This is a genomic window from Arthrobacter sp. NPDC058288 (assembly GCF_042880995.1).
Taxonomy (GTDB): Bacteria; Actinomycetota; Actinomycetes; order Actinomycetales; family Micrococcaceae; genus Arthrobacter.
The window spans coordinates 172,606-269,380 of the sequence record NZ_JBHVYH010000008.1; the positions used below are offsets into that span (position 1 = coordinate 172,606).

Genomic DNA, 96,775 nt, shown 5'->3' on the forward strand with positions numbered 1-96,775 from the left:
AGCTGTTTTCGGCCCAGATCGTTGCCCTGCTCGGCACGGGCCTGTTGACCGTGGCCCTGGGTCTGCTGGCCTTTGATCTGGCCGGCGGGCAGGCCGGGGCCTTGCTCGGGACGGTGTTGACGATCAAGATGCTGGCATACGTTTTCATAGCCCCGCCGATGGCGGCCATGGTGGAGCGGCCGCCGAAGAAGGTGGTGCTGGTCGGAGCGGACCTGATCCGGGCAGGCATCGCACTGATGCTGCCCTTGGTGGATCAGGTCTGGCAGATCCATGTCCTGGTCTTCGTCCTGCAGAGTGCCACGGCCACGTTCACCCGGCGTTCCAGTCGCTGATCCCGGTGCTGCTGCCCTAGGAGCGGCACTACACCCGGGCGCTCTCACTCGCCCGCCTGGCCTATGACCTGGAATCCCTGAGCAGCCCGGCCCTTGCCGCGGCCCTGCTGATCATGCTGTTCTTCCATGAGCTGTTCCTCGGCACCGTGGCCGGGTTCCTGTTCTACGCAGCCCCGGCGGTGACCGCCAGGCTTCCCCCACCCCCCCAGCGAAACGGGAAGGAACCTTGCGGCACCGCACTACCCTCGGGGTCCGGCTCTTCGCCCGGACCCCGGAGCTGCGCGGCCTGACGGCCCTGAACCTGGCCGTCGCGGCCGCCCTCGTACTGGCTAAAACACTTGTCTACGCCAGCGACTTGTTCGGAGGGTCCAACGCTGACGTCGCCATCGCCCCGTCATGCTACGGCGCAGGTTCGATGGTGATCGCACTGACCGCCCCGATGATCTTGGACCGCCTGCCGGACCGGGTCTTCATGCGGCCGGAGCCGCACTGCTCTCCCTCGGGCTCGCCGGGGCGTTCGTGCTACTTGCCACGTCCGGACCATGGCCTTTCCTGCTGGGCCTGTGGATCGTGCTCGGCGCCGGGACCTGGCAGTGATCAACACCCCTCAGCGCTTCTGCTGCGCCGCGCAGCCGCGGATAGCACCCGGTACTACATCTTCACCGCCCAGTTCTCGCTCTCGCACGCCTGCTTTCATCATCACCTACCCCATCGCCGGCTTGATCGGCGCGACCGGGACGAGCCCGCGGCAGCCCGGCGTCCTGGCCGATGTGGCTACAATCAGTACAGTGGCGGCCCTGAAATTCTGGCCGGAAGGCCTGAACCACGCGGACCACCAAGTCACCGGCGAACCCGCACACGACTGACCGCCGCCGGCCCGCCGTCACTAGCCCATGCGAAAGGACACCTGATGCGCTCCGCCGCGCCGCTGCGCATCACCCGCGCCCTGGCAATCACCGCGCTCATCACCGCCCTGGCCGCCGCCGCACACACCGGCGCCGGAGGAGTCCTGCCGGACCTGCCCATCCTGGCCGCGCTGTGCCTGATCGTGCTCCTGCCCGTCAGCCTCTGCACCACCCGTCGGCTCGGGCTCCCGACGCTGTCAGCCCTGATGGTCGCCGGTCAGCTCATCCTGCACGAAGCCTTTGCCGCTTTTGCTCCCGCGGTTTCCTGTGCCCCGGCCCACCCCGCAGCCTGGGGCCACCACACACCCTTTGCCTGGGCAGGCTGCCCCGCACCCGCCGCTGTCCCGGACACTGCCGCAATGCTGCTGATGCCTGCCATCCACCTTGCCGCCGCGGCGGTGATGACCCTTTTGATGGCCAAGAGCGAATCGGCTCTGTGGGCCGCCGCCGCATGGCTCCGTCCGCTGACCCGGGTCCCCGTTCTGCCGGCCTTCCCTGTCCGGCCGGTCCTGAAGATCCACGCTCCCGAACAGGTCAGGGCCACCCACCGTGCCCCCAAGGCCCACCCCCTGCGCGGACCTCCTGCACAACGGACGCCCGCAACCCGGCAGGCATGAGAGACGAACCGGCCGGCATTGCGCGCACACTCCTGCACGCACACCCGAAGGCCGCGCCCCGCATCCCGGCGCCCGCGGCCCAGCCAGAAAGACTCAGAATTCCATGACCCGACGTACCCTTACCCGTGCCCGTGCCCGCGACGGCGCATCAGCAATCCTCACAACACTGGGCGTCTGCCTCGTGATGCTGCTCGGAGCCTCGCCGGCACAGGCGCACGACGCACTGACCTCCACCTCCCCCGCCAAAGACGAAACGATCACCGCCAATCCCGGCAAAGTCACCCTGACACTGAGCAAGGCACCCCTTGACGCGGCGGCCCTGAAAACGAGCGTCATCAAGGTCACAGCCCCCGACGGGCATGTGGCCAGCAGCGGAGAAGTCACCGTTGACGGAATTGTCATCTCCACCGCGGCGGACATCGATCACCCGGGCAAGTACACCGTGGACTGGCGGGCAGTGTCCTCCGACGGCCACCCCATCGAAGGCACGTACAGCTTCACCTACGCCGAGTCCGGGCCGGCAGCCGCCGCAACAACCACGCCGACGGCCACCCAGAGCCCGGAGACATCCGCCGTCACGTCCCCGGCAGCTGCACAACCGGCCGCCGAAACGGCCAGCGACAACAGCGGACTCCTGGTGGCCGCCGGGATCGTTATCCTCGGGCTCATTGGCGTTATCGCCTACCTGATAGCCCGCCGGAACAAGCCCAATACGGACGCCTGATCCGACCGTGATTCGGTCCGCCTCCCTCCGGTCTGCGCCGCGGGCCGGAGGGAGGCACTCGGCGTCGCCTCCGCCCACATCCAGCCCGGATGCCGCCACCGCCGGGTCCCTGCCCTTGGCCGGAGCAGCGGAACCACTCCCCCGCGATTAAGTTGTCGGGTGTGTTGCTTCATCCCTGAAAAACGCCGGACTGAGAGATTCCTCCACATGACAGCTAGAAAAGTCGACCGAGACTGCCGTCTCAGACCAGACCGCACTCCTCTTGCCCTGGGCCGGCGCCGGTGACGTACAGATTCCTGCTGACCCGGCGGTGGCTCGGGTTGCTGGTTCTGGCCGCACTTTTCGCCGCCGCCTGTGTCGGACTGGGGAAATGGCAGATGGACCGACGCAACCAGGCCGTGGCCGAAATTCGCAGGGTCCAGCAGAACTACGACCAGAGCCCGGTCACCTTTGACGCTGCCCGCAAATACTTCGAGATTTCAAACCCGGACGCGAAATGGACGACCGTGTCCGTCCTCGGCCGCTACCTCGTGGCCGATCAGAGGATTGTCAGGAACCGACCTAACAATTCCGCCCCCGGGTATGAGGTGCTCGTTCCGTTCCGGCTCGCCTCCGGGGAGACCATCGTAATCAACAGGGGATGGTTGCCCATTGGAAACAGCAGACCCGGCCACCCCGATACCGTCCCGGAGCCGCCGGCAGGAAACATCAGCGCAATCATCCGGATAAAATCTTCCGAACCGGAGCTGGCCAACCGCAGCGCGCCGGACGGCCAGCTCGCCAGCATCGATCTGTCCGGCTACGCCCGTCAACTCGACTATCCGTTGCTGACGGGCAGCTACGGGCTGATGGCCTCGGAGTCCCCGCAACCGGCCGCTGCCCCTCAGCAGCTGGCCCTGCCATCCGTGCAGGAAGGATCGAACCTTTCCTACGCCATGCAGTGGATCACGTTCGGGGTGCTGGCCTTTGTCGGTTTCGGGTACACCGCCCGGCAACAGGCCCGCATCAACCGCGAGGAACGCGAGCTGTCCGGCACGGAAACAATACCCCAGCCCCGCCGGGCCCCTCGGCGGAAACGCCGCCGTTCCGATGACGAGGAAGACGCCCTTCTGGACGCCATGGGTCTCTAACCCAACGGCTCCTGACACCGCAACCCGACGGTGCCGGCCAGCACCTTTCCCTGGCAGCGGACGCCTTTACGGAGACATCCCGGTCCAGGCGCAGGCCGCGGTCAGCGGCCACGGGCCAGTCTGGCCGCCGGGGTCACTACACATTTGCTTGAATACATGCTTCGCTGTACTTTTGCTGTATGGAAACCCTCACGCACGCCCCCGTGCTGGCACGGTTCGGTTATGCGGTCTCGGATCCGACCCGGGCCCGGATCCTGCTGGCACTGGCCACCGAACCGGCCTACCCCTCGGACCTGGCCGACTCCCTCGACGTTTCGCGGCAGAGCATGTCCAATCATCTGACCTGCCTGCGCGGCTGCGGCCTGGTGGTGGCAGTCCCGGACGGACGAAGGAACCGCTATGAGCTGGCCGACGCCCGGCTGGGCCACGCCATCCGGGACCTGATCGGCGTGGTCTTGGCCGTGGACCCCGCCTGCTGCGCCCCCGACGGTGAATGCCTGGCATGACCACAGCACTCCAGCCTTCGCCCAGCACCGCCCGCCGCGCGGTGCTGGGCCGCCGCATCCGGCTGTTCGCTGCCGCGACCATCACCTATAACGTCATCGAAGCCGTGGCGGCCCTCTGGGCCGGCAAGGTGGCTGACTCCTCGGCACTGATCGGCTTCGGCCTGGACTCCGTCATCGAGGTCGCGTCCGCCCTCGCCCTGTCATGGCAGTTCTCCGCAAAGGACCCGGAACGCCGCGAACACCTGACCCTGCGGATCATCGCCTTCTCCTTCTTTGCCCTGGCCGCGTTCGTGGCCGTGGACGCCGTGAGGTCGCTGACCGGAGGCGGCGAGGCACAGCACTCCACTCCGGGACTCGTCATTGCAGCCCTGAGCCTGGCCATCATGCCTGTCCTGTCCTGGCTGCAGCGCCGCGCCGGCCGCGAACTGGGGTCCAAGACCGCGGTGGCGGACTCCAAGCAGACCCTGCTGTGCACCTACCTCTCCGCCGTCCTGCTGGCAGGGCTGGTGCTGAACAGCGCGCTGGGGTGGTGGTGGGCCGACGCCGGCGCGGCCCTGGTCATCGCCGCGATCGCCGTCCGCGAGGGCATAAACGCCTGGAAAGGCGATGTCTGCTGCACCGTCCCGCACACAGCATCGGCCACCGGTGATGCAACCGATGACTGCTGCGATGACCCCTCCACCCGCGCGGTGCCCGCCGCGACGCACGGGCACTCGGTCTCCACCTCGGACGACCCCGAGGGCTGCTGCGAGGGGTGCGGGACCGGGCCTGCACAGCAACCGGTGGCAGTACCGTTTGCCCGCAGGGACGGCTGAGTCGTGTCCTACGAATTGCGCATCATCGCCGGCTGCCCGAACAGCGGCGAGGCCCTGGAGCTGTTTCGCAGCGCCTTGGAAGCGGAAGGCCGGAACGGCGGAGCCGTCCGCGTCCGGGAGGTCGGCTCCGACGAGGAGTCCCTTGCGCTGGGCTTCCACGGATCCCCGTCGTTCATCGCGGGCGGACGGGACCTGTTCCCGGCGGACAGTCCACCGGCCCTCAGCTGCCGCCTCTATTTATCTCCGAACGGGCTTGCCGGGCTGCCCTCGCCAGAGTCTTTGCGCACCGCTATGCGTTGCGCCGGTGCAGAGGCATGAGCGTCCGGGTTCCCGGGCGGCTCCTGCCCGTCCGGACCGTATTGGCGCTCACCGCAGTAGGCCTGGCGGCGCTTGACCTGTTGATTAAAGCCTTCGTGATGGTGAACATGTCGGACGGCAGGGTCCTGGACTACGGGGTGTTCACCCTCCGTCTGGCCTACAACACCGGAGTGGCCTTCAGTCTCGGTGCTTCCCTGTCGCCTTGGATTGTTGCCGCCGCGACCGCGGCCCTGGTCGCGGTGCTTGCGGTGTTCCTGCTCCGGAAGGCCCCACACCTGGCGCGGATTCCCAGGTCCGGGGCGGCACTGCTGCTGGGAGGCGCGCTGGGTAATCTGGTGGACCGCTTGGACGGCGCCGGTGTCGTGGACTACCTGCACACCGGATGGTTTCCGACCTTCAACCTCGCCGACGTTTTCGTCGTAGGCGGTGCCGTGCTGTTGGTCATCGGATCGATGCGAGCCTCTTCGCCGGCGCAGGAAGAGGCCTGACCGGATGGGGATTGGTGAATATTTTGCCTCGATGGTGACCTCCGGGGCGCTGGTCCTGGCGCTGCCGCTGGCCGCCGCGGCGGGCCTGGTGTCCTTCCTCTCTCCCTGCATCCTGCCGCTGGTTCCCGGATATCTGGGCTTTGTCTCCGGCCTGACAGACCCCGGCCAGCCGCAAAACAGGGGGCGCGTCCTGACCGGCGTCGCCCTGTTCATTCTGGGCTTCGGTGCCGTGTTCACTCTGTACGGGGCGGCGTTCGGCGCCATCGGGTCATGGCTGGTGCGCTGGCAGGACCCCCTGATGCGGGTCCTGGGGATTGTGGTGATCCTGATGGGCCTTGTGTTGCTGGGACGGTTTTCCTGGCTCCAGCAAACCCGGAAGTTCAAGGTCCCTGGCCGGGGCGGCCTCGCCGGTGCCCCGTTGCTGGGCATCGTCTTTGGCCTGGGCTGGACGCCCTGCATGGGCCCGACACTCAGCGCGGTCCTGAGCCTGAGCGTCACCGCGGGGAGTGCCTGGCGCGGTGCGCTTCTGGCCTTCGTCTACTGCCTGGGCCTGGGCATCCCGTTCGTCCTTGTGGCCCTGGGGCTGAACTGGGTGTCGACAGTCCTGACTGCGGTGCGGAAGCACATCCGTGCCGTGAATATCGGTGGCGCGGCCATGCTCGTCGTCCTGGGCGTCCTGATGGTGACCGGGGTCTGGGTGCAGTGGATTTACCAGCTGCAGAATCTGGCCGGAACTTTCCTCATGCCCGTCTAGGACCGGCCACCTGGCCGAGGCGGAGTCCGCGCCCCGGGCTCAGCCCTGGACACCGCCGGTGCAGACCGCCCCCGGCTCCGGGGTCTGCGGACCCTGCCGGTACTTCCTAATGAACGCCCCGATGCGCTCATCGCTGCTTTTGTCCACGGAGAGCTGCTTTCCCCAGGCGGTGACCGTCACGGGTGAGGCCTGATCCGGGACCGGACTCAGCAGCAGATAATCCTGGCCGCCGGCCAAAGAGGTCAGCTCGGCGATCTGGTCCTTGGCCAGGTCCGGCCGGTAGGAGAGCCAGACGGCGCCGTGCTCGAGGGAGTGGACGGCTTGCGTCTGCTGTACCGCGGTGGTGTAGATTCCGCAGTTCGTCCACACCGGCGCGTGGTCCCCGCCGGTGGCCGGTGTCCGCGGGTAGCTGACCGGTTCGGACGTGTGGTTCCGGGACTGGTCGGGAAAGTCCTGTTCACCGTCCACGGGACGGGCAGCGGCAGCCTTCGTTTCCTCACGCTGGCGCACCTCGCCGACGACGACGAATGTCACGGCGCCGATGAGGGCGGCGACGAGAACTGCGCCTGTGCCGTAGATCAGCCAGGCCCTGCGTCTGTCGGCGGCGCGCTGCTTTGCCTGCAGCGCTTTCAGGAGAGCTTGTCGTTCCTCGGGGGACTTCCGTGGTGCACGCATGAGGGTCTCGCTTTCTTCGGGGCGGTCAGAGTCTGCCGCGCAGCTCCTGGAGGGCAGTGATTTCGGCGGACTGGGCCTCCACAATGCGGGCGGCGAAGTCCCGGACCCTCGCGGTTTCCGCGAGGCTGACGGCGGCCGTGGCCATCGCGACGCCGCCTTGGTGATGACGGATCATCAGGTCAGTGAACAGCCGGTCCGCCTCAGCGCCGGAGGACGCGCGCAAAGTCTGCATCTGTTCGGGCGTGGCCATCCCCTCCATCCTCCCGGTAGCACCGGGCTGGCCGGAGTGCCCGGTGCCGCCTTCGTGCCCGGCGGGTCCTGATCCCATCCACGCCATGGGTGGTGCGGACCCGGTTTGGGACAGGCCCCAGTCCTGCAGCCAGGCGAACATCTGGCCGTTTTGCTGCTGCTGGGTGGTGGCGATGTCGTAGGCCACCGTACGGATTTCCTCGTTGGCGGACTTGTCCCGGATCAGCAGGGCCATCTCCACGGCCTGGGCATGGTGGGCCTGCATGTCCCGGGCGAAGCCGGCATCGGGCCCGGCATCGGAGACCGATGCCGGGCCAGCGGAGAGCCTGCCGATGGCAAAGAAGGCCGCGGCGGTGAGGATAACTACGGCGACGAACACGATCCCGAGATGCTTCCTCCGGGGGCGACCGGTGACGTCCCGGGCTTCCGGTCCGATGGAAGCCGCCGCTGCATTGGAACCGGTCATGGCTACATCCAGCCCTGCGGGTTCACGGTCAGCCCATTGAACAGCACCTCGAAGTGCAGATGACAACCGGTGGAGTTCCCTGTCGTCCCGGCGCCGGCAAGCCGCTGACCCGAGTCCACGGTGGCGCCGACCGCGGTTTCGATGGAGGACAGGTGGTTGTAGGTGCTCTGCAGACCGTTTCCGTGGTCCACGACGATCCGGTTCCCTCCGCCGTACGGGGACCAGCCGGCCTCCACGACCGTTCCGGCGCCGGCGGAAAAGACGGCCGTCTGGCACGAGGCGGCCAGGTCCAGCCCGGTGTGGAGTTCGGCGGAGCCACCGGTTATGGGGCTGGTGCGCAGGCCGAAGGGCGACGAGACAGCCATGCTGGCCAGCGGTGCGCTGAGCCGGGACTGCGGCGCGGGACCGGCTGGGGCGGTCGCCGGCCGGGCAGCGGCACCCGTGTCGGCGTCCGCCGGCTCCGTGGTGACCGGAGGCCGGTCAAAGGAGAGGACCGCCGCGGCCGAAGCCTGGATGGCGGGCCCGGCCGTCACCGTGGATATTGCCGCAGTCGTGTCGCCGCCCGGAACGGTGGTGTCGGCGTGGGCACCGGTGAGTGCGGCCGCCACAAGCACGGCTGCGCTGAGCGTGAGGGCAGCAGGCAAGTGTCTGCGGCGTCCGGCTGCGCCAACGGTGCCCGGCGGGGTCCGGTGTCTCGCTGGGGCGGCGGAGGGCGCGCGCGGGGTACGGGCGGGTGAGGGGTTCCGGCGGCGGCCGCGGGCGGACGGGATTGGCACGTGATCCTTTCAGTGCGCCTGCGAAGTTAGCTGTCGGGTTCGGGCCAAGGAATAATGCCCGGCCGCTTCACTGGCCTCACTGGTGAGGTGACGTTCAGTGTCGCGGCTTCACCCCGAGGCAGTCATGCTGCCGTTTCTGGGTCCTCCACCCCCGCCGTTCGTTCGTTGTGGTCTGATGCCGCCGGCGGGGCTGAGCGATCGGCACCATTGACCTCAGTACAGCAAGGCCTGAATCAACTGTAGCCGGAAAAACCCGACCGTTATAAGTCCGTGACGAACTGCAGGAGGGTCCACGCGGCCGGACATGAAGCCAGGCCCCCCAGCACAGCATGGGAACCGCACCTAGCGATGGTGGTCGAACAGGCGTGCTGTGCCCGGGTGATCGTCGTTCCGGATCCGGATCGGGTGCCGTCACCTGTCAACCCTAGAAGGGATGGTGTGCGCGCTTTCGTAAGGACTATGAGCGACCCGGGCACGTTCGCTACCTGCGCCGTTCCGGACGGTTGGCCAGCCGCTGGAGATAGTCGTTGTACGCGTCCAGCTCCGGGTTACCTTCCAGGGCGGCAGCCCGGTCGGCCCGCACCCAGCCACGGGCTTCCTCCCGCTGCCAGCGCACGAGGATAAACATGAGCAGCAGTACCCCCGGCAGCTCGCCGTACGACCAGGCGAGCCCGCCGGCCACGCCCTGGTCTGTCATCGGGTCGACTTTCCAGGCCGCGGGCACGGTGGAAAAGAAGTCCACCATCGGGGCTGTGGCCATCATAATCACCACCCCGAAGAAGGCATGCAGCGGCATTTCGGCGAAAATGTCGATCAGGCGCCCGAAATGTGTCTGCCTGCTCGGCAGCGGGTCCGCCGAAATCAGCGGTACCGTGAACAGGATTCCGGCCAGGAGGAAGAGCAGTTCCAGCCCTACGTGCCCGTACCAGTTCGGCAGCAGCAGGTCCGCCAGGCCGGAGAAGTACACGCCGTAGAAGGTGAGCAGGAACAGCGGCACCATGAAGGCCGGATGGATAACCAACCGGCCCCAGCGGGACCGCAGGCCCCAGATTGCGACTCTCAGGACCGGCCGTCCCAGCCCCGCGTGCGGGGTTGCCCGCAGCAGCAGCGTCCCCGGTGAACCGATCACCAGCAGAGGCGGGACTGCCATCATTAGTGTCAATTGCTGGAACATGAAGATGGAAAACATCCGCAGACCGTAGCCTTCGATGCCGGCGCCCATAACAACGATGATGGCCAGGCACCCGATCAGGAACGAGGCCGTGCGGATCAGGGACCAGTGCCATCCTTGCCGCCAGAGCCTGATCGCTCCGGTCAGGTATAGGGCGGCTGCAAGCAGTGCCAGGGCCGGGATCAGCGGCACGGGCTGCAGGTTCGGCGCAAGGTACTCCCCCAGCGACGGGGGCAGAGAAGGGACCCAGACCGGGCCCTGGATTTCCGGCTCCGGCATCTCAGATCCGCCCGCCCCTGTTCGAGGTCAAGGCATGCGGGGGCGGTGAGGCTAGCGGCCGTCGATCATTTTCAGCCGGTGCTGACCGGAGTGGCCGACGTGTGTCAGGCCCAGGTCCAATAGCATGCGGACGTGGGAATCGGCCAAAGAGTAGTAGGCCATCCGGCCGGCGCGACGGACTTCGACCACCCGCGGGCCGCGCAGCAGGCGCAGGGCGTGCGAGACGCCGGATTCGCTCAGGCCCGTGGTTGCGGCCAGGTCGCAGACACACATCTCCCCTTCGAGCAGGGCGATCAGAATTCGCACCCTCCCAGGATCTGATAGCAGTCCGAAGATAACGGCGAGATCCACCACATCGGCCTCTGCAGGCATCCTGGACTTGACGGCTTGAACCCTGTCGGCGTCGACAAGCCGGACGGCGCATTCGCTGCCCGCACGGCCCGCGGTCGACAGAGTTGTGTGGGATGTCCCAGTCATTCATCAAGAGTACCTTTACATGCTAATGCGTCGCATTTGCCCTGCGCAGTAGGGCGCGCTGCTCCGGTTCCCGGCCACGACCCACTCCGGGCGGAACGGCCCGTCCTCGCCGATTAACTTCTGAACAACTCTACATATAATCTGGGAAGGATCAGCGTCATCCTCCGGCACGCTTGGTTCCGGGCGCTTTGGGGCCGGTCGAGACCACGGGCCAGGAACGGGTGTGGCCCGGAAGACCACTGCCGGCACGGGCAGCCCTACGGCATGGCCCAAACCGGCCGTGGCTGGTCCTTGGCCTGACGGTTGTCGCGGCGGCTGTCTTGTCGCGAACCGGACCCGTCCGTCACAACGGACCCCAGAAGCAAAGGAAGATTTCACCTCCATGTCTATCCAGAGACGAATTACCTGCCCACATTGCCGGCTGATCGCCACGCCGCCGCGGGTCAGGACCCTTTACAGTGCAGGGAGCCCGGTGTGCTAACGTCATTGACCGAATCGGCTACGCGTGGACTTGTGTTCCTCGGCAGCCAGCCGCCCGCGCCCGGTGACGATGGACTCAGGCCAGGGTTGAGCGCTGACCAGGTCACCCCGGGATTCCTGGGCTTTCTGATGACGGCGTTCATGGTTGTGTCGGTCGTACTGCTCATGCTGTCAATGGTCAGACGAATCCGGCGGGTCAGGTACCGAGCCCACGTGGATGCCGCCGAGGAGAAGGGCGTGGGCATCTCCGACGGATCAAATAGCCCGATGTATGACGCCGGGACCCAGTTACCGGACGACGGGGGCACCCTGGTCGGGGCGCCGTCGCCTCGTTGAAAGACACCATTCGTCTCGTGAGGCGGTGTCCCATGCGGGCGGATGCTCCTGAAACGTGAGTCCGGGGTAGTACTGCAAACCCCGTCTGCGCCGGTCCGCACATCAGCTTCGACGAAACCGCTGACGGCCTCGCGGCCCGCCCGAGGTCAGGGAGCACCCGCGCCGGCTAATTCTGCGGGCCTGCATCGGCGGGTTGACTGCCGTTCACCTACCGGCGACGCCGGCCCTATGGGTTTCGAACCGGCACGGCTGTGGATACGCAGGCCCATGCCTGCGCAGTTGACCCGCCCCTCCTTTCGTTCGCCAACGTCCGCCGGGGCTAAAGCCCGTGCAGTCCGAAGCGGGGTCACTGCGCGTGGTCGTGGGCCAGCAATTGTTCGGCCTTTCCTCGGAGTCCCGCTGTGTCCGCTGGACTAGGAACCTCGTACCCGGCACGTTCCCCTGCATCCCCGGCCAGTCCGGCTTTAACAAACGGCTCCGGCCAGCCGGTCCGTTGATCGCCGGAGTCACCACGGCCCGTGGCCGGGGACACCCTGTCCGACGGCTTTGAATTCCCGTCCGGTCAACCGCCGCTAAACCCGGAACGGTAAAAGCGCGGAAAACGGAGGATCGGCATGTAGCCTGCCTCCGACGGCTGAATATTCCCCGCCCGCTGCGGATTCGAATATGGATAAATCCCCTGAAGAGCGCCGCCACATCACACTGTGGACGCAGGCTGGCCGGTGGCCGTTCGGTTTGCCTTCCCGATGGGTACGAACTAAGACTAAGGATCGACGTTGCGACTCGTCCCCCGGAAACCGGCGGCTGCGTCGCGGACTTCGCCCTCCTCGCGCCCGCCGCCCTTCGCCTTGCCGAAAGGCAGGACTTTGAGTAGCGGGCTCACGATCGCCATGACGACCAGGCCCCAGGCGAGTCCGAGGACGGCCGAGCACATCGTGTTGACGAGCCAGACCAGGAAGCCGCCTGCTACCGGGATCCCGGCGAAGGGGTGCTCGAGGACATGAACCAGATCAAGCGGGGCGTGCCAGCCGAGGTCGTAAGCTCCCTGCAGCATGATGTGCCCTCCAACCCAAAGCATGGCAATCGTCCCGACGAGCGTAATCGCAGCCAGCACCGACGGCATCCCCTTGACGAGGAGCGCGCCAACACGCTGGGAACCTGCGGAGTTCTGGGCCGCCAAGCGCAGGCCGACGTCGTCCATCTTAACGATGAGCGCGACGGCGCCGTAAACGCCCACCGTGATCACGATCGCCACGACGACCAGGATGAGCGCCCGGGTCAAAAGGGATTCAGTGGCGACTTCGTTCATCGAAATGACCATGATTTCGCAGGACAGGATGAAGTCGGTGGTGATCGCGCCCTTGATGACCTGGGCCTCCGCGTCCGGGCCCCTCTCGACGGCCGGCGCATCCTCTTCCACGGAATGCTGGCGGCGGAGTTTGTGCCAGATCTTCTCGGCACCCTCGTAGCAGAGATAGGTGCCGCCCAGCATGAGGATGAACGGAATGGCTCCTGGGACGAAGGCGCTGATGAGCAGCAGCGCCGGCAGAATGATCAATAGTTTGTTTCGGAGCGAGCCCCAGAAGATCCGCTTGATCATCGGCAGTTCGCGAGACGGGTCCGCCCCGGACACGTACTGCGGGGTGACTGCGGTGTCGTCAATCACCACGCCAGCGGCTTTGGCTCCCGCTTTGGCGGCCCCGGCAGCAACGTCGTCCACCGACGCGGCCGCTATGCGGGCAAGAGCTGCGACGTCGTCCAACAGGGCGACCAGGCCGCCGCTCACAGATCGCTCCTGCACTGCTCCAAGGAGGACGGTTGGGCGCGGATGCCTCGGTCGAGGCCCGTAATTGGCATGCTAGCAGTATATGGTGGCGGGCCGTCCGTCTTTCCGGCCGCATCGCGAATGCTGGGCTCGGCAGTCTGCTCCGCGTCTGAACCGCTTGTCTGCGGTGGCCGCCGGCATCCACTCCGGCGGCCACCGGAATGCCTGGCTGCTCTTGGTAGGTCCCATGTGAACGCACTGAACGCCACCGTGCTCGTTTGACGTTCAGGGGGCACCCTTGCCATACTGCCCTAGATCCAGGACGGCATCCACATCCTGAACCGCCAGTCCTGGTACGGAATGATTTCCGCAGTCCAGATGGGGTAGAAGAACGCCGAGACGAGCACCGCTCCGACCACAAACACTGCCACGAGATACAGGCCGGAACGCCGGCGCCATAACGGGTCCGATCGCCGTCCGAGCACCAGGCCCAGGCAATATGTCAGGGCCAGGACCAGGAACGGTTCGAAGGACACGGCGTAGAAAGTGAACATGGTGCGTTCCGGATACATGAACCAGGGGAGGTAGCCCGCGCCGACCCCTGCCAGGATGGCACCGGCGCGCCAGTCGCGGCGTCCTGCCCACCAGAACAGCAGGATCACCAGCGCAACCGTGGCGGTCCACCAGATCAGGGGGTTGCCAACGGAAAGGATGGCCGAGGTGCAGTTGGCCACGTCGCAGCCGGGGCTGCCCTGTTTGGGGGACTCGTAGAAGAACGACGTGGGCCGCCCCATGACCAGCCAGCTCCAGGCGCTTGCCTCATAGGGGTGGTCGGAGCTGAGTCCCTGATGGAACTTGTACGCTTCCAGATGGTAGTGGGCCAGGGACCGCAGCGGCCCCGGAAGCCACCCCCACTGGGCTGACGGGTTGGTGTCGGCCCAATGGCGGAAGTAGGCATCCTTCGACTGGAACCAGCCGGCCCAGGTGGAAAGGTATACCAGGGCGGCCACGGGCACGATGCTGAGGAATGCGGGGATTCCGTCCTTGATGATGCCGCCGCTGATCCAGCCGCGGATGCCCGCGATCCGGCGCGCGCTTAGGTCCCAGAAAACCGTCAGGAGCCCGAAGGCCGCCATGAAGAACAGCGCAGACCACTTGGTGCCCACGGCAAGCCCCAGGCAGATGCCCGCAGCAACGCGCCACCAGCGGATGCCGAGCCATGGCCCGGACACCAGCTGGACCACGGAGGGCCTGCCGTCCGGGGCAGCGCCGGCCTGGCGCCCGAGCCTGGCGGCCAGCCGCCGTCGGCCGTCGTCGCGGTCCATCAGTAGAGCACCAAAAGCTGCAAGGACCCAGAACATCAGGAAGATATCCAGCAGCGAGGTCCGGGACATCACCAGATGGTGCCCGTCCACCGCCAGCAGCAGGCCGGCCACGGCCCCCAGCGTCAGCGAGTGGAAGAGTTTCTGCGCGATCAGGGTGATCAGGAGGATGGACAGGGTCCCGGTCAGGGCGGCCCCGAACCGCCAGCCCAGCGGGTTGTCCGGGCCGAACAGCCACATTCCTGCGGCGATCATCCACTTGCCCACCGGCGGATGCACCACGAACTGGGGGCTGTCCAGCAGGACGGTCGGGTTGCCGGCATTGAAGGATTCGTTGGCCTTGTCCGGCCAGCTGCGCTCGTACCCGCTGATGAGGAACGAATAACCGTCCTTGACATAGTACGTTTCGTCAAAGACCAGGCTGCGGGGCGTCTCCAGGCGGACAAAGCGGAGAATCCCGCCGACCGCCGCGGTCAGGGCCGGAACCAACCAGAACCAAAGCCGCAGCGACGGCGGGTATTCCCGCCAGCTGCGGATGCTTCCGATCAGCCGTTCCTGCAGCGCCCCTTCGGTATGCGCCTCCTGCGGCCGGAGGACCCACCGGTGCCCCGCAAGGCCGCGCCCCCTTGTCCCGGATGCCGGCCGCCCCAGGCCGGCTAAATCGGCCTCGACGGGAGGGGCGGAGGTCTGGGTCACGTGCCCATTCTACCGTTTGGCGCCGGGAGGGCCGGTCAGCAGTAGGCTGCTCCAATGGACAATTGAACCCGGCGCCGGGCGGTCCTTCCGTAAGCACCCGGGGCCGGGGTGGAAGACGGACTCGTCGGTGTCGACCCGAATTTTCATGCTCGGCTATGCAGAGAACGGACTAGCCTTGGCTGCACGACAGGTTTGGATGGCCCTCCGCGACTGCTTTCTAGCAAAGGCAAACACCCAGTGACAGCGCCCTGTGGGTGATCGTAAGTTGGCCGATCCAATTCCGAAGGACTGGAGGCAGCTGGGGATCGAAGTTTTCCGGTGCCGTGCAGTGGATCGCCTTCGGGATACTCGCCTTCGTCGGATCCGGATACAGGGAACGGCAACAGGCGGCATCTGCCCTCAGGAATGGGAAATGCCGGACGAAACGCCGGACACCCATCGCGATTTATCCTTAGGGATCTTTCATAGGGCGCGGAAACAGCACTCCAGTCTGGTGCCATCGGCCGATGCCCCAGCGCATTGTCACGACGCCTACCGTCGATCACCCGCGCCAGCTCCTTGCCTACATGACAAACACCCTCGACCTGTCAGGTATGCTGCTCAAACCCTGCCGTCCTTTGCCGAACGGCAAACAGAATGTCCACCGCGTCTCGGAAGGCCAGCGCACCGGCAGCCTCGCATCGTCGACAGCCCCGCGCAGCTGCCTTGGAGCCATGGCTAGACTTCAAGGACAACCAACGGCGCACCACATCGGCCCCGGGGCAACCAACCATCAGGGCGTGTCACGACCGCCCGCGTGGGTATCTCCACCCTGACGCCGGTGCACTGCCCATGCCGTGACTCTACGATGCGGAGAACAATGACCAGTGGAATGAATAGAAGATCAATAGAAGAAACCGGACATCCCGGACGCCGCGTAGTACTTGCCCTGGGTGCTGCGGTGCTTGCACTCGCCGGTTGCGGAGGTCAGGACGATCTCGCCGCTCAAGCCAAGGCCGGGGACAACAAGAACTACATCGCCGGTGACGGTTCCGTGAACGAATATTCGCCCGAGGAACGAGGCCCCAGGGTGTCTCTACAGAGTCGGCTCTTCAGCGGGGAGAAGGTGTCTGCCGAGGATTGGACCGGGAAGGTCGTTGTGCTGAATTTTTGGTACGCCGCCTGCGCACCCTGCCGGGCGGAGGCACCCGACCTGGCCGCCTTGCACACTGAATTCAAGAACAAGGGCGTGCTGTTCTATGGAGTTAACGTCCGCGATGACGCTGCGACCGCGGCCGCTTTCGAGCGGACCTTCAACGTCAAATATCCCAGCTTTGATGACAGCGACGGCAGCGTGTTGCTGGCAATGACGGAATACGTCCCGCCCAGGGCGGTCCCCACCACATTGGTGCTGGATACCCAGGGCCGGGTGAGCGCCAGAATTTTGGGCATCTCGCAGAAGGGAACCCTGAAGGCACTCATCACGGCCGCAGCGGCCGGTCCGTGATAGTGAAGCTGCCGTCGCCGGCAACGGTACCAAGGACCGAATCACCAAGACCCCACCGATGAAAATGCCCCGGGCCTGCCGCGGATGCAAAATAACAGAGTGTCGGCGGGAGGACCGCACCGGTGACGTATCCCGAGTCCCGGGGGTCCCTTCTGGTCACCTCAGATCCATAACAAGCAAACACGAACCTAGGACAACAAACCCAATGACCAGCAGCTCCAGTTCCACCGGGAACACGATGTTCGCCGCCGCCTACGGGTATCCCGCCCCCCAGGAGCAGGAGCAGGAGCAGGAGCACGAGCAGCAGCCCCCCATGACGCGTGACAAGCCATTCGGCTGGCTCATGGTCATAACCGGCGTCATCGGCTGGTTTGCCTCCGGTGCTCTGGTCCTGGAAAAACTCGAAGTGCTCAAAGACCCGGGCTACAAAACCGCCTGTGACATCAACCCCTGGATCTCCTGCGGCGCGGTCATGCAGACCTGGCAAAGTTCCGTCTTTGGCTTCCCGAACATGTTCATCGGCATCGTGGCGTTCGCCGTCATCATCACCACTGGAACGGCCGTCCTCTCAGGTGCGAAGTTTGCCCGATGGTACTGGCTTGGCCTGCAGACCGGTGTGACGCTGGGCTTCACTTTCGTGGTGTGGCTGTGGTCCCAGGCCCTGTACTCCATCCACATCCTCTGCCCGTTGTGCATGATTGTCTGGGCGGCCATGATCCCGCTCTTTATCTGGGTCACCATCAGGAATGTCACGCACGGCGTGTTCAGGGTTCCCGCGGGCACGGCAAAGATCCTGGGCGACTCGGGCTGGATCGTCACGGCCCTGCTCTACGTGGCCGCCATCGCGACGATCTTCTTCGCTTTCATCCACGTGTTCGCCGGCACCTCAGGCCTGTAAACGGGCCGAAGGTCAATGTCAGCGACGGCGGAATCCTGGCGGCCATGGCCCAACCCGTCTGGCCCTGCGCATGTCCTCGCGACCCTCGTTCCGGTTACCGGAGACCCTGTCGGGCACCACCGATTATTATCTGAATAGTTCGACAGATAATCTTGTATGGCGCCGGACTGCACCGACGCACCTGCTGCGTGGCCCCCGCGTCTCGTGGGCAGGTTGAAGACCACGTCGAAGGATTCATTGTGGCTGTAAAGGCTCCCGCGCCTCTCGAGGCTCCGGCGGTGTCGCCGAAACTGCGGTCGCTGGCCGTTGCCGGTCTGATCGCAGTGGTGGTCGTCGTGGCGGCCACTGCCTACGGCAGGGGAACATTGCCGGCCGAGACCCGAGATCCCGGCGCTGTAGTCCGATGGGGCTACGGTGTGGCCCAGACCGTGCAGAACATGGCGGCAGCCGCCACAATCGGCGCCCTGGTCTTTGCCGCGTTCATCATCCCGCCGTGGCTGTCTGCCCGGGGGCGGAAAAGTCGTGTCCGGTCGGGATCGCCCGCCGGGGAAGCCGATGAGCATCCTGCGTTCAGCAGAATTTTAGCCCTGGCTTCCGTCGCCAGCGTCCTCTGGACGCTTTCGGCAATGGCGGTGCTGGTTTTCAGTTTCGCTGACATTGCCGGCGTGCCGGTGACGGGCAGCCCGGAATTCGCCTCCCAACTGGTTTCCTATGTGACTGAGCTGCCCACCGGCACCGCGTGGCTATGGATAGTCATCATTGCCGCCACCGTCGCCACCCTGACTTTTGCCGTCCGCTCCCCTGCCGAGCTGGCCGCCACCGCGGTGCTGTCCTGCGCCGGACTGCTTCCGATGATCCTGATCGGCCACGCCGCCAGCAGTAATGACCACGAACAGGCCATCAACTCCCTGGGCCTGCATCTTATCGGCGTGTGCCTCTGGTTCGGCGGGCTCATCGCCTTGGCCGTCGGCGGGACGGCGTTCGGCAAGGACACTGCCGCCGTCGCAGGACGGTTTTCCACATTGGCCGGCTTCGCCTTCGCGCTCGTGGTCGCGTCCGGAATTATCAACGCCCTCATCCGCATCGATCTCCCGGCGGGCCTCGCCTCCCCGTACGGCGTCCTGCTCTTGGCCAAGACGGCCGCCGCCGCCGTGCTGGGCGTCCTTGGTTTCGTTCACCGGAGGAAGCTGATCCCCGCACTGGCCGTCAAAGCGCAGACCGGGCAGGCCGGCAGGCTGCTGTGGCGGCTCATTGTCGCCGAACTGCTGATCATGGGCGCCGCCAGCGGTCTCGCCGCGGCCCTGAGTCGGACGCCGCCTCCGGGCGGGGAGGAGATCCGCCCCGCCCTGACCCCTGCGGAAATCCTCACCGGCTACCTCCTGCCTCCGGAACTCACCATGGAGCGGTGGTTCACGGTCTGGCGTCCGGACTGGCTCTGGATCGCCTTCGCGGTGACCGCTGCGTATCTGTACCTTCGGGCGGCCCGGGTCCTGCGGCGGCGCGGGGACAACTGGCCGCCGGTCCGGAGCGCGTTGTGGCTCACAGGCCTGGCCTCGCTGGTCTTCTTCACCTCCGGCGGACCCTCCGTGTACGGACGGGTGCTGTTCAGCGCCCACATGCTTGATCACATGGCACTGACCATGATCGTTCCGGTCTTTCTGGTCCTCGGCTCCCCGGTCACGCTGGCGCTCAGGGCACTGGCCCCGCGGCATGACGGCTCGCGCGGACCTCGCGAATGGATCATGGTTCTGGCACATTCCCGCGCGGCCGCAGTCCTGACGCACCCGTTGTTTGTCGCGGCGAACTTCGCAGGCTCCATTGTGCTGTTCTACTACTCGGACGCCTTCGGCTTCGCCCTGCGCGAGCACGCCGGACACGAACTCATGACCGTCCATTTCGTGATCACAGGATACCTTTTCATCCTCTCCATGGTCGGCACTGACCCGGTGCCGCGGCGGGCGCCCTACCCGCTGCGGCTGCTGCTGCTCCTGGCCACTATGGCCTTCCACGCATTCTTCGGAGTCACGCTCATGGGCTCCACTACCCTGATCCAGCCGGACTGGTTCACCGGGTTGGGCCGAGACTGGGGTCTTCCCGCCCTGGAGGACCAGCAGATGGCCGGGGCCATCACCTGGGGCATCGGAGAAATCCCCACTCTCCTGATCGCTATCGGCGTCGCCGTCATGTGGTCCCGCTCCGACGCACGGGAAATGCGCAGGACCGACAGGGCCGCGGACCGAAACAACGACGCAGACCTCGACGCCTACAACGCCATGCTCACCCGGCTCGACCAACGCCGGGCCCCCTCCCACGGTCACCGCGACCATGACTGACTCACGCTCCCGCTGCCCCGCACCCCACCCGCTTTTAATACAGAGAACTCTGAATCCACGGACCTATGTATCATTTCCGGTATGCGTATCCGCTCAACCACCGATGCCCTGGCCCGCTTCGGCAAGGCACTATCCGACCCGATACGGGCTGAGATCCTGATGGGACTGCGCAACGAACCGGCATCCGCGGCTGACCTGGCCGGGCAGATCGGTGCCACCGGGCAGATCCTGTCCACTGATCTGGCCTGCATGGGCGGTTGCGGCATGGTCGCGGCCGTACCCGGCTGCCAGGCCAACCGTCCGGCTGCCCCGACTGAACCCTCTACCCTGGAGGTACGCCCATGAGCGGCCACGACCACGGTGTCGCCGCCGGCACAAGCCAGCGCAGTAAACTGATCATCGTCTTCGCTATCACCTTCACTGTGATGGTCGCGGAAATCATCGGATCGGTCTTCACCGGCAGTCTGGCGCTGCTGGCCGACGCCGGCCACATGTTCACCGACTCGACCGGGCTGCTCATCGCGCTCATCGCCGCGTCGCTGGCGCTGAAACCCGCCACGCTCAAGCGGACCTGGGGCTACAAGCGCGCCGAAATCATCGCCGCAGCCGGCCAAGCGGCCCTGCTGCTCGGAGTCGGCGGCTTCGTCATCTTCGAAGGGATTCGGCGGCTCTTCGAGCCACCTGAAATTGCCGGACCCGCCATGCTGTGGTTCGGGATCATCGGTCTGGCCGGCAACGCCGTGGGCCTGATCGTGCTGGCCTCTGGCCGGAACCACAACTTCAACATGAAGGCCGCGTTCCTGGAGGTTCTCAATGACGCCCTGGGTTCCGTGGCCGTCATCGTTGCGGCGATCATCATCGCCGTTACCGGCTGGGTCCAGGCCGACGCCGTCGTGTCCCTGCTGATCGGTGCGCTGATCATCCCACGGACCCTCAAGCTGCTCCGCGACACCGTCAACGTGCTGATGGAAAACGCCCCCCAGGGCCTGGACATGGCCAAGGTCCGCGAACACATCCTGGCACTGCCCCACGTCATCGACGTCCACGACCTGCACGCCTCCCTCGTCGCCTCCGGGACACCGATCCTCTCCGCCCACGTCACCGTCGAAGACACCTGCATGACCGACGGCCACGCCGCCACCATCCTGGCGGACCTGCAGCAATGCGTGGCCGAACACTTCGACGTCAGCGTCGAACATTCCACCTTCCAGATCGAACCCGCCGCCCACCGCGACCAGGAAAGCATGCCGCACTGATGACACAGACACCCACACGTTCAGCCCCCACCCCCACCGACCCGGCAAAGAAAGTCCGGGTGGTCATCTGGATCCTTCTTGGAGTCATCGTCGCAGCCGGCGTGATCTGGTACGCGGTCTTCACCGCGGTCAAACCCGCCCCTCCGGCGGTGCAGCCGGCAGCGGACGCGCAACTGGTCCGCGAGGACAGCCACCGCGTCACCTCCCCGGCGACCGAGAAGGCGCAGCTGGTGGAATTCCTGGACTTCGAATGCGAGTCCTGCCGCGCCGCGGAGCCTCTGGTGGCGGAACTGAAGAAGGAATTCGGGGACCGGATCACCTTCGTCAACCGCTACTTCCCGCTCCCGGGACACCGGAACTCCGGTACGGCAGCCCTGGCCGTGGAATCAGCCGCGCAACAGGGCAAATACGAGGAAATGTACGCGAAGATGTTCGAAACCCAGGCGCAGTGGGGCGAAATGCAGGACTCCCAGGCGCCCCTGTTCCGGACCTACGCCCAGGAACTGGGACTGGACATGACCGCGTACGACGCCGCCGTGGCCGATGACAAAACCATCGAGCGGATCCGCAAAGACGTCGCGGACGGCAAGGCCCTGGGAGTGACCGGCACCCCAACGTTCTTCCTCAACGGCGAAAAGCTGACCCTGAACACCGAAGACGACTTCCGGCAGAAACTGACCGACGCCGTCAAATAACAGGGGCACGCTCCTCTGCCGGTCCCGGAATCGCAAATAACCGGCTGGGGAAATTTGCAGGAAAGGAGCTGCGCACCATGACCTCTCAGCGTGCGCCGTTCCGGCTGCTGCGCACAGCCGTCGTCGCCGCGGCAGTCCTTTGCCTGGCTGTCGGGGCCCACGTCCTCGGCGGCGGGACGCTTCCGCCTACACCGGTCCTGGCCGCCGTCACGGCCCTGACAGTGCTTTGCATCGTTCGTCTGACCAAAGGCAAAATGAACGCCCCTTCCCTGGCGGCGGTTCTGATAGCCGGGCAGGGAATCCTGCACGAGGCATTTTCTGCCCTGTCCGGACCAGCGACACTGCCGTCGGCCGGACCCGCTCTCCATGTCCACGGAGCGGTGCCGGGACCTTTTGCCGTACCGGAAATGCACCAGCACCTCCAGGCCGGCGGTGAGCCCGTCATGCTGGCGCTTCATCTGATCGCAACACTGCTCACCGCGGTGCTGCTGGAAAGGGGCGAGGCCGCACTCTGGGCCCTGGCGGCCTTGCTTCGCCCGCTGGCGGGTCTCTTCGCGGTCCGGATGCTGGTGGTGGCGCGCCAGCCCCGGCCGTTCCTGCGCCAGGTTTTGACGTACAGATGGGGGGTGCTGCGGCGGCCCCCGCTGCGCGGACCGCCCGTGGAAGCTCTCATCTGACCGCGTGGTCAGGATCGCCGGACGCCGACGAGCCGTTGAATCCTGCGGCTCAGACCCGGACGCAGGATCGATCCCTGGCCCCCATGCGGTGATGCATATCTCCTGCAACCCCCACAGCTCCCACGGAAGAACACCACCCCAGATGCCAACACATTCCAAGTTCACCACCCGGCTATGGCTGGCAGCCGCAGCCATGCTCATGATTCCTGCCGTGACGGCCTCACCGGCCACAGCGCACGACGCGCTCTCGTCCACGGAACCGGCACAGGACGCCATCGTGGCCTCCGCACCCGAGACAGTGTCCCTGACCTTGTCGGAGCCGCCGACGGATTCCAAGAACCTGATCCTGAGCACCATCGCCGTCACCGATGGCGCCGGGAAGACCGTCAGCGACGGCAAGGTGACCGTTTACGGTCCGACGCTCTCGACCACCGTGTCCGCCGGGACCGCCGGAACCTACAGGGTGTTGTGGCGTGCCGTCTCCTCCGACGGTCACCCGATCGAAGGAGCATATTCCTTCACCGTCCGGACTCCGGCCGGCGGTGCCGTCAGCCCCTTACCGGCGCCTACGCCAGCCCCGCAGACAACGGATACGGGCACCGTACCTGATCAGGAGCGTTTCAGGCCACCGAACGACGAGAACGCCCCGCTGACTGTGGGGATTGCAGCGGTGCTTCTTGCCGCGGGTGTTGGTGCGACCCTGCTCGTGCGCCGCCGGAACAGGAAGGGCCGAGCCTGACCTGACCGGGCGGTTGCCCCTGACCCTGGCTGCACGGAGCCGCGCCGCCAGGGTCAGGCCCGCACAAGGTCTGGTTCAACCAGTCGCGTCCGGGATCGGGCGTCAGGTGGTCCGGACGGCCCGACGTCGGGCACGCACCATCCGCAGCGCCACGGCCGCCGCGGCAGCGCAGGCCATGACTATGAAAGACCCGGTGCCGGCGTTGAACAGGGCGGGGGCGAAGCCGGGCGCCGGTGCTGATGAGTCCGCGGCGGCAACGATGGACCCCCAGTAAGCGGCCGTTGCGGCCAGCCAGAGCGCACCTGCAGCGCTGACAACCCAGGACAGGCGTGAGAACCAGGGAGCCTGTGCGCTGTAGGAAAGGGCAACGGCCACCAGGACGACACCCGCGACGGCCAAGAGCTGGGCGCCGAGCAGATACGGTCCGGCCACCAGACCGACGGGGACGCAGAGTCCGCCGATCATGATCAGCCGCCGCGCGCCAAGCGGCATCGTTGCTGGCGGGCCCGGCACAGCAGTTGCCTGCGCCGGATCCGGTGTGGTGTTCTCCGCTGTCATTTGTTTCCTGTTTTCTCGTCTAAGCCTGTTGCGCCGGAGTGGCCCCGTGCGATGCAGAGACCGATTGGTTCGGCACGGGCTCTTCGCCGCCCTCAAAACAGTACAGGAATCGGTGGATTGACGGGATCCCGCCACGTAGCCCCGGACGGCACGTGACCAGGCGAAGCGGCCCCAAGGACGTAGCCCCGCCTGCTAGCGGTTCATGATGCGCTAAAGGCCGGTGATCAGCCGCCCCCAAGGCAGCAGATCACCGGCCTCTAGCCTTTACTGTCAGGCGCCCGCGCGGACGAACGTGACGGGTCCTGTGGCGGTCAGCCAGGACAGTGGGTGCACGACGGTGGCGTTGACGCCATTCATGCCGCCGCTGAGCACCTGGCCGTCGCCGACGTAAATGCCGACGTGACCGGACTGGACCACCATGTCCCCGGGCTGGGGATCGCCAACGACCTTGCCGTAGTTCATGAACTGCATCGGGCCGAGGTCGCCGACCGGGATGCCGGCTGCGCCCAGAGCCTTTTCCACCATCGCCGTGCAGTCCTGGGTGATTCCCAGCTGCGCGTAGGCCGCTGAGACCATCGCCGCATTGACGCCGCCGGCCGCCTTGGCAGGGGCGGGGGCGGACTGGACCTGCACCGATACTGCAGGGGTTGCCGGCGCCTGCGCGACGGGAGCCGCGGCGGGGGTTGCCGGTTCAGGCTGTTCGATGACCGGTGCCGGGGCAGTGCTGACCTCGGGGCGTTCGAAGGAGATCCGGACACTGGAATCGGCGCTGACCGGAGCGGCGACCTGACCTTTCACTTCAAGGGTCGAGGAGGGGGCGGAGTCGCGCTGCATGGGGGCTTCGGCGGCGTTGGCGGCCAGCCCGCTGGTCAGAACAAGACCGGAGGCTGCCGCAATGACGGCGGCCTGCCGGCCCATCAGGCCGGCGTTACCGGCGACGGTGGAGGAAATGGCCGCGAGTCGGCGGGTAGGGGTTGTGCCCGCGCGGTGCCGGGGCATGGTTGTGCGTGAAGACATGACGGAAGCCTCTCCCAATGCCTGCGAGGTGAGCTGTCGGATTCGGATGGGAGACACCCGGCCGCAGAACCCGCTGCATGGTGCAGGCGTTGTGCGGCTTCACCCCAAGGCCTGCTCAAGCGATCAGGCCGGAAAGTGGTTTCCCCGTCTCTGCCGGATGATTACGAACGGATCCCGGACCGCGGCAGAGTTAGGCAATCAGCTCGGGAGTACCCGGATCGGAGACAACGGGCACCGTCAAACCCTAGCCTGAATCACACCCAAATGTCACATCCAGGTAACGGCCGGATACTGAATCCGGTCGCCTAGTGAAGCCCGGGGCTAGTACTACAGTCGCGGTTATTTTGTGCCGTATCGGCGTTTTAACCGGACTTTCCACTCGTGGCCTGTTAATCGTTGGTGGTGAGTGATGATATTTGTGTGGCGGACGTAGAAGAGTGGGCCGAGGGTCTGGAAGAAATCGGGGAGCTGATTGGGTCGCGGTTTGCCCGGTCCGAGCCACGGCGGAATGCTGTGGGGTATGTGCGCGGACTGCTCTCGGATGAGGAACGCAAGAACTCCTGAACCCTGTCTGAACGCGCCGGGCACGGCACTCCGGATGGCATGCAACGCCTGCTCTCGACCACCGACTGGGACCCGGATGCTGTGCGGGATGTCCTGTTCACTTACGTCAACCGCCACCTCGGCGATCCCGGCGGGATCCTGATCATCGACGAGACCGGATTCCTCAAGAAGGGCGCCGCCTCGGCCGGGGTCGCACGCCAGTATTCTGGCACCGCCGGGCGGGTGGAGAACTGCCAGATCGGAGTGTTCCTGACATACTCCGCACCGGCCGGGCGCAGCCTGCTGGACCGGGAACTCTACCTGCCCAAAGCCTGGGCCGACGACCGGGAAAGATGCGCCCGGGCCGGGATCCCCAAAACCAGGTAATTCGGCACGAAACCGGTCCTGGCCGCAGACATGATCGACCGCGTCCTGGATGCCGGGATCCCGGCCCGCTGGGCCACCGGGGACGCGGTCTACGGACAGCATTCTGGGCTGCGCCGCCGCCTGGAAGCCAGAGGTTTGCACTACGTGCTGGCCGTTCCCATGAACCAAAACATCATCGCCCCCACCGCCTGGCCAGGCGAACAATGGCGCGCGGATAAACTCATCGCCTCCCTGCGCCCCAATGCCTGGCGGACCCGCACCGCCGGGGCAGGAACCAAAGGCGACCGCCGATACGCCTGGGCGCGGACCCGCATCAACGGGCCCGCCGAAACCGGCGAACACTGGCTGCTGGCCCGCCGCTCCCTGAAAGACCCGACCGACCTGGCCTACTACATCTGCCACGGCCCCAACCGGGTCTCACTGGCCGAGCTGGTGCGGATCGCCGGCGCCCGCTGGGCGATCGAGGAAACCTTCCAAACCTCTAAAGGCGAAACCGGACTGGACCACTACCAGGTCCGCCAATACACCGGCTGGTACCGGCACATCACCCTCTCCATGTTCGCCCAGGCCTTCCTGACCGTGATCCGCTCCAAAAAAGGGGCCCTGGCGCCGGAGACGGAGAACTGATCCGACTCTCACTGCCCGAAATCAGGCGGCTGCTCGTCCGGCTCGTCTGGCACCGCACCACCAGCCCGAAACACGTCCTGAAACACTCAACCTGGCGACGAAAACACCAACACCGCGCCCGAAACTGTCATTACAAGACCCGCGGCCACACCCCATAAACGCGACTGTAGTACTAGGCCCGGCCCATGACTGTCAGCACAATGAGGACGCAGTTGAGGCCAACGATCAGTGTTGCGCTGGTCCATCCGGCGATTTTGAGTGCTTTGGAGTCAGTGTGGATACCCATGACCTCGCGTTTGCCGGTGAGCCGGATCAGAGGAATCAAGGCAAAAGGTATGCCGAAGCTAAGCAGGACCTGGCTCAGGACCAAAGCGAGCGTGGGTTCGATGCCGGCTGCCAGGATGGCCAGGGCCGGGATCAGGGTGATGACCCTGCGGGCCAGGAGCGGCACGCGAACCTTCAACAGTCCGCCCATGATGGTCGCACCGGCGTAGCAGCCTACGGAGGTGGAGGCCAGGCCTGAGGCCAGCAGGCCGATGGCGAAGATTACCCCGATGACGGGACCCAACGCAGAGGTGACTGCGGCATGGGCTCCGGCGATGGTGTCGGTGCCTTCGATGCCGCGCAGGCTGGAGGCGGCCAGCAGCAGCATCGCGATGTTCACGACTCCGGCGAGCATCAGCGCGCCCGCGACGTCGAACCGGGTGGCACGAATGAGCCGGGACCGCACGAGCGGGTCCGCGGAGAATCCGTGCCGGTCACGGGCCAATGCCGAGTGCAGGTAAATGGCGTGCGGCATCACCGTGGCTCCCAGCATGCTCGCAGCCAGCAGGACCGTGTCCGTTCCCTCGAAGCGCGGCACCAGGCCTGTCAGGACACTTCCAGCCTCCGGCGGATTGACGAACAGGCCCGAGACGAATCCGACAGCGATGACAGCCAACAGCATCATGATCGCGAATTCAAAGGACCTTTGGCCCCGGTACGACTGAAGCGTCAACAGCAGCATTGACGCCAGGCCGATGATGATTCCGCCTGCCAGCAGGGGCAGCCCAAAGAGGAGGTTCAGGGCCACGGCGCCGCCGATGACTTCGGCCATATCGGTGGCCCCGGCGACCACCTCGGCCTGGACCCAGTACAGCCTGCGCCTGCGCTGGCCGAGGCGCTTGCCGAGGATCTCGGGCAGGCTCAACCCTGTGGCCAGGCCCAGCTTCGCCGACTGGTACTGCACCAGGACCGCCATGATGTTCGCCGCTACCAGAACCCACACCAGCAGGTAGCCGAAATTTGCGCCCGCCGTTAGATTGGCCGCGACGTTTCCCGGATCAACGTAGGCGATGGCTGCGACGAACGCCGGCCCCATCAGAAGCAGCCGGGATCTCCAGCGGGGCTTGCCCTGCTTTACGGTTGTGGGTTCCGTGAGTGTGGGAGCAGACATCGTTTCCTCAACGTCAGGGCAACTAACATTCCCAGGATAGCGTTAAGTTAGGCGTACCGAAAAATATTCTGCTGGGTAGTTCCATTGTGGAGGCCGGTGCCGCGGGCGGAGGGGCGTAGGGGATCCCCGGCTATGTCCGGACCGGGCCCCTGAGACCGAGACCTGCAGCGACATAATTCGTGAGTTCGCCCTGCGAAGTGTTCGGGCATCCTCTACGGCCCGTTACTGCCGCCCTCCATCCCACGCCTCATGATCCGCATCATCTGAACGTACGCGGTCGTGGATCCCACCCGCGTGCACCCAGGGACGCCTGGTTTGTGTCGCCAGGAAAGAATGCCTATGCCTGGACGAGAAGACCGGTGGTGAACATCACGGCCAGTCCCAGGATGATGCCTGCGCTGGTGAGGGGTGTGAAGGTCCTACCGGTGTGGTCTTTGAGCAGGGGCAGGAGTTTGACGGCCACTTGGGCGACGGCTCCGGCGCCGACGCCGAGTAGGAAGGCCGCGAGGGCCGGCTGGTAGACGGTGGCTCCGATGAGCGCCCCGGCCGCTGCGGGCGCGCCGGCGATGAGCCCCAGCAGTGCCAGGCGGGCAAGGCCGGGAGGCTGTTTGGCGAGCGGGGTGACGATGGCCAGCCCTTCGGTGGTGTTGTGGATGGCGAACCCGACGATGAGGGAGGCGCCGAGGGCGAGGGAGCCCACCGCGTAGGCGGATCCGATGGCGAGGCCTTCGCCGAGGTTGTGCAGTCCGATGCCGATGGCAATCAGCAGCGCCAGGCGCTGCGGCGGCAGGGCTGCTTTCTGGCCGGCGGCGCTGAGGTTCTGGTGCCGGCGCATCCAGGCGTCGGTGCCTTCCAGGACCAAGTAGGCGGTGGCGGCGCCGAGGAAGACCACCATGGGGCCACCGAAGGAGCCGTTTCCGGCGACGAGTTCCACGGCTTCGAGGGTCGCGTCGATGGCCAGGAAGGCGAGCAGCCCGACGGTGAGCCCGAGCAGGACCCGGACCCAGGCTGCGGGGGCCCGGCGTACGAAGGGCATCCAGAGCATTCCGAGGGCTACCGGGATCACGCCCACGTAGATCCCCAGGAGCGTCATGAGTCCAAAGAAGGATGTGCCGCGTTCCGGGCTGAGGGCTGCGGCGTCGATGTCGGCCGGGATCTTGCCTCCGAGGGAGGTTACGAGCGCGACTTCGTAGGGATCGCCCTCGACCCAGTGGTAGCTGATGGTGAGGGTGGTGGACTCCAGAGGTGCCATGGTCTCCCGGGTCTGAGTGAAGGGGGCGTAGTAGTCCGAGACGTTGATCTGGGCGATCGATACGGGGTCCGGGCCTTCGTTCCGGACTGATATTTCGATCTGGCCGGGCGTGAGGCGGATGTCCTCGACGGCGACTTCTTCCTTGGGCGGCACACCCTCGGAGAGTTTGGCGAGGCCGGGCGCGTTCAGGAGCGAGAACAGCCCGAGCACGATAGCGATCAGGACTAACGGGCCCAGCCCGAGCAGCCATCGCGGTACAGGGGGCCGGCGGTGCGGTTCGGCGGCCTGTGCCGCGGCAGTTTTCTCGTCAAGGCTCATGATGCGCTCACCTCGAAGAAGCCCATCCAGCCAAGCTCCGCGAATTCGGTTTTATGGGCGTGGAACATGTACTTACCGGGGTACGGAAAGCGCAGTTCCACGATGCCGCGCTGGCCTTGGACCTGGGAGATGGTGTCCGTGTATTCGCTGGGCGTCAGCATGGTCCCCGTTGGGTAGTAGTGGAAGAAGTTTCCGTGCACGTGGAACGAGTTGATCGGGTCGTACTCCAGGACGTTGATCAGGTGGATCCGCACGAGCTCGTTCTGTTTGACCTGGACGGGGAAGTCCATGAAATGGAACGGCAGGCCATTCACCGAATAAAACTCGTTATCGTCTCCGCCGTCGGTGTTGTAGCCGTTCATCACCATGACCATCTCGTTGTCGGCCTTCGGCCGGCCTTCTTTGGGTTCGATGATGAACCCTCCGTAAAGACCCTTGGCGATGTGCGGGGCCAGGGGTGACTGGTGGCAGTGGTACAGGTGCGTGCCGAACGGGGTGGCATCGAATTCATACGTGAAGCTTTGCCCCGGGGCGATGGACCCGGCCCCGATGCCGGGAGTTCCGTCCATCTCCGCGCGGTGGATTCCATGGAAGTGGATCGTGTGCGGGTGCGCCCCTGCATTGGTGAAGTGAATCCGCAGAGCATCCCCCTCCTGCGCCCAGAGCGTCGGGCCCGGAATCCTGCCGTTGTAGCTCCACCCAGGGAACGTCACGCCGGGGGCGATCTCGAACTCCTTGTCCACCGCAACGATGTCCCATTCACGCAGCGTCCTGCCGTCGGGCAGCGTGCTGGTCTTGCCCCGATCGAAGTCATGCAGGATCGCGGTGGGATCGATGCCGGCACGCTCGGGAAGGACCGACCCGCCCGCGAAGCCGGCATGCCCGGCATGGCTGATGCCGGTACCAACGCCTGACGGCGCTGCCCCGGAGCCCGGCCGGGCCGATACCCCTCCCCCGGCACCATTGCCGGAGTGCTGGTCATGCTCGCTGGACGCTTGGGCCTGCAGGACCGAAAAGGCCGGGACGGCGGCAAAAGCGGCCGCCCCGGACAGCATGGACCGCCTGCTCGGTAACGTGTCCGACAGATTTTTCGGCATGCCGAGTCCTATTCGCTTCTTTGGGACAACTAAATTGTTCGTTAAGCCTAACATCCCGCTAGGCCTTGGTACGATTGATGGCATGCCGGTCTCCGATTTGTCCTCGTCCGCCCAGGACTACCTCAAACTGATCTGGTCGGCCACGGAGTGGTCCCCCTCGCCCATCACGGTCGGGGACATGGCTGAGCGCCTCGGGCTCAGGCCGTCCACCGTCTCGGAGGGGATCAAGAAGCTGGCCCGGCAGGGGCTGGTGACCCATGCCCCGTACGGGAGCATCGAGCTGACCGATGCGGGGCGCGAGCACGCCGTCGCCATGGTCCGACGGCACCGGCTCCTGGAAACCTTCCTGGTAGAGGCGCTGGGATACGGCTGGGACGAAGTCCACGACGAGGCCGAGACCCTCGAACACGCCGTTTCGGACAGACTGATCGAACGCATTGACCAACAACTCGGCCACCCGACACGGGATCCGCATGGCGATCCCATACCCTCTCCTGAAGGCGTGCCCCACGTGCCGGCGGGGACGCAGCTCTCGTCGGCGGCCACCGGAGGCACCGTGGCCATCACGCGCATTTCCGACGCTGATCCACGGATGCTGCGCTATTTCACCGAGCTCGGTCTGGCACCGGACACGCAGCTCACCGTCCGGGAACACCGGCCATACGCGGATGTCACCACTATCCGGCTGCACGGACGCGAACGGGACATTGATCTGGGCGCGTCAGCGTCAGAAGCGATCTGGGTCGTCGCGGTCTAAGCGGTCCTGACGGTCACCCACCATCTGAACAACCACGGGTCCGGCCGCCTCACATTGTCGGCGAATACTTTCTTTAACCGCATTGCCGTCAAGCGCTCAGTTCAAACTCCAGGAAGCAGTTAAGGATCGAGGACAGGCATACTTGCCGATGGCCGTACATCATGGCTGCTAGCTATTTCCGCTTGTTGGTGCGGATAGCTCCTGATGCGAAGCGTATCGACTGGTGCTTCGCCATTCAGAATCCGATGAAGTACACCCAAACCTGACGGCAGGTAGGTAGCCGAAGTTCCGTCAGAATAGGGTCCAATTCTGCTTTCCCGACAAAGGTCGAGAAACTCTCAGACCCCAACTTCACACAGGGACCTGGAGTCGGTGTCCCCATGAGGGCGGGGCCTGCGGTCGCCATCTCGGAAACTCTGTTACTGCCGAAGTCTGTGCGTTCGCTCTAGCAGCCGATAGCCGTGATTACGACAAGCTGGCGTCCGCGAAGGCCGAACAGGCCGCTCTTGATATTTGCGGAAAAGCATCGGCGGTCCCAGCCCGAGGAGGTAAGCCGCTTCATTGGCGAAGCTCCGGTCAAATAGCGGTTGACCGAAGCTTCGGTTCAATACTCGTGGATGAACCTTAGCTCTTGCTGGGAAGCAGTCGGTGGGAGTTGTCTAGTCGCTTGCCACTCCCCCGACAACCGCTGATCGCGGACCTAATGACGTCTGGTTGCGGAAGAACCCGGCAACATCTCAACGCCCTAAACTCACTGCTCTTTTCCGCGCCCTATTTACAGGTGCCCAATGGATGCTTGCCAGGACCTGCGCGCGGCGCCGATGATGAATCGGACTACCCAGAGATGATGGTAATTATTGGGCGGACGATCGGGGCGAACGATGAAGGTCAGTTTTGGACAGCCATTCCATACCCCGATACCCGGGAGTGTCAGAGCGTCAATCGCTGGGGCACGTTCATGATGTCCGTTCTTACCGCGCTGGGGACAACAGCAGCGGCCACCGACCCTGCACAGAGTGCTGTTTGGCTTGCTCCAACAATTACAGTGGCCGTCGCCCTCTTTGGGATCGCGGGCGCCTATTTCACAAACCGGGCGATGGCTAGCCGTGCCGCGAGGCTAGCGCGTATCGATCGGCAGCTCTCCGAGTACTACGGGCCTCTTCTCGCGCTGGCCAGCGCAAGCAATCGCACCTGGAGAGAGTTCAGGGCAAAGTATCGCCCGTCGGGTCGGTTCTGGGATCAAGATGACCCGCCGACTGATGTCGACGCCGCCGCATGGCGGTTGTGGATGGAAACGGTGTTCATGCCAACTAACAGGCGGATTCGCGACGTCATAACGGATAAGGCCGATCTCATGCTCGATGAGGAAATCCCACGGGAACTACTAACCGTCTGCGCCCAAGTAGCGTCGTACGAAGCCATCTTGAAATCGTGGTCTCACAACGACTTCAGAGAACACAAGACAGCAATTCAATTTCCCGGCCAAGAACTCATTGACTACGCAGCGAAAGGATTCAAGACAATTAAGGATGAACAGCTGCGACTTCTCGAGAAGCGTTGGCTCCGATTTCCCGGTTAGTTGACTCGAACAAGGACCAAGGACATCGGGCCAATATCGGCGCTGATAATTGCGATTACGCACGGTAGTGCCCTGCGTATATCATGAGACAAATCTTTCAACCCCCCGAATGCGGGGTTCTTTCCGCGGTATACACACGCACGACAAGGATCCTATGTCCGTGCCGCCCACTAACCCGTGAATCAGGCGGAAAGTAAATCAGGACCGGAAGTAATCGGCCTCCGGTCCTGATTTTTTCACATTTACTCAAGCTCAGGGTCGCTTATCTGCCCCGGAGTACGGACTTCTGACGACAACGCGCTAGTGCGCAGCGGTGTAGCGTTCCATCACTTCAGCCTGAATGCGGCCCCGGGCATTCACGGGGATACCATTCTCGATCGCCCATGCACGGACCGCCTTGGGATCGTAGCCCCCGCCGCCACCTGTGCCGGCGCGCCGTGCCGGCTTTGGGCGTCCGCCGGTCTTTCGTGCCACGGCGGTGTATCTGCTCATGACCTCACGCAGTTCGTCGGCGTGGGCATTATTGAGATCAATCTCATATTCAGCGTTTTCAAGGGAAAAAGTGATTGTTTCGTTCGCTTCGGAACCGTCAAGATCGTCTTCAAGCATTGTTATTACTCGTTTTGCCATGCCGAATAGGTTATCACTCAGAATCAACTTAAAATCCAGCACCATAATTGCCTAATTTGTGAAATAGCTCGATAACAGGTGGAGTTGGACCGACTGAACGCACGCACCGGTCACTGAAAGGAGCCGGAACGGGCGAGCTCGGGTCTCTGGACATCGCAGCCGTCCACCGAGAGCTGTCGATATTTTCCTGGGCGTCGCCGAAGATCCTGCGGTCAATCCGACCGCCGAACCAGGTTGTGTCCGCTACGGTGCAGGCACATCCGCGAAAGAGGATGCCCGGGGTCTGGAACGTTCTGTCCCAGCAAGATCGCAGGTCAAGCAAAGCGACATCCTTCGCACCGGTAGACAGGCGTGGAATTGAGCTGAGGGTTGGAATTTGCCGGTTTGAGTTCGATCACGACGTAGCCCGTTGACCGCACTAACTTCTACTGACCCGATGGCTCTGTAGCTGAATTGTCCAAAGTTCTCTGGACAATTCAGGGCACCGACATCTCCCAGAGAGTGTCGGAGTTATTTAGCGCCGCAGACGGCAACTATCGGCCGGCTAGGCCATTTTAGTCGCACTTTCGGTTGACTCTGTGTCCGGTTCGGCCCATTCGAGGGCGGCGACGATGTGTCCCTCGTTGGGGAGTGCCTTCTGCTCTGCCGGGGGAAGCTTGTCGTAGGTGTATGCGGCGACGGCCATGGGTGATGTGGAGCGTCCGAGGCTGTACCGGACGCTGCGGTCGTTCTTGGTGCCGCAGATGAGGATGCCGATGGTTTCGTTGTGGTGGCCGCGCCGGAGCATGTCGTCGACGAGGGCGACGTAGAAGTTGAGTTTGCCGGCGTATTCGGGCTGGAATTTGCCGGTTTTGAGTTCGATGACTACGTATCTCGACTGGTCAATGTTGAAAAATAGCATGTCAACGTAGAAGTCGTCCCCGTCGACGTCAAAGTGGACCTGACGCCCGACGAAGGCGAAGCCAGGACCCAGTTCCCGCAGGGTTTCGGTGATCCTGCTCGTCAAAGCGGTTTCGAGATCGCGTTCTGCTACTTCGCCGGAAAGGCCAAGGAATTCGAAGTTGTAGGGATCCTTGGCCAACTGTTGGGCGAGTTCGGAATCTGGTGCAACAAGCTGTTGCATAAAGTTCGAGGGCGCTGCCCCGGTCCGTTCCATGGACTTGTTCATCATCATGTTCAGGAGCACGTTTCGGGACCATCCGTACTCCACTGCTGCAGACGCGTACCAGGCCCGTTGCTCTGGGGTCTCGGTTTTGTCCAACAGGACGGTGATATGTCCCCAAGGCAATTGTGCAACAGGCTGTTGCACAATTGATTCCGCCCAGGCTGCCGCGAATCCTCGCATGTAGAAGAGGTTGCGGCGGGAAAGGCCCTTCATGTCCGGGAACTCTGCTCGGAGGTCATCAGCCAGCCGGCCCATGACACCGGTCCCCCACCCTTCGACGTCCTGGCGTTCCAGGATGGTTTTGCCGATGGACCAGTAGAGCTCAATGAGTTGGGTGTTGACGGTTCGTATCGCCTGAGTGCGGGCTGCCCGGACCCGGTTCTTGAGGTCGCCGAGGAGGTCGGTGTAGCCGCTGGGAAGGACGAGGTCACGGGCGTCAGTCATGCGTTCGATCATATTGGTCCGAGGCCGGGTCGTCCGGGCTGAAGCGGGTCGTTCAGTCACGTTCAGGTATGGACAGGACCGGTTCCCGCCGCGCTTGGGTCCTGGCGTCGGTGACGCGTCCCCTCAGGGCCTCCGGCAATTCCACATCTCCGGCGGCAGGTCGATTCCTGAAGACGTCGTGCATCCACCCTGCCGATCCTCAAGTGCGCCACAGGCTGTGGCACATTTCGGCGGCCGCCCGGCCAGGGGTGTAGTCCAACCCCTGCACGTTCTCGGGGATAAAACAGCGGCGCCGTGCATGCTGGCGAGAGCCTCCCCTCCTGACGGAAAGCTCTCCGGACCTCACAACGAGGTTTCGTCGTCTCCGGGTGGGACGGGGCCGCCATTGGCTCCCAACTCGGCCAGGAAATCCGTGAAGTGGGGATCTGTGGATTCCCTGAACGATGGCCGGGGATCGGTGTGTTCGGTGTGGCAGTTGCTCAGTCCCCAGGTTTCGGACCGTATCCGTTTCATCATGGGCCAGAACGTGCTGTCGTGCCACGACGCGGGATCAGTGGTGGGGTCTTTGTGGCCGTAGTAGGCGGCCTTCCAGGCGACCCACGTGGCGGTGAGTTCTTCAACGACTGCGCTGTGCCGGTACCAGCAGCCGTAGATTCGGAAGCTGTCAGTAACGCCATAGCGGTCGTTGATCCAGGTGACCCATTCGTTGAGGGCCTCCATGAGCTTCACGGACTGTTCGCCGTCGAGCTCCTGCCAGTTCCACGGCGCTGGCGTGGCCGCGGGCGGCGACGCCAGGAGGTTCTTCACCGCGGCCGTCATGGAGTCGACCGATTCGCTGAGGTCCACCAGGCGTTCGTCGTGCTCGACCAAAACCTCTTCGATGCCGGCCAGCCCGGTTGCCTGATCCTCACTCATACGATTGATGCCTCCGCGCGACGGCGGTCGGCAGCTTTGTCTTTGAGCTGCTGGGCCGCTGCTTTGTCTGCCTTGATCTGCGCGGAATCAGGACGTTCCCACCACGGTGTGAGCGTTACCCTGGCCGGAGCGACATTGCTGTAATGCATGAACGCTTCCCCCACCGGCAGCTGCTGAATCTCGCTGCCACGGATCACGGGCCGTTCTTCTTCGCTGATCGTGCGGGAGGACCCGTTCCGTCCCTGGGAGGTGGAAACCCGCTCCTTGCGGGTGGTCCCGGCTGCGCGGGCGATCTTGTCGAGTTCATCGAGTTCTTCCAGCCCCGGCAGGAACAACCGGATGGACGAGGTGCCGCGGATGGCCGTGGCAGCTTCGGAGCCCCACCTTTGGCGGTTTTGCGCGAATGACTGGCTGAACCCGATGATGCGGATCCCGCGGCCGCCGGAGTCCGAGAGCGCGCCGGCCATGTCCGGGATCGCGGCAACGTTCGGCGCTTCATCCAGGACCATCGTCAGCACCGGCCATAGCCGGCCGCCGGGTAGGTTCTGGGAAATGCGTTGGGCTTTGCGGAACATGAAGTCAGCGAACATGGCCACCAGCGGTGCCACCGGCGACCGTTCACCGTCGGTTAGTAGGTACATGGTGTTCGGCTTGTCCAGGAACTCCTCCGTATCGAACCCCTCGCCCTTGGCAGGGCTCAGAATGTGCATCGCCTTGGGCGAGGACAGCGGTTCGAGCAGACCGGCCAGTGTCTCCTGAATGGAGTCAACCGTTTCCCCTGCCCGGGATTCCGTCAGCGCCCGCAGCCGCGTGGTGAACGCGGCCGGGGCCTTGTGCTGGGTGAGAATGTCCAGCGGTTCGGCATTCGAGAAATCGTTCGTCCACTTCACCACGTCCTCGATGCCTTTCCCGCCCAGGGCCGCAGCGTGCAGGAACCGGCCGAGGATGGCTGCTGCTTTGGAGTTGAAGAAGTCGCCGTTTTTCACATCCCCCATGGGCTGGGCGCCGGCCCAGGCCTTCCCGCGGGCCAGGGCTTCGTCCGGATCTTCGCAACCGTCGATGACGTTCCACCGGACTGTGTTGTCCCAGCCTGAAATGTCCTGAAGGTCAAACACTGACACTTCCCCTTTGCGCTGCCGGGCTACGGCAGTGAGCATCAGCAGGTCATTCTTCGTGGACGTGGCAATCACAGCCCCTGGTGCGTCCAGAACGATACCCACGGCCAGGAACAGTGTTTTGCCAGAGCGCTGCGGGGCGAACACCCACATGGAATCCTCATGTTGTACGTAGAGAGTCTGACCGTCGAGCTTGCACAGCGCCACGATCATTTCGTCCTCGGTGGCCTCCGCGGGCAACTCCAGGGATTGCCTGGCCTTAGCCAGGGCGGCTTTCTTGCCCATCCGCTGTTCCAGGTCCTTGTAGCGGGGCAGCCCGTCGTCGCGGGTCTTCGTGGACCCGAACAGTGCGCTGAGAATCCCGGCACCAACAATGGCCAGCACGGACAGGACGATCAGGATCCACGTGGACGCGCCCGGCCAGAGGAACTCACCGGCCTTGATCCTGGCCCAGAGAGCGGCGAAGTCCGTCCATGGCATCCGAGTGGGAGTCAGCATTTCGCCAAGGAACGCCGAGACCCAGGCCAGGGCTGCCAGCACCACGATGATCACGGCCAGACCGATTTTCATGGCGGTGTCTGTTGAGGTCTTGCTGCTCATGCCGGTACCTCCAAATCGGTGAGTTCTTCGTTGAAGGCGATGGTGCTGGCGGATTTCATGGCACTGTCGGTGTCGGTCAGTTCAATTTCGAGCGGGCTGCGGATATGGATGGCTTCGAACGGGTCGTGGCTGCCGATCTTGAACAGGCAGGTTCCCTTGACCAGTCGGGAGATGACGACGGCGGATCCCGGCGGCAGGTTGAACATCTGCTCACAGGCCAGGGCGTCCGCGGTCTTCTGCTGTTTGTACAGCAGGACGGTTCCGCATTCCTTGAGCATGGCGATGGCCGGGCTGTCTTCGGGAATGTCGGAGATGTGGTGGAACGCGAACTGGCATGAGAGGGACAGTGCACGCGAGAGCTTGGTGTTGCGCCGGGTCACGGTGGCCACCGAGCCCTGCACGGTGTGCCAGGCTTCCTCGATCAGGAGCGTTGTCGGGACGGGTGTGCTCTGCCGGTACAGGGTGTTCGCGAGCCAGGTGTTGATGATCGTCATGACGATCGGCAGCGCCGGGCCGTCCTCCGGGAGCAGGGAGACGTCAAAGACGGTCAGGCCGCTGTTGAGCCGGATGTTCTCGCTGGTGGGTCCGTCGATGAGGCCGGCCAGGTCGTCCTCGATCATGCGTTCGAGTTCAAAGGCCGGGTCCTGGCCCCACTCGCGCAGCTCGTCCACGGATAGTCCGGCCGCTTCCGCGACCTCCGGGGCCGGGGCGTAGAGGGCTTTGAGGATGTGCCCGATGTGTGCGATTTCCCCGGCTGCTTTGGCGTCGGCCAGGGCCTGGCGGTGCGCGACGCGGACGGCTTTGCCCTCCTTGGGGCTCATCGGCCGGCGGAGGGCTTCTTCCATGACGGCGCGGACGAGCATGGACTGACCGGCAGGGGTGGAAATGTCACCGTCGCTTGCTTCTTCATTCAGGCGGGCAGCGATGTCCGGATCCAGGATGTTGATCCGGGATCCGCCGCCGCCGATGCGGAACTGCACGGGGGCCACGTCAAGCTTTCTGGCCAGAGGCGTGTATTCGCCGCCGCCGATGTCGGTCTGGTACTTCTTATCGATCACGACGACGCGACGGCCCAGGATCAGCTGGCGCAGTACGCCCCAGGTTTTCATGGCCGAGGACTTGGCCTGCCCGAGGTCACCGATGTAGCACACGTTCGGGGACTCAATGGTGTCCCCGTAAGCGGTGAAGGGATCGTGCACGATCATCCACCCGGACCCCGCATCCACCCCGAACACCAGCCCGCGGTGTGACGTCGGAGGGGACGCGATGGCCATGTGTGAAAATTCCATTTGCCGTGTGGAGGACTCCACACCCGGTGCGGCCGGGTCATAGAACCCGAGCCGGGACGCGAATTTCCACTTACGCTCGTGGTGCCAGCGCGTGGCGGCGTTGGCTGTCGATTCCGCCTGCTCCCGTCGTTTGGCTTCCTTCTTTTCCGCCCTTTTCGCGGCGGACTTGGATACCGGACGGTTGCGGTCCAGGCCATCGGCCGTGGTCTGCGCCGCTGCAGCGTCCAAGGTCACCTGTCCGGCCCGTGCCTCCGTCCGGAGTGTCCGGCGGGATTTGCCGGTCACGGCCCACGGCAGGCTGAACCGCTTGACGTTGTTCGTGGTGGTCATCGGATTCCCCTTGTGAACGGCATGGTGGTGATCAGGGCAAGGTCGTTGCGGTGGTCCATCCAGTCAATGAACTCGATACCGGCATCGGAAGCGGCGGCCTCAACGATGTCGGTGGTGGACAGGATCTCGTCCTTGTTCTCAACGGCGAACGAGATGTACAGCGCGTAGGCGGCGCCTTGGTGCCCGGATCCGGGCTTTAGGTCCAGGAGGCGCTGGTGGGAGGCGTCCAGCAGAACATCGTCAGAACCGTCGGTCACGACACCGGACTTATCAATGGCCTTCTTCTTCGCCCGGTCCATGGCCGCGTCGGTACGGGCCTTGGAGCGGGCACTGCGGGCATCCTCAAGTTCCATGACCATGGACACCGAATGCACCACGGCCGGCTGGATGCCGCTGATCACCGCTTCCAGCGCTTCGACCGGGATGGCCTGGGGGCTGAACGCCGACGCCGGCACGTACCCGGTACGGACGTGCCAGTGGTTGTTCACGACCAGAGACAGCGGCGAGGCCCCGCCATCAAGGTGCTGCCAGCAGTCCATCAGGTCCGCACCCTCATAGTCGTCAATGTCAAAATCGGGGTCCTGAAGGTGGCGCAGCAGCGCAGCCATCGCACGGGCACCCAGGGGGCGGAAGTCAAGGATCGAACCCATCATCGTGGCCTGGGACATGGCCGAGCGGACTTCCTGATAGATCGCCTGGCCGATTCCCTCATCCCCGCCACCGAGGGCGTCAGCACGGCGGAACAGAGCCCCGGAGCCGGGGATCCGGAACGTCTCATAGGTCCGGTGCTGCTCGGACCGGGACCGCACCGTTTCGCACAGCGCCCCGTAGGACTCCAGCAGAATCTGGGGAACGTTCCTGGCTACCCGCTTCTTCACCCACAAAAGGTGATCCGCTGAGTCCATCGGCACGGCCCGGGCCAGGGATTGCACATGGGTCACCAGCGACTGGCGGCGGGCCAGCCGGGCAAGGTACTGGCCGCGGGCCACATGCCCGGATTCCTTCCGGTGCTCCTCCCGGATTGCCGAGGACGAGCCGAGGATTTCCGTGGTCACCGTGTAGTAGGCCTTCTTGATCTTGCCCTGATGCCGGAAGACCACCATCGGCCCTTCCGGGGTGTTCACCGTGAAATGGCGCACGGTGCCCACCATCAGCGGCGCATTGTCCTTATGGCTGACCGGGACCTCGATCATGCCCTTCCCGTCCGCCCGGTGCTTGTCGTTCTTGCCGGCCTTGACCATCCGGGTCTGGGGACGGGCCTTGACCGGGACGAAAGCCAGGGACTTGTTCCGGCGCCGCAGCTTCTTGTGTCGTGCCTCCACGAAGAGAGCACCCAGGGAACGGTGTCCGGAGAACTTGTTGGGCGTGGTCAGGATGACCCCGGCCAGGACCAGGACGGCGGCGATGATCAGGCTGACAACCTGGCTGCCGCCGGCCATAACCACCAAGAGCGCCGCCCCTACGGCCGCGGACAGGCCGATCCACTCCGGGGCTGTCCGGTTTCCACCGAACAGGCCACGGCGCTGGACCTCGCCGCCGACAACAACCATTCTTCCCATGACTACTACTCCCCTGCCTGTACTGCTCTTACCGGCCACTGATGTGGTCGGTATCCGGTGCCATCGAGGGCGCGGCGCGCTGGCCCCGGATCGAGGCCTGACGCGCGGTTTCCCGGCCCGCAAGCAGGAACGCCGTCGCGCCCCCGGCCGCGATCTTGACCGAGCCCCGGCCAACCGACGCCGCGCCGGTCCGCACGGCCGCAGCCGCTTTCGCACCACCCGTCCCCGTACGGTCGGCCTTCTGCAACTCACCCATGGACCGGGTTTCCTGCGGAGCCTGTGCACCCTCGGGTTCCTGGTCGTTGGCGAGCCGGCCCGCTGCACTCCGCCGGCCCTGTGTCCCAAGGCCCGCTGGGCCCTGATCCGCCGGGCCCGGTGTTCCGTGCATCGCGGTTTGCGGGGCCGGGCTGCCGCCCGGACGGGTACTGCCGGTGCGTGAGGTCCCGGACTGGATCTGGGCGGTCCTGCGCTGCCTGATGGCAGCAGAGAGACCCGCCCCGGCACCAGCGACCATCGCTGCCCCGGCAATGGACTGCCGGTTAGCGCCCAAGCCGGTGGAGGAGGACGGCAGGATCGGCACGTACTTGAACAGCAGCGTGGGGGCGAACGCCAGGACGAGCATTCCCGCACCTGCGATGAACACCGATGAGGCGTTGACCATGCCGTCGTCAACGCCTTCGCCGCTGAACGCCGGGCGGGAGGCGATGAAGCTGAACACCGCGCCCATCATCAGCAGCAGCAACGGCTTGGAGAGGGCAATGCCGAGCCACAGGGCACCGGTCTTGCCCACGCGCTCCCGGTACTTCGGATGGATCATGAAACCGATCATGAGCGCCAGGCCGAGGCCCAGCAGGTGCAGGGCCAGCGGCTGCAGCGCCAGCAGGCCCAGAAGCGCCCACGCAGCAACGAACAAAAGACCGAACAGGACCACGGCCGCTAAAGGTCCGAACGCGCCGCTGGACTCATACGAGGCGAACCGGGAAATCGCCACCCCGAAATCCGTGACCCGGCTGGAGGTCCAGAAAGCGACGGACTCAGTGATGCCGGTAAGCAACCCGTTCACCACATATGCCAGAGCGGGGCCGAACAAAACCAGGATCATCGACAGCGGCCCGTACCAAAGCAGCGACTGCCGGGCCGAGTCCAGGTCGATCTCCTCGTTCGATACGTCCGTCCAGAGCTTGAAATACATCAGCCCCATGATCAGGATCCCGATACCCGAGAACGCCGCCCAGGTAGTCCGGAATGAATCGTCAATCTCGAACGCGGAGACCTTTAGCAGGTTGTTCAGGACCTCGTTCGTGGCTTTCACGCCTTCGTCCTTGACGGTGTTCGCGAACTTTTCAAACCCGTCTTTCGCGTTGGCGATGAAAGCCACGGTGTCCACGGTGCCCAACACCACCTGACCGCCAGGTGTCACCGCCAAGGCCGAACGAAGAGCCACGCCGGCAATCGGAAGGAACTTCTGAAAGACAGCACCGCCGGCGCACCACGTAGTGGCCGCTGCCGGTGCACCAGCTCCGGACAGAGCAGCGCAGAAAGGAACGGTGTTCTTTCCGTCGTAGTCCAAGGCCTGCTCGGGCGTGGTCAGGAAGGTTCCAAAGGCTTTGGCCGCCACGTTTTCGCAGTTGCTGCCGCCCATGGCCCCAAAGAACAGCATGTCAGCACAGGCTGACTTGCCCAGTTCCTGGTTCAACCGGTCTTTGATCTTGACGCGTTGGTCCTCCGGCAATCCTGCGAGGCGTTTGAGCTGGTCTCCGTTCAACTTCTCCATCGTGTTGACCTCATCGGCCGCTTGCGCCGGGCCGGCGAACGCCACGCCGAGGCCAAGGAACATCGCCAAAACGATTGCGACGAGGCGGATTGTCCTGCTAGCGCTTAGCATTTGCATACTCAACCCACCCCTCCCGGCTTATGTCCTTGAAGAAGGCGTTGACCAGATCATCCCGGAGGACCGGGATCGCCTCGTCCTCCAAGTTGGTACCGACGCTCATCGGTCCGGCGTCCTTGACTCGTCCTCCGAAGTCCTGGCCGTTGGCGACAATTGCGGCGTCTGAAATCTTCCAGTCGCCGTCCCAGACGAGCTCAAAAGTGGCCGTTTGGAAGAAGGCGCTTGGGGCCGTCTTTACGTTTGCGCTGACGGCCCCAAAGAACACCTGTACAACGGCCTTCTTCTTCGCTTCACAGCTGGCGACCCGGTACAGGCCACCGGATGCTACGTCTGTGCGGGAAAACCAGCCACCTTTAAAAGGTCCGTTGGGCAGATCCTTAGAGTTGGTAAGCAGATCACCTTTAAAGGTGATTTTCTCCGTCCAAGGGCCAGACTTGCCTACTTCAGCCAGGGTGTTCTTTTGCTGGGCCCAGGTCGAGACGTTTACGTCCTCGACAAGGTGTGTGTAGTTAGCGGCGGCTTGGGCGGCGGAGTCGCAGGTGCCGGCGTAGCCGGTGACGGTTTTGCCGTCACCTGCTTTCTTGGTTCCACCTTCCCCGATCTTGATATCGGAGACGGGAAACCCGAACCTCCCGGATGCCTGCAGCGAGCTTGGATCCGGATCCCGGGCCGGTGCCGGGCGGTTGATCAGAATCACCGCAACAGCGACGGCCAAGATCACCACCCCTACCGCCGTAAGTGCTTTCCAGTGCTTCCGCATGGGTTAGGCCCCCGCTGCGGTGGTCAATGCGAGGATGCCGCCGAGGATGACGCTGGCACCGGCTACGGCGGCGAAGGCAATGCCGCTCTTCTTCGCACCCGATGCGCCTTCCTCGATGTCGTCGGAGTGTCCGCGCTGCCGGGCGAAGCCCCACTTGGCAAGGTTCCACAGGAACGCGGCTGCCACGAGAATCAGCGCCAAAGCCCAGATGCCGCCCAGGACAAGCTGGATAGCATTCTGGAACTTCACGCCGAACACGCTGATGTCAGGGGTGACCCCGCCCAGGGGGTTCTCGGCAGCGGGGACGGCAGAACGGATAATGATTTCGTTTGCGAGGGTGCTGAACATGGTCATGGTCCTATCGGTTGATGGTCTTGGTTGAAGTAGTGCGCTTGTTGTCGGCGGCCAGGAGCCCGGCGGCGATTTCGGCAGAGGCCCGTTCGAACGCACGGCGGGCGGGGTCTCCGACGAGCTGCCAGTCGATGATGGAGCCGGTATCCAGGGCCCCGTCGTAGGGAATATCGATCAGCACACGTACCGCGGAGGCAAGGTTCTCCCGGAGTTCGGCCTGCTCGGCGGCGGAGACCTTCGCCCCGCCGCCCTGGGTGACCAGGACAACCGCATTAGCTACCAGGTCTTTGTAGTGCGGGTTGCCGGTGCGTTCGGACATGGACTCGAGCTGCTCGATCATCCGCAGCGCGGAGACGACCGCGTTGCGCTTCAAGGCCGTCGGGATCACGAGCTGGTCCGTGACCTCGACGGAAGCAAGCCAGTTGGCTGACCGGGTGTTGTTGCCGGTGTCCACGATGATGGTGTCGTAGAAACGGCTGACGACCGTGTGGATGCGGTTGAACTCGTCGGCCCCGATGGATTTCATCCGGTCCGCGTCCTCGTCCGCGACCAGCACGGAGAACTGGTTGTTGCCCTGATGACGGGTGTAGTACGAGAGTTCACCCTTGCGGGCGGTGACCGTCTCAAAGGACTCCAGGACGTTCAACAGATCCCATACGGTCCGGGTGGAGTCGTTCGCGTTGGTCCGGACGCCGGCGGTGCCCATCATCTCGTTGTTGTCCCACACCAGCGCCTGCTGGCCCGAGTGGATACCGAACGTCGATCCCAGGCCAACGCTGCACATCGTCTTGCCCACACCGCCGAGGGGCTGGGCGACCATGATCTGCATCGGTCGCGAGTAGACACGCTGGATCGCGGACAGGTCCGCCCGACGGGCCAACTCGGCCGCGCCGACCTTGGGGCTGATCAGGCCGAAGCTGACCGCGCGCAGGAAGGCCTGCCAGCCGGTGGCCGGCGGCAGCTGGTCGTTCACGTTTTCCTTACGCAGCACTGCTGCGCTGCGGCGTCCGCTGACCAGCGGCGCTTCGCGGTGATCCACCACCGTCTCAGGCTTCGACTCGGCTGCTGCCGGTTCGGCGTGGATGATGGTTGCCGGATCCGTTGCCGTTGCTTCGGATTCGGTGTCGGTAAGACTTATGGTCGCGCGGCTCTTCCGTTCGCTCCCCTGCCAGGTCGTGCTCATCGGAGTGTTCCTCTCGCTCGTTTCAGGTTCGGTCGTTGGTTTCATCAACTCGGGTCTTGCGGAGAAATGGCGGTCACCAGCCACGGCTGCTGCTGGCCGGAACGGTGCAGGAGCATCTGCCACCTGCCCGCATCGGTGGAGAACGTTGCGGTGACCGTCAGCGGGTTGCCGGCGTCCCTGCTGATCGCCGGACCGTCCGTGACTTTCCGGATCGGAACACGGGCCGGGTCGATGTACTTCGCATCGTCGGCGTACTCAGGTGCGAGGTGCGGGGCCAGCTCGGCGAACCAGGTCGTCTCCGGAACATCGGGGCGGGCGAACAGGCCCATGACCTTGGCAGCGGTGTCCTTCACCGCTTTCTCCGCCGCCGGGTCCCACGTCACTTCAGGGACTCCGTAGTGTTCATCCGCGCCGTGCTCGTGCCCGTCCTTGGTGTGGTGACTCTCCTGGCCGGCCTGTCCGGTGTTCACCGTTGGCGTGGAACCAGCTGCCGGTTCGGTGCCCGCGTTTCCGGCGCAGGCACTCAGGGAAAGCGCGGTGGCAAGTGCGGCTGTGAGGGCGATGTGCTTGCGCATCAGAGAATGCCTTTCTCTTTCAGGATCGGGGTCGGGTCGGTCGTGGGATTGATCGGGACCATGGGGTTTGGCAGGGTGCCGGCGAAGAACTCCATGTGAAGGTGGCGGCCGGTGACGTTGCCTGTTGCCCCTTCGGTGCCGAGTGGGGTTCCGGCGGCGACGGTGTCGCCTTCTTTGACCTTCACCGAGCCAGCTTCCATGTGGTACATGCCGATCGTGAGCTTGCCGTCCACGGTCTGGCCGGTCACGCCGGTGCCAAACAGGCCGTCGAGGTTGCGAACCTTGACGATCTTCATGTCCGTGATGGCCACGATCGTTCCCGGCCCTCCGGGGTGAACGAAGTCGATGCCGTAGTGGAAGTTCGCCAGCACTCCCCCGGCAGTGCCAGGTGGGGCCGGGCGTGGACCGTAACCGCTGCTGTTGATCGCCCCTTCCATGGGCTTGACCCACTTGCCGGCCAAGTCTCCGACAACCTGGTTGCCCTTGGCCGGGCAGACGCCGGACGGGTCCACCGCAGCAGCGGACTCGCCACCCAGGGCCTTGAAGACGTCCGTGGCCTGGGCGCGGAACTTCGTGTAGTGGTTCGGGTCCGCGTTCCGCTGTGTCCGGTGGATCGCTATCGTCGGTTCGAGGGTTTCCCAGCCCTCCACTTTCTGCAGGGCCTTGAAGAAGTTCGTCGCCGAAATGGTGGGGTCCATACGGTCCGCATACGAACCCCACGCGCCGTTGGCCCGCTGCTGGAACAGCCCACGTGAATCCGGCCCTGCCCCGTCACCGAAGTCAACAACACGCAGCGTGGACTCACCGATCGCCGCCTGGATGCCGATCAGCTGCGCGGCGACAGGCAACTTGAGGGATTTCGCGACGTTCATGATCGCCTGGGCATTCTTCATCTGCTCGGCATCGAACCCGGCCACTCCCCCAGCCGGGGCCGAACCAGCGGCAATGCCGGCAGGTGCAGCACACGATGAGGCTGCCTGCGCAGGGTCACTGTCATCCAGAACAACAGTGACAAGACCAACCGTCAGCAGCGCGACAATCGACGCGCCGGTGATGACTTTCCGGGCGGTCACCGCTTCGCCCCTATACGGTGTCTGCGGCGGGTAGGCAATGACGGGTTCATCGGCCACTGTGTGCCGAACGGCAGTATGTTCTTCAAAACCCGTCCCTCCCCCATGGGCATTGCTTCCCTGTCACCTGCCAGCTACCGACAATCCAGGTCGTTTGCTGGCAGGCAATTCTTCCTCGTTCCAACCAAGCTGCTTGTCACATCGCCAGCTACAATTTGACTTTAGTTCAAAGTGCATCCTTTAACGATACACTTTTGTCTAGAACTCAGGTCTATCCAAATAATCGGGCAAGATAGACGCATGCCGCGCCTCATCCAGCCCAATCACCCGCAGGAGGTTGAGGCAGCCATCGAAGTTCTCGGAAACCGAGCCCACGCGGCCATCCTGCGTTACCTGCACCAGAACGGTCCGTGTACCACCGGCGAAATCCTCAAGGGAATCGTCCTGTACGGCAACAAGAAGCTGACCCGGCCCAGCCTCCAGCATCACCTGGAAGCGCTCGAAGCTACCGGCACTGTCACAGCCGACTCCCCCGCAGGCCAACGGCACGGCAAGCGCGTGAAGTACGAGGCCAATATCGACGCCTTGGAGTTCGAGATGCTTCCCGCCTATGTCAACTACCTCCGCGGCAGATGAGCCCCGCATTTCATAACAAGCTTTGTCAAAGAGCAATACCTTCTTGACTCACTAAGCACATTACATGCATGTAGTGAACATGTGCAACGCCTGTAGTGAGCATGGTTTATGCGCATATTAGGCACGGAAGGGACGTTACGATGTGTGGGTTCCGTTGTTCTGCCTTGATTGGCGCTGGAGGATGAAGACCTAATGCTGACGTCACGGCGCATCCTGGCCTGCATGGCGTTCCTTGTGCCGGCCGCCGGGCTATCTGGGTTCGCTGTCATCATGGCCCGCAAGATCGTCAAGCGGGGCCCGAAGGACTACCGCCGGGCCGAGGTGACCGAAGACGGACGACGAATCCGCATTGATTTGGATGACTACACCAAAGCCCCGGGCGACTTCGGCGTGTTCGACCCTGCGACAGAGAAGTACACAGGAGTCGGCGAGGTCACGCTGATCAATGAGGATCAAAAGTACGTAGAGCGGCGGATTGATCCGGCCGGCTCCGCGCCGGGACGTCTGGGGCCGATCGTTGATTGGACCCCGGATGTGTTCTTCGAGCCCTCTGCGGTCGGCGGACGCTACGAAGAGGTGGACGTCCCCACCGCCTACGGTGCGGCGCCTGCATGGCTGTTCGAGGGAAACACGGACGTATGGGTGATCCACATCCATGGCAGCTGGACGGACCGCTCAATCATGTTCCGAGATGTCCACGCATTCAGTTCATTGGGATTCACCTCCTTGGTTCCCACATTTCGCAGCGACGCGGAGGTCAGCCCACCACAGGCCGAAGCGAGTCACCTTGGGCAAACTGAATGGCGTGATGTGGAAAGCGCTGTGACCTATGCCGTAGCTCATGGAGCCAGGCGCATCATCCTCTCCGGCTGGTCTATGGGTGGCACCATTGCCCTGCTCACAGCGGAGCGCAGCGCCCATCGGGACCGGATCGCAGCGATTGTCCTGGTAGGGCCCGTCACGAGCTGGCGTAAGACCATCACTGCAGGGGCGGCGCGGGCCGGCGTCCCGGCGATTGGTGCCGGCCTTGTCATGTGCCTGCTGCAGACTCCCCCATTCGCGAAGATGCTCGGGCTGGAGGAACCAATCGATTTCAATGCACTTGACTGGGTCGATGTACCTAACCGGGTGGCAGTCCCGACACTGGTCCTGCAGTCCAGCGCAGATCAAGAGGTTCCCTGGGAGATCTCGGCCGCGTTCCAACGTGCGAATCCGGCCAACGTCACCCTGATTCCGCTACCGGAGGCCCACCATACCCAGGAGTGGAATGCCTCGCCTTCTACCTTCACCAACGAACTCACGAGTTGGATCAGCAAAACGATCTTGACCGAGCAAGGCTAGGTCTGCGCGTCCAGCTTGGCCTCAATTTGGCTGATCCTGCCCTGAAGAGACTCCGGGAAGTCCATCAAGTTCGCCCGCTCGTAGTTGTGCAGAACAATGAGGCTTTTGTAGACGCCATTTTCGAGCGTCTCGTTGAAAAGGTCCCACGCCGGACTGACTCGTGATCGATCTGCTTTAACCCGCATCCTCAACGCTGTAAGCCAGAGCGCATCGATCATCCAGAGACGCAACCTCGGGAGCTGCTTCGACAGGAAAAGAATCAGCCACCCCGCCGCCGTGACCGAGAGGCCTACATAGAAAAGACGGTCAAACCAAGATCCGATCGCTCGTGCGAACGCATGCCAAGGCGAGAAATGGAATAGCGTCACGTACGCAACATGGCACGAAACAGCCACAGCAACCACGAACAGGCCCGCTGAGAATGTTGCGTACAGGCCCCTTGCCTTGTGCCGAAGCATGTAGATGATCCTGAGCACGGTGAACAACAACGCGAGCATGTACGTGCCGCTGTACACGGCAGTTGCGAGCTGGTCCATGCGGGTATCAATGAAGTCCGCAGCCGTTGGAGCCTTGTCCTCAATCAGGGCGAAGCTGACAATCATGATGGGAATGCTCAGCAACGGTGCGTAGTAAGTCCATCTGACAATGGGTACGTTCGCTAAACGTCGCACGCTGTCGTTGAAGAAGAAGATCGCCAGTAGCGCGAAGATGGCTTGAAGCAGGTTCGTCACGTTGACGCCACCGAGGTAGCGGTCGATATCCTCTAGAGGTGTAACCGTTCCCAGGACATAGAGCGCCGCGAGGCCGAACATCGATGCCACCCACGACGCCCGGGATTCCGCCACCTTGACCACCGAGGGGATCCGAAGGAGGCATAGGGCACTCAGCAGCGCGAAGAGCAACAGTTTCATGGTCTATCAGAGAAAAGGATCAGGATCGGACGAGCTGCGTGAACGGGTCTTCTTCGACATCTCGAAAGCGAAATCCTCCACCCACCGTTCGACAGGATGATTCGGAACGGACCGGCATGTGACACTGATTGCGTCCGCGGTTTCCCTCAGCATCTCTTCAGAGAGATCCGGCAGAGCCAGGGCAATCCGAAGGCTCTCCAAGTAGATGTGTCCGAGCTCGTGATAGATGCAGTGAAGTTTGTATTGCTGTGACTTCTGCGGGGGGAAATAGACGTTTATGCGATCATCAAATTCGGCTTTGAAGGCCGTGAGCGCACCCCAGGACTCGTTGTACTCGATCAGATTGATCGGCTTCTCGCAGATCACGGTCAAACGTTCGACGACTTCCTTCATGGACGTCGTGCCGTTAACGCACAACTCCCGAACCTTGTCCTGAACCGGCGGGAGACTCATTCATCCTCGCCGTTCATCGACGCATCGATAATCCTTGTGATCGTCCTCAGTGTTTCCGGCGAAGTCGAGCCCAGGTTTCTCGCGGCGAAGTTCTTCACCTTGAGCTTGCGCATCTGCACAAGGAACTCCATCCGCGCTTCTACCTCGGGAGGAGTCTCACTGTTGAGATCACATAGGTAACTGGCCGGTACGGCAAAAACGAACTCTGCGATGCCCGTCAGGAGCTCTTGGTCGGTCACCAAGCTGCCAGTGCCATTGATCAAGTATGACCACCGCGTTCGCGACAGATGGATTCCGTGGGTCGAAAGTGCTTCTTCCACATGAGGGTAAGTGAGCGCCGTGTTGTTGTCCGACTCCCAGATATCCACCAGGATGCCCATGCGATCGGCTAGGCGCTCTTTCTTCTGTTGTTGCGTAAGGAACACGTTGCGGGCCCCATTTCCCATCCTTAAAGCTCCTTCAGCCAGGGTCAGCTGCTTATGGTGCAACCACTACACAGAGCAGGCGGACAGCTGACACAAAATTTTACCTGATGACATTCATAGCGTATAGGCCATGAGTAACTACTGAGTTGTGCATGTGCGGAGCATGTCTGTAGGCTGTCGCTTACTTGAGTTCTTGGGGGATTCAAGTCGATGCCGCCGCCAACACGTCCTGTACATCTACAGGTCCCTGAAGCCGGGTAAGGGTGATCACGTACATGAAGAAATACCGCACGCCCAAGCTTATTGGGAAGAAGTCCCGATTAACTGCCTTGAGGTGCCAGACAGAGTGCCTTGTCACGTGGAATCAGACATGCCACAGATCTCTGGGGTCGCACCTGCCAGTGACCAACGAAGTCCCGTGACAAGCTAATGCGGCCGCTGTCTTCAGTCCTGACGGTTGACCAATCGGACCGGTCCTTCTTGTCCTGGCTACCAATCGGGCGTGCGGAAGTGGACGTGCCGATGCATAAGCCACTTTCGAAGCAAACGAATGCGACGCCGCCGCACGGACCCAGGGTAGGTGGGCTGCGACACGCGGAGCCGTTATCTGTAAACAAATCCCCGGATCCTTCCAAGGGCAGTGCTAATTTCGATTCAGTCGATAGCTGTAAACAGAAACGCATTATGTCGACGGCAAGCAGGATCAGCGATGAAGCAGTCACAACCTACTGGGTTGTGCGAGATTCAAAGGACATCACTATGAGCGCAGTAATCAATCGTGGAGGCGGGCGGCCGAGCAAGGGCCTCCGCAAATACATTGGCTTCCGCACGCAGGCTAAGACCGCGGAGGATGTTCAGATGATCGCTGCCGCCAAAGGCATGACCGTCACTGACTACGTTTCCTCGGCCGTCGACCGGTCCCTGCGCGAAGATCTGGCATTGCTGGATCATTTCGCGCATCAGGAGGAACTGCCGATCCGCATAGCCTCATAACAGAAGAAGGCCCGCACTAGGCGGGCCTTCGAAGCTGAAGATCCACGATCCGGGAAGCTTGCCGGCAAACAGATCGTAGATCGGATGGAAGACCTTCACAGGACTTCATTTGTGTTGCAAAACCGATCCTGCAAGATCGGTCCTTAGCCATTCCCTCGACAGGAACAGCATCATCGTACAACAGCACGCCCGTGTGCTGCCAGCCATATACGGCGCTGGCGTGTCGCACGAGCCATCCTCCACTCACAGCCCCGCTCAAGCGTGGGCTGCCTTGGCGCCTATCCTCGCAGGTCAGCCCCGTGTTCGCCTTTCCCGGGATGCAGGCAAGACATACCCGCAAAAGCACGAGCGCACTCTCAGTGAGACGCTGCCCACGCTCCCTGCGGCGGTCCGGATTTTCGGCAAAGACGGCACCTGTGCCGCGATTTTCCTCGACTTTGACTCGTCCGTCGCCGGTATTGACTGGGTCGAAGCCGACGTCCGGGCAGTCCAGACGTGGCTGCACTCTGTCGGTGCCCGCTGGATCGAGGACTACTCACCCAACGGCGGCCGGCACGTATACGTCCCACTCAAGCAGCGTGTCACCTTCTCTGAAGCGCGTGATCTCGTCGAGGCGCTGGGTACCCGGTACCGGAGCCTGGACAAGACCCCGCACCAGAACCTCCTGCACGGCTGCATGCGCACACCCGGCTCCCCGCACAAGCGCGGCGGCCACCAAGAACTCGCGATGAGCCTGTCCATGGCCTACGACGTTGCCCGCCGTCCCAACACGGCCAACGTCTGGGCTGCGATGACCGATGATCTGGCGGGGGAGATCGCCGCCGTCCGTGCGCTCCGCCTTGAGACCAACTTCACCCCTATGGCCGAAGAGGCACCTGCGATCAAGCATCCGGCAGGTCGGATGTCCCGCATCATGCAACTGATGGCCCAGACCGGGCTATACGACACGAACCGTTACGCCTCTGATTCGGATGCACGCCAGGCCATCGTTACCGGGGCCGCGGCCGCCGGACTGGAACTCGTTGACGTCGAACGCCGCATGATGCAGGGGACCTGGCCAGGGCTCGCTTCCTTCTATGCTCGCTATGCCTCCCGCCACCGTGTCCCGGCACTGCGAAGGGATTGGATCAATGCGGTCGCCTACCTGAGCAAAAACCCGTCCACTTCGAACAAAAATAACAATGTCCGCAGATCCCCCACAAGCCAGCCAGATACACAGCCCCTAGAACTAAAGGGCTTGAAACAAAATTCGAATCCCGATGCCGAGCATCGGTTCATCCGGACGTGGCGCAACGCGCTCCGAATCAGGGAGGTGAACTACACGGAATCTCGGCTAGGAATGGCACGAAGAATGGTGCTGAGATCCCTCGGGGAGGCGGCCCACATGACAGCATCTCGGTTCATTGAATTCGGTGTCAGGTCCATTGCCGTGGCCACCGGGCTGGATCACACCACGGTGGCACTGCACCTGAAAGCTCTCCGGGCGGAGAAAGATCCCCTCATTACACTGGTCGAAGAAGCCCGCGGGACAAAGGGCGATCTGTATATGCTCACAGTCCCCGAAGAGCTGAAGACCTCGGCCGAGGATGCCTCCTGGCAGAAAGGAAAAATCCACGCACTTCGCCCGGTATTCAGGGAATTGGGGCTGCCGGCGGCTTTCGTCTACGAAGCTCTGGAGCATTCCCCTGCGTTGCCGATCACCGACCTCGTCCGGGTCACCCGACTCTCACGGTCAGCGGTCAACGAGGCTCTGGAATTACTTGCTGCCTGGAACCTGGTGACAAGGAACGGAGGCCGGGCATGGTCGGTGGTGGCAACGACGTCGCTGAGGCAGCTCGCCGAACACTTTGGCGTCCTCGAAGCCGTCGCCGCGCAGCTGCAGCGTTACCGGATCGAGCGGATCATCTGGCGCGAATGGCTTGCCAGCAACGTCAACACCGTCGCCGAGCTCCTCTCCCCTGGTGAGGATTACCCGTGGGAAGCCTTCGAGGGTCCGCCGGATGACTGGGCCCTGGCCGACATCGCGTTCAGCAGAACCGGGTAGGTCAACCGCCGAAGGTCTGCCCTTGGGCAGCTAGTCCCCCGGCAGGACCGAATTCCTTTAGCCCACAGTGGCATGCCATAAGTCATGCCATAAGGACTATGGGAAGTGAGGCTGGATATCTTGCTCCACGTGTAGCCTCACTCCCCTGCTGCTGGCCTCGCTTGGGTGTGGAGTTTGAAGACCGCCGAGACAAGGGCGCTCCGTGACGGGGCGCCGAACTCGGTGACTTTCCCATCCAGCCAGGCAACCTGCAGCCCGTCGAGGCGCAACTGGATCTGGATGCCGGCCTCTCCCCTCTTTCGGGGTGCGCGCCGAGGCATGCCCGAGCTCCTCGGCTCCGTGTCAGCAGTGAACTCCCCGGCGATCTGCTCGTCGGTCAGAGTCTCAAAGGCATCATTGAGGAGGTCGGCATATGTGGTCCGGCCCCGGTAGACCGCATCCTTGACCTCGGCCAGTAGCTGCGGCGGCAGGTACACGCCGACGTTGCGCAGCGCCCCGGACACCGTCTCGGACGCCTTCTGTACTGCAGCGGCCTTCTTGGCTGCCGACTGTCGAGGTGCGGCCTTCGGGGCGGCGGCGGGCTCTGACGCAGGCTCTGGCTCGTGCCGCTCCCCCACATCCGGGGCAGCCGGCTCGACTGTAGGCGCCTGCTCCCTCTCGGGCTTGGGTGCGGCGGCGGGCGGTGCCTGAATGGGCTCCCGGACGGGGGGCTCGATGGACTCGTCGGGTGTTGTTGCTATCGGTGCTTGGGCGCCCCTCCCCCGCTTCGGAGGCAGGAGTCCCTGCAGTCCTACCCCGCGGGTGGGTGCTACGGGCGCGAACGCCCCGGCAAGGCTCTGGCGGCCGCTCATGCCTGGTTCCCGCTCTCGATCTCGTTCAATCGGGCCAGGATCTCCCCGGTCAGTTGCTCGTATTCTTCGGCCAGTCCCCCGGCGTTGCGCGAGAAGAACCCGTCAGCCGGCTTTTCCCCCGCCCGCAGTGCCTTCAGGCGCTTCTTCTGAGCGTCAGTGACTGCGCCCTCCAGCTCGTGGAACAGCAGGCCCTTGCGGCGGGCATCGGCGCTGGCGCTTTCCAGGTTTCGGATCCGGGTCTCAAAGACCGGTGCGACGGTACCTAGCATTTCCTCCAGGGTGTCGCGGACGCTGCGTTCCAGGCGAAGCGAACGCGGTCCGACACCGAAGAGGACGATGCCGGCCAGCTGCAGGTTCGGGTTGCGGTCCCGGACGGCCATGAAGCGGCGTGCGATGCGCTCCACACCGTCGATACTAGCGTCGTCGGAGCGGGTGGGAATTACGACCGCACTGGAGATGGCGAAGGCACCCTCAACAAGGATCCGCTCCCCCGGCGGCGTGTCGATCAGGATAAGGTCGTAGTCGTCCGCCAGCGGCGCCAGGACGGCGTATAGCATGTCGCCGAAGTCACCGGCATCGGAGCGGCTGGAACGGGAAAGCATGATGCCCTGGATGTCCTCGAGGTCCTGCCCGCCGGGGATGACGTCAAGGTTCTCCCGGACGTTCCGGAGGATCATCGGCGCGGTCCCGGCGATGAGTGCCTGGAACAGTTCCCGGCCGCTCTGACGTTCATAGCCGAGGTCCCGGGCCAGGTCACCCTGTGGGTCTAGATCCACCAGTAGGACGCGGGAGCCGGCCAGCGCCACGTACCCGCCAACGTTGGCCGCAGTCGTGGTCTTCCCCACTCCCCCTTTGCCGTTCGCCAGGGCAACGACCCGGTCAATTGCCCGTGTTTCCTGGGTTTTCTGGGGTACTGGGGCTTGCAGTGATCTTGCCATCGGCCGGTGACTCTCCTACGTGGTGGGCGGCGGGTGTTCCTGCCTTCAAGGCTATGTTCTCTACCGCGTGATTGACGGCAGTGACACGCATAAGAGGCCTCACAATTCGTCCTGTCGAGCGGGTCATTGGACGACAGGCCGTAGGTATCGTTGGATTTCGTGTTTGACACTGTGCTTCATGCCCCGCAGGGAGTTATGTAGGAATTCAGGTTGCTTCTCTTACCGTGCTTTCTGTAAGACGTCCTATGGGACGAAATGGTTGGCTCTCAAGCTGGCCATGCAATTGCCCTGAAGGTGTTATTTCCAATTTGGCGTGATGTGTGTGGTACGGCAGTACGAACCATTGAACCAATAGTGGGTATGCAAGTGGTATTGTTTACTAGCGCTCCTGCTGGTCCCTCCGTTGGATTTCCTGCCCGGGTACAGGTAAGCATCACCATTGGCCGTTGGGTCGGACGATCTATCCGACGTGCAGTGTGGCGTCCTACGTGTCTTATGGCATGGCTTATGGCATGAAAGTTCATTGATAGAATCCCAGGTGTCCGAGCCATAGCGATTACAGGGGTTCTCGCCCGCCAGCGTGCCAGTGGGAACGCCCCCATGCTATCGGCCAAGCGGCGTAGCGGCACCGCGACGGGGGAGCGATCCCAAATAACCCGGGCGTGCCGCCTCCTTCCTGATGGCGTCCTTGATGTCGATGGTGACCAGCGGCCTGCCCCTGGCCGTCCGGCATGACCGGCGCCTGAGGGTGACGGAATATTTCAGCGTCGCCCATTGGGAGCCGCTCCATCAGGGTGAGGCGCGGGTACGACAAAAACCGGCGAATCCAGATACCAGAGCGGGTTATGCCAATCGTGCGGGCAGGTGGAGCCACACTGAGCGCCCGGGCGATCAGGGTTGACAATCGAGCCTGCATCACGGCATGGCAGTTCGCGCTTGCGAAGGTTGTAGTCAATAACGACTGTTTCTGACCTGTCGTCGGCAAGCCTCCGAAAGAAGTCAAAAAGCTGCTCCTATGTCAGTTTCAGAAGTCGTCTGCACTGGATCCCGCGGAAGTATGGGGCGAGTGCAGAGGACTGCTGACATCGGGATGTCAGCAGTCCTCTGCACCGTCATGCATTTTTTCAACAGTCGTCTGCACCAAGGACCGAGCTACGGGACTGCAACTGCTTCAGGGCTCGTGGCGGGGACCCAGCGGTACAGCGTGGGCACCGAGACCCCGAGGCTGGCGGCAACTTCCTTGGGCGGCGTTCCCTGGCTGAGGAGCTTTCGAGCTGAGCGGATCTTGGCCTCCGTCATTACACGCTTGCGTCCGCCGACCCGGCCCTGTTCGCGCGCTGCCTGGAGGCCCGCCTGGGTGCGTTCGACCATGAGCTCGCGTTCCATCTGCGCCAAGGAGGCCATCACGTTGAAGAAGAAGCGTCCGGAGGCGGTGGTGGTGTCGATCGAGTCGGTGAGGCTGACAAAACCAATTCCGCGCTCGTTCAGGCCTCCGGCGAAATCCAGGAGGTCCTTCACGCTACGGCCAAGACGGTCCAGCTTCCACACAATGAGGGTGTCTCCCTCACGAAGTGCTTCCAGCGCCTTGGCTAGACCGGGGCGGCCGGCCTTGGTGCCGCTCATTGTGTCTTCAAAAATGCGATCGCATCCTGCACTATTTAGGGCAGCCAACTGCAGATCAAGGTTCTGGTCGCGCGTGGACACTCTGGCATAGCCGATACGGTGTGCCGCCATATTGGTTTCTCTTCTCAAAACTCGATTCGGACCCCTGGGTCGACTGTACAGTTCCGAGAACTATTTGTGAGAACCGCCCGCCGGGGCGGGGCTTCTCATCACAATGGCGGTTTCCCGCAGAACGGCGTGGTGTTTCGGCGCCTCACGGCAAGCGCCGCCTTTCTCGATTCAATGCGTTCTTGAAATCCTTCGTTTGTGAGAACAGCACTGAACCCTTCGTGCCGGCGGGCGAGCAGGCCCTGCGTTGCGTAGAGCCGGGGCTATGGCTGCCGCGTGGTGGGCTGTTGTCTCTCGATGCGTTTTCGTCCGTACGGGGTGATGCCGCGGGGCTTGTACACCGATAGTGCTGTCACTACCAGCAGTGCGATTACTGCGGCTCCGGCGTCGGCCACGAGCTGGATTCGCATTCCGGTCATGTCGGCGGGGGAGAGGTCGGATGCTGAGGCTATGCCGGCCATGTGTGTGACGGGCTGCAGGTGGAGGAGCAGCAGGGCGCTGGCAAGGGTGGTGATCAGGAGTTTGATCACCACCCAGTATTGGCGGAAGAGGCCCCAGACGGTTCCGAGCGCCTGGAGGATGCCGGAGAGCAGTGACGCCAGGTTCAGCGGGAAAATGATGAACCAGCCGATGAGGTCCATGGCCAGATATGCTGCCCTGACCAGCTGGGGATTGGAGCTGGTCAGGCCCGCGAGGGCCAGAGCGAGGAAAGACAGCACAGCGCCCAGCCAGCTGACCGAACTGAGGATATGGATGGTCAGGGCAAGCTTGCGCAGACCCGGCGCCATCAGCTTCACGGTGTGTGGCTTCCCATTCCGCCGCCGGCAAGGTGCATGAGGGCGAACACTACGATGAGGATCACGGCCGCAATCATGAAGGCCTTGACCCAGCGCGGAGTGCCGGGCTCGGGGCTGCGGACCGGTTTCCGCCCGAATTCTTTGTCGCGCGCGTCGGTGTTGTCGGGCCGCTCGGTCATCGCGGGTTCTTCTCTCGCTTGGCTGGTCCCTGCTCATTGCAGCAGATTTTATAAGACAATATGTCTTAGTGCGGCAAAGTGTCTAATATGCGCCGGGTTGTATATTGTGATGATGCCGAAGCTGTGGAATGAGACCGTCGAGACGCACCGCAGTGCCGTGCGGACCGCCATTCTGGACGCGACAGCTGCGCTGGTGGCCGGGCACGGCCTGGCCTCGGTGACGATGTCGCAGATCGCCCAGACGGCAGGCATCGGACGGGCGACCCTGTACAAGTACTTTCCGGATGTGGACGCCATTCTCGCGGCATGGCACGAACGCCAGATCCACGCCCACCTGGAGGAGCTGGCCCGGGTCAGGGACCGCAGCTCCGGTCCGTCCCGGCAGCTTGAAGCCGTTCTGGAGGCTTACGCCCTGATGTCCCACTCCGGCCACGGCGGTGCCGACGCGGCACGGCTGCATCAGGGCGCACATGTCGGGCGGGCTCAGCAGCACCTCATTGAATTCGTGGCGGATCTGCTTCGGGCGGGAGCAGAGGCAGGGGACTTCCGCAGCGATGTCGCCCCGGACGAGCTCGCAGGCTACTGCCTCCATGCCCTGGAAGCCGCCGGCGCACTGACGTCCCGCGACGGCGTGCATCGGCTCGTCAACGTCACCCTGACCGGGCTCCAACCACCGCCGCCCACCCGGATGAACGAAGATCCGGCGCACTGAAAAGCCCGGTTAGAATCCCGCAGCCCAGAGCGGACGCACCCTGCCTGCTACCAGCCGGCCGCTCAGGCCATTGAGGTCAGGAGGGCAGCGCAGGCCGCTTCGCAGCGGCGGCAGGCTTCTGCACAGATCCTGCAGTGTTCGTGCATGCCGGCGTGCCGCTCGCACTCTTGGGCACACGCCGCGCAGGCAGCCCGGCAGGCTTCCAGTACAGCGCGGATGATGTCCGCGTCGGTGCCGGTTTGGCGGGACAGAATATTGCCGGTTGCGGCGCAGATGTCGGAGCAGTCCAGGTCCATGCGGATGCACGCGACGAGGTCCGCGAGCATGTCCTCGGCCAGGCAGGCATCGGCGCAGGCGGTACAGGTCTGGGCGCACTGAAAGCACGCGGCAATGCACTCCGTCAGTTTGTCCTTCTCGAGCGTTCCCGCACCTTGGGGGTGGGCATCGAGCATGGCACTGATGTGGTGGGTCATGACGCGGCTCCTTGTCGCTGCTGGTGGGGCGGCCGGCCGTTCCCGGCCGTCACGCCCCACCCTAGCCTTGCAGTCTCAGCCCGTCAGCCCCCTTGCACCAGCGGTGCGCTGACCCGCGATCGGGCACGCTGGCGCGGTATCAACTTCACCCGCACGATGGACAGACCCGGGAGGACGAGAGGCCGGATGAACGCACCGACTGCCTCGCCGCCCGGATCTGGTCCGGTCGGCCGGTTCCGCGCCCTGTATTGCTCTCATCCGGAGCTGGTGCTGGCTTAATTCCTGGCGGAGGAGGATCCACACCACGCTCCGAGCATCATCCCGAAACGCCGTCCTGCCGTGATGCCCGACCGCGCCGGCGCCTGCCGGTCGGCCTGGCCCGGGATAGGCCAGAGCGTGAGGGCTGCTGCAATGCGTACCCCTCCGGCCAGGACGGTGAACGGGTCGCGCGTCGTGTCAGGCGGCGTCGGCGGGCCGGAACGTGGTTCCGCCGTCTGTGGAGACGACGATGCCCTCAGCGGTGGCGGCCCAGATCCGCGGCTTGCCGTCGGCGCCCTTCACGGCTGCGATGGCCTGGACTTCCGTGTCGATCCGGCCTTTCCGGGTCCAGGTCAGCCCGCCGTCGGCGGAGATGTGCACCGTCCCGTCGGGTTCGACACCGGCCGCCTCGGTGGGGTTGGCGAATGCGGCGAACTGGATGACGGGGCCGGATTTCTCCAGCGTCCAGGTCTTGCCGGCGTCGGTTGAGCGCTGGATCCCCTCCGGAGTCGTGGCCAGGACCGTGTCGGTGTCGGGGTGGCCGGCCAGTACTGCGGGGGCGAAACCGGCCGATACCGTGGTCCAGGTCTTGCCGTCGGGGCTGGTGCGCAGGGTCCCGTCGGACGCCACGATCCCGGATTTCGTGGTGGTGAGGGCGTGGAAGTCGGATTCACCTTGCCGGGAGAGCTGTTCCCAGGTCTTGCCTCCGTCGACGGATCTGATCAGCCCGAGCGGGTTGGGCAGGTCGGAGCCTGGCCCGGGGTGCCCGGAGGCGTAGAAGGTGCCCTCGCCCTGGCCGGCGGTGAAGCCCATCAGGTCGTTGGTGCCGCCTATTTTTGCGGCTGGTTGATTGGTGACGTCGAACAGGCCGTCGTGGGTGGCCAGGAGGACCTGGCTGGTGTCGCCGCTGACGGTGAGCCCGTGGACGTGGGCGCTGGGCAGGCCAGTGTCCGCTTGCCGTGTCGGTGAGGCGCCGGCGGAGGGTTCGGAGGCCGGTGCGCAGGCGGCCAGGCCGAGAACGAGGGCGGCTGCGGCCGCTGTGACTGTTGCGGCGCGGGGACGGTTCGTGGGCAGGAAAGGCATGGGAAACTCCGGAGTCTATGTGAGGGGGACGAGGGAGGGCCGGCACCGGAGCGGTCCGGTGCCGGCCCGGGCAGGTCAGAGCTTGGCGAGCAGGGCCTGCATTTCCTGGATTTCCGCTTCCTGGGCGGTCACGATGGCCTTGCTGAGGTTGACGGCATCGGGGTTTTTGCCCTCGGTGTTTTCGGTCTTAGCCATCATGACGGCGCCTTGATGGTGGGCGATCATCTGGTTCAGGAAGAGTCTGGCCGCGTCGGTGCCCTGGGCGGCGTCGAGTTTCGTCATGTCCGCGTCGCTCATCATGCCGTCCATGCCGCCGCCCATGCCTTGGGTGGGCATGGCGTGGCCGGTGGGAGCCTGGGTGGGCTCGTTCCAGCTCGTGAGCCAGCCGGTCATCGTGTCGATTTCCGGTCCCTGGGCGGCCTTGATCCTGGTGGCCAGGGCCGTCACCTCTGCCGGGATGTCCTTCTTGGCCAGCATCATGTCGCTCATCTCCACCGCCTGGGTGTGGTGCGGGATCATCATCTGGGCAAACATGGTGTCGGCCGTGTTGTGGTCAGCGGCCGCGTCGGGTGTGCTGCTGGCCGGCGCGGAGCTGGAACTGCCGTGGTTCATGCCCGGGGTGGACGTGCCGGTGGATCCGGTTCCGGTTCCGGTTGAGCATCCGGCCAGCGTGATCGCGGCGGCAACGGCGGTGGCGGAAAGGGTTAGAAGCTTCTTGTTCATGGAAAATCAGGTCCTTCAAAGACATCAGTGGGCGCAACGGCGCCCGACGGGAGGATGGTGCATCAAATGGATGCGGCAGGCGCGCCCGAAGCGGGCGGCCGGTAGGAGTGCACGCCGGATAAGGTCACGGCGGTGTCCTGTTTTACGTCCGGCTGATGGATAGCTCACCCGGTGAAGGACCGCCGGGGAGGTAGGAATAGGCGTTAGGGCGCGCGCCCGCCAGCCCGGCGCCGGGGATGACACCGAACAGCGTGGTGCCGGGCAGCGGGGCGGTCAGGGAACCGCTTTTCGCCGACGGGGTGCAGGACACCGTCATGGTCTGCATGCTGGTGCAGCTGCCGGAGCACGGCTCGGAGGGGCTTCCGGTCACGTCCTGCACGGACGCCTCCTGGGTTGAGTGCCCGCCGGAGACCTGATGCCCGGAATGGCCATCAGGCGGGGATGCAGTGTTATGGACCGCGCCCGCGGTGGTCGTCGTCATGGCGGCCGGGGAGGGCATGGAGTGGTCGCCGGTCATCACGTGCATGCCGAGGATCCCGGCAATGACGGCCAGAACCGCGGCCAGCCCGCCCGCACGGCGCAGGAAGGTCATCACAAGGCGCTTCGCTGATGCGGTCATGACGGCGTTCCTCCCTCCGTGCGTGTCTGGATGATTTCAAGGCTACCGGTCCGGTCGGGCCGGAGTGTCCGGTTCAGCCCGTCCCCGGTTCAACGAACCCGGGCCGGGTTCAGTTTCACGCGGCCGTGCAGCTGGGCGTCCGGGGCAACAACCATGGCGGCCGATCCTTCATCCGATATCGTGGCTGACCGCCACCGGGCGGGTCGCATTCATGGGCGCGGGCGCCGACGGCTGGTTCTCCAGTCTGCCGAAGCGGCGCAGGCGCAGTGAGTTGCTCACGACCAGGACTGAGCTTGCGGCCATCGCGGCACCGGCGATCATCGGGTTGAGCAGTCCCAGGGCCGCGACCGGGATACCGATGGCGTTGTAGAAGAAGGCCCAGAAGAGGTTGCCCTTGATCGTGGCCAGTGTCTTCCGGGAGAGTTCGATGGCCTGGGCGACCTGGCCCAGGTCGTTGCCCATGACCGTGAGGTCGGCGGCCGCGATGGCGACGTCCGTGCCGCTGCCCATCGCGATGCCCAGGTCTGCCTGCGCCAGGGCCGCGGCGTCGTTGACACCGTCGCCGGCCATTGCCACGGTGGCTCCGGAAGCCTGAAGCTGCCGAACCACCTGGACTTTGCCTTCCGGCAGGACACCCGCCATGACATCTTCGGCCGGGATCCCTACCTCGGCGGCGACGGCGGCCGCGACGGCGGCATTGTCTCCGGTCAGCAGGACCGGCCGCAACCCGAGGGTCTTGAGCTTGCTGATCGCTGCCGCGGAACCGTCCTTGATGGTGTCCGTGAGGCTGATCGTACCGGCGGCCACGCCGTCGATGCCCACCCAGATAACCGTCGCTCCGGCATCCTCCAGTGCCTCCAGCGCGGCGTAGTGGCCGGCGGTGAGGTCGATGCCGTTGGCCTGCAGCCAGCCCGCGCGTCCGGCCACGACCTGCCTTCCGTCCACGGTTCCGAGGACGCCTCCGCCGGGTGCGCTGTCGAAGCCGGTGACCGGCAGCAGCGGACCCTTGGCCTTGGCGGCGCGGGCAATGGCGCCGGCGATGGGATGTTCGCTGGCCGCTTCCACCGCGCCGGCGAAGGCCAGGATCTCGTCGTCGCTGGAGTCTGTGAAGTTGTGAATTCCCGCCACGGAGAGCCGGCCGGTGGTCACCGTGCCGGTTTTGTCGAGCACGATGGTGTCAACCGTCCGGGTGTCTTCGAGGACCTGTGGGCCCCTGATCAGGATGCCCATCTGGGCTCCGCGGCCGGTTCCGGTCAGCAGCGCCGTCGGCGTGGCCAGGCCAAGAGCACACGGGCAGGCGATGACGAGAACCGCGACCGCTGCGGTAAACGCCGCCTGCAGGTCCCCGCCGGCGAGTATCCACACAGCAAACGTGGCTGCGGCAATGGCCAGGACGACGGGGACGAAGATTGCGCTGATCCGGTCGGCCAGCCGGGCAATGGGTGCCTTGCCGCTTTGGGCCTGGCTGACCAGCTTCCCCATCTGGGCGAGCGTTGTTTCGCTGCCGACCCGGGTGGCCTTCACCAGGAGCCGCCCGTTGGTGTTGATCGTGGCCCCGGTCACGGTGTCCTCGACCCCTACTTCCACCGGAAGGGACTCTCCGGTGATCAGCGAGGTGTCGATCGCACTGTTCCCGTCGACGACGAACCCGTCGGTGGCGATCTTCTCGCCCGGGCGGACGAGGAAGATGTCCCCTGGCTGGAGCCGCTCCGCGGGAACCTGGATCTCTACACCGTCGCGGACGACCGTGGCTTCCTTGGCGCCGAGATTCAACAGTGCCTTCAGGGCGTTCCCGGCGCGCTGTTTGGCGTTGGCCTCCAGGTACCTGCCCAGCAGCAGGAAGGTGGTCACCACGGCTGCGACTTCGAAGTACAGGGTGTGGGCGCTCATCTCCATTCCGGTGTGCTCGGTCAGGGACGGGTCCGCGAAGAGCTGCCAGCTGGAGAACAGGAAGGCTGCGCTCACGCCGATGGAGACGAGTGTGTCCATCGTAGATGCGAGGTGCCGGGCGTTGATGGCCGCGGCACGGTGGAAGGGCCAGGCTGCCCAGCTGACCACGGGAAGGCTGAGGGCGAAGGCCCACCAGCCCCAGTGCGGGAACTGGGCGGCGGGAATCATGGAAATGATGACCACGGGCAGGGTGAGAACGGCAGCAAGGATCAACCGGGGACGTAGCGTCGCGGACGCTGCCGGTGCGGTGCGGGCTTCATCCGGCAGGCCGGGAAGTTCGCCATCCCTGTCCTGATCCGGCCCGCCGGCCCGGGTGCCGGATCCGGCCTTGAGGCGGGCCGTGTATCCGGTGGCCGTGACGGTGTCGATGATCTGCTGGTCGGTGACGGTGTCCGGCACCGTCACGTGGGCCGATTCAAGGGGAAGGTTGACGCTTGCCTGGACGCCGTCGAGTTTTCCGAGCTTGCGCTCAACCCTGGCCACGCAGGAGGCGCAGGTCATGCCCTGGATATCGAGCTCAATGATCCGTGTATTGGTCAGGGTTTCCGAGGTCACTCTCTCGCCCCCGGGGCAACGACGGCGTAGCCGGCTTCGGCGACAGCTTCGCCGATTTCCTTCGGGTCCAGCTCGGCGGCGGAGGTGATGGTGGCAACGGAGATGCCGTCCTTGTGCAGGTCGACTGCGACGTCCTGGACGCCGTCGAGTCCCTGCAGTTCCTCGGTGACCGAGGCGACGCAGTGACTGCAGTCCATGCCAGAAATGTTGACAGTGGTGTTAACGCTCATGGTGATTGTCCTTCGTTCCTAGCGCAGCAGCCGCGCGATCGCGTCCGACGCTTCCTTGACTTTCGCTCCCCCGGCTTCGGGGGACTCGGCAGCGGCCTTGACCACGCAATGGCCGATGTGATCTTCGAGCAGCCCGATGCTGACCGCGTGCAGGGCCTTGTTAACGGCCGCGACCTGGGTCAGGATGTCGATGCAGTACGAGTCCTCGTCGACCATGCGGGCAATTCCCCGCACCTGACCTTCAATGCGCTTGAGTCGTCGCAGGTAGGCAGCCTTGTCCGCGGCATACCCGTTGGGCGAAGGTGTGGCGGGACTGGCCTCAGTGATATCGCTCATGAGATCTCCTTCAACGGGGGCGGCGGGCGGCAGGGATGGTCGGTTGGGGTTTACTTTGTGCCGGTCAGGACGTAGCCGGAGGAGCGTACGGCGTCAGCCAGGGCCGCGACATTCGCGGCGCCGGTCACAGTGAGCTGTGACGTACCGCCCGGAACCAGGTCAACGGCAGCGAATTCGACGCCCGGCACTGTCGATACGGCCGTTTCCACGGTCTGTACGCAGTGCCCGCAGGTCAGTCCCTCCAGGGCGTATTGCGTTCCGGATACCACTGCAGCGTCAGCCTGTTTCTCCGTGGCGGGAGAGCAGCAGCTGCAGCCCTGCTGCGCAGTTGTGGCGAGGGGGAGTTGGGTTCGGGATTCGGTTCCACACATGTCAGTTTTCCTTCGGGGAGAGGATGGAAAGGCTGTTGGGGTTGAACGGCTGTAACGGCCTGGGCCTGGACAAACCACTTCACTGACAACGCTCCTAGTATACCCCCTAGGGGTATCGTGTGCAAGGGTCGGCGCCCCGGGACAGGCTGCCATGGGAGAAAGGTCGGAAACGAGTCGGTACCGAAGGAAGCACCTTGACGGATACCCCTAGGGGGTATAAGTTCGGCGTAACCGAACGGGCCGCAAATGTTCGCGCCCGACATGCAGTCCTCGGCCGTCCCGGCGTCATCTGATCTAGGGGAGAAGCAATGACTACATTGAAAAGCACCGTCGTGGAGGTCAGGGGGTTGCAGTGGGCCACTTCCAAGGCAGTCGTGGAAAACGTGCTGCTCCGGCAGCCAGGAATCGCCGCAGTTGACGCCAACCCGGTCGCGCAGACCGCCACCGTGAGCTTCGACCCGTCCCGGACATCCGTGGAACAGATCTCCGGGTGGGTCCGGGACTGCGGGTACCACTGCCGGGGCGAATCGGTCCCGGACCACATCTGCTACCCGATGACCGGAACAGCCCACCCGTCCGCGGCCCCGGACGCCCCCTTCATTGAAACCGGCACCGGCCACCCACCCACCGGCCACCCGCTCTCCGGACACGTCCGGAAGATCGGAAACACGGGTCACGTCACGGCAACCGCAGAGGATCATGCCGGGCACGTTCGCCCGGCGGCGGAAGGCCACGCCGGCCACGGCCCCGCCCAGCCAGGTGCAATGCCCCGCACCCCGCAGGACGTGATGGGCCACGGCGGACACCACGCCGGAATGTCCATGGACGACATGGTTAAGGACATGCGCAACCGGTTCCTGGTCGCCGCTGTTCTGTCCATCGGCGTCACGCTGTGGTCCCCCATGGGCCGGAATATGTTCGGCTTCACCGCCCCGGCCCCGTTCGGGCTCCGTGACGACGTCATCGCCTTGATCCTGTCCCTGCCCGTTATCTTCTACTCGGCCTGGATCTTCTTCGACGGTGCCTACCGCGCACTAAAGGCGAGGACCCTGGACATGATGGTCCTGGTGGCGATCGCCGTGGGCACAGGCTGGATCTACAGCGTCTGGGTCACCCTCACCGGCGGAGGAGAGGTCTTCTACGAAGCGGCCACCGTCCTGACATCCTTCGTCCTCCTGGGCCACTGGTTCGAAATGCGCGCCCGCGGCGGAGCCAACGAGGCCATCCGCACCCTTTTGGAACTCGCCCCGCCGGCCGCGGTCGTCATCCGCGACGGTGAAACCGTCGAGATCCCCACCTCCGACGTCCAGACCGGAGACCTCCTGCTGATCCGGCCCGGATCGAAAATTCCCGTCGACGGCGAAGTCGAAGAGGGCCAGTCCGAGGTGGACGAGTCCATGGTCACCGGCGAAAGCCTCCCCGTCGCCAAAACGGCCGGATCCGCAGTGATCGGCGCCTCAATCAACACCACCGGCACCTTGCGTGTCCGCGCCACCAAAGTCGGCGCCGACACCGCATTGGCCCAAATCGTGACCCTCGTCCAGGAAGCCCAGAACTCCAAGGCTCCGGGCCAGCGGCTGGCCGACAGGGCCGCGTTCTGGCTGGTCCTGGTCGCCTTGATCGGCGGAACCCTGACCTTCGGCGCATGGCTCGCCATGGGCGCCGGGGTGCAGGCCGCCATGCTCTTTGCCATCACCGTCGTGGTGATCACCTGCCCGGATGCCCTCGGCCTCGCCACCCCGACGGCCGTCATGGTCGGAACCGGTCTGGGCGCCAAACGGGGTGTCCTGTTTAAGAACGCCACTGCCCTGGAAACCTCTGCCCGGATCGATACCGTCGTGATGGACAAGACCGGCACCCTGACCAAGGGCGAACCGGAAGTCACCGACGTCGTCGTCGAGGGAATCGGCGAAAACGAACTCCTGGCCCTGGTCGCCGCGGTGGAGCAGGAATCCGAACACCCCCTCGCTGCGGCCGTGGTCCGGCACGCCCGCGAACACGGCGCACCCGTCCTGGCGGCCTCGGACTTCCTCAACGTTCCCGGTCACGGGGCCGGCGCGACCGTGGACGGGCGCCGGGTCCTGGTCGGCAACCGCAAACTCATGGCCAACGAAGGCATCGACCTTGGCCCCCTGGCCGCCGCCCGCGATGACCTGGCCGCCACCGGCAGGACCGCGGTCCTCGCCGCCGTCGACGGCAAGGCCGCCGCCGTGATTGCGCTGGCCGATGCCGCCCGTGAAACAGCCGCACCCGCCGTGGCCGCCCTGCACGAGGCCGGGATCGAAGTGGTCATGCTGACAGGAGACAACGAAGCCACCGCCCGAAGGATCGCCGGCCAGCTCGGCATCGACGCCGTCATCGCTGAAGTCCTGCCCGGAGACAAATCGGCCAAAATCGCCGAGCTGCAACGGGCCGGGAAGAAAGTCGCGATGGTCGGCGACGGCGTCAACGACGCCCCCGCCCTGGCCCAGGCAGATCTCGGGATCGCCATCGGTGCAGGCACGGATGTTGCCATCGAAACGGCCGACGTGGTCCTGATGCGCTCAGACCCGCTGGACGTGCCCATCGCGCTGCGGATCGGTAAAGGAACCCTTCGGAAAATGCGGCAGAACCTGGGCTGGGCCGTCGGCTACAACGCCATCGCCCTCCCCATCGCCGCCGGCGTCTTCGCCTTCGCCGGACTTGTCCTCAGCCCCGAAATTGCCGCCCTCTCGATGTCCGGATCCAGTTTCCTCGTGGCCATCAACGCCCTGCTGCTCAAAAGACTCCGTCTTCCCCGGCCCGGAACTCCCGAACCCACCGCTCCGCAACCATCGCGCCCCCTTGCCCCGGCCGCAGGCCGGTAGAACCACACCTACGAATTCCAGTGCGATGTGGCGATTGGGCGTATCCGCTCTGCTCTCAGCCGGGCGGGTGCTTCGACGTGGAGACAGGCGCAACGAGCACCTGTAAGAACAGCCCAGCCTCGGGATTGCGGCCACGTGGCTCCTGGGAATTGGTGAGCGTCCTCGCGGCAGGCCGCGTCAACCGGCGTCCCGCGGAGGAAGCCCGGGACAGCTGACACCGCCTGGCGGTGCTTCTCAGGAACGGCGCCCGTCGGCGTTGACTTCAACGGCGCCGACGGGACCGGCGCTTTCAGCCACCGCTCCGGGACAGTCCGCCGTTTAAATCGGGGACGGCCTCGCAGGTCCTGACCGCAGTCTCGCCTTGCCTCCTTGGCGACTGCGTCATACAAAGCGTTCGCTCGCTGTTCCAGCATCCCGACCTCTGATCGACTGTGACCTGGCAAGCGACGGCAGCGGCTGTTTCTCTGGATATTGCGGACTGCCTCATCTGGCGTGTGGCCTCATCGTAACGCCGGGTACGGAGCGGCGATAAGGGAGCATCACCCGCTCTCTGTCCTCAGCGGAAGCCGCCGCCGGAGGGCGCTGGGGGCATGCGGGCGAAGAGGCCTTCGGGCTCTACCGGTAGGCCATGATCTGCCAGAGAATCGGAATATCAACGGTCTTAGGCGAAAGGGCGCCGGTCATGATGTGGGGCTACGGCACGAATATGGGCTGGATGTGGCTGTGGGGCATCCTCCTGCTCGTCGGGATTGCGCTGCTGGTACTGGTCGCGGTGCGCATGTTTGCCGCAAGCGGGAGTCACGGCGGGATGCAGGGACCGCCGGGGCCCTACCCCGGCAGGAGCCGGGCCCGGCAGATCCTCGATGAACGCTTTGCCCGGGGTGAGCTGACCGCGGAGCAATACCGCGAGCAGCTGAAGGTGCTCGGCGAGGACCAATAGTGCGCCCAATCAGCCGCCGGAACGCGCTCCTGCTGGGAGGCCTCGGTACGGCAGCCATAGCCGCCGGCGGAGCCGGGCTCTGGTGGACGGCCAGTTCCCGGTTCTCCCCCGTAGCGGGCGTGGAATTCACTGAGCCGGACGCGCTGCGCAGCAGCAATGGACGGTTGCAGGTCCGGCTCGAGGCTTCGCCGGGGCCGGTCCAGCTCGGCGGCCAACAGGCATCGGCGCTGGGCTACAACGGAGGAGTCCCCGGTCCAACCCTGCACTTGCGGGCTGGAGACGTGCTCGCCGTCGAGCTGGTCAACAGCATGGCCGTCCCGACCAACCTGCATGTCCACGGACTCCACGTCTCACCCCAGGGCAACGGAGACAACGTTTTCGTAGTGGTCCAGCCGGGCCACTCATTCAGCTATGAGTACCGGCTGCCCGCGGACCACCCGCCCGGCGTGTACTGGTACCACCCCCACCATCACGGCATGGTCGCGGACCAGATTTTCGCCGGCCTCTTTGGCGCGATCATCGTCGAGGACACCGACCCCCCGGCCACCAGCCGGGAACGCATCATGGTCGTCTCTGACATCACCCTGGACGGGTCCGGAACCGTCCCCGACACCTCGCCCATGGACCGGATGCTCGGCCGGGAAGGTGAACTTGTCCTGGTCAACGGACAAAGCAACCCGAAACTCACCGCCCGGCCGGGCGAGCGTGAGCGGTGGCGCATCGTGAACACCTGCGTGGCCCGCTACCTGCGGCTGCGCCTGGACGGGCAGCAGATGCAGCTCCTCGGCATGGATTCCGGCCGCTTCCCCACACCCCGGGACATGGAAGAGCTGCTGCTCGCGCCGGGCAACCGTGCAGATGTCCTGGTCACAGCTGCCGCGGGCGACACCACTCTCAGAGCCGTCTACCACAACCGCGGCGGCATGGCCGCCATGATGGGACCGGCAGGCCCAGACCCGAACGGCGGCCAGGGCACAGCGGAAATCGTGCTGGCGACCCTCTCGGTGTCCGGCGCCCCGACCGCTTTTCTTCCGGCGGTCCCGGCCCAGCCTGCACCGGCAGATCTGAGGGCCGCGGCCGTTGCCGCGCACAGGCAGTTGACCTTAGCCGTCGGTGGCATGGGTATGGGGATGGGGATGATGAGTTTCACCATCAACGGCCGTGAATTCAACCCAAGCCGGACGGACACTACCGTGGCCGCGCAGACAGTGGAGGAGTGGACCCTGATAAATCCCAGCCCGATGGACCATCCTTTTCATCTGCATGTCTGGCCGATGCAGATTGTCGAGCAACCAGACACCGCCCCGGACGCAACCCTCTGGCGGGACGTCGTCAACATACCCGCCAACGGACAGGTGAGAGTCAGGATCAATTTCAAGGATTTCACGGGGCGCTCCGTGTATCACTGCCATATCCTGGACCACGAGGACCAAGGAATGATGGGAGTAGTCGAAGTCCGCTAGCAGCCGGCAGCAAGTATCCCGGCGCCGGCCCGGCGAACGCTCAGCCTGTCGACCATTTTCCTGCCGCTGCGCTCCCTCCCGCCGAATCGAACGGCACGGCTGTGGACTTCGGAGCTTTTTGGCGGTGTTTTCTTGGCGTATTTTGTCGTCAGTTGCCGATGACGAGGGTACTGGCGGCTGCTTCGATGACGTCGTCGGTGATGGTTTCGAGTTGGTTGATCTTCAGCAGCGGCACCACCGCCGCCTCAGGGGTGCCGTCCCCAACACCGCCGCCGCGGCACCCGCATCCCGGCCAAGGCGGTCACGGGTGGGAACATCGGCTCTGACCGCAGATCAGGGTGGCCGAAAGTCGACTAAGGTAAGTGCATAGACGCGCACGTATGCACTTAAGAGAGTTGGCCTGATGTTAGCGGTTCTGCGGAATGTGACCTACCGGCGGCTGTTCGCCGCCCAGATCGTGGCCCTGATCGGCACCGGCCTGCTCACGGTGGCCCTCGGGCTGCTGGCCTACGACCTGGCCGGCTCGAACGCCGGGGCGGTCTTGGGCACAGCCCTGACGATCAAGATGCTGGCCTACGTGGGCCTGGCCCCGGTAATCAACGCACTGGTGGCCCGGCTGCCGAAAAAGCCGGTGCTGATCGGGGCGGACCTGATCCGCGCGGCCATGGCACTGTGCCTGCCCTTCATCACCGACACCTGGCAGATCTACGTCGTGATCTTCCTGCTGCAGTCCGCCTCCGCGACCTTCACCCCGGCCTTCCAGTCCCTGATCCCCACCATCCTGAAGGACGAGCGCGACTACACCCGAGCGTTGTCCCTCTCCAGGCTGGCCTACGACATGGAAGCCCTGGTCAGCCCGGCCCTTGCGGCGTTGCTGCTGACCCTGATCAGCTACAACAACCTGTTCATCGGCACCGTTGCCGGGTTCCTGTTCTCGGCCTTCATGGTCACCATCACGGTCCTGCCCCGGATTTCCGCCCCGGCCGGCCCGCAGACGTCCCTGTGGCACCGGACCACCCTGGGCGCACGGATCTTCTGGCGCAACCGGCGCCTGCGGTCCCTGCTGGCACTGAACCTCGTGGTCGCGGCCCCGACGGCGCTGGTGCTCGTCAACACCGTGGTCTACGTCCGTGACGTCTTGCACCGCCCCGACACGGACCTGGCGCTGGCCTTAGCCTGCTTCGGTGTTGGCTCGATGATCATCGCCCTGTCAGCGCCCCGGGTCCTGGACCGCTTCGGGGACCGTGCCGTGATGCTCACCGGCGCCGCACTGATCCCCGCCGTGCTGGCCGGCGCCACAGTCCTGACCTTTTTGGGGGCCGGCGGCCCCGGGTGGTGGCTGTTGTTGGGGCTGTGGTTCCTGCTCGGCGCGGCGAACTCCATGATCCTCACGCCCTCCTCCCGGCTGCTGCGCGATGCTTCCACCGAGGAAACCCGGCCCTACGTCTTCACCGCGCAGTTCTCCCTCTCCCACGCCTGCTACATCCTGACCTACCCGGTGGCCGGCTGGATCGGAGCCGCCGCCGGACTGGGCTGGGCCGCGCTGGCGCTGACAATTATTGCGATGATAGGCAGTGCAGGTGCATTCCTGTCCTGGCCCCGGCACACCGCCGCGGCATCCCAGGAACCAGCCACTGAGGAGCAGAGTGTTGAGCAGCCGGCGTAGCAACGCGTTCAACACCGCACCCGGGGAATCCTCCCTGGCCCACCCGGTCACCCCGGGCCCGGAGCTGCTCGAAACAGCCGCAGGTACGCTGCGGATGCTCGCCGAACCCACCCGCCTGCACCTGCTCTGGCAGCTCTCCACCGGCCCCAAAACCGTCACCGAACTCGCCGACGCGTCCGGGGCGCCCCGGACCGTGGTCAGCCAACACCTGGCCAAACTCCGGCTCAGCGGCCTCGTTGACACCCGCAAGAACGGCCGGCACGTCATCTATTCCCTCCACGACGGGCACCTGGTTCGGCTCATCCGCGAAACCATCAACCACGCAGACCACCGGATGACCGGGGAACCGGCCCACGACTGACGCCTCTCCCCATGCCGGTAACCCGCCGCCGCCATCGAAAGCACTGACCACTGAGCTGGACCCGCCAAATGGCGCTGACAAAACAACGCCAAATACCGCTGCGATTCACAGCGCTCCTTGGGCCAGTCGGAATTCAGCGGCGCAGGAGGAGCTCCGGATCTAGCCGGGTTTAGAGGTAGCTGCAGATGCGTTCGGGGTCGCAGGCTGCGGGGTCTCCGGCGGCCGCGGCATCATGAAATTCGGCAACGGTTGCACGCAGTGCCGTGAGTTCTGCGATCCGGGCGTCGAGATCGTGGAGCTGTTGGGCCAGCAGATCCCGGACGTGTACGCAGGGGGCCTGGCCGATGTCCCGGACGGAGAGGATGTCACCGATCTGGGCAAGAGTCAGTCCGGCGGTGCGGCCGCGGCGGATGAATTCCAGCCGGCTGACTGTTTCCTGGGCGTAGTCGCGGTATCCGTTCGGTGCCCTGTCTGCGGCCGGCAACAGGCCGCGGTCCTCGTAGAACCGCAGCGTCTTGGCCGTCATGCCGGCGGCTGCGGCAGTTTCGCCAATACGCATCATGCACCTCTCGTCCCGGGGGATTCCCTCTTGACCTTCCAGTTTAGTGGAAGGTCAAGAGGGGTAGGAACCTGTGGGTGCCGCCCCGGGCCGGGAGAGCGGAGTCAGCCTCTTGACCTTCCCCCATGGTGGAAGGCGCAGACTGGGGGCAGACCCATACACGAGGCACCGTTGCGGGCATTCCGGGACGGCGCTGCTGTACGACTTTGGAGGATTTTATGTCTGAACCAACACCTGATTTTGATCTGGCCGTCATCGGCTCCGGCGGCGGGGCGTTCGCGGCCGCGATCCGGGCGACCAGCCTGGGCAAACGCGTCCTGATGATCGAGCGTTCCACCGTCGGCGGAACCTGCGTGAACACCGGCTGCGTTCCCTCCAAAGCACTCCTCGCGGCGGCCGAGGCCCGGCATGTTGCCCTGGACGCGTCCGGCCGGTTCCCCGGCATCAGCGCATCAGCCGCCCCGGTGGACATGGCCGGGCTGATCGGCGGGAAGCGTTCCCTGGTGGAGACGATGCGTTCGGATAAGTACGTGGACCTGATCGCGGAGTACGGCTGGGAGCTGCGCCAGGGCGATGCCGTGTTCGCTGGCACCCAGGACGATCCGGTCCTTGAAATCACCGGGCAGGACGGGACCCGGGAATCTGTGAGGGCCGCGCACTATCTGATGGCCACCGGCTCCACCCCGTGGGCGCCACCGATCGACGGGCTGCAGGATACGGGCTACCTGACCTCCACCACGGCGATGGAACTCGATGAGGTACCTGAATCCCTGCTGGTCATCGGCGGCGGGTACGTGGCCCTGGAACAAGCCCAGCTCTTCGCCCGGCTCGGGTCCAAGGTCACCATGCTGGTCCGCTCCCGCCTGGCCTCCGCGGAGGAACCCGAGGCCTCCCGGGCCCTGATGGGCGTCTTCGCCGACGAGGGGATCCGCGTCGTCCGCCGGGCGGCCGTGTCCTCCGTGCGCACGGACCCGGCCACCGGCGGGATCATCGCGACCGCGGCCGTCTCCGGCGGCAACCAGGAATTCCGGGCCGCCAGGGTGCTGGTCGCCACGGGACGCCGGCCGGTCACGGAGGGCCTGAACCTGGCCGGGGTCGGCGTCAAGACCGGGGACGGCGACGAAATCCTCGTGCAGAACACCCTGGCCAGCACCAACCCCAGGATCTGGGCCGCCGGGGACGTGACCGGACACCGCGAATTCGTCTACGTCGCAGCCGCCCACGGCTCCCTGGTGGCGGAGAACGCGTTCATCAACGCCGGCCGCGAGGTCGACTACCGGCACCTGCCCCGGGTCACCTTCACCAGCCCGGCCCTGGCCGCGGTCGGGATGACCGACAAGGAAGCCAACGAGGCCGGCATCCGGTGCGAATGCCGGGTCCTGCCCCTGGAATACGTGCCCCGGGCCCTCGTGAACAGGGACACCCGCGGCTTCATCAAGATCGTCGCCGACGCCGACACCGGACGGATCGTGGGAATCACCGCCGTCGCCAAGGACGCCGGGGACCTCGCCGCGGCCGGGGTCTACATCCTGGAAGCCGGGATGACCGTGAACCAGGTCGCAAACCTGTGGAGCCCCTACCTGACGATGGCCGAAGGCCTCAAAATCGCCGCCCAGTCCTTCACCACGGACGTCTCCAAGCTCTCCTGCTGCGCCTCCTGACACCTGCCCCTCCACACGGAAGAAGACCTCCATTAGCACGAACTTCATCGACCTCACCGAGCGTCTGACCTGACAGGACACCGGCATCGACCTCGCACGATCGCTGCCCCCTGCTTGGACGAGCAGTGCAGACGACTTCTGACATTCCGTGCAGACGTCTTCTGAAACTGACATCCTATTCTTAGTCAAAACTGGTTGCCGAAAAGAAAGCCGGTCAAAAGGGTCATGGGAGGGTTTTTGACGTGTCCAGGAACGTAGTCGGCTATGCGAGAGTCAGTACACGTGGTCAGTCACTCGATTCGCAGGTGGACGCGTTGGTGGCGGCCGGAGCAGTCCGCGTCTTTCAGGAGTACGCGTCTGGGGCTACCCAGGCAAGGGCGCGGTGGAAGGACTGCTTGGATTATCTGCAGCCGGGCAACGTGCTGTTGGTCGCGGATCTGACCAGGTTAGGCCGTAGTACCTCCGACCTTGCGGACATCGTTACAGTGCTGGGTCAGCGGGGGATAGGCTTCCGTTCCCTGACTGAACCTTGGCTGGATACGACTAGTGCCCACGGCAAGCTGATCTTTGACATGTTCGCTTCCCTCGCTGAGTACGAACGATCGCGGCTGTCGGAAAGAACTAAGGCTGGGCTGGCGGCAGCTAAAGCGCGAGGCCGGCTTGGCGGCCGCCCGCGGTCGATGACACCAGGGAAACTGGAAACGGCCCGGCAGTTGCGCAATGAAGGAAAGACCTTAAAGGAAACGGCTGAGCGGCTTAGCGTCAGCGTTTCATCACTGACCCGTGCTCTTAGTCGCAATGACCTCTCCGACGTTGCAGATGCAGCTGCCTAGCGCTTTTCGTCATGGAACAGCCGTCGTCTGGGACACCGACATTGCGGATGCTGGCATCTGCCGAGAGTTGGCGGTGGGACAGACGAGTACGTCAGGCGGTGCGACCGTGGCGTGCGGCTTCTTCCTTTAGATAGTCGGCGCTTGCACGCATTGCGGATTCGTTCCGGTGGCGACGTAAGTTGTCGAGCCAGTCGGGGATATGGGCGTTGGACTGACGTATTTGGAGAATGCGGTCCTGCACGGTCCGGCAGTCCTTCACAGTTACAGCGCCAGGGTTCTCCATACCGCGTTGCCAGAGTTTGAGGACCTTGGACTCAGTCTTTGCCTTTATGTCCGAGCTCTCGTGATTGGCGCGTATCGCTTCGATGAGTTCACGTGCGGGACTCAGGAGAGGCACGAGCACAGCGACCAGCGCATCGACCAGCGACAGGCCTGCTACGCCGGCGACTGTGAATCCTGAGAAGACGAGGGCAAGGAGCGCTGCTAGAAGGCAGGCTGCGTAGTAGCGATGTGTTGACGAGCCCCATCCGAGGTTGCTGCGCTGACAGATCAGGACATCCAAGGGGTAAATGACGGGTCGCGGATCTGGGTACCAGTCCTTGGTCCGGTTGCCTTTGTACCGGGAGGCCGCTTCTGCGACGAGGGTGGGGGAGATGCGGTCGACGGCGAAGTCATTAGTGGGGATGCCAAAGACGTGAGTGTCGAACTCCTCTTGGACACTCGCAGCTTCACGACGACGGCGTTTCTCTCTGCTGCTGCCAATAACGGACCACAAGAAAGTGATCGCTCCGCCGACAGCGCCGACCGTCTGGCGAGCTCCCGGAAATGCAAGGGCAATCGCGATGGTGGCGACTGCCAGAAGGACGACTGTGATCACGCGACCGTCATGTAGCACTTTCGCGTCCGTGTACAAGCGTGACTGGGCAGCCAAAAGCCGGCGAGAATATTCAGTGTTCTGGGCGACCGCAATGGGAGTCCGGGCCTCGGCCGCCATACCGCCGTTTGTCATGCAGAGTACGGTTCGCAGTAAGGGAAACTAGGGCCCCAGATGGCGGAAAGCGCCTGATTCATCTCATAGCGCTCTGATACTCCGGCTGCCCAGGCAGTGTAAGCCTTGTCTAAGTTTCTGTGGAGGTCGCGGACTCGGGCTATTGACGTCAGGCGGCTGCTTTCTGAGGAGCATGCATGGATGCGGGAGACAAGTCCGGTGGGGTCGTTCATCGCTGCAAGATTCGTGGTGATCAGCTTGTTGGCAATGACCTTCAGCGAGGATAGGGGCCAGATGAAGTCATTGTTTTTTCCGTGCTCGGCGCTACGCATTTCCAGGTAGAACGATGAGATCGGTACACCGTGCTGGTACTTCCATGCCTTGAGCAGGCGAGCCAGTTGCCGCACGTTTCCATTGCGCTGCCGATCGATGTCAGCGACAAATTTCGTGTGAGCCTTGGGTGCAGCTTCTCGCCATTCACCGCCTAGGGAGGGGATGGAAACCACCCGATCGTCATCCGAAGTTCCCCGGATCAGGTAGGCCGGGGTGATTTCGTATCGAGTGACCAGGCCTGGGAACTGGACGGTTACCGTCGGGCGGGAGATGCTGACGCTACTCGCCTCATACAACTCGTCCTTTAACAGCTGCCGAATGTTGTTGAGGATGGTTGTGGAAGAAAGGGGCTTGTCTTCAAAATGGATTCTTGCGATGTAGTCCACGTCGCTGTGAGGCGTGATCGCAGTTCCATGCTGGAACGACCCGCTCTGGTAAAACGCGATCAGCCGGTACTTGCTGTTCAGGACGTCGTACAGCCGCTGTCGGTAACGGCGTACCTCTGCCTTCTCCCAATCATTTGGAGCGCGATCAGCCAGATACTGGTTGATGCCTTCCCATAGCTGGACCACTAGTTGTCTCCTTGGCTTGTCGTCTGAGAAATCCTATGGGCTGGCGCCGACATATTCGTCGAGGTTCACCAGCTGGGCAGATACTGCAGCCCTTCTGATAGGTCCGCCGACCTAAGCCAAACCAGGTGATGGGCTGTCTCTCTTTGTCTGATGCCTCATCTAACATCCTTCAAATAGGCAGTATTCGGAGAACTTTTGATGGGGGCATTGTGAAAGCACTTGAGGACTGGCCAGCACTTACGCCGGAAGTGCGTACACAATTGGGCCTTTCCCGGCGCGCACCAAAGCCAGAGACTACGGTTGCAGCCAGGCATCCGGAAGTTCTGGACATGTGGGGCGACGAGAATCTATTCGGCCCCAACGACATTCCAGCCTCATCACCGGTGAAGGTCCGTTGGGTATGCAGGCAGGGGCACAGGTTCGTGGAATCAGCAGTGGTCCAATGTGGTGCTGTCTCAGCCTGGCGTCGCCAGGGCGGAGGCTCCCGAGCATGTCTTACCTGCCTGGGGGAGCAAGAACACGGTTGGGTCCGCCTCGAGTGCGGACACGAAGTCATCGCCAAACCAGGCGCCGAAAACATGTCGATGTGCCGTCCATGCCGGACTGCTTCCTTTGCTGCGAGGAAAACGAAAACTGAGCCAAGATATCCAATCGGCACAGTCATCCAATCGCGGAACCACACAACCTCTCAGGCCGAGCAACGAGTGAGAGACAAACTCGTCGCCGCAGGATTCGCCGTGCACAAGGGACGGAGCGCCATTCAGTGCGGCCATGAGCCTCGGCGCAACAATTTTCCCATCCTTACTCCGGACATTCTGATCTCTAAGAGCAAAGTCTGTGTTGAAGTTGACCCCGCATATACCCATGCCAGCAAGGAAGAGGATGACAGAACACGTAATCAGCTGCTCGCCGCTGCCGGCTGGCAGGTGGTGCGTCTAAGAATGGGCGGACTTCGGGCCGTCGGAGAGCACGACGTTCTGGCTGAATCTGAAAGCATTACCAATGAAGCAATTGAGGCTCTGGCATCAGCCGTTTCTGATGCAGTGGCAGGCCGTCCTGGAGTTATCCGAAGGATCGGGAAAAAAGCTCCCGCCACTGTTCGGCAGAAGTCTCGATTGGGTGCCATTGCTGAACACAAGTACTACGAAAACGCATTTTACGTCTCATGGCAGCTGAACTCTGGACGAGTACAGCGCATGGTGGCAATGGACAAGGGGCACTACCTTGCCATTGCAGAAGGCTGGGACCCGCCGCAGTTTATCTGCCACCTCGGGCTGGATGAGCTGCCAAGAATCCAATGGCGTACTGCCTTGCAGGAGATTTTGGCACAAATGTCAGATACAGATTTTGTGCCGAGGTCAAGGTTCCCTTGGGGCGACGAGCTCTTCATTGGAGAGCAGGCATCAACAGTCCGCGTACACCCAAAGTTCTATTTGGGTGCTTCAGCATGGGAGCTCACAGCCAACATCGTCGGAGCAAACGTCTTCTCTGGGACTGCAATATGTGCCGATAGAGATGTTCAGGCGGAGCTTCACCCAGAGGCCGTCCAGCGGGGCTGGCGGATAGCAGCGGTTGGCCAATGCAAGGGAAAGTACGGGGATTACCAGGAAATCCAACTACTCTGGCGATCACCGTTGCAGGCGCCGACGGGGCTTGATGAAACTGAGGCGCTTGCTGCAAGCGACAACGTCGTCAGCCAATGACTGCCCGACGAGTGACGATGAAAGCCCTAGCATTCTTCACCACCCGGGACATTTAAGGGGAATGCTGTGTCTATGGCTATCTATCTTGGTGACCTGAAGCGCGCTCATAGTCGATGCCGAAGGGCAACTGAAAGCGGGTTTGAGTTGTTCCTCGCGGAACCCTTAATATCCGATCTTGGGTGGCCAGAAAACGTGATTGAGCAGATGCTGTGGGACCACGGCGAGACCGAACACTTCGTTCCGGATTATGGAGCTATCGATCTGACCCAGGTCGCATGGATGCGCGAGGCAATGCCTACAGAGCTAATTCAAAACGTTCCTACCGGTGCATCAGATCACGGGGCGATCGAAGATTACGCAAAAAATCCTGTTTATTGGGCCGAAAAAAGAGGAGCAGCTGTTGTTGACTCTTGGGATCAGAATGGGACCTGGCTTGTACCGCCCCTGCTCATCTCCCGAGACTTACTGAAGTCAGGCGCCAAGGGATGGCAGCTGATTGAAGGACGCACACGTGTAGGCGTGCTTCGCGGCCGAGTTGCCCGACAGCTGCATGTGGCAACGCACCACGATACCTGGGTAGGTAGGGGCCGGCCTGCCGGCTAGCAGGTCAACCCCGAGGGCAGACCATGGCTGCTCTGCCGCTGTCATTTCTCCACCAAGCATGGCGACAAAACCAGAAAAAGGCAGTGAAAAAGGTGTCTTCCGAGTTGTGGACCCTCTGCTTGGGTCTCGGCCGTCTCGTGCGCCCTGCTTCCAGCTTCCCGACTAGCTGAGGCACTGTCGGTGCCTACAGCGAAACCGTCCAGGGCGCCTGGACCCGGCGCGCAATGAAGTCAGCCTGGAAGGGGGAAACTCTTTCCACATCATGCTGGGCTGCGCTCTGCGGCACGCGTCGCGCGGCCCGTGCCATCCTTGGGATATGGCACGAACCTGGTTATCGGTGACGGTAGAGCTGCTTGAATATGTCAATCTGATCGGTGCCCGGCATGACGGCCTGAATGGTACCCACCTCACGACCGGTTTCGGCGCTAAAGTTCTGCAACCCCGTTGAAAGCGCCGCCTTCAGGGCGCTCACTGTCGTTTGGGGGCTGCAGCAACTACGCTCACCCTATGAATGGTCAATCGGGATCAGCGGGTGCAGCAGCGGGTAACCCCCATCGGCTGATCCGAGTGATGATGTATGTCTGCTGGTTGATACTGGCCGGCGTTTTCGTTTTGCTGGTCGCCGTAGGCAGTTTGTCCTTTGCGGCGTTGGCCGCGATGGGAGGCGCATTGCTCTGCCTCGGACTCGCTGGGCTTCTCCCTTTTAGGGTTTACCGAAAGAGGTTACAAGACCCGCAGGCGTCACTTTCCCGTGGAGCATTTGTACTTGCCATTGGATTGGGCGCGGTTGCCTTAGTGCTCATATTCTGGAGTACCTATCTTTAGCTTTCTGCTGACATGACGGGAACCATCCTTCGACCGCCTCACTCCCCAAACGAAATCAGACCCGCTATCCCTGCGGGCGGCTATGGACCAAGTGACCTTCGAGATGTCCACGTCCTCGGGGTAGCCATTGGCCGTTTGCGCTGCCTGGCCGCCTTTTAGCGGGCTGCTTGTTGGGCAAGTGTGGCGGCGAGCCGGTAGGAGTCCGTGCCGGTTTCGATAATGGTGCCGTTGAAGGTGAGCCGGTCAACGATCGCAGCGCAGAGTCGAGGGTCTGTGAAGGTCTTGGTCCAGCCTGAGAAGGATTCGTTGGAGGCGATCGCGATGGAGTTTTTCTCTTCCCGTTCGGTGAGCACCTGGAACAGCAGTTCAGCGCCGCGACGGTCCAGTTCCATATAGCCGAGTTCGTCAATGCAGAGCAGGTCCACTCGCCCGTAGCGCGCGATGGTCTTCGCCAGGACTTTTTCATCGGCGGCCTCCACGAGTTCATTCACTAACCTTGTGGCCAGCGTGTATTTGACGCGGTAGCCCTTCTCCGCCGCCGCGGTGCCCAGACCGATGAGGAGGTGGGACTTGCCCGTCCCGGAGTCACCGATTAGGCATAGGGGATGGCCCTTGCGGATCCATTCCCCGGTAGCAAGGGTGTTGATCGTGGCGGGGTTGATGATCGGGTTCGCATCGAAATCAAAGTCCCCGAGCCACTTGTCGCGTGGAAATCCGGCGGCCTTGACGCGGCGGATCGACGATCGGCGGTCCCGGTCATCACATTCCGCCAGGAGAAGCTCGGCGAGGAACCCCTGATACGTCAGCTGTTCTTTGCCGGCCACGGTCAGGGCCTCGTCGAGCACGGCACGGATCGTAGGCAGTCTGAGGCGCCGGCAGGCCTGATCGACAGCGGCGACGGCGGCCTGTTCCGTCAGGCCACGACGTCGGCGCAACGTGGGGGTGACCGGCGTGGGTGCGGTTGGGCTCATGAAACACTCTCCTGATTGATCGTCGATGGAGCGGATGCGCCGTGATGTTGCTCCGCCCGTTTGGCCAGCAGCTCGTCGTAGGCGTTCACGTTCGGCACCGGGCGCTGGTCTGCCGGCAGGCCAGCGATAACTGCCGCAGGATCAGCCAAGCGGCGCTGCGTGAGGCTGACAACGCGCTGCACTTTTGCTTTTGCTCGAGCAGGAGTGTGACGGTCTGAATCGGACCCACCCGAGCTGTTTGAGGCGTTTCGGCGCGCTTCGACGGCGACGACGTCAGCACTGACTGCCCCGACCGTGAGCGCCTTTTCGATGCCTGCGATGACATCATCGGCCGCCATGGAGCGGTGCAGGAGCAGAACATCGATGAGTTCACGGGTGCCGTCGGCGTCCCCGTTCACTTTCCGGGAATGTGCCCAGAAGGCTTCATGCTCGGCGGTGAAGACGCCGCACTGACGGGCCCGTGCCAGGGCGGTGGATCCGGCCATGGCGCCGGGCTTTGTCTTGAGTACTTCGAGGTAGTGATCAAGCTGCACGGAGCAACCGGTCCGGGCCGCTACCCGCTGGTGCCGGGCGATGAGAGTCCGTCCATCAAAAATGAGGACTTCGGAAGCGCGCAGGGAGACTCGGACCCTCCGATTGATGAATCTGACTGGGACGGAGTACTTCACCATCCGCACGGTCACCATGGATGAGCGGTCCACCCTGGGGTTCAGCACCAGACCGGGATCGAATGCCTCTGCCGGCAATGGATGCAGAAAGGGCCTTTCGTGGGCGAAGTCCTGACCGATGGTCCGGATCCGGCCATTGATGCGGCGGGCATTGTCGTCGTTCTCCCAACCCCGGATCCTTTCGTTAAGCTCGTCGAGCGACTTCACCACCGGCATCGGGGAGAGTCGGTTGCGTCGGAACCGGCCGACTTCCCCTTCGACCCCGCCCTTTTCATGGGCGCCGGCAATGCCGGGCTGACAGTAGAACGCATCGAACCCGTAGTGCGAGCGGAAGAGGGTCCAGCGTTCGTTCTCGGCTCGTCGGCGCCCCCTGCCGTTCAACACCGTGGACACGGCGGAGGTGAGGTTGTCATAGCGGATATGCCGGGTCGGCACCCCGCCGAGGGCTTCGAAGGCTTCCACGTGTCCCTGCAGAAATGCTTCTTGTGCCTGGGTCGGATAAATCCGGTGAATGGCCCTGCCCGAGTGAGAGAGCCAGAAAACGAACATGTGACATTTCGTCTTCACCCCGTCCAGGATCACCCAGACTTCGCCGAAATCAACCTCAGCCTCGGCCCCCGGCGCGTGCTCCTGCGGGACGAACACCTCCAGGCGGCGTCCGGCTGCCACATCAATCTCCGCCCGCCGCACACGCACATAGTCTCGCACGGTCGAGTACGACAACGACGTGGCACCGTGTTCCTCGATCAGCCTGGCCAACACACGTCGCGCCGTATGGCGCTGCTTGCGCGGAGCTGACAGGTCCTCGTTCAGCATCGCGTCGATGAGGGGTTTGAATGCGTCCAGCTTCGGCGATGCCCTGACCGGGATCTTCCTTGCCGGCGGAACAGGAGAGGCCAACGCGCGCCGGACCGTCTTCCGGGCTATTTGATAACGCTGTGCCAATGCCCTGATCGATAGCTCCTCGACCCGTGCGTCCCTGCGGATCTGCGCGAACAACTCCACTTTTGACCCCATCCGGACCCTCCCACATGTTGATTCCAAGACTGATGGAATCAACGGTGAAGGTGGGCACCAATCAAACCGTCACTAATGCCCGGCGAGTCGTGAGGTGGGTACCATTCAGGCCGTCATGCCGGGCACCGATCAGACTGTCACACGCAGCTGCTCGGCGGTCGTGGTGAGGAACTGTGGCCGTGGCCTGGGCGAATCTTTGCTGTGGGACCGTCGCACACCTTCATGGATCTCGCCAATGCCATCAACGGTGCCTTCGCCCGGTGGGACCGCTCGCATCTGTCAATGTTCACCCTGTCCGACGGCAGGGTGGTCACTGATGAAGAGACAGGGGTCGAGATGGTTGCATCGGTTGGTGGCCCTGTCATGGTCCCATCACTTGACATCGATGTGACCAAGGTTGTGCGGACTGTGGAGCTGGGGGCTGAGTTCCAGTACACGTTCGACTTCGGTGACGCCTGGATCCACCGATGCATGGTAGGGGAGGCGAAGGTTGACCCCCTGGAGGTATTGGGCGTCCGTCCTGAGGTTCCCTTGCCCTACTGGGGCTGGGGCAGCATCCCGGATCAGTATGGGCGCCGATGGGCTACCGACGACGGGGAAAGCCGGACGCCGGGGAGGCCAAGCCAGCCGCACCCCATGCTTCGCCGCGCGTGGCGGTCACAGGCGCAGGCACCGAGTATTGACCTGACCGAGCTGCGTGCAGCTATCGGGGCAGGAGATGCCGCTCGATTTCTCGCCGCTGTGACAGGGCACGACATCGATGATGCTCTTCAACAGGTGGGGGTGGGTGTACCGATGGCGCTGGAACAGAGACGTCAGGAAGGTGAGCCGGTGGCCCTGTCGATTATCAACAGGCTGACTTGGCGTGGAGGTCCTGGTGACCGGTTGCTGGCGGAGGACCTGCTGGCCATTCTGCGCGGAGAGCTGCTGACTGGGCAGGTCGTGCCGATTGATCTGGAAATGCTCAGCACCCTGCTGGAAGGGGACTTAGACCAGTCGACGGGTGGCTATGTTGACCTGCGTACTGGTGAAGTGTACGACGACAGCGCCACCGACCCGATGATCGTCGGGGAGGCCGCAGCCATCGACGTGGAGGAAGAGCCGGACCGTTGGCTTCGAGTCAACCGCACCGGGTCGCGGGATGCCTGGCAGGACATGGCCGCCTTCGCCGAGCGGCAGCACGATGCTCTCCGAGAGCGGCTTGAGCCGGCCATGGAAGGCAAAGGGGCATTCTCCCGGTTCCGTGACCTCGTCCATGGCGAGAACCTCACCGAACATTGGTGCATCTTCTCCACAGACCGCCAGATCGGCCGTGCCCGCGAGTTCATCGCTGACAATGGCGTCCGCGTGGGCTGACGAGCAGGACTCGGTCAGCGTCGACCTGTCTCCATTCAGTGCGCACCGTCCCAAAAGCCACCCTTGTTACGGGGGCTCGACTCGAGAGTTATGGGACAACTTACGGGACAGCCAAGTTACTTGCCATTTGAAATACAGATCCGGTGGAGGAGCGTGCCACTAACAGCGTCCCAACAACAAGGAAGTGGGACAACGGTGTGCGGCTGCGTCCTCTGGTTGTCAGCGTTGACTGAGAGAATCAGCTATGGCTTCAGTCGAATACATCCCTGCACGCAACTGGTACACACCTAGCGTGACTTAAGCTCAGACGAACATGATCAATAGTGGTGGGCAACGGCGAGAGGGATGTACTGGATGATTGACGATGCACTTGGACCGGAGGCCCGCGGCATCCGCGATTACGTCAATCACGAGTCACCCGACGACGACCAAGTGACCCTTGTCCAGAAGGTACGATCCCACCGAATCTTGGGTCGGACACATGATGTCTTTGACGTGCACTGCACAGAGACAAGATGGTGGGTAATCACGGAGCCGACCAATCTTTACCTCCAAACTGACTTTCCCGACGCTGAGCAAGCCCTCATCTTTCATATTGGTCTAGGGACTTTCCTGGCTGAACGTATGCGCGGCGACATGGAGAAAGAACAGGAAGAGCACGTTTCCGCCGCATGGAGACGGTTCCGTGATGCTCTGGAAACCATGAATGAGGCGTCCGAGGCAGAAGACTTTCAATCTGTAGGTATCAAATGCCGGGACTCGCTGATTGCTTTAGCGAAGAGTCATCAATCAGCACCCTGGTTAGGAGAAGTACTAGATCCGCCAAAGGTGGCCGATTTCAAAGGCTGGGCAAACATCTTCGCTGATTCTCTTACTGACGGCCGACTGAGGAGATATCTCAAAGCCTTGGTGGACAAGACTTGGGATCTTACGGTCTGGTTGCAGCATGACTCTAACGCGACCGCGATGGATGCTGACCTCGTGCTCGAGGCCACTTCTCATCTCATCGCTACTTTTGGGAAGCTGATTCGCCGGCAAGAAGTTGGCGAACCCGACCGTTGCCCACGTTGTGACTCTTATCGGCTACATAATGAGATCCAGCACGACGCTGAACGAGAGGCCTACCAGGAGTCCAATGTTTGCGCCGGCTGCGGTTGGAGGTCGGAGTGGATAGATATTCCTGAGTTGGTGGACGGCGAGTGACAGAGCTGCTTAACTCCCCGGAGCAATCGGATCCGTGGCACACGGAAGCGAACGTGCAGAAGGCCTTGGTTAGCGCACTTGTTAACCGCGGGTGGCGGATCCAGTCCGCGAAGAATACTGCCCTGCGAGAAAGCGGCATTGACGTCATCGCTGACTTCGATGGACAAATACTGGGAGCTGAGGTCAAAGGTTATCCCACCGTCGGGTATGCGGATCCAAGGCGGGCGGGGGAAAAGAAGAAAGCAAATCCGCGGGGGCAGGCGGGCAATTGGTATGCCAAGGCGATCCTTGCGGCCATGAAGCTGCGATGTGCTGAACCGGAGTGGGTGAGCGTAATCGTACTACCGATGGTCCCTCGCTACCTTGAGCTGTACGAACAGACAAAGGGATCTTTGGACGCAGCTCAAATTGAGGTGTGGTGGATGGAGCGAAGCGGCGTTTTGATGCAGGAAACCGGCACCTAGACCGGCCCTGAGTAGGGCCAACGTGTTCAACCCAGGAGCGGTGCCAGATCTTTCCGACGGGCTCAAGCATTCTGTGCACAGTACGCTGTGTGAATGACAACCAGCGTGCCTTCACTCACTTCTGTTTCCCTCTACCCCGGCAACGGGTCCTTCATTGTGAAATATGAACTGAGCGGGCCTGTGCCCCAGTCGGACACATTCCTGATCGGCATTCACGGAGTAAGCAGGGACGAGCGAACAATCCGCCAGCTCGGTGTTAAGTTTTTAGACGGTGAGTGCATCGCGAACTTTGTGTTCGACCACAACGCAGCCCGACAGGAAAACTTCGACTACGTACCTGTTGGTGACGATCCGCGGGTAATTCACACACCACTTCCTTCCGAACCCCTCGACGACCTCGGTGCATCTCCCAAGCTTCGTGGATATTTGAACTATGGCGGCGTTGACCATCAAACGGATGTCAAGGTCCAAATCATCGACTAGCACCCATGGGCCACCCTGGCCATGACCCGAGTGCAGTCTGACCTGCTCGAAGGAGCGGACGCGGACGGCCCCTGCTGACCGATAGCGAGTAGCGTCAGGGATCGGGAGGCCGGCCCCGGGCGAAGTTCCTGCAGAAGGCATGAGTCGGGTAGCCAAGGACCACGAGATCTCGCGGGTAATGTTAGGCAGGGTTGGCGCTTGGCTCACAACGCCTTCCGGTTGGGGCCCCAGCCGATCATTGCCCGAAGACTCGGCTTGCAGAAATTGGAGTGCATGTGTCGCCATCACGAGATGACCGGTCAGCGCCCGACGACCCCTACGACTCGTGCTCCGTTCATACGTTGAGGCATGGGTGGCGCCAGTGACGGTGACAGAGACTTTCGTTGAGGAGCTGGTCGTGAAGTCGCGCCATCGGGTCAAGAGCTATGGGGAAGTCTTCACCCCGCGTCACATGGTCAACCGGATGCTCGACTTGGTCCGGGATGAGTTGGAGTCCGGCCGCGACTTCGTCGACAAGACCTTCCTTGAGCCTGCAGCGGGCGACGGCAACTTTTTGGTCGCGATCCTGCGTCGCAAGCTCAACGCTATCGAGAAGCGGTATCCGGTCGAGGAGTGGCCGGAAGAGTCGCTGTTCGCACTGGCCTCTATCTACGGCATCGAGCTGCTTGAGGACAACCACCAGGACGCGAAGGCGATCATGCTCGCCGAGTTCCTGGGCTTCCATCAGGCCCACGGCACTCCCTGCGGCCCGAACACCGACCTACGCCGGGCGGCAGTGTTTCTCATCAATACGAACGTCGTCCGCGGGAACACCTTAACCGGCCAGGACCCGGAGGGTCAGGACATCCAGTTCTCGTGGTGGAACCGGTTTGAAGGAGCGCCAGGCATGGTGCAGCGTGAGCCGTTCACACTCGCTTCATTGCGCGACGACGGCGGCTTCGATTTCACCTTCTACGACAGCTATCAAGTGTGCAGGATTGACAAGGTCCACAAGAAAGTGAGGGCAGGTGCCTAGTCCAAAGATCAGCACGTTCCGCGAAATTACTCCGCTGATCTACTCATGGACGACGCCCGACATCCCCAAGTACGACGGCTGGGAGAAGATTGGGTACACGGAGCAGGAGAGCGCCCACACTCGTATTGAACAGCAGGCATCCCAGCTGTCCGTTGAGAAAAAGGTGGAGTGGGTGCGCCGAGCCTTTTTCACGTCTGCAGCCGGTGGGCGCTTTACGGACAAGGACTTTCACGCCTACCTCCGCCAGCGACACGTCGAGCGCGAGACCCATCCCAAGCGAACGGAGTGGCATCACTTTAAGGCCGCGCCGAAGAGGTCACTAGACTATTTGCACGACTTCGCCGGCCAAGACTTCCCGGACGCACCGAGCATCGGCGCGGAGGACGACTACGTCTTGCGTCCCGAGCAGCAGGAGGCCGTCGACCAGGCAGTGGCTGCTTTCCAATCGGGGAAGAGCGAGGTGCTCTGGAACGCCAAGCCGCGGTTCGGCAAGACGCTGACGACATACGACCTGATGAGGACCCTGGACGTCCGGCGGGTCCTGATTGTCACCAATCGCCCCGCCATCGCAAATTCCTGGCTTGACGACTTCGACCGCTTCATCCGTCATCAAACGACGTTCAAGTTCGTCTCGGAGTCGCCGTCCCTGGCAGGCCGTTCACCCATGACTCGAGAGCAGTGGCGGGACTTCTCGCTCAGCCACCAGGATGAGGACCCACGCATCTTGGAGTTCCTGTCGCTGCAGGACCTCAAGGGTTCGCAGTACTTCGGCGGTTCGTACGACAAGCTTAGGCACATTACGCGGTTCGACTGGGATCTGTTGATGATCGACGAGGCCCACGAGGGTATTGACACCACCAAGACCGGCGTCGCCTTCGACCAGATCAAGCGCCGGTGGACACTCCACCTGTCGGGCACGCCGTTCAAGGCGCTGGCCGTCGGCAAGTTCGACCAGGACCAAGTCTTCAACTGGACCTACGAGGACGAGCAGACCGCCCGCCAGCAGTGGGAGGACAACGGCCAGGAGAACCCGTACTCGGCGCTGCCGAAGCTTAACCTGCTGACCTACCAGATCTCGCGGATGATCACTGACCGTCTGGCCGAAGGTGTCGCCATCGACGAGGACGAGGCAAACATCGATTACACGTTCGACCTCAACGAGTTCTTCGCGACGAAAGACAACGGGTTCTTCGAGCACGAGTCGGAGGTTAACAAGTTCCTCGATTGCCTGGCAGCCAACGACAAGTACCCGTTCTCCACACCCGAGCTGCGCGATGAAATTCGTCACTCGTTCTGGCTGCTCAATCGCGTCGCCTCGGCCAAGGCGCTGGAGAAGCTCCTTAAGAAGCATGAGGTCTTCAAGGACTACACGATCATCCTGGCGGCCGGTGACGGACGCTCGGACGAGTCCGATCCGGTCGCAGCAGGCAAGTCCCTCGACCAGGTTCGCACGGCCATCGCGGAGGCGGAGGCGGAGGGGAGGTGGGGCGGCAAGACCATCACGCTGTCTGTCGGGCAGCTAACCACAGGCGTCACAGTGCCGGAGTGGACCGCGGTCATCATGCTGTCGAACCTGTCCTCGCCGGCCCAGTACATGCAGGCGGCGTTCCGGGCGCAGAATCCCTGCACGTTCGAGCGCGGGGGGCGCGTGTTCCAGAAGCAGAACGCATACATCTTCGACTTCGCGCCCGAGCGCACGCTGACGATTCTCGACGCCTTCGCCAATAACCTGCACCCGAATCCCTCGGGCGATCAGGGGGTGCGGCAGGAGAACATCCGCCGGCTGCTGAACTTCTTCCCGGTCCTGGGTGAAGACGCCGAGGGCCGGATGATCGAACTCAATGCCTCTCAGGTCCTGACGTTCCCGCAGATGTTCAAGGCTCGCGAGGTCGTGCGCCGCGGTTTCCTGTCGAACCTGTTGTTCGTGAACGTCGCCGGCATCTTCCGGTACTCGGAGCACTTCAAGGAGATCCTGGACAAGCTGCCTACGGCGAAGCAGGGCAAGGTCAACACTGGGGAATCCATCGAGTTTCCACAGCCGCCGCCTATCACTGATCTTGACGGCAAAGTTCAGGTCGACGTGGAGACGGTTATCAACCCCAAGGTCGCTGAGCTCGGCAAACCGGTCTACAGCATCGAGGAGATCCCTACGCCCGAGCCCGACGCCCCGGCGTCCACGACGGCGATAGCCATCGCCAAGGCGGTTACCGAGCAAACACGCTCCAAACGCGACGAGTTGACGAAGGCATACGGGCTCACAGCGGCGCAGGCCCAGCGTGACATCAAGCGCACCGAGCAGGCCGTGAAGGATCAGATCGAGCGCGCATACACCGAGCACAACATCGCCAGCAAGCACATCGAGGACGAGCTAAAGAATGCAGCCACGGAGGCCGATGCCCAGGCTGTCGAGGCCAAGAAGGCAGAGCAAGACGAAGCGTTCAAGGCCAACGTCCTAGCCATCGTAGACAAGACGATGGACGAGATCGTACCCGAGGTGGTCACTCGCGAGGAGACCAAAAAGGAGCAGGGGCGCGCCGACCGGACAATGGACGACGCTCGCTCCCACCTTCGCGGATTCGCCCGCACGATCCCCATGTTCCTCATGGCATACGGGGATCGCGGCATCCGGCTATCGAACTTCGACGACTACACGCCCGACCCCGTGTTCGAAGAGATCACGGGCATCAGCGAGGCTGAGTTCCGTCTTCTGCGCGACGGCCAGGAAGTCGCGGAGGAGAACGGAAACGTGACGATGATCCCTGGCCTTTTCGACGAGACGGTCTTCGACCAAGCCATCCAGGAGTTCCTGGATAAGAAGGAAACTCTCGCCGATTACTTCGACGACTCGCAGACCGAGAACATTTTCGCGTACATCCCGCAGCAGAAGACGTCCTTGGTGTTCACCCCTCAGCCCGTGGTCAAGACCATGGTCGACACACTGGCAGAGGAAGATCCGGGGATCTTCACCGACCCGGGCAGGACCTTCGCCGACCTGTTCTCGACTGCAGGGTTGTTCTTGATGGAACTAGTGCGACGTCTCGATACCGGCCTCACTGAAGTGTTCCCGGACCAGGAGGAGAGACTGCGGCACATCTTGACCTCACAGATCTTCGAGATGAGCCACAACGAGATTCTCCACCGAATCACCATCGAGGCGGTCTCCGGCGGTGTACCCGAGCGCAAGGCGTGGATCGAAGGCTCCGGTCACTTCCGTGTTGGAAACCTGGCCCGGATGACCCCGAAGGAGCGGCAGAAGATGGTTGACGACATGCTGACGGAAGGGCACCGACCATGACTAAGAAATTCGATGTTGTCATCGGTAACCCGCCCTACCAGGAGGAAGCTCAGGGCGCGGGTACCCGAGACACCCCCGTCTATCACCTGTTCATGGAGGCGGCCTACGAAGTCGGGAAGAAGGTCGTGCTCATCACCCCGGCAAGGTTCCTGTTCAACGCGGGATTCACCCCCAAGGCATGGAACGAGAAGATGCTCGCGGACAAACGCTTAAGCGTTCCGCACTACGTTCCCAACAGTGATGAACTCTTCCCTGGCACTGACATCAAGGGTGGTATCGCAGTTACCTTCCGCGACGAGGAAAATGAACATGATCCAATCGGGATTTTTGCAAAGTCCCCGGAGCTGAACTCGATTCTCCATAGAGTCATTGCTTCGCACGCCCCTTCGATGGAGCCGGAGATCACGACTTCGCGCTCGTTTCGGTACACGGGGGAGTTATATGCTGCGCATCCAGCCCTCCGCTCGCTTCGCCCGAAGGGGAACGAGTATCTGATCAGCTCCAATACGTTCGCCCAGTTCGAAGAGGTACTCTTCTCCGAACGTCCTGATGGACCGCAGACATGGTCAAGGATCCTTGGGCTGGATGGCCGAGGCCGGGGATATCGCTGGATCCTCTCTGAGTACCTCACGGGACCCGAAAGTCTCAGGGCCTACAAGGTGGTTGTGCCTAAGGCGAATGGGTCGGGTGCCTTCGGGGAAGTGTTGTCGAGCCCGCTCGTGGTAGGCCCCGGTGTAGCCGTTACCCAAACGTTTATCACTATCGGCTGCTTTGATAACGAGGCCGCTGCCAAAGCGTGCCTTAAGTACGTGAAGTCAAAGTTCGCGCGTGCACTTCTCGGCGTCCTCAAGAGCACCCAGGACAACCCGGCAAAGGTTTGGAAGTACGTCCCCTTCCAAGACTTCGCAGTCACGTCGGAGATCGACTGGTCGAAGTCGATCCCGCAGATCGACCAACAGTTGTACTCCAAGTACGGGCTTGACGCCGACGAAATCGACTTTATCGAGGCCCAGGTCAAGTCAATGGATTGACCACTGGAGAGGCACGCCAGAGGTTGATAAGCCTTACTCTGCTCTCCTGACGCCCGCTCAGCGTCCACGGCGGCCACCACGCAAGCCCGCCCTCAGTCTCGCTATGCGTTCATTTGTAGCCAGCGTGCAGGCAGTTGGGCTGCAGCTTGGAGTCCCGGGTTCTCGGAACTTGGACACCGTCCTTGCCTAATAGTCGGTCCGTGACCGGGGTGCCACGCCCCCGTTGGACAGGTGAAAAGCGAATGGACGAGCGCGAGTCCGGACCGGGGTGTGGCTTGAACCGGGACCACCCACGTTGTGGTTGAGCTTTAGGTTCACTGTTTGTCGGCCCAGCGTTCGTGGGCGGATTGCCGGCTGATGCCTACTGCCCGGCCGATATCGGTCCAGGATGCCCCTGCGGCCTTCGCGGCGGCGACGGTCTTATCCAGCCGGTGGCCGGCCTGGGCGTATTCGCGGGCAGCCGCTTCCACACCGAGGACGGCTTCTGACGGTGCGACGTGGGCTCTCCACTCGTCGTGGATGGCGTCTTCTACCCTGCTGGAAGCGTCGGCGAATTTGTGTGGGGGAACGTAGTCCCGCCGGTGCGCGGGGTCGGCGTCGGCCGGGTATGCGACCCGTTCCCACATCTCGCCTCGCCAGCCGCAGCCGCAGGCTCCGCGCCAGCCAATGATCTCGCTGTCCGGGATCACTTCGTGGTCGGGCAACATCTTGTCCGGCTTGTAGCGGCCGGTGATGCCTTCCACGAGCATTCCTTCGCCGGATGATGATGACGACAAGCGCCCGTCGGGTGCGACCGCGGCCGCCCAGCCCTCATGTTCGTTGTCGTTCGATACCCAGCCCATGACCCACATCCTTCTGTCAGGTAATCCTGACAGTTAGTTTGTCAGGGGTCTCTGACAAAAACCACACATCTCCCATAGCCCCACGCTATACGCAGGCCGGACTCAGTTGTCAGTGATGGACTCCAGCAGCCACTGATCCGACAACGGGTCGCGCCGCAGGTCAAAGGTCCGCAGGGCGGAGTTCGTGCTGAGTCGGACCTGCACCTGCCAGTGTTCGATATCTACGACGTTCCCGATGCCCACCGGTACGGACCGTCGCGTCTCCCACCAGGAGTCCCTAATGAACCAGTGCACCGGCTCGGCCGCCACAGCCCAGACCCGCCCGTCATGGCGGACGGCCAGGGGAGTGCCCTTGGCGGTAAACCGGACGTCCACAGGGGCGTCCAGCCTTGTTTCACTTGCTACTGCTGTCACGGTTAGTCCGCTCTCCCAAGTTTCTAGTCATTAATTCGTCGCGGCGGGTGACCGCCGAACTCCACACCCAGGTCCGGTACGTCACCGGCCCGTCCTTCCAGGTCACTTCCGCGGCCTTCGCCGTCCAGGCGTATACCTCGCCGTCCACTAGTTCCGCGCAGTTGGGGAACCTGATCCACGCCTTCACCGGAATGCCCGGGAACCCGTTCTTGGCCGGAAAGTGCTCGAAATCGAGCTCTTCCACGGTCAGCCCGATCGGCCCGGCCCGCCTCGCGTACTGCCTTTGCAATTCGGAGGCTTGTTCGGATCGCATATCACAACCTTAGAACATATTTACTAATCGACACACCATGAAAAAGCGCGATCATGCGGTAGCGCATCTGATGCATGATCCACGCAGAGCTAAGTATGGAGGGCGACTACGACAATCTGCGATCCGCGCTGATAGCGGACCAACTGGGCCGTGGTCAGCGGCTCAGGAACAGCGGGGGATTGTCACCGCCCCTGGCGTTGCGGAGATGGTCCCAGCCCAGGGATTGCCAGAAGGCGTCCTCGCTTTCGGGCGGCCGCGCGAACATGATTCGGCCGGGATGCTGCCGGCGCAGCAGTCCGATGGCCTGTGTGCCGAAGCCTTGGCGGCGGTAGCCGTCGGCGACTTCCAGGAAGTCGATCTCCAGTCCCTCGCCGGCGTCGGGGACCCCGTAGCCGGAATCCACTTCGGGGTGGTCGACGGCGATCATGCGGACGATTTCCTCCCCGGCGCGGGTGAAGCTGTAGAACAGGTCCGAGGGGGAGGCGGCGATGACTTCGCTGGCCTGCCAGCAGGCCTGCGTGAAGTCCTCCGATGCCTCAAAAGGCGAGATTACGGAGCGGCCGTGCGGGGCGGGCCAGACCTGTCTGATCACCAGTTCATCGCTCACACGATCAATCTAGACCTGATCGGAGGTGCCTGTCCTGCGTGCTTTCCTGCCGCGGGTCCGGCCCGCTGACCAGCCCGGCACTGCCGTGTCCAAGGCCGTTTTCTTGGCCGGGTCGAGGTCCCCGCGGCGGGCTTTGTACCGCTGGGTGTGCAGCCACACGCCCAGCTCATGCTCCTCACCGGTCACGGTCGCCTTGTGTCGCGGCCAGTCATGCCCGGCCGCCCGGTACTTCACCAGGGCGCCCAGCCTGCCCTGCCACCTGGCCTCATCGGAGACCACCCGACGTGCGCCCTCCCAGCCCGGCAGCACACCCAGCCCCTCGCGGTACTTGGGCGCCAGCGTCCCTTCGGCAGCTTCGCGGCGACGCCGCTCCAGCCAGGACGCCAGGCTCCGCTCGGCCGCCGACCCGGCCCGGGCGGAGGGATACTGTCCGGTGTCCTGCACGAACGCCACCAGCTCCCGCATACGCTCCAACCCGTGTGCGCTTGCCCGGTGCATCGTCCCGTCCGCAGCTTGCCTGTGCGCGGACTCCAGAGCAGGATCCGCGGCTCTCGCTACCACGAGGTGATAACCAACGGTCGAGGCGGCCGCACCGGTCAATGCCGCGATCCGCGCACGGGTCAGCCCGCCGCGGTACATCAACACCCACTCCGCCTTCGGCGCCGCATTCCTTTGAACAGTAACCACCGGAACATCCTGCCAGCAGAGAGCCAAGGCATGCTCGCAGGGCTCGCCCTGGTTTCCGCTGCGCTTCAACCAGTTGACGGGCGTCCGCTGCGCGCCCGGCTGTTGGGTCCAGGGTGCGCCGTCGCAGAGCTCCGGACACCCCGGCCCTGTTTGTCTACGACGTTTTTTGGCTGCTGTCCTTCGGATTGTACGTGCCCGCTCCGGCCCGTCTAGCCCCTCCGTTCCTCCGGGGCCTGCGGTGCGGGAATTTCCCTCCGGCGCTCCTTCGTCGCTTATTTCCTCCGGGAATTTCCCACTCCTTGCCAAGGGTAGACAAGCCTCCGTGGCCACAGCTCCGCAAGCTTCGCCAGCAGCCAAAAAACAACGGGGGGAGAGGGGAGCTGGCCGGTCACCATTGGTCGCCCCACCCACCGGAATCCTCTGCAAAAGGACAAAACCATGAACGCAGTAACAACCAAGACCGTGACCCTCAAGGACACCGGGGAAACCATCGAGGGCGTGACCGTGCTGGGCGATTACCACATGAACGGCGGCTACGACTGGATGGAACTCATCGAAGCGGAGGGCTGGGCTGTCATCCCCAGCTGGGGCTGTGACGGCTGGGACCTGGGCCAATGGCCCTATGTCATGGTCGCCGCCACGCGGACCGCTGACAGCATCGGCAACCTGTTCGGCGTCGCCACGTACTGCGAGGGAGACGTGACGTGCAGCTACTACCGGACCAAGGCCGGGCAGTGGGACGCGATCACCGAGCAGGCCTTTTTTCACTGGAAGAACGGACAGGCCCACGGCCCGGACGACCTCCCGGAAGCCGTCGCTGAACTGCCCAGCCTCTACCGGATGCCCTACACCGTCCCAGCCGCCTAACCGGCACTGAATCCGCTGTACTGCCCGGCACGGCCGGGCAGTACAGCCAAACCACTTTGAGGAGCCAGCACATGAGCACAGCCACCGCACCGCAGAAGGGCATCATCGCCCTGATTTACCGTGATGCCCTCGGCATCGATTTTTCGAACAGGGGAATCTCCTCGACCGTCACAGAGGTGACCGTCGTCGGCCCCGGCATCGACCCCATTTTCGAGCCCACGGACGAAAGGCCCGCCGTGCGCATCGTCAAGCGGGAGAACGCCAGCGGCGCGATCTATCACGCCGAACCGCTGCCCTCCGACGAGCTGCCCGCGCCGTGGTACATGTTCGGCGGAACGTTCATCTTCAGCAGTGACACCCGGTTCCGTAACTCCGTCGGCTTCTACGGGGCGGTGCCCTTGCACGACCGCCGCGAATAGCTGGCAGAGGGTGGCCGGTCCTTTCGGGCCGGTCACCGCTGGCGGTCCGCCGCGAGTGGCCGGCTGGCGCTGGTGGTTGCCGGCGGCGGACCGCCAACCGCCAGGGCAGCAGGGCAACGATCAGGGCAACGCGGCCCGCCGGCCGCTCCACGAACGTGAGGAATCCGGGGTGCTGATCAATGGTTCGCAGGGCTCACCAACAAAGCGGGCGTCCGCTGGCGCGGCCGACTGTTGGGTCCAGGGTGCGCCGTCGCAGAGCTCCGGACACCCCGGCCCTGTTTGTCTACGACGTTTTTTGGCTGCTGTCCTTCGGATTGTACGTGCCCGCTCCGGCCCCTCTAGCCCCTCC

At 63.6% G+C, this 96,775-nt stretch carries 94 protein-coding genes, 1 pseudogene and 2 riboswitches; of the genes and pseudogenes, 45 read left to right on the forward strand and 50 right to left on the reverse strand.

The annotated features are described in order from the left end of the window. Nucleotides 1-50 precede the first annotated feature (50 nt). The 10 genes from ACFVWT_RS19025 (at nucleotide 51) to ACFVWT_RS19070 (ending at nucleotide 6,589) form a co-directional block, all read left to right on the forward strand. Nucleotides 51-332: a hypothetical protein gene (locus ACFVWT_RS19025; RefSeq protein WP_390250552.1), complete on the forward strand. Its 282-nt coding sequence runs from the start codon at nucleotides 51-53 to the stop codon at nucleotides 330-332. 396 nt (nucleotides 333-728) lie between these two features. Beyond that, the gene (locus ACFVWT_RS19030; protein ID WP_390250554.1) at nucleotides 729-929 is read left to right on the forward strand and encodes a hypothetical protein; all 201 of its coding nucleotides are present in this window, start codon (nucleotides 729-731) and stop codon (nucleotides 927-929) included. 313 nt (nucleotides 930-1,242) lie between these two features. Further along, entirely contained in the window at nucleotides 1,243-1,854 is a 612-nt protein-coding gene (locus ACFVWT_RS19035) for a hypothetical protein (protein ID WP_390250556.1), read from the forward strand. Nucleotides 1,855-1,957: 103 nt separating this feature from the next. Then, entirely contained in the window at nucleotides 1,958-2,578 is a 621-nt protein-coding gene (locus tag ACFVWT_RS19040; RefSeq protein WP_390250558.1) for a copper resistance protein CopC, read from the forward strand. Between the two features lie 281 nt (nucleotides 2,579-2,859). Beyond that, nucleotides 2,860-3,708 carry an SURF1 family protein gene (locus ACFVWT_RS19045; RefSeq protein WP_390250560.1) on the forward strand — a complete coding sequence of 283 codons (849 nt, stop codon included), beginning with the start codon at nucleotides 2,860-2,862 and terminating at the stop codon, nucleotides 3,706-3,708. A 179-nt stretch (nucleotides 3,709-3,887) separates the two neighbouring features. Then, a complete protein-coding gene (locus tag ACFVWT_RS19050) occupies nucleotides 3,888-4,214 on the forward strand; it encodes an ArsR/SmtB family transcription factor (protein ID WP_390250562.1) in 327 nt (108 codons plus the stop codon). Beyond that, nucleotides 4,211-5,029 carry a cation transporter gene (locus ACFVWT_RS19055; RefSeq protein ID WP_390250564.1) on the forward strand — a complete coding sequence of 273 codons (819 nt, stop codon included), beginning with the start codon at nucleotides 4,211-4,213 and terminating at the stop codon, nucleotides 5,027-5,029. The genes ACFVWT_RS19050 and ACFVWT_RS19055 overlap by 4 nt, the downstream gene beginning before the upstream one ends. Before the next feature lie 3 nt (nucleotides 5,030-5,032). Continuing rightward, entirely contained in the window at nucleotides 5,033-5,347 is a 315-nt protein-coding gene (locus ACFVWT_RS19060; RefSeq protein ID WP_390250566.1) for a hypothetical protein, read from the forward strand. Next, nucleotides 5,344-5,835 (forward strand): signal peptidase II, encoded by a 492-nt coding sequence (gene lspA, locus ACFVWT_RS19065; RefSeq protein WP_390250568.1) that lies wholly within the window; start codon nucleotides 5,344-5,346, stop codon nucleotides 5,833-5,835. Before ACFVWT_RS19060 ends, lspA begins: the two co-directional genes overlap by 4 nt. A 4-nt stretch (nucleotides 5,836-5,839) precedes the next feature. Next, entirely contained in the window at nucleotides 5,840-6,589 is a 750-nt protein-coding gene (locus ACFVWT_RS19070) for a cytochrome c biogenesis CcdA family protein (protein ID WP_390250570.1), read from the forward strand. A gap of 39 nt (nucleotides 6,590-6,628) precedes the next feature. Here the strand turns inward: ACFVWT_RS19070 and ACFVWT_RS19075 are convergent, their stop codons facing one another. From ACFVWT_RS19075 to ACFVWT_RS19095, 5 genes are all read right to left on the reverse strand, one after another. After that, complete coding sequence (locus ACFVWT_RS19075; RefSeq protein WP_390250572.1) at nucleotides 6,629-7,264, reverse strand: DUF3105 domain-containing protein; 636 nt, start codon at nucleotides 7,262-7,264, stop codon at nucleotides 6,629-6,631. Between the two features lie 25 nt (nucleotides 7,265-7,289). Next, a complete protein-coding gene (locus ACFVWT_RS19080) occupies nucleotides 7,290-7,979 on the reverse strand; it encodes a DUF305 domain-containing protein (protein WP_390250574.1) in 690 nt (229 codons plus the stop codon). 2 nt (nucleotides 7,980-7,981) lie between these two features. Further along, the gene (locus ACFVWT_RS19085; protein WP_390250577.1) at nucleotides 7,982-8,623 is read right to left on the reverse strand and encodes a M23 family metallopeptidase; all 642 of its coding nucleotides are present in this window, start codon (nucleotides 8,621-8,623) and stop codon (nucleotides 7,982-7,984) included. Between the two features lie 133 nt (nucleotides 8,624-8,756). Continuing rightward, nucleotides 8,757-8,933: riboswitch (cyclic di-AMP (ydaO/yuaA leader) on the reverse strand. 303 nt (nucleotides 8,934-9,236) lie between these two features. Next, complete coding sequence (locus tag ACFVWT_RS19090; RefSeq protein ID WP_390250579.1) at nucleotides 9,237-10,205, reverse strand: cytochrome c oxidase assembly protein; 969 nt, start codon at nucleotides 10,203-10,205, stop codon at nucleotides 9,237-9,239. A gap of 51 nt (nucleotides 10,206-10,256) precedes the next feature. Beyond that, nucleotides 10,257-10,682, reverse strand: coding sequence for an ArsR/SmtB family transcription factor (locus ACFVWT_RS19095; RefSeq protein ID WP_390250581.1), 426 nt, complete (start codon nucleotides 10,680-10,682; stop codon nucleotides 10,257-10,259). Between the two features lie 474 nt (nucleotides 10,683-11,156). Here ACFVWT_RS19095 and ACFVWT_RS19100 point away from each other — a divergent pair, with 474 nt between their 5' ends. Next, nucleotides 11,157-11,498 (forward strand): hypothetical protein, encoded by a 342-nt coding sequence (locus ACFVWT_RS19100; RefSeq protein WP_390250583.1) that lies wholly within the window; start codon nucleotides 11,157-11,159, stop codon nucleotides 11,496-11,498. A gap of 763 nt (nucleotides 11,499-12,261) precedes the next feature. Here the strand turns inward: ACFVWT_RS19100 and ACFVWT_RS19105 are convergent. Both ACFVWT_RS19105 and ACFVWT_RS19110 read right to left on the reverse strand, forming a co-directional pair. After that, nucleotides 12,262-13,284: a DUF808 domain-containing protein gene (locus ACFVWT_RS19105; protein WP_390250585.1), complete on the reverse strand. Its 1,023-nt coding sequence runs from the start codon at nucleotides 13,282-13,284 to the stop codon at nucleotides 12,262-12,264. Nucleotides 13,285-13,574: 290 nt separating this feature from the next. Further along, nucleotides 13,575-15,281, reverse strand: coding sequence for a dolichyl-phosphate-mannose--protein mannosyltransferase (locus tag ACFVWT_RS19110; protein ID WP_390250587.1), 1,707 nt, complete (start codon nucleotides 15,279-15,281; stop codon nucleotides 13,575-13,577). An 871-nt stretch (nucleotides 15,282-16,152) separates the two neighbouring features. On the opposite strand from ACFVWT_RS19110, the gene ACFVWT_RS19115 reads away from it, so the two are divergent. The 8 genes from ACFVWT_RS19115 (at nucleotide 16,153) to ACFVWT_RS19150 (ending at nucleotide 23,365) form a co-directional block, all read left to right on the forward strand. Then, complete coding sequence (locus ACFVWT_RS19115; RefSeq protein WP_390250590.1) at nucleotides 16,153-16,767, forward strand: TlpA family protein disulfide reductase; 615 nt, start codon at nucleotides 16,153-16,155, stop codon at nucleotides 16,765-16,767. Between the two features lie 205 nt (nucleotides 16,768-16,972). Continuing rightward, nucleotides 16,973-17,665, forward strand: coding sequence for a vitamin K epoxide reductase family protein (locus ACFVWT_RS19120; protein WP_390250593.1), 693 nt, complete (start codon nucleotides 16,973-16,975; stop codon nucleotides 17,663-17,665). A gap of 239 nt (nucleotides 17,666-17,904) precedes the next feature. Next, on the forward strand, nucleotides 17,905-19,998 hold the full coding sequence (locus ACFVWT_RS19125; RefSeq protein WP_390250595.1) for a cytochrome c oxidase assembly protein: 2,094 nt from the start codon (nucleotides 17,905-17,907) through the stop codon (nucleotides 19,996-19,998). Nucleotides 19,999-20,079: 81 nt separating this feature from the next. Beyond that, nucleotides 20,080-20,343, forward strand: coding sequence for an ArsR/SmtB family transcription factor (locus ACFVWT_RS19130; protein ID WP_390250597.1), 264 nt, complete (start codon nucleotides 20,080-20,082; stop codon nucleotides 20,341-20,343). Next, nucleotides 20,340-21,254: a cation diffusion facilitator family transporter gene (locus tag ACFVWT_RS19135; RefSeq protein WP_390250599.1), complete on the forward strand. Its 915-nt coding sequence runs from the start codon at nucleotides 20,340-20,342 to the stop codon at nucleotides 21,252-21,254. Before ACFVWT_RS19130 ends, ACFVWT_RS19135 begins: the two co-directional genes overlap by 4 nt. Then, entirely contained in the window at nucleotides 21,254-21,949 is a 696-nt protein-coding gene (locus ACFVWT_RS19140; protein WP_390250601.1) for a DsbA family protein, read from the forward strand. The genes ACFVWT_RS19135 and ACFVWT_RS19140 overlap by 1 nt, the downstream gene beginning before the upstream one ends. A gap of 77 nt (nucleotides 21,950-22,026) precedes the next feature. After that, nucleotides 22,027-22,626 carry a hypothetical protein gene (locus tag ACFVWT_RS19145; protein ID WP_390250604.1) on the forward strand — a complete coding sequence of 200 codons (600 nt, stop codon included), beginning with the start codon at nucleotides 22,027-22,029 and terminating at the stop codon, nucleotides 22,624-22,626. 142 nt (nucleotides 22,627-22,768) lie between these two features. Beyond that, a complete protein-coding gene (locus ACFVWT_RS19150) occupies nucleotides 22,769-23,365 on the forward strand; it encodes a copper resistance protein CopC (RefSeq protein WP_390250606.1) in 597 nt (198 codons plus the stop codon). A gap of 102 nt (nucleotides 23,366-23,467) precedes the next feature. On the opposite strand, the gene ACFVWT_RS19155 is transcribed toward ACFVWT_RS19150, so the two are convergent. After that, complete coding sequence (locus ACFVWT_RS19155) at nucleotides 23,468-23,923, reverse strand: hypothetical protein (protein ID WP_390250608.1); 456 nt, start codon at nucleotides 23,921-23,923, stop codon at nucleotides 23,468-23,470. Between the two features lie 270 nt (nucleotides 23,924-24,193). Next, complete coding sequence (locus ACFVWT_RS19160; protein WP_390250610.1) at nucleotides 24,194-24,940, reverse strand: NlpC/P60 family protein; 747 nt, start codon at nucleotides 24,938-24,940, stop codon at nucleotides 24,194-24,196. A gap of 4 nt (nucleotides 24,941-24,944) precedes the next feature. Beyond that, nucleotides 24,945-25,147, reverse strand: a riboswitch (cyclic di-AMP (ydaO/yuaA leader). A gap of 207 nt (nucleotides 25,148-25,354) precedes the next feature. Here ACFVWT_RS19160 and ACFVWT_RS19165 point away from each other — a divergent pair. Then, nucleotides 25,355-26,497 (forward strand): annotated as a pseudogene (locus ACFVWT_RS19165) (IS701 family transposase). 172 nt (nucleotides 26,498-26,669) lie between these two features. Here the strand turns inward: ACFVWT_RS19165 and ACFVWT_RS19170 are convergent. The 3 genes from ACFVWT_RS19170 to ACFVWT_RS19180 all read right to left on the reverse strand — a co-directional run bounded on the left by ACFVWT_RS19170 (nucleotide 26,670) and on the right by ACFVWT_RS19180 (nucleotide 30,599). Then, complete coding sequence (locus tag ACFVWT_RS19170; protein ID WP_390250612.1) at nucleotides 26,670-27,932, reverse strand: Nramp family divalent metal transporter; 1,263 nt, start codon at nucleotides 27,930-27,932, stop codon at nucleotides 26,670-26,672. Between the two features lie 337 nt (nucleotides 27,933-28,269). Further along, the gene (locus ACFVWT_RS19175; RefSeq protein WP_390250614.1) at nucleotides 28,270-29,502 is read right to left on the reverse strand and encodes a ZIP family metal transporter; all 1,233 of its coding nucleotides are present in this window, start codon (nucleotides 29,500-29,502) and stop codon (nucleotides 28,270-28,272) included. Continuing rightward, nucleotides 29,499-30,599, reverse strand: coding sequence for a multicopper oxidase domain-containing protein (locus ACFVWT_RS19180; protein WP_390250616.1), 1,101 nt, complete (start codon nucleotides 30,597-30,599; stop codon nucleotides 29,499-29,501). Before ACFVWT_RS19180 ends, ACFVWT_RS19175 begins: the two co-directional genes overlap by 4 nt. A gap of 82 nt (nucleotides 30,600-30,681) precedes the next feature. Between ACFVWT_RS19180 and ACFVWT_RS19185 the strand changes: the two genes are divergently transcribed. Together ACFVWT_RS19185 and ACFVWT_RS19190 are read left to right on the forward strand one after the other, a co-directional pair. Then, entirely contained in the window at nucleotides 30,682-31,356 is a 675-nt protein-coding gene (locus ACFVWT_RS19185; protein WP_390250618.1) for a metal-dependent transcriptional regulator, read from the forward strand. 844 nt (nucleotides 31,357-32,200) lie between these two features. Next, nucleotides 32,201-32,935 (forward strand): hypothetical protein, encoded by a 735-nt coding sequence (locus ACFVWT_RS19190; protein WP_390250620.1) that lies wholly within the window; start codon nucleotides 32,201-32,203, stop codon nucleotides 32,933-32,935. 300 nt (nucleotides 32,936-33,235) lie between these two features. Here the strand turns inward: ACFVWT_RS19190 and ACFVWT_RS19195 are convergent, their stop codons facing one another. From ACFVWT_RS19195 to ACFVWT_RS19250, 12 genes are all read right to left on the reverse strand, one after another. Further along, nucleotides 33,236-33,610, reverse strand: coding sequence for an Lsr2 family protein (locus ACFVWT_RS19195; protein ID WP_390250622.1), 375 nt, complete (start codon nucleotides 33,608-33,610; stop codon nucleotides 33,236-33,238). A 499-nt stretch (nucleotides 33,611-34,109) separates the two neighbouring features. Beyond that, entirely contained in the window at nucleotides 34,110-35,174 is a 1,065-nt protein-coding gene (locus ACFVWT_RS19200; protein ID WP_390250624.1) for a YhcG family protein, read from the reverse strand. Between the two features lie 342 nt (nucleotides 35,175-35,516). Then, nucleotides 35,517-36,089: a DUF4913 domain-containing protein gene (locus ACFVWT_RS19205; protein ID WP_390250626.1), complete on the reverse strand. Its 573-nt coding sequence runs from the start codon at nucleotides 36,087-36,089 to the stop codon at nucleotides 35,517-35,519. Next, complete coding sequence (locus tag ACFVWT_RS19210; protein WP_390250628.1) at nucleotides 36,086-37,804, reverse strand: type IV secretory system conjugative DNA transfer family protein; 1,719 nt, start codon at nucleotides 37,802-37,804, stop codon at nucleotides 36,086-36,088. The genes ACFVWT_RS19205 and ACFVWT_RS19210 overlap by 4 nt, the downstream gene beginning before the upstream one ends. After that, nucleotides 37,801-39,423, reverse strand: a complete 1,623-nt coding sequence (locus tag ACFVWT_RS19215; protein ID WP_390250630.1) for an ATP/GTP-binding protein — start codon at nucleotides 39,421-39,423, stop codon at nucleotides 37,801-37,803. Before ACFVWT_RS19215 ends, ACFVWT_RS19210 begins: the two co-directional genes overlap by 4 nt. Further along, on the reverse strand, nucleotides 39,420-40,982 hold the full coding sequence (locus ACFVWT_RS19220; RefSeq protein WP_390250632.1) for a hypothetical protein: 1,563 nt from the start codon (nucleotides 40,980-40,982) through the stop codon (nucleotides 39,420-39,422). Before ACFVWT_RS19220 ends, ACFVWT_RS19215 begins: the two co-directional genes overlap by 4 nt. 28 nt (nucleotides 40,983-41,010) lie before the next feature. Continuing rightward, nucleotides 41,011-42,867, reverse strand: coding sequence for a hypothetical protein (locus ACFVWT_RS19225; protein WP_390250634.1), 1,857 nt, complete (start codon nucleotides 42,865-42,867; stop codon nucleotides 41,011-41,013). Further along, nucleotides 42,854-43,594, reverse strand: coding sequence for a hypothetical protein (locus tag ACFVWT_RS19230; protein ID WP_390250742.1), 741 nt, complete (start codon nucleotides 43,592-43,594; stop codon nucleotides 42,854-42,856). The genes ACFVWT_RS19225 and ACFVWT_RS19230 overlap by 14 nt, the downstream gene beginning before the upstream one ends. Nucleotides 43,595-43,636: 42 nt before the next feature. Next, the gene (locus ACFVWT_RS19235; RefSeq protein WP_390250636.1) at nucleotides 43,637-43,987 is read right to left on the reverse strand and encodes a hypothetical protein; all 351 of its coding nucleotides are present in this window, start codon (nucleotides 43,985-43,987) and stop codon (nucleotides 43,637-43,639) included. 4 nt (nucleotides 43,988-43,991) lie between these two features. After that, nucleotides 43,992-45,167 (reverse strand): MinD/ParA family protein, encoded by a 1,176-nt coding sequence (locus ACFVWT_RS19240; protein WP_390250638.1) that lies wholly within the window; start codon nucleotides 45,165-45,167, stop codon nucleotides 43,992-43,994. A 44-nt stretch (nucleotides 45,168-45,211) separates the two neighbouring features. Further along, the gene (locus tag ACFVWT_RS19245; RefSeq protein WP_390250640.1) at nucleotides 45,212-45,742 is read right to left on the reverse strand and encodes a hypothetical protein; all 531 of its coding nucleotides are present in this window, start codon (nucleotides 45,740-45,742) and stop codon (nucleotides 45,212-45,214) included. Then, on the reverse strand, nucleotides 45,742-46,872 hold the full coding sequence (locus ACFVWT_RS19250; protein WP_390250642.1) for a M23 family metallopeptidase: 1,131 nt from the start codon (nucleotides 46,870-46,872) through the stop codon (nucleotides 45,742-45,744). Before ACFVWT_RS19250 ends, ACFVWT_RS19245 begins: the two co-directional genes overlap by 1 nt. A 240-nt stretch (nucleotides 46,873-47,112) precedes the next feature. Between ACFVWT_RS19250 and ACFVWT_RS19255 the strand changes: the two genes are divergently transcribed. Next, nucleotides 47,113-47,448: a winged helix-turn-helix domain-containing protein gene (locus tag ACFVWT_RS19255; RefSeq protein WP_390250644.1), complete on the forward strand. Its 336-nt coding sequence runs from the start codon at nucleotides 47,113-47,115 to the stop codon at nucleotides 47,446-47,448. Between the two features lie 168 nt (nucleotides 47,449-47,616). After that, complete coding sequence (locus ACFVWT_RS19260) at nucleotides 47,617-48,789, forward strand: alpha/beta hydrolase family protein (RefSeq protein ID WP_390250646.1); 1,173 nt, start codon at nucleotides 47,617-47,619, stop codon at nucleotides 48,787-48,789. On the opposite strand, the gene ACFVWT_RS19265 is transcribed toward ACFVWT_RS19260, so the two are convergent. The 3 genes from ACFVWT_RS19265 to ACFVWT_RS19275 are packed head-to-tail and all read right to left on the reverse strand — an operon-like array spanning nucleotide 48,786 to nucleotide 50,599. Then, on the reverse strand, nucleotides 48,786-49,700 hold the full coding sequence (locus ACFVWT_RS19265) for a hypothetical protein (protein WP_390250648.1): 915 nt from the start codon (nucleotides 49,698-49,700) through the stop codon (nucleotides 48,786-48,788). The genes ACFVWT_RS19260 and ACFVWT_RS19265 overlap by 4 nt on opposite strands. A 6-nt stretch (nucleotides 49,701-49,706) precedes the next feature. After that, a complete protein-coding gene (locus ACFVWT_RS19270) occupies nucleotides 49,707-50,153 on the reverse strand; it encodes a hypothetical protein (RefSeq protein WP_390250650.1) in 447 nt (148 codons plus the stop codon). Continuing rightward, nucleotides 50,150-50,599: a hypothetical protein gene (locus tag ACFVWT_RS19275; RefSeq protein WP_390250652.1), complete on the reverse strand. Its 450-nt coding sequence runs from the start codon at nucleotides 50,597-50,599 to the stop codon at nucleotides 50,150-50,152. The genes ACFVWT_RS19270 and ACFVWT_RS19275 overlap by 4 nt, the downstream gene beginning before the upstream one ends. Before the next feature lie 738 nt (nucleotides 50,600-51,337). Here ACFVWT_RS19275 and ACFVWT_RS19280 point away from each other — a divergent pair. Beyond that, on the forward strand, nucleotides 51,338-51,571 hold the full coding sequence (locus tag ACFVWT_RS19280; protein ID WP_011689691.1) for a hypothetical protein: 234 nt from the start codon (nucleotides 51,338-51,340) through the stop codon (nucleotides 51,569-51,571). Between the two features lie 193 nt (nucleotides 51,572-51,764). Then, complete coding sequence (locus tag ACFVWT_RS19285) at nucleotides 51,765-53,615, forward strand: MarR family transcriptional regulator (protein ID WP_390250654.1); 1,851 nt, start codon at nucleotides 51,765-51,767, stop codon at nucleotides 53,613-53,615. A gap of 137 nt (nucleotides 53,616-53,752) precedes the next feature. Here ACFVWT_RS19285 and ACFVWT_RS19290 read toward each other — a convergent pair whose 3' ends face one another. From ACFVWT_RS19290 to ACFVWT_RS19310, 5 genes are all read right to left on the reverse strand, one after another. Continuing rightward, nucleotides 53,753-54,118, reverse strand: coding sequence for a hypothetical protein (locus ACFVWT_RS19290; RefSeq protein WP_390250656.1), 366 nt, complete (start codon nucleotides 54,116-54,118; stop codon nucleotides 53,753-53,755). A gap of 344 nt (nucleotides 54,119-54,462) precedes the next feature. Then, on the reverse strand, nucleotides 54,463-55,404 hold the full coding sequence (locus ACFVWT_RS19295) for a ParA family protein (RefSeq protein ID WP_390250658.1): 942 nt from the start codon (nucleotides 55,402-55,404) through the stop codon (nucleotides 54,463-54,465). A 1,152-nt stretch (nucleotides 55,405-56,556) separates the two neighbouring features. Beyond that, nucleotides 56,557-57,138: a recombinase family protein gene (locus tag ACFVWT_RS19300; RefSeq protein WP_354174052.1), complete on the reverse strand. Its 582-nt coding sequence runs from the start codon at nucleotides 57,136-57,138 to the stop codon at nucleotides 56,557-56,559. A 260-nt stretch (nucleotides 57,139-57,398) separates the two neighbouring features. Continuing rightward, the gene (locus tag ACFVWT_RS19305; protein WP_390250660.1) at nucleotides 57,399-57,923 is read right to left on the reverse strand and encodes a DUF2269 domain-containing protein; all 525 of its coding nucleotides are present in this window, start codon (nucleotides 57,921-57,923) and stop codon (nucleotides 57,399-57,401) included. 5 nt (nucleotides 57,924-57,928) lie between these two features. Continuing rightward, nucleotides 57,929-58,111, reverse strand: coding sequence for a hypothetical protein (locus ACFVWT_RS19310; protein ID WP_390250662.1), 183 nt, complete (start codon nucleotides 58,109-58,111; stop codon nucleotides 57,929-57,931). Nucleotides 58,112-58,223: 112 nt separating this feature from the next. Between ACFVWT_RS19310 and ACFVWT_RS19315 the strand changes: the two genes are divergently transcribed. Beyond that, nucleotides 58,224-58,823, forward strand: coding sequence for a TetR/AcrR family transcriptional regulator (locus ACFVWT_RS19315; RefSeq protein WP_390250664.1), 600 nt, complete (start codon nucleotides 58,224-58,226; stop codon nucleotides 58,821-58,823). 62 nt (nucleotides 58,824-58,885) lie between these two features. On the opposite strand, the gene ACFVWT_RS19320 is transcribed toward ACFVWT_RS19315, so the two are convergent. The 8 genes from ACFVWT_RS19320 to ACFVWT_RS19355 all read right to left on the reverse strand — a co-directional run bounded on the left by ACFVWT_RS19320 (nucleotide 58,886) and on the right by ACFVWT_RS19355 (nucleotide 65,421). Then, nucleotides 58,886-59,296 carry a four-helix bundle copper-binding protein gene (locus ACFVWT_RS19320; RefSeq protein ID WP_390250666.1) on the reverse strand — a complete coding sequence of 137 codons (411 nt, stop codon included), beginning with the start codon at nucleotides 59,294-59,296 and terminating at the stop codon, nucleotides 58,886-58,888. Nucleotides 59,297-59,752: 456 nt separating this feature from the next. Beyond that, nucleotides 59,753-60,637, reverse strand: coding sequence for a F510_1955 family glycosylhydrolase (locus tag ACFVWT_RS19325; protein WP_390250668.1), 885 nt, complete (start codon nucleotides 60,635-60,637; stop codon nucleotides 59,753-59,755). A 75-nt stretch (nucleotides 60,638-60,712) separates the two neighbouring features. Next, complete coding sequence (locus ACFVWT_RS19330) at nucleotides 60,713-61,360, reverse strand: DUF305 domain-containing protein (RefSeq protein ID WP_390250670.1); 648 nt, start codon at nucleotides 61,358-61,360, stop codon at nucleotides 60,713-60,715. Between the two features lie 142 nt (nucleotides 61,361-61,502). Further along, complete coding sequence (locus ACFVWT_RS19335) at nucleotides 61,503-61,979, reverse strand: hypothetical protein (protein WP_390250672.1); 477 nt, start codon at nucleotides 61,977-61,979, stop codon at nucleotides 61,503-61,505. Between the two features lie 168 nt (nucleotides 61,980-62,147). Beyond that, a complete protein-coding gene (locus ACFVWT_RS19340; protein WP_390250744.1) occupies nucleotides 62,148-64,430 on the reverse strand; it encodes a heavy metal translocating P-type ATPase in 2,283 nt (760 codons plus the stop codon). Between the two features lie 50 nt (nucleotides 64,431-64,480). Next, nucleotides 64,481-64,714: a heavy-metal-associated domain-containing protein gene (locus ACFVWT_RS19345; protein ID WP_390250674.1), complete on the reverse strand. Its 234-nt coding sequence runs from the start codon at nucleotides 64,712-64,714 to the stop codon at nucleotides 64,481-64,483. 18 nt (nucleotides 64,715-64,732) lie between these two features. After that, the gene (locus ACFVWT_RS19350; RefSeq protein WP_390250676.1) at nucleotides 64,733-65,050 is read right to left on the reverse strand and encodes a metal-sensitive transcriptional regulator; all 318 of its coding nucleotides are present in this window, start codon (nucleotides 65,048-65,050) and stop codon (nucleotides 64,733-64,735) included. 50 nt (nucleotides 65,051-65,100) lie between these two features. Beyond that, nucleotides 65,101-65,421 (reverse strand): heavy-metal-associated domain-containing protein, encoded by a 321-nt coding sequence (locus ACFVWT_RS19355; RefSeq protein WP_390250678.1) that lies wholly within the window; start codon nucleotides 65,419-65,421, stop codon nucleotides 65,101-65,103. A 308-nt stretch (nucleotides 65,422-65,729) separates the two neighbouring features. Here ACFVWT_RS19355 and ACFVWT_RS19360 point away from each other — a divergent pair, with 308 nt between their 5' ends. From ACFVWT_RS19360 to ACFVWT_RS19380, 5 genes are all read left to right on the forward strand, one after another. Continuing rightward, nucleotides 65,730-68,267 carry a heavy metal translocating P-type ATPase gene (locus tag ACFVWT_RS19360; RefSeq protein WP_390250680.1) on the forward strand — a complete coding sequence of 846 codons (2,538 nt, stop codon included), beginning with the start codon at nucleotides 65,730-65,732 and terminating at the stop codon, nucleotides 68,265-68,267. Nucleotides 68,268-68,949: 682 nt separating this feature from the next. After that, nucleotides 68,950-69,207, forward strand: a complete 258-nt coding sequence (locus ACFVWT_RS19365; protein ID WP_390250682.1) for an SHOCT domain-containing protein — start codon at nucleotides 68,950-68,952, stop codon at nucleotides 69,205-69,207. Next, entirely contained in the window at nucleotides 69,207-70,670 is a 1,464-nt protein-coding gene (locus ACFVWT_RS19370; RefSeq protein ID WP_390250684.1) for a multicopper oxidase family protein, read from the forward strand. Before ACFVWT_RS19365 ends, ACFVWT_RS19370 begins: the two co-directional genes overlap by 1 nt. Before the next feature lie 403 nt (nucleotides 70,671-71,073). Beyond that, a complete protein-coding gene (locus tag ACFVWT_RS19375; RefSeq protein ID WP_390250686.1) occupies nucleotides 71,074-72,336 on the forward strand; it encodes an MFS transporter in 1,263 nt (420 codons plus the stop codon). Further along, a complete protein-coding gene (locus tag ACFVWT_RS19380) occupies nucleotides 72,320-72,697 on the forward strand; it encodes an ArsR/SmtB family transcription factor (RefSeq protein ID WP_390250688.1) in 378 nt (125 codons plus the stop codon). The genes ACFVWT_RS19375 and ACFVWT_RS19380 overlap by 17 nt, the downstream gene beginning before the upstream one ends. 169 nt (nucleotides 72,698-72,866) lie before the next feature. On the opposite strand, the gene ACFVWT_RS19385 is transcribed toward ACFVWT_RS19380, so the two are convergent. Next, nucleotides 72,867-73,256, reverse strand: a complete 390-nt coding sequence (locus ACFVWT_RS19385; RefSeq protein WP_390250746.1) for a heavy metal-responsive transcriptional regulator — start codon at nucleotides 73,254-73,256, stop codon at nucleotides 72,867-72,869. Between the two features lie 218 nt (nucleotides 73,257-73,474). Here ACFVWT_RS19385 and merA point away from each other — a divergent pair, with 218 nt between their 5' ends. Both merA and ACFVWT_RS19395 read left to right on the forward strand, forming a co-directional pair. Further along, complete coding sequence (gene merA, locus ACFVWT_RS19390) at nucleotides 73,475-74,917, forward strand: mercury(II) reductase (protein WP_390250690.1); 1,443 nt, start codon at nucleotides 73,475-73,477, stop codon at nucleotides 74,915-74,917. 242 nt (nucleotides 74,918-75,159) lie between these two features. Further along, complete coding sequence (locus ACFVWT_RS19395) at nucleotides 75,160-75,750, forward strand: recombinase family protein (RefSeq protein ID WP_390250692.1); 591 nt, start codon at nucleotides 75,160-75,162, stop codon at nucleotides 75,748-75,750. A gap of 91 nt (nucleotides 75,751-75,841) precedes the next feature. Here the strand turns inward: ACFVWT_RS19395 and ACFVWT_RS19400 are convergent, their stop codons facing one another. Further along, nucleotides 75,842-76,759 carry an S-4TM family putative pore-forming effector gene (locus ACFVWT_RS19400; protein WP_390250694.1) on the reverse strand — a complete coding sequence of 306 codons (918 nt, stop codon included), beginning with the start codon at nucleotides 76,757-76,759 and terminating at the stop codon, nucleotides 75,842-75,844. After that, nucleotides 76,756-77,643, reverse strand: coding sequence for a hypothetical protein (locus ACFVWT_RS19405; protein ID WP_390250696.1), 888 nt, complete (start codon nucleotides 77,641-77,643; stop codon nucleotides 76,756-76,758). Before ACFVWT_RS19405 ends, ACFVWT_RS19400 begins: the two co-directional genes overlap by 4 nt. A 704-nt stretch (nucleotides 77,644-78,347) precedes the next feature. Between ACFVWT_RS19405 and ACFVWT_RS19410 the strand changes: the two genes are divergently transcribed. Continuing rightward, nucleotides 78,348-79,346, forward strand: coding sequence for a DUF559 domain-containing protein (locus ACFVWT_RS19410; RefSeq protein WP_390250698.1), 999 nt, complete (start codon nucleotides 78,348-78,350; stop codon nucleotides 79,344-79,346). A gap of 72 nt (nucleotides 79,347-79,418) precedes the next feature. Next, nucleotides 79,419-79,949 (forward strand): hypothetical protein, encoded by a 531-nt coding sequence (locus ACFVWT_RS19415; protein WP_390250700.1) that lies wholly within the window; start codon nucleotides 79,419-79,421, stop codon nucleotides 79,947-79,949. Nucleotides 79,950-80,929: 980 nt separating this feature from the next. Here ACFVWT_RS19415 and istB read toward each other — a convergent pair. Both istB and istA read right to left on the reverse strand, forming a co-directional pair. Continuing rightward, nucleotides 80,930-81,745 carry an IS21-like element helper ATPase IstB gene (gene istB / locus ACFVWT_RS19420; protein WP_390250703.1) on the reverse strand — a complete coding sequence of 272 codons (816 nt, stop codon included), beginning with the start codon at nucleotides 81,743-81,745 and terminating at the stop codon, nucleotides 80,930-80,932. Continuing rightward, nucleotides 81,742-83,430, reverse strand: a complete 1,689-nt coding sequence (istA, locus tag ACFVWT_RS19425; RefSeq protein WP_390250706.1) for an IS21 family transposase — start codon at nucleotides 83,428-83,430, stop codon at nucleotides 81,742-81,744. Before istA ends, istB begins: the two co-directional genes overlap by 4 nt. Before the next feature lie 201 nt (nucleotides 83,431-83,631). On the opposite strand from istA, the gene ACFVWT_RS19430 reads away from it, so the two are divergent. From ACFVWT_RS19430 to ACFVWT_RS19460, 7 genes are all read left to right on the forward strand, one after another. Continuing rightward, on the forward strand, nucleotides 83,632-84,786 hold the full coding sequence (locus tag ACFVWT_RS19430; RefSeq protein WP_390250708.1) for a hypothetical protein: 1,155 nt from the start codon (nucleotides 83,632-83,634) through the stop codon (nucleotides 84,784-84,786). A gap of 354 nt (nucleotides 84,787-85,140) precedes the next feature. Next, complete coding sequence (locus ACFVWT_RS19435; protein WP_390250710.1) at nucleotides 85,141-85,989, forward strand: hypothetical protein; 849 nt, start codon at nucleotides 85,141-85,143, stop codon at nucleotides 85,987-85,989. Continuing rightward, on the forward strand, nucleotides 85,986-86,453 hold the full coding sequence (locus ACFVWT_RS19440) for a hypothetical protein (protein ID WP_390250712.1): 468 nt from the start codon (nucleotides 85,986-85,988) through the stop codon (nucleotides 86,451-86,453). The genes ACFVWT_RS19435 and ACFVWT_RS19440 overlap by 4 nt, the downstream gene beginning before the upstream one ends. A 93-nt stretch (nucleotides 86,454-86,546) precedes the next feature. Then, nucleotides 86,547-86,936: a hypothetical protein gene (locus tag ACFVWT_RS19445; protein WP_390250714.1), complete on the forward strand. Its 390-nt coding sequence runs from the start codon at nucleotides 86,547-86,549 to the stop codon at nucleotides 86,934-86,936. A gap of 397 nt (nucleotides 86,937-87,333) precedes the next feature. Next, entirely contained in the window at nucleotides 87,334-87,951 is a 618-nt protein-coding gene (locus tag ACFVWT_RS19450) for a hypothetical protein (protein ID WP_390250716.1), read from the forward strand. Continuing rightward, entirely contained in the window at nucleotides 87,944-91,246 is a 3,303-nt protein-coding gene (locus ACFVWT_RS19455) for a DEAD/DEAH box helicase (RefSeq protein WP_390250718.1), read from the forward strand. Before ACFVWT_RS19450 ends, ACFVWT_RS19455 begins: the two co-directional genes overlap by 8 nt. Beyond that, nucleotides 91,243-92,277 carry an Eco57I restriction-modification methylase domain-containing protein gene (locus tag ACFVWT_RS19460; RefSeq protein WP_390250720.1) on the forward strand — a complete coding sequence of 345 codons (1,035 nt, stop codon included), beginning with the start codon at nucleotides 91,243-91,245 and terminating at the stop codon, nucleotides 92,275-92,277. Before ACFVWT_RS19455 ends, ACFVWT_RS19460 begins: the two co-directional genes overlap by 4 nt. A 314-nt stretch (nucleotides 92,278-92,591) precedes the next feature. On the opposite strand, the gene ACFVWT_RS19465 is transcribed toward ACFVWT_RS19460, so the two are convergent. From ACFVWT_RS19465 to ACFVWT_RS19485, 5 genes are all read right to left on the reverse strand, one after another. Next, entirely contained in the window at nucleotides 92,592-93,119 is a 528-nt protein-coding gene (locus tag ACFVWT_RS19465; RefSeq protein WP_390250722.1) for a hypothetical protein, read from the reverse strand. 102 nt (nucleotides 93,120-93,221) lie between these two features. Then, nucleotides 93,222-93,494, reverse strand: a complete 273-nt coding sequence (locus ACFVWT_RS19470) for a hypothetical protein (RefSeq protein WP_390250748.1) — start codon at nucleotides 93,492-93,494, stop codon at nucleotides 93,222-93,224. Between the two features lie 19 nt (nucleotides 93,495-93,513). Next, nucleotides 93,514-93,846, reverse strand: coding sequence for a hypothetical protein (locus ACFVWT_RS19475; RefSeq protein WP_390250724.1), 333 nt, complete (start codon nucleotides 93,844-93,846; stop codon nucleotides 93,514-93,516). A gap of 154 nt (nucleotides 93,847-94,000) precedes the next feature. After that, nucleotides 94,001-94,453 (reverse strand): GNAT family N-acetyltransferase, encoded by a 453-nt coding sequence (locus tag ACFVWT_RS19480; protein ID WP_390250726.1) that lies wholly within the window; start codon nucleotides 94,451-94,453, stop codon nucleotides 94,001-94,003. A 9-nt stretch (nucleotides 94,454-94,462) separates the two neighbouring features. Then, nucleotides 94,463-95,140 (reverse strand): helicase associated domain-containing protein, encoded by a 678-nt coding sequence (locus ACFVWT_RS19485; RefSeq protein ID WP_390250728.1) that lies wholly within the window; start codon nucleotides 95,138-95,140, stop codon nucleotides 94,463-94,465. 438 nt (nucleotides 95,141-95,578) lie between these two features. Here ACFVWT_RS19485 and ACFVWT_RS19490 point away from each other — a divergent pair, with 438 nt between their 5' ends. Further along, complete coding sequence (locus tag ACFVWT_RS19490) at nucleotides 95,579-96,007, forward strand: hypothetical protein (RefSeq protein WP_390250730.1); 429 nt, start codon at nucleotides 95,579-95,581, stop codon at nucleotides 96,005-96,007. Nucleotides 96,008-96,078: 71 nt separating this feature from the next. Further along, nucleotides 96,079-96,426 (forward strand): hypothetical protein, encoded by a 348-nt coding sequence (locus ACFVWT_RS19495; protein ID WP_390250732.1) that lies wholly within the window; start codon nucleotides 96,079-96,081, stop codon nucleotides 96,424-96,426. Nucleotides 96,427-96,775: the final 349 nt, after the last annotated feature.

Bases quoted from the DNA above. Each gene is read 5' to 3' on its own strand.
- ACFVWT_RS19030 (WP_390250554.1), top strand. From the start codon at position 729: ATGCTACGGCGCAGGTTCGATGGTGATCGCACTGACCGCCCCGATGAT.
- ACFVWT_RS19035 (WP_390250556.1), top strand. From the start codon at position 1,243: ATGCGCTCCGCCGCGCCGCTGCGCATCACCCGCGCCCTGGCAATCACC.
- ACFVWT_RS19040 (WP_390250558.1), top strand. From the start codon at position 1,958: ATGACCCGACGTACCCTTACCCGTGCCCGTGCCCGCGACGGCGCATCA.
- ACFVWT_RS19050 (WP_390250562.1), top strand. From the start codon at position 3,888: ATGGAAACCCTCACGCACGCCCCCGTGCTGGCACGGTTCGGTTATGCG.
- ACFVWT_RS19055 (WP_390250564.1), top strand. From the start codon at position 4,211: ATGACCACAGCACTCCAGCCTTCGCCCAGCACCGCCCGCCGCGCGGTG.
- lspA (WP_390250568.1), top strand. From the start codon at position 5,344: ATGAGCGTCCGGGTTCCCGGGCGGCTCCTGCCCGTCCGGACCGTATTG.
- ACFVWT_RS19070 (WP_390250570.1), top strand. From the start codon at position 5,840: ATGGGGATTGGTGAATATTTTGCCTCGATGGTGACCTCCGGGGCGCTG.
- ACFVWT_RS19075 (WP_390250572.1), bottom strand. From the start codon at position 7,264: ATGCGTGCACCACGGAAGTCCCCCGAGGAACGACAAGCTCTCCTGAAA.
- ACFVWT_RS19080 (WP_390250574.1), bottom strand. From the start codon at position 7,979: ATGACCGGTTCCAATGCAGCGGCGGCTTCCATCGGACCGGAAGCCCGG.
- ACFVWT_RS19090 (WP_390250579.1), bottom strand. From the start codon at position 10,205: ATGCCGGAGCCGGAAATCCAGGGCCCGGTCTGGGTCCCTTCTCTGCCC.
- ACFVWT_RS19095 (WP_390250581.1), bottom strand. From the start codon at position 10,682: ATGACTGGGACATCCCACACAACTCTGTCGACCGCGGGCCGTGCGGGC.
- ACFVWT_RS19115 (WP_390250590.1), top strand. From the start codon at position 16,153: ATGAATAGAAGATCAATAGAAGAAACCGGACATCCCGGACGCCGCGTA.
- ACFVWT_RS19120 (WP_390250593.1), top strand. From the start codon at position 16,973: ATGACCAGCAGCTCCAGTTCCACCGGGAACACGATGTTCGCCGCCGCC.
- ACFVWT_RS19130 (WP_390250597.1), top strand. From the start codon at position 20,080: ATGCGTATCCGCTCAACCACCGATGCCCTGGCCCGCTTCGGCAAGGCA.
- ACFVWT_RS19135 (WP_390250599.1), top strand. From the start codon at position 20,340: ATGAGCGGCCACGACCACGGTGTCGCCGCCGGCACAAGCCAGCGCAGT.
- ACFVWT_RS19140 (WP_390250601.1), top strand. From the start codon at position 21,254: ATGACACAGACACCCACACGTTCAGCCCCCACCCCCACCGACCCGGCA.
- ACFVWT_RS19145 (WP_390250604.1), top strand. From the start codon at position 22,027: ATGACCTCTCAGCGTGCGCCGTTCCGGCTGCTGCGCACAGCCGTCGTC.
- ACFVWT_RS19150 (WP_390250606.1), top strand. From the start codon at position 22,769: ATGCCAACACATTCCAAGTTCACCACCCGGCTATGGCTGGCAGCCGCA.
- ACFVWT_RS19155 (WP_390250608.1), bottom strand. From the start codon at position 23,923: ATGACAGCGGAGAACACCACACCGGATCCGGCGCAGGCAACTGCTGTG.
- ACFVWT_RS19160 (WP_390250610.1), bottom strand. From the start codon at position 24,940: ATGTCTTCACGCACAACCATGCCCCGGCACCGCGCGGGCACAACCCCT.
- ACFVWT_RS19170 (WP_390250612.1), bottom strand. From the start codon at position 27,932: ATGTCTGCTCCCACACTCACGGAACCCACAACCGTAAAGCAGGGCAAG.
- ACFVWT_RS19175 (WP_390250614.1), bottom strand. From the start codon at position 29,502: ATGAGCCTTGACGAGAAAACTGCCGCGGCACAGGCCGCCGAACCGCAC.
- ACFVWT_RS19180 (WP_390250616.1), bottom strand. From the start codon at position 30,599: ATGCCGAAAAATCTGTCGGACACGTTACCGAGCAGGCGGTCCATGCTG.
- ACFVWT_RS19185 (WP_390250618.1), top strand. From the start codon at position 30,682: ATGCCGGTCTCCGATTTGTCCTCGTCCGCCCAGGACTACCTCAAACTG.
- ACFVWT_RS19190 (WP_390250620.1), top strand. From the start codon at position 32,201: ATGATGGTAATTATTGGGCGGACGATCGGGGCGAACGATGAAGGTCAG.
- ACFVWT_RS19195 (WP_390250622.1), bottom strand. From the start codon at position 33,610: ATGGTGCTGGATTTTAAGTTGATTCTGAGTGATAACCTATTCGGCATG.
- ACFVWT_RS19200 (WP_390250624.1), bottom strand. From the start codon at position 35,174: ATGACTGACGCCCGTGACCTCGTCCTTCCCAGCGGCTACACCGACCTC.
- ACFVWT_RS19205 (WP_390250626.1), bottom strand. From the start codon at position 36,089: ATGAGTGAGGATCAGGCAACCGGGCTGGCCGGCATCGAAGAGGTTTTG.
- ACFVWT_RS19210 (WP_390250628.1), bottom strand. From the start codon at position 37,804: ATGAGCAGCAAGACCTCAACAGACACCGCCATGAAAATCGGTCTGGCC.
- ACFVWT_RS19215 (WP_390250630.1), bottom strand. From the start codon at position 39,423: ATGACCACCACGAACAACGTCAAGCGGTTCAGCCTGCCGTGGGCCGTG.
- ACFVWT_RS19220 (WP_390250632.1), bottom strand. From the start codon at position 40,982: ATGGGAAGAATGGTTGTTGTCGGCGGCGAGGTCCAGCGCCGTGGCCTG.
- ACFVWT_RS19225 (WP_390250634.1), bottom strand. From the start codon at position 42,867: ATGCTAAGCGCTAGCAGGACAATCCGCCTCGTCGCAATCGTTTTGGCG.
- ACFVWT_RS19235 (WP_390250636.1), bottom strand. From the start codon at position 43,987: ATGACCATGTTCAGCACCCTCGCAAACGAAATCATTATCCGTTCTGCC.
- ACFVWT_RS19240 (WP_390250638.1), bottom strand. From the start codon at position 45,167: ATGAGCACGACCTGGCAGGGGAGCGAACGGAAGAGCCGCGCGACCATA.
- ACFVWT_RS19245 (WP_390250640.1), bottom strand. From the start codon at position 45,742: ATGCGCAAGCACATCGCCCTCACAGCCGCACTTGCCACCGCGCTTTCC.
- ACFVWT_RS19255 (WP_390250644.1), top strand. From the start codon at position 47,113: ATGCCGCGCCTCATCCAGCCCAATCACCCGCAGGAGGTTGAGGCAGCC.
- ACFVWT_RS19265 (WP_390250648.1), bottom strand. From the start codon at position 49,700: ATGAAACTGTTGCTCTTCGCGCTGCTGAGTGCCCTATGCCTCCTTCGG.
- ACFVWT_RS19270 (WP_390250650.1), bottom strand. From the start codon at position 50,153: ATGAGTCTCCCGCCGGTTCAGGACAAGGTTCGGGAGTTGTGCGTTAAC.
- ACFVWT_RS19275 (WP_390250652.1), bottom strand. From the start codon at position 50,599: ATGGGAAATGGGGCCCGCAACGTGTTCCTTACGCAACAACAGAAGAAA.
- ACFVWT_RS19280 (WP_011689691.1), top strand. From the start codon at position 51,338: ATGAGCGCAGTAATCAATCGTGGAGGCGGGCGGCCGAGCAAGGGCCTC.
- ACFVWT_RS19295 (WP_390250658.1), bottom strand. From the start codon at position 55,404: ATGGCAAGATCACTGCAAGCCCCAGTACCCCAGAAAACCCAGGAAACA.
- ACFVWT_RS19300 (WP_354174052.1), bottom strand. From the start codon at position 57,138: ATGGCGGCACACCGTATCGGCTATGCCAGAGTGTCCACGCGCGACCAG.
- ACFVWT_RS19305 (WP_390250660.1), bottom strand. From the start codon at position 57,923: ATGGCGCCGGGTCTGCGCAAGCTTGCCCTGACCATCCATATCCTCAGT.
- ACFVWT_RS19310 (WP_390250662.1), bottom strand. From the start codon at position 58,111: ATGACCGAGCGGCCCGACAACACCGACGCGCGCGACAAAGAATTCGGG.
- ACFVWT_RS19315 (WP_390250664.1), top strand. From the start codon at position 58,224: ATGCCGAAGCTGTGGAATGAGACCGTCGAGACGCACCGCAGTGCCGTG.
- ACFVWT_RS19320 (WP_390250666.1), bottom strand. From the start codon at position 59,296: ATGACCCACCACATCAGTGCCATGCTCGATGCCCACCCCCAAGGTGCG.
- ACFVWT_RS19325 (WP_390250668.1), bottom strand. From the start codon at position 60,637: ATGCCTTTCCTGCCCACGAACCGTCCCCGCGCCGCAACAGTCACAGCG.
- ACFVWT_RS19330 (WP_390250670.1), bottom strand. From the start codon at position 61,360: ATGAACAAGAAGCTTCTAACCCTTTCCGCCACCGCCGTTGCCGCCGCG.
- ACFVWT_RS19335 (WP_390250672.1), bottom strand. From the start codon at position 61,979: ATGACCGCATCAGCGAAGCGCCTTGTGATGACCTTCCTGCGCCGTGCG.
- ACFVWT_RS19340 (WP_390250744.1), bottom strand. From the start codon at position 64,430: ATGACCTGCGCCTCCTGCGTGGCCAGGGTTGAGCGCAAGCTCGGAAAA.
- ACFVWT_RS19345 (WP_390250674.1), bottom strand. From the start codon at position 64,714: ATGAGCGTTAACACCACTGTCAACATTTCTGGCATGGACTGCAGTCAC.
- ACFVWT_RS19350 (WP_390250676.1), bottom strand. From the start codon at position 65,050: ATGAGCGATATCACTGAGGCCAGTCCCGCCACACCTTCGCCCAACGGG.
- ACFVWT_RS19355 (WP_390250678.1), bottom strand. From the start codon at position 65,421: ATGTGTGGAACCGAATCCCGAACCCAACTCCCCCTCGCCACAACTGCG.
- ACFVWT_RS19360 (WP_390250680.1), top strand. From the start codon at position 65,730: ATGACTACATTGAAAAGCACCGTCGTGGAGGTCAGGGGGTTGCAGTGG.
- ACFVWT_RS19365 (WP_390250682.1), top strand. From the start codon at position 68,950: ATGATGTGGGGCTACGGCACGAATATGGGCTGGATGTGGCTGTGGGGC.
- ACFVWT_RS19375 (WP_390250686.1), top strand. From the start codon at position 71,074: ATGTTAGCGGTTCTGCGGAATGTGACCTACCGGCGGCTGTTCGCCGCC.
- ACFVWT_RS19385 (WP_390250746.1), bottom strand. From the start codon at position 73,256: ATGCGTATTGGCGAAACTGCCGCAGCCGCCGGCATGACGGCCAAGACG.
- merA (WP_390250690.1), top strand. From the start codon at position 73,475: ATGTCTGAACCAACACCTGATTTTGATCTGGCCGTCATCGGCTCCGGC.
- ACFVWT_RS19400 (WP_390250694.1), bottom strand. From the start codon at position 76,759: ATGACAAACGGCGGTATGGCGGCCGAGGCCCGGACTCCCATTGCGGTC.
- ACFVWT_RS19415 (WP_390250700.1), top strand. From the start codon at position 79,419: ATGGCTATCTATCTTGGTGACCTGAAGCGCGCTCATAGTCGATGCCGA.
- istB (WP_390250703.1), bottom strand. From the start codon at position 81,745: ATGAGCCCAACCGCACCCACGCCGGTCACCCCCACGTTGCGCCGACGT.
- istA (WP_390250706.1), bottom strand. From the start codon at position 83,430: ATGGGGTCAAAAGTGGAGTTGTTCGCGCAGATCCGCAGGGACGCACGG.
- ACFVWT_RS19435 (WP_390250710.1), top strand. From the start codon at position 85,141: ATGATTGACGATGCACTTGGACCGGAGGCCCGCGGCATCCGCGATTAC.
- ACFVWT_RS19445 (WP_390250714.1), top strand. From the start codon at position 86,547: ATGACAACCAGCGTGCCTTCACTCACTTCTGTTTCCCTCTACCCCGGC.
- ACFVWT_RS19460 (WP_390250720.1), top strand. From the start codon at position 91,243: ATGACTAAGAAATTCGATGTTGTCATCGGTAACCCGCCCTACCAGGAG.
- ACFVWT_RS19465 (WP_390250722.1), bottom strand. From the start codon at position 93,119: ATGGGCTGGGTATCGAACGACAACGAACATGAGGGCTGGGCGGCCGCG.
- ACFVWT_RS19475 (WP_390250724.1), bottom strand. From the start codon at position 93,846: ATGCGATCCGAACAAGCCTCCGAATTGCAAAGGCAGTACGCGAGGCGG.
- ACFVWT_RS19490 (WP_390250730.1), top strand. From the start codon at position 95,579: ATGAACGCAGTAACAACCAAGACCGTGACCCTCAAGGACACCGGGGAA.
- ACFVWT_RS19495 (WP_390250732.1), top strand. From the start codon at position 96,079: ATGAGCACAGCCACCGCACCGCAGAAGGGCATCATCGCCCTGATTTAC.